The sequence below is a fragment of the Mycolicibacterium sp. MU0053 genome (genome assembly GCF_963378095.1).
Classification (GTDB): Bacteria; Actinomycetota; Actinomycetes; order Mycobacteriales; family Mycobacteriaceae; genus Mycobacterium; species Mycobacterium burgundiense.
Window position 1 is genome coordinate 1,817,036 of record NZ_OY726397.1, and the last position, 115,343, is coordinate 1,932,378.

The 115,343-nt window shown below is 69.5% G+C and carries 99 protein-coding genes, 2 tRNA genes and 1 pseudogene (2 of these 102 running past the window's edge); 69 read left to right on the top strand and 33 right to left on the bottom strand.

Annotated elements, in window-relative coordinates; genetic code table 11:
• On the bottom strand, window positions 1-91 hold the 5' portion of the coding sequence (locus RCP80_RS08595) for a ribokinase (RefSeq protein ID WP_308481927.1). It extends 776 nt beyond the left edge of the window; 91 of the gene's 867 nt are visible here — the first part of the coding sequence; the start codon lies at window positions 89-91; its stop codon lies beyond the left edge, outside the window.
• A gap of 41 nt (window positions 92-132) precedes the next feature.
• Between RCP80_RS08595 and RCP80_RS08600 the strand changes: the two genes are divergently transcribed.
• The 11 genes and pseudogenes from RCP80_RS08600 (at window position 133) to holA (ending at window position 10,828) form a co-directional block, all read left to right on the top strand.
• On the top strand, window positions 133-1,392 hold the full coding sequence (locus tag RCP80_RS08600) for a glutamate-5-semialdehyde dehydrogenase (protein WP_308481928.1): 1,260 nt from the start codon (window positions 133-135) through the stop codon (window positions 1,390-1,392).
• A gap of 16 nt (window positions 1,393-1,408) precedes the next feature.
• A complete protein-coding gene (locus tag RCP80_RS08605; protein ID WP_308481929.1) occupies window positions 1,409-2,296 on the top strand; it encodes an AAA family ATPase in 888 nt (295 codons plus the stop codon).
• 13 nt (window positions 2,297-2,309) lie between these two features.
• Entirely contained in the window at window positions 2,310-3,752 is a 1,443-nt protein-coding gene (locus RCP80_RS08610; RefSeq protein ID WP_308481930.1) for a vWA domain-containing protein, read from the top strand.
• 141 nt (window positions 3,753-3,893) lie between these two features.
• Window positions 3,894-4,541 (top strand): nicotinate-nucleotide adenylyltransferase, encoded by a 648-nt coding sequence (gene nadD / locus RCP80_RS08615; RefSeq protein WP_308481931.1) that lies wholly within the window; start codon window positions 3,894-3,896, stop codon window positions 4,539-4,541.
• Window positions 4,538-4,939: a ribosome silencing factor gene (rsfS, locus tag RCP80_RS08620; protein ID WP_308481932.1), complete on the top strand. Its 402-nt coding sequence runs from the start codon at window positions 4,538-4,540 to the stop codon at window positions 4,937-4,939. The genes nadD and rsfS overlap by 4 nt, the downstream gene beginning before the upstream one ends.
• Window positions 4,936-5,604 (top strand): glucosyl-3-phosphoglycerate phosphatase, encoded by a 669-nt coding sequence (gene gpgP / locus RCP80_RS08625; RefSeq protein ID WP_308481933.1) that lies wholly within the window; start codon window positions 4,936-4,938, stop codon window positions 5,602-5,604. The genes rsfS and gpgP overlap by 4 nt, the downstream gene beginning before the upstream one ends.
• Window positions 5,594-6,319, top strand: a pseudogene (gene octT, locus RCP80_RS08630) (diglucosylglycerate octanoyltransferase); the annotation flags it as partial. The gene gpgP and the pseudogene octT, both read left to right, overlap by 11 nt.
• A gap of 186 nt (window positions 6,320-6,505) precedes the next feature.
• The gene (locus RCP80_RS08635) at window positions 6,506-7,342 is read left to right on the top strand and encodes a DegV family protein (protein ID WP_308481934.1); all 837 of its coding nucleotides are present in this window, start codon (window positions 6,506-6,508) and stop codon (window positions 7,340-7,342) included.
• 101 nt (window positions 7,343-7,443) lie between these two features.
• Window positions 7,444-8,304 carry a ComEA family DNA-binding protein gene (locus tag RCP80_RS08640; RefSeq protein WP_308481935.1) on the top strand — a complete coding sequence of 287 codons (861 nt, stop codon included), beginning with the start codon at window positions 7,444-7,446 and terminating at the stop codon, window positions 8,302-8,304.
• Between the two features lie 14 nt (window positions 8,305-8,318).
• Window positions 8,319-9,806, top strand: coding sequence for a ComEC/Rec2 family competence protein (locus RCP80_RS08645; RefSeq protein WP_308482759.1), 1,488 nt, complete (start codon window positions 8,319-8,321; stop codon window positions 9,804-9,806).
• A 44-nt stretch (window positions 9,807-9,850) separates the two neighbouring features.
• Window positions 9,851-10,828, top strand: coding sequence for a DNA polymerase III subunit delta (gene holA / locus RCP80_RS08650; RefSeq protein ID WP_308481936.1), 978 nt, complete (start codon window positions 9,851-9,853; stop codon window positions 10,826-10,828).
• On the opposite strand, the gene rpsT is transcribed toward holA, so the two are convergent.
• Entirely contained in the window at window positions 10,829-11,089 is a 261-nt protein-coding gene (gene rpsT / locus RCP80_RS08655) for a 30S ribosomal protein S20 (protein ID WP_308481937.1), read from the bottom strand. It abuts the gene before it with no gap.
• 184 nt (window positions 11,090-11,273) lie between these two features.
• Here rpsT and RCP80_RS08660 point away from each other — a divergent pair, with 184 nt between their 5' ends.
• Genes RCP80_RS08660 through RCP80_RS08670 form a run of 3 tightly spaced genes read left to right on the top strand, consistent with a single transcriptional unit; the run spans window position 11,274 to window position 14,748 of the window.
• A complete protein-coding gene (locus RCP80_RS08660; RefSeq protein WP_373693472.1) occupies window positions 11,274-12,932 on the top strand; it encodes a circularly permuted type 2 ATP-grasp protein in 1,659 nt (552 codons plus the stop codon).
• Complete coding sequence (locus RCP80_RS08665; RefSeq protein WP_308481939.1) at window positions 12,932-13,906, top strand: alpha-E domain-containing protein; 975 nt, start codon at window positions 12,932-12,934, stop codon at window positions 13,904-13,906. The genes RCP80_RS08660 and RCP80_RS08665 overlap by 1 nt, the downstream gene beginning before the upstream one ends.
• A gap of 2 nt (window positions 13,907-13,908) precedes the next feature.
• Entirely contained in the window at window positions 13,909-14,748 is an 840-nt protein-coding gene (locus RCP80_RS08670; RefSeq protein ID WP_308481940.1) for a transglutaminase family protein, read from the top strand.
• An 8-nt stretch (window positions 14,749-14,756) separates the two neighbouring features.
• Here the strand turns inward: RCP80_RS08670 and RCP80_RS08675 are convergent, their stop codons facing one another.
• On the bottom strand, window positions 14,757-15,605 hold the full coding sequence (locus RCP80_RS08675; protein ID WP_308481941.1) for a ribonuclease Z: 849 nt from the start codon (window positions 15,603-15,605) through the stop codon (window positions 14,757-14,759).
• Window positions 15,606-15,731: 126 nt separating this feature from the next.
• On the opposite strand from RCP80_RS08675, the gene RCP80_RS08680 reads away from it, so the two are divergent.
• Window positions 15,732-16,163, top strand: a complete 432-nt coding sequence (locus RCP80_RS08680; RefSeq protein WP_308481942.1) for a CBS domain-containing protein — start codon at window positions 15,732-15,734, stop codon at window positions 16,161-16,163.
• 31 nt (window positions 16,164-16,194) lie between these two features.
• Window positions 16,195-16,815 (top strand): GNAT family N-acetyltransferase, encoded by a 621-nt coding sequence (locus RCP80_RS08685; protein WP_308481943.1) that lies wholly within the window; start codon window positions 16,195-16,197, stop codon window positions 16,813-16,815.
• An 85-nt stretch (window positions 16,816-16,900) separates the two neighbouring features.
• Here RCP80_RS08685 and RCP80_RS08690 read toward each other — a convergent pair whose 3' ends face one another.
• Window positions 16,901-17,512, bottom strand: coding sequence for a type II toxin-antitoxin system PemK/MazF family toxin (locus RCP80_RS08690; RefSeq protein WP_308481944.1), 612 nt, complete (start codon window positions 17,510-17,512; stop codon window positions 16,901-16,903).
• 107 nt (window positions 17,513-17,619) lie between these two features.
• On the opposite strand from RCP80_RS08690, the gene lepA reads away from it, so the two are divergent.
• Window positions 17,620-19,470: a translation elongation factor 4 gene (gene lepA / locus RCP80_RS08695; RefSeq protein WP_308482760.1), complete on the top strand. Its 1,851-nt coding sequence runs from the start codon at window positions 17,620-17,622 to the stop codon at window positions 19,468-19,470.
• An 84-nt stretch (window positions 19,471-19,554) separates the two neighbouring features.
• Here the strand turns inward: lepA and epsC are convergent, their stop codons facing one another.
• Window positions 19,555-20,139, bottom strand: coding sequence for a serine O-acetyltransferase EpsC (gene epsC, locus RCP80_RS08700; protein ID WP_308481945.1), 585 nt, complete (start codon window positions 20,137-20,139; stop codon window positions 19,555-19,557).
• 5 nt (window positions 20,140-20,144) lie between these two features.
• On the bottom strand, window positions 20,145-21,080 hold the full coding sequence (gene cysK, locus RCP80_RS08705) for a cysteine synthase A (RefSeq protein ID WP_308481946.1): 936 nt from the start codon (window positions 21,078-21,080) through the stop codon (window positions 20,145-20,147).
• Window positions 21,081-21,196: 116 nt separating this feature from the next.
• Here cysK and RCP80_RS08710 point away from each other — a divergent pair, with 116 nt between their 5' ends.
• Together RCP80_RS08710 and stf0 are read left to right on the top strand one after the other, a co-directional pair.
• The gene (locus tag RCP80_RS08710) at window positions 21,197-22,555 is read left to right on the top strand and encodes a sulfatase family protein (protein ID WP_308481947.1); all 1,359 of its coding nucleotides are present in this window, start codon (window positions 21,197-21,199) and stop codon (window positions 22,553-22,555) included.
• A 67-nt stretch (window positions 22,556-22,622) separates the two neighbouring features.
• A complete protein-coding gene (gene stf0, locus RCP80_RS08715) occupies window positions 22,623-23,426 on the top strand; it encodes a trehalose 2-sulfotransferase (RefSeq protein ID WP_308481948.1) in 804 nt (267 codons plus the stop codon).
• A 12-nt stretch (window positions 23,427-23,438) separates the two neighbouring features.
• Here stf0 and RCP80_RS08720 read toward each other — a convergent pair whose 3' ends face one another.
• The gene (locus tag RCP80_RS08720) at window positions 23,439-25,421 is read right to left on the bottom strand and encodes a glycoside hydrolase family 15 protein (RefSeq protein ID WP_308481949.1); all 1,983 of its coding nucleotides are present in this window, start codon (window positions 25,419-25,421) and stop codon (window positions 23,439-23,441) included.
• Between the two features lie 94 nt (window positions 25,422-25,515).
• Between RCP80_RS08720 and RCP80_RS08725 the strand changes: the two genes are divergently transcribed.
• The 6 genes from RCP80_RS08725 (at window position 25,516) to RCP80_RS08745 (ending at window position 29,872) form a co-directional block, all read left to right on the top strand.
• Window positions 25,516-25,740: a hypothetical protein gene (locus tag RCP80_RS08725; protein WP_308481950.1), complete on the top strand. Its 225-nt coding sequence runs from the start codon at window positions 25,516-25,518 to the stop codon at window positions 25,738-25,740.
• Between the two features lie 133 nt (window positions 25,741-25,873).
• Window positions 25,874-25,966, top strand: coding sequence for an Ms4533A family Cys-rich leader peptide (locus RCP80_RS25980; RefSeq protein ID WP_373693473.1), 93 nt, complete (start codon window positions 25,874-25,876; stop codon window positions 25,964-25,966).
• A 124-nt stretch (window positions 25,967-26,090) separates the two neighbouring features.
• Complete coding sequence (locus RCP80_RS08730) at window positions 26,091-27,113, top strand: sulfate ABC transporter substrate-binding protein (RefSeq protein WP_308481951.1); 1,023 nt, start codon at window positions 26,091-26,093, stop codon at window positions 27,111-27,113.
• Window positions 27,110-27,994 (top strand): sulfate ABC transporter permease subunit CysT, encoded by an 885-nt coding sequence (cysT, locus tag RCP80_RS08735; RefSeq protein ID WP_308481952.1) that lies wholly within the window; start codon window positions 27,110-27,112, stop codon window positions 27,992-27,994. The genes RCP80_RS08730 and cysT overlap by 4 nt, the downstream gene beginning before the upstream one ends.
• The gene (gene cysW / locus RCP80_RS08740; RefSeq protein ID WP_308481953.1) at window positions 27,991-28,809 is read left to right on the top strand and encodes a sulfate ABC transporter permease subunit CysW; all 819 of its coding nucleotides are present in this window, start codon (window positions 27,991-27,993) and stop codon (window positions 28,807-28,809) included. The genes cysT and cysW overlap by 4 nt, the downstream gene beginning before the upstream one ends.
• 19 nt (window positions 28,810-28,828) lie before the next feature.
• On the top strand, window positions 28,829-29,872 hold the full coding sequence (locus tag RCP80_RS08745; RefSeq protein ID WP_308481954.1) for a sulfate/molybdate ABC transporter ATP-binding protein: 1,044 nt from the start codon (window positions 28,829-28,831) through the stop codon (window positions 29,870-29,872).
• A gap of 390 nt (window positions 29,873-30,262) precedes the next feature.
• On the opposite strand, the gene RCP80_RS08750 is transcribed toward RCP80_RS08745, so the two are convergent.
• From RCP80_RS08750 to RCP80_RS25985, 4 genes are all read right to left on the bottom strand, one after another.
• Entirely contained in the window at window positions 30,263-31,021 is a 759-nt protein-coding gene (locus RCP80_RS08750; RefSeq protein ID WP_308481955.1) for a sirohydrochlorin chelatase, read from the bottom strand.
• Window positions 31,018-31,725, bottom strand: coding sequence for a phosphoadenylyl-sulfate reductase (locus RCP80_RS08755; protein WP_308481956.1), 708 nt, complete (start codon window positions 31,723-31,725; stop codon window positions 31,018-31,020). Before RCP80_RS08755 ends, RCP80_RS08750 begins: the two co-directional genes overlap by 4 nt.
• Window positions 31,722-33,419 (bottom strand): nitrite/sulfite reductase, encoded by a 1,698-nt coding sequence (locus RCP80_RS08760; RefSeq protein WP_308481957.1) that lies wholly within the window; start codon window positions 33,417-33,419, stop codon window positions 31,722-31,724. Before RCP80_RS08760 ends, RCP80_RS08755 begins: the two co-directional genes overlap by 4 nt.
• A gap of 123 nt (window positions 33,420-33,542) precedes the next feature.
• Entirely contained in the window at window positions 33,543-33,800 is a 258-nt protein-coding gene (locus RCP80_RS25985; protein WP_373693474.1) for an Ms4527A family Cys-rich leader peptide, read from the bottom strand.
• Between RCP80_RS25985 and hemW the strand changes: the two genes are divergently transcribed.
• Window positions 33,733-34,908, top strand: coding sequence for a radical SAM family heme chaperone HemW (hemW, locus tag RCP80_RS08765; RefSeq protein ID WP_308481958.1), 1,176 nt, complete (start codon window positions 33,733-33,735; stop codon window positions 34,906-34,908). The two genes, RCP80_RS25985 and hemW, sit on opposite strands and share 68 nt — an antisense overlap.
• 8 nt (window positions 34,909-34,916) lie before the next feature.
• Here the strand turns inward: hemW and RCP80_RS08770 are convergent, their stop codons facing one another.
• Together RCP80_RS08770 and RCP80_RS08775 are read right to left on the bottom strand one after the other, a co-directional pair.
• Entirely contained in the window at window positions 34,917-40,100 is a 5,184-nt protein-coding gene (locus tag RCP80_RS08770; RefSeq protein ID WP_373693475.1) for a type I polyketide synthase, read from the bottom strand.
• 117 nt (window positions 40,101-40,217) lie between these two features.
• Window positions 40,218-41,891, bottom strand: a complete 1,674-nt coding sequence (locus RCP80_RS08775) for a (2,3-dihydroxybenzoyl)adenylate synthase (protein ID WP_308481960.1) — start codon at window positions 41,889-41,891, stop codon at window positions 40,218-40,220.
• Between the two features lie 106 nt (window positions 41,892-41,997).
• Between RCP80_RS08775 and RCP80_RS08780 the strand changes: the two genes are divergently transcribed.
• From RCP80_RS08780 to RCP80_RS08815, 8 genes are read left to right on the top strand one after another with little or no spacing between them, the layout of a single operon-like run.
• The gene (locus RCP80_RS08780; RefSeq protein WP_308481961.1) at window positions 41,998-45,513 is read left to right on the top strand and encodes a non-ribosomal peptide synthetase; all 3,516 of its coding nucleotides are present in this window, start codon (window positions 41,998-42,000) and stop codon (window positions 45,511-45,513) included.
• Window positions 45,510-46,253, top strand: a complete 744-nt coding sequence (locus RCP80_RS08785) for a thioesterase II family protein (RefSeq protein ID WP_308481962.1) — start codon at window positions 45,510-45,512, stop codon at window positions 46,251-46,253. Before RCP80_RS08780 ends, RCP80_RS08785 begins: the two co-directional genes overlap by 4 nt.
• Window positions 46,250-47,602 (top strand): beta-ketoacyl [acyl carrier protein] synthase domain-containing protein, encoded by a 1,353-nt coding sequence (locus RCP80_RS08790; RefSeq protein WP_308481963.1) that lies wholly within the window; start codon window positions 46,250-46,252, stop codon window positions 47,600-47,602. The genes RCP80_RS08785 and RCP80_RS08790 overlap by 4 nt, the downstream gene beginning before the upstream one ends.
• Complete coding sequence (gene mbtD, locus RCP80_RS08795; protein WP_308481964.1) at window positions 47,599-50,598, top strand: mycobactin polyketide synthase MbtD; 3,000 nt, start codon at window positions 47,599-47,601, stop codon at window positions 50,596-50,598. Before RCP80_RS08790 ends, mbtD begins: the two co-directional genes overlap by 4 nt.
• Before the next feature lie 60 nt (window positions 50,599-50,658).
• On the top strand, window positions 50,659-55,863 hold the full coding sequence (locus RCP80_RS08800) for a non-ribosomal peptide synthetase (RefSeq protein ID WP_308482761.1): 5,205 nt from the start codon (window positions 50,659-50,661) through the stop codon (window positions 55,861-55,863).
• Window positions 55,860-60,275, top strand: coding sequence for a non-ribosomal peptide synthetase (locus RCP80_RS08805; RefSeq protein WP_308481965.1), 4,416 nt, complete (start codon window positions 55,860-55,862; stop codon window positions 60,273-60,275). Before RCP80_RS08800 ends, RCP80_RS08805 begins: the two co-directional genes overlap by 4 nt.
• The gene (mbtG, locus tag RCP80_RS08810) at window positions 60,272-61,564 is read left to right on the top strand and encodes an NADPH-dependent L-lysine N(6)-monooxygenase MbtG (protein ID WP_308481966.1); all 1,293 of its coding nucleotides are present in this window, start codon (window positions 60,272-60,274) and stop codon (window positions 61,562-61,564) included. The genes RCP80_RS08805 and mbtG overlap by 4 nt, the downstream gene beginning before the upstream one ends.
• A complete protein-coding gene (locus tag RCP80_RS08815) occupies window positions 61,542-61,751 on the top strand; it encodes an MbtH family protein (protein ID WP_308481967.1) in 210 nt (69 codons plus the stop codon). The genes mbtG and RCP80_RS08815 overlap by 23 nt, the downstream gene beginning before the upstream one ends.
• Before the next feature lie 18 nt (window positions 61,752-61,769).
• Here the strand turns inward: RCP80_RS08815 and RCP80_RS08820 are convergent, their stop codons facing one another.
• Window positions 61,770-62,078 carry a type II toxin-antitoxin system VapB family antitoxin gene (locus RCP80_RS08820; RefSeq protein ID WP_308481968.1) on the bottom strand — a complete coding sequence of 103 codons (309 nt, stop codon included), beginning with the start codon at window positions 62,076-62,078 and terminating at the stop codon, window positions 61,770-61,772.
• 138 nt (window positions 62,079-62,216) lie between these two features.
• On the opposite strand from RCP80_RS08820, the gene hrcA reads away from it, so the two are divergent.
• The 3 genes from hrcA to RCP80_RS08835 are packed head-to-tail and all read left to right on the top strand — an operon-like array spanning window position 62,217 to window position 65,224.
• A complete protein-coding gene (gene hrcA, locus RCP80_RS08825) occupies window positions 62,217-63,260 on the top strand; it encodes a heat-inducible transcriptional repressor HrcA (protein WP_308481969.1) in 1,044 nt (347 codons plus the stop codon).
• Between the two features lie 39 nt (window positions 63,261-63,299).
• Window positions 63,300-64,448, top strand: a complete 1,149-nt coding sequence (dnaJ, locus tag RCP80_RS08830; protein WP_308481970.1) for a molecular chaperone DnaJ — start codon at window positions 63,300-63,302, stop codon at window positions 64,446-64,448.
• 32 nt (window positions 64,449-64,480) lie between these two features.
• Entirely contained in the window at window positions 64,481-65,224 is a 744-nt protein-coding gene (locus RCP80_RS08835; protein WP_308482762.1) for a 16S rRNA (uracil(1498)-N(3))-methyltransferase, read from the top strand.
• Here the strand turns inward: RCP80_RS08835 and RCP80_RS08840 are convergent.
• Window positions 65,221-66,339 (bottom strand): GGDEF domain-containing protein, encoded by a 1,119-nt coding sequence (locus RCP80_RS08840; RefSeq protein ID WP_308481971.1) that lies wholly within the window; start codon window positions 66,337-66,339, stop codon window positions 65,221-65,223. The genes RCP80_RS08835 and RCP80_RS08840 overlap by 4 nt on opposite strands.
• Before the next feature lie 179 nt (window positions 66,340-66,518).
• On the opposite strand from RCP80_RS08840, the gene RCP80_RS08845 reads away from it, so the two are divergent.
• The 4 genes from RCP80_RS08845 to era are packed head-to-tail and all read left to right on the top strand — an operon-like array spanning window position 66,519 to window position 70,394.
• Window positions 66,519-67,559 (top strand): PhoH family protein, encoded by a 1,041-nt coding sequence (locus tag RCP80_RS08845; protein ID WP_308481972.1) that lies wholly within the window; start codon window positions 66,519-66,521, stop codon window positions 67,557-67,559.
• A 7-nt stretch (window positions 67,560-67,566) separates the two neighbouring features.
• Entirely contained in the window at window positions 67,567-68,121 is a 555-nt protein-coding gene (gene ybeY / locus RCP80_RS08850) for an rRNA maturation RNase YbeY (protein WP_308481973.1), read from the top strand.
• Window positions 68,118-69,428 carry a hemolysin family protein gene (locus tag RCP80_RS08855; protein ID WP_308481974.1) on the top strand — a complete coding sequence of 437 codons (1,311 nt, stop codon included), beginning with the start codon at window positions 68,118-68,120 and terminating at the stop codon, window positions 69,426-69,428. Before ybeY ends, RCP80_RS08855 begins: the two co-directional genes overlap by 4 nt.
• A gap of 57 nt (window positions 69,429-69,485) precedes the next feature.
• On the top strand, window positions 69,486-70,394 hold the full coding sequence (era, locus tag RCP80_RS08860; protein ID WP_308481975.1) for a GTPase Era: 909 nt from the start codon (window positions 69,486-69,488) through the stop codon (window positions 70,392-70,394).
• Between the two features lie 30 nt (window positions 70,395-70,424).
• Here era and RCP80_RS08865 read toward each other — a convergent pair whose 3' ends face one another.
• The 4 genes from RCP80_RS08865 to RCP80_RS08880 all read right to left on the bottom strand — a co-directional run bounded on the left by RCP80_RS08865 (window position 70,425) and on the right by RCP80_RS08880 (window position 73,648).
• A complete protein-coding gene (locus RCP80_RS08865) occupies window positions 70,425-70,883 on the bottom strand; it encodes a hypothetical protein (protein ID WP_308481976.1) in 459 nt (152 codons plus the stop codon).
• A gap of 171 nt (window positions 70,884-71,054) precedes the next feature.
• Window positions 71,055-71,606, bottom strand: coding sequence for a CAP domain-containing protein (locus tag RCP80_RS08870; protein ID WP_373693514.1), 552 nt, complete (start codon window positions 71,604-71,606; stop codon window positions 71,055-71,057).
• Between the two features lie 48 nt (window positions 71,607-71,654).
• Window positions 71,655-72,203 (bottom strand): CAP domain-containing protein, encoded by a 549-nt coding sequence (locus tag RCP80_RS08875; protein ID WP_373693515.1) that lies wholly within the window; start codon window positions 72,201-72,203, stop codon window positions 71,655-71,657.
• A gap of 23 nt (window positions 72,204-72,226) precedes the next feature.
• A complete protein-coding gene (locus RCP80_RS08880) occupies window positions 72,227-73,648 on the bottom strand; it encodes an amidase (RefSeq protein ID WP_308481977.1) in 1,422 nt (473 codons plus the stop codon).
• 96 nt (window positions 73,649-73,744) lie between these two features.
• On the opposite strand from RCP80_RS08880, the gene recO reads away from it, so the two are divergent.
• Genes recO through RCP80_RS08895 form a run of 3 tightly spaced genes read left to right on the top strand, consistent with a single transcriptional unit; the run spans window position 73,745 to window position 75,904 of the window.
• Window positions 73,745-74,611 (top strand): DNA repair protein RecO, encoded by an 867-nt coding sequence (gene recO, locus RCP80_RS08885; RefSeq protein ID WP_308481978.1) that lies wholly within the window; start codon window positions 73,745-73,747, stop codon window positions 74,609-74,611.
• Window positions 74,547-75,440, top strand: a complete 894-nt coding sequence (locus RCP80_RS08890) for a decaprenyl diphosphate synthase (protein WP_308481979.1) — start codon at window positions 74,547-74,549, stop codon at window positions 75,438-75,440. Before recO ends, RCP80_RS08890 begins: the two co-directional genes overlap by 65 nt.
• Window positions 75,440-75,904 carry a hypothetical protein gene (locus RCP80_RS08895; protein ID WP_308481980.1) on the top strand — a complete coding sequence of 155 codons (465 nt, stop codon included), beginning with the start codon at window positions 75,440-75,442 and terminating at the stop codon, window positions 75,902-75,904. Before RCP80_RS08890 ends, RCP80_RS08895 begins: the two co-directional genes overlap by 1 nt.
• On the opposite strand, the gene RCP80_RS08900 is transcribed toward RCP80_RS08895, so the two are convergent.
• Together RCP80_RS08900 and RCP80_RS08905 are read right to left on the bottom strand one after the other, a co-directional pair.
• Window positions 75,901-76,302 (bottom strand): Fur family transcriptional regulator, encoded by a 402-nt coding sequence (locus RCP80_RS08900; RefSeq protein WP_308481981.1) that lies wholly within the window; start codon window positions 76,300-76,302, stop codon window positions 75,901-75,903. The two genes, RCP80_RS08895 and RCP80_RS08900, sit on opposite strands and share 4 nt — an antisense overlap.
• Entirely contained in the window at window positions 76,299-76,652 is a 354-nt protein-coding gene (locus RCP80_RS08905; RefSeq protein ID WP_308482765.1) for an ArsR/SmtB family transcription factor, read from the bottom strand. The genes RCP80_RS08900 and RCP80_RS08905 overlap by 4 nt, the downstream gene beginning before the upstream one ends.
• 142 nt (window positions 76,653-76,794) lie before the next feature.
• Here RCP80_RS08905 and RCP80_RS08910 point away from each other — a divergent pair, with 142 nt between their 5' ends.
• Both RCP80_RS08910 and RCP80_RS08915 read left to right on the top strand, forming a co-directional pair.
• Entirely contained in the window at window positions 76,795-77,439 is a 645-nt protein-coding gene (locus RCP80_RS08910; RefSeq protein WP_308481982.1) for an SIMPL domain-containing protein, read from the top strand.
• Between the two features lie 54 nt (window positions 77,440-77,493).
• A complete protein-coding gene (locus tag RCP80_RS08915) occupies window positions 77,494-78,879 on the top strand; it encodes a glycine--tRNA ligase (protein WP_308481983.1) in 1,386 nt (461 codons plus the stop codon).
• 1 nt (window position 78,880) lies between these two features.
• Here the strand turns inward: RCP80_RS08915 and RCP80_RS08920 are convergent, their stop codons facing one another.
• Both RCP80_RS08920 and RCP80_RS08925 read right to left on the bottom strand, forming a co-directional pair.
• Complete coding sequence (locus RCP80_RS08920) at window positions 78,881-79,723, bottom strand: DUF1206 domain-containing protein (RefSeq protein WP_308481984.1); 843 nt, start codon at window positions 79,721-79,723, stop codon at window positions 78,881-78,883.
• Window positions 79,724-79,805: 82 nt separating this feature from the next.
• The gene (locus RCP80_RS08925) at window positions 79,806-81,851 is read right to left on the bottom strand and encodes a TPM domain-containing protein (protein WP_308481985.1); all 2,046 of its coding nucleotides are present in this window, start codon (window positions 81,849-81,851) and stop codon (window positions 79,806-79,808) included.
• Window positions 81,852-81,921: 70 nt separating this feature from the next.
• On the opposite strand from RCP80_RS08925, the gene RCP80_RS08930 reads away from it, so the two are divergent.
• The 4 genes from RCP80_RS08930 (at window position 81,922) to RCP80_RS08945 (ending at window position 85,843) form a co-directional block, all read left to right on the top strand.
• Window positions 81,922-83,226 (top strand): deoxyguanosinetriphosphate triphosphohydrolase, encoded by a 1,305-nt coding sequence (locus tag RCP80_RS08930; RefSeq protein ID WP_308481986.1) that lies wholly within the window; start codon window positions 81,922-81,924, stop codon window positions 83,224-83,226.
• Window positions 83,227-83,357: 131 nt separating this feature from the next.
• A complete protein-coding gene (gene dnaG, locus RCP80_RS08935; protein ID WP_308481987.1) occupies window positions 83,358-85,259 on the top strand; it encodes a DNA primase in 1,902 nt (633 codons plus the stop codon).
• A 54-nt stretch (window positions 85,260-85,313) separates the two neighbouring features.
• On the top strand, window positions 85,314-85,601 hold the full coding sequence (locus RCP80_RS08940) for a DUF7155 family protein (protein WP_308481988.1): 288 nt from the start codon (window positions 85,314-85,316) through the stop codon (window positions 85,599-85,601).
• Window positions 85,602-85,606: 5 nt separating this feature from the next.
• Complete coding sequence (locus RCP80_RS08945; protein WP_308481989.1) at window positions 85,607-85,843, top strand: DUF7155 family protein; 237 nt, start codon at window positions 85,607-85,609, stop codon at window positions 85,841-85,843.
• A 9-nt stretch (window positions 85,844-85,852) separates the two neighbouring features.
• Here RCP80_RS08945 and RCP80_RS08950 read toward each other — a convergent pair whose 3' ends face one another.
• Window positions 85,853-86,140 carry a hypothetical protein gene (locus RCP80_RS08950; RefSeq protein WP_373693476.1) on the bottom strand — a complete coding sequence of 96 codons (288 nt, stop codon included), beginning with the start codon at window positions 86,138-86,140 and terminating at the stop codon, window positions 85,853-85,855.
• 106 nt (window positions 86,141-86,246) lie between these two features.
• On the opposite strand from RCP80_RS08950, the gene RCP80_RS08955 reads away from it, so the two are divergent.
• A tRNA-Asn gene (locus tag RCP80_RS08955) sits at window positions 86,247-86,319 on the top strand.
• 1 nt (window position 86,320) lies between these two features.
• On the opposite strand, the gene RCP80_RS08960 is transcribed toward RCP80_RS08955, so the two are convergent.
• A complete protein-coding gene (locus tag RCP80_RS08960; RefSeq protein WP_308481991.1) occupies window positions 86,321-88,252 on the bottom strand; it encodes an acyl-CoA dehydrogenase family protein in 1,932 nt (643 codons plus the stop codon).
• Window positions 88,253-88,353: 101 nt separating this feature from the next.
• Here RCP80_RS08960 and RCP80_RS08965 point away from each other — a divergent pair, with 101 nt between their 5' ends.
• A complete protein-coding gene (locus RCP80_RS08965) occupies window positions 88,354-89,058 on the top strand; it encodes a VIT1/CCC1 transporter family protein (protein WP_308481992.1) in 705 nt (234 codons plus the stop codon).
• A complete protein-coding gene (locus RCP80_RS08970) occupies window positions 89,059-90,075 on the top strand; it encodes an esterase-like activity of phytase family protein (protein WP_308481993.1) in 1,017 nt (338 codons plus the stop codon). It abuts the gene before it with no gap.
• Between the two features lie 27 nt (window positions 90,076-90,102).
• Here the strand turns inward: RCP80_RS08970 and RCP80_RS08975 are convergent, their stop codons facing one another.
• Window positions 90,103-90,555: a MarR family winged helix-turn-helix transcriptional regulator gene (locus tag RCP80_RS08975; protein WP_308481994.1), complete on the bottom strand. Its 453-nt coding sequence runs from the start codon at window positions 90,553-90,555 to the stop codon at window positions 90,103-90,105.
• A 78-nt stretch (window positions 90,556-90,633) separates the two neighbouring features.
• Here RCP80_RS08975 and RCP80_RS08980 point away from each other — a divergent pair, with 78 nt between their 5' ends.
• The 5 genes from RCP80_RS08980 to RCP80_RS09000 all read left to right on the top strand — a co-directional run bounded on the left by RCP80_RS08980 (window position 90,634) and on the right by RCP80_RS09000 (window position 96,759).
• Window positions 90,634-92,721, top strand: coding sequence for an ATP-binding cassette domain-containing protein (locus RCP80_RS08980; RefSeq protein WP_308481995.1), 2,088 nt, complete (start codon window positions 90,634-90,636; stop codon window positions 92,719-92,721).
• Window positions 92,718-93,557 (top strand): CbiQ family ECF transporter T component, encoded by an 840-nt coding sequence (locus RCP80_RS08985; protein ID WP_308481996.1) that lies wholly within the window; start codon window positions 92,718-92,720, stop codon window positions 93,555-93,557. The genes RCP80_RS08980 and RCP80_RS08985 overlap by 4 nt, the downstream gene beginning before the upstream one ends.
• A 66-nt stretch (window positions 93,558-93,623) precedes the next feature.
• Window positions 93,624-94,877 (top strand): protein kinase family protein, encoded by a 1,254-nt coding sequence (locus tag RCP80_RS08990; RefSeq protein ID WP_308481997.1) that lies wholly within the window; start codon window positions 93,624-93,626, stop codon window positions 94,875-94,877.
• Window positions 94,878-94,914: 37 nt separating this feature from the next.
• On the top strand, window positions 94,915-95,172 hold the full coding sequence (locus RCP80_RS08995) for a hypothetical protein (protein WP_308481998.1): 258 nt from the start codon (window positions 94,915-94,917) through the stop codon (window positions 95,170-95,172).
• Between the two features lie 120 nt (window positions 95,173-95,292).
• The gene (locus RCP80_RS09000; protein WP_308481999.1) at window positions 95,293-96,759 is read left to right on the top strand and encodes a peptide MFS transporter; all 1,467 of its coding nucleotides are present in this window, start codon (window positions 95,293-95,295) and stop codon (window positions 96,757-96,759) included.
• A 94-nt stretch (window positions 96,760-96,853) separates the two neighbouring features.
• Here RCP80_RS09000 and RCP80_RS09005 read toward each other — a convergent pair whose 3' ends face one another.
• The 3 genes from RCP80_RS09005 to RCP80_RS09015 all read right to left on the bottom strand — a co-directional run bounded on the left by RCP80_RS09005 (window position 96,854) and on the right by RCP80_RS09015 (window position 99,918).
• Window positions 96,854-98,164 (bottom strand): ABC transporter substrate-binding protein, encoded by a 1,311-nt coding sequence (locus RCP80_RS09005; RefSeq protein ID WP_308482000.1) that lies wholly within the window; start codon window positions 98,162-98,164, stop codon window positions 96,854-96,856.
• Between the two features lie 85 nt (window positions 98,165-98,249).
• Window positions 98,250-99,062, bottom strand: coding sequence for a carbohydrate ABC transporter permease (locus RCP80_RS09010; RefSeq protein WP_308482001.1), 813 nt, complete (start codon window positions 99,060-99,062; stop codon window positions 98,250-98,252).
• The gene (locus tag RCP80_RS09015; protein ID WP_308482002.1) at window positions 99,049-99,918 is read right to left on the bottom strand and encodes a carbohydrate ABC transporter permease; all 870 of its coding nucleotides are present in this window, start codon (window positions 99,916-99,918) and stop codon (window positions 99,049-99,051) included. Before RCP80_RS09015 ends, RCP80_RS09010 begins: the two co-directional genes overlap by 14 nt.
• A 31-nt stretch (window positions 99,919-99,949) precedes the next feature.
• On the opposite strand from RCP80_RS09015, the gene RCP80_RS09020 reads away from it, so the two are divergent.
• From RCP80_RS09020 to RCP80_RS09045, 6 genes are all read left to right on the top strand, one after another.
• The gene (locus RCP80_RS09020) at window positions 99,950-101,443 is read left to right on the top strand and encodes a PucR family transcriptional regulator (RefSeq protein WP_308482003.1); all 1,494 of its coding nucleotides are present in this window, start codon (window positions 99,950-99,952) and stop codon (window positions 101,441-101,443) included.
• A 107-nt stretch (window positions 101,444-101,550) separates the two neighbouring features.
• Window positions 101,551-102,798 carry an NAD(P)/FAD-dependent oxidoreductase gene (locus tag RCP80_RS09025; protein ID WP_308482004.1) on the top strand — a complete coding sequence of 416 codons (1,248 nt, stop codon included), beginning with the start codon at window positions 101,551-101,553 and terminating at the stop codon, window positions 102,796-102,798.
• An 82-nt stretch (window positions 102,799-102,880) separates the two neighbouring features.
• Window positions 102,881-103,333 carry a GreA/GreB family elongation factor gene (locus RCP80_RS09030; protein WP_308482005.1) on the top strand — a complete coding sequence of 151 codons (453 nt, stop codon included), beginning with the start codon at window positions 102,881-102,883 and terminating at the stop codon, window positions 103,331-103,333.
• A gap of 154 nt (window positions 103,334-103,487) precedes the next feature.
• On the top strand, window positions 103,488-105,008 hold the full coding sequence (locus tag RCP80_RS09035; RefSeq protein ID WP_308482006.1) for a TldD/PmbA family protein: 1,521 nt from the start codon (window positions 103,488-103,490) through the stop codon (window positions 105,006-105,008).
• Complete coding sequence (locus RCP80_RS09040) at window positions 105,005-106,378, top strand: metallopeptidase TldD-related protein (RefSeq protein WP_308482007.1); 1,374 nt, start codon at window positions 105,005-105,007, stop codon at window positions 106,376-106,378. Before RCP80_RS09035 ends, RCP80_RS09040 begins: the two co-directional genes overlap by 4 nt.
• Before the next feature lie 42 nt (window positions 106,379-106,420).
• Entirely contained in the window at window positions 106,421-107,320 is a 900-nt protein-coding gene (locus RCP80_RS09045) for a phosphodiesterase (protein WP_308482008.1), read from the top strand.
• A gap of 10 nt (window positions 107,321-107,330) precedes the next feature.
• Here the strand turns inward: RCP80_RS09045 and RCP80_RS09050 are convergent, their stop codons facing one another.
• The 3 genes from RCP80_RS09050 to RCP80_RS09060 form a co-directional block, all read right to left on the bottom strand.
• Window positions 107,331-108,824, bottom strand: a complete 1,494-nt coding sequence (locus RCP80_RS09050; RefSeq protein ID WP_308482009.1) for a stealth family protein — start codon at window positions 108,822-108,824, stop codon at window positions 107,331-107,333.
• Window positions 108,825-109,163: 339 nt separating this feature from the next.
• A complete protein-coding gene (locus RCP80_RS09055) occupies window positions 109,164-110,186 on the bottom strand; it encodes a threonine aldolase family protein (protein WP_308482010.1) in 1,023 nt (340 codons plus the stop codon).
• On the bottom strand, window positions 110,183-110,794 hold the full coding sequence (locus RCP80_RS09060; RefSeq protein WP_308482011.1) for a TetR/AcrR family transcriptional regulator: 612 nt from the start codon (window positions 110,792-110,794) through the stop codon (window positions 110,183-110,185). The genes RCP80_RS09055 and RCP80_RS09060 overlap by 4 nt, the downstream gene beginning before the upstream one ends.
• A gap of 140 nt (window positions 110,795-110,934) precedes the next feature.
• Here RCP80_RS09060 and RCP80_RS09065 point away from each other — a divergent pair, with 140 nt between their 5' ends.
• From RCP80_RS09065 to RCP80_RS09075, 3 genes are all read left to right on the top strand, one after another.
• The gene (locus tag RCP80_RS09065) at window positions 110,935-112,050 is read left to right on the top strand and encodes a DmpA family aminopeptidase (protein WP_308482012.1); all 1,116 of its coding nucleotides are present in this window, start codon (window positions 110,935-110,937) and stop codon (window positions 112,048-112,050) included.
• On the top strand, window positions 112,047-113,471 hold the full coding sequence (locus tag RCP80_RS09070) for an APC family permease (RefSeq protein WP_308482013.1): 1,425 nt from the start codon (window positions 112,047-112,049) through the stop codon (window positions 113,469-113,471). Before RCP80_RS09065 ends, RCP80_RS09070 begins: the two co-directional genes overlap by 4 nt.
• A gap of 92 nt (window positions 113,472-113,563) precedes the next feature.
• Window positions 113,564-113,637: transfer RNA gene (locus tag RCP80_RS09075), tRNA-Ile, on the top strand.
• A gap of 184 nt (window positions 113,638-113,821) precedes the next feature.
• On the opposite strand, the gene RCP80_RS09080 is transcribed toward RCP80_RS09075, so the two are convergent.
• Window positions 113,822-113,974 carry a hypothetical protein gene (locus RCP80_RS09080; RefSeq protein ID WP_308482014.1) on the bottom strand — a complete coding sequence of 51 codons (153 nt, stop codon included), beginning with the start codon at window positions 113,972-113,974 and terminating at the stop codon, window positions 113,822-113,824.
• Window positions 113,975-114,707: 733 nt separating this feature from the next.
• Here RCP80_RS09080 and RCP80_RS09085 point away from each other — a divergent pair.
• Window positions 114,708-115,094: a hypothetical protein gene (locus tag RCP80_RS09085; RefSeq protein ID WP_308482015.1), complete on the top strand. Its 387-nt coding sequence runs from the start codon at window positions 114,708-114,710 to the stop codon at window positions 115,092-115,094.
• A gap of 28 nt (window positions 115,095-115,122) precedes the next feature.
• On the top strand, window positions 115,123-115,343 hold the 5' end (the start) of the coding sequence (locus RCP80_RS09090) for a hypothetical protein (protein WP_308482016.1). The gene runs 1,165 nt beyond the window's last position; the window shows 221 of its 1,386 coding nt (coding positions 1-221); it begins with the start codon at window positions 115,123-115,125; its stop codon lies beyond the right edge, outside the window.

Below are 115,343 nucleotides of genomic sequence, written 5' to 3' on the forward strand. Positions count from 1 at the left end.
AGGCCAACAGCGTTTCGCCTGGTCGCGGCAGCGCGCCCAGCGCGTACACGGAGTCGAGGTTGACGCTGCCCAGCACCGATACCCGCACCACCCGGCCAGGCTAACCCGCCGAATACCGGATACGCTGGGCTAATGAATCTGCAAGCTGCGACGCTTTCGGATACCGCGACCGACCTGCGTACCGAGGTGCACGACGCCGCCCGCCGCGCCCGGGTGGCATCGCGCGCGGTGGCCGCATTGACGACAACGATCAAGGACCGCGCGCTGCACGCTGCGGCCGATGCCGTGCTGGCCGCGGTCGAGGACATTCTGGCCGGCAACGCCGAGGACCTGCGGACCGCGCGCGACAGCGGGACCCCGGAGGCCATGCTCGACCGGCTGGCGCTGAACCCGCAGCGGGTCGAGGGCATCGCCGCCGGCCTGCGCCAGGTCGCGGGACTGCCGGACCCGGTCGGCGAGGTACTGCGCGGCCGCACGCTGCCCAACGGACTGCAACTGCGCCAGCAACGCGTGCCGCTGGGCGTCGTCGGCATCGTCTACGAGGGCCGACCCAACGTCACCGTGGACGCGTTCGGGCTGACGCTGAAATCCGGCAACGCCGTGCTGCTGCGCGGCAGTTCCTCGGCGGCGCGGTCCAATGCGGCGCTGGTGACGGTGCTGCGCAACGCATTGATCGCCGAAGGTCTGCCCGCCGACGCCGTGCAACTGCTGCCCAGCGCCGACCGCGCCAGCGTCACGCACCTGATCCAGGCCCGCGGACTGGTCGACGTCGTGATCCCGCGCGGCGGAGCCGGTCTGATCGACGCCGTGGTGCGCGATGCGACCGTGCCCACCATCGAGACCGGCGTGGGTAACTGCCACGTCTACATTCACGAGGCCGCCGACATCGATGTCGCCGAACGGATCCTGCTGAATTCCAAGACGCGGCGGCCGAGCGTGTGCAACGCCGCCGAAACCCTGCTGATCGACCGGGCGCTGGTCGACACCGCGCTGCCCCGGCTGACCGCGGCGCTGGCCGGAGCCGGGGTCGCCGTGCACGACCATCCGACCGAGGAGCAGCTGCGCGCCGAGTTCCTGTCGCTGGACCTGGCGGTCGCCGTGGTCGACGGTGTCGACGCGGCGATCGCGCACATCAACGAGTACGGTACCGGCCACACCGAGGCCATCGTGACCGCCGACCTTGCTGCGGCCCAACGGTTCACCGAGCAGGTGGACGCCGCGGCGGTGATGGTGAACGCCTCGACGTCGTTCACCGACGGGGAGCAGTTCGGATTCGGTGCCGAGATCGGTATCTCGACCCAGAAATTGCACGCCCGCGGTCCCATGGGATTGTCGGAACTGACCTCGAGCAAGTGGATCGTTTGGGGAGACGGTCACACCAGGCCCGCCTGATAACTAGGAGCTTCCTTTGAACACCCCTGCTCTGCCTGCGCCGTTGTTCACCGACATCGACGATGTGGCCCGCCGACTCACCGAGACCGGCTACCTGCCCGACACCGCCACCGCCACGGCGGTGTTCCTGGCCGATCAGCTGGGCAAGCCGCTGCTGGTCGAGGGGCCCGCCGGCGTCGGCAAGACCGAACTGGCGCGGGCGGTCGCGCAGTCGACCGGGGCCGGTCTGGTGCGGCTGCAGTGCTACGAGGGCGTCGACGAGGCGCGTGCGCTCTACGAGTGGAACCACGCCAAGCAGATCCTGCGCATCCAGACCGCCAACGCCGCCGGCGGCGGTGACTGGGACCAGGCCAAGATGGACGTGTTCAGCGAGGAGTTCCTGCTGCAACGCCCGCTGCTGACCGCCATCCGGCGCACCGAGCCGACCGTGTTGCTGATCGACGAGACGGACAAGGCCGACATCGAGATCGAGGGCCTGCTGCTGGAGGTGCTGTCCGACTTCGCGGTCACCGTGCCGGAGTTGGGCACCATCACCGCCGAGCGCAAACCGTTCGTGGTGCTCACCTCGAACGCCACCAGGGAGCTGTCCGAGGCGCTCAAGCGGCGCTGCCTGTTCCTGCACATCGACTTCCCGGACGCCGAACTGGAACGCAAGATCCTGCTGTCCCGGGTGCCGGAACTGCCCGAGAAGCTGGCCGAGGAGCTGGTGCGGATCATCGGCGTGCTGCGCGGCATGCAGCTCAAGAAGGTGCCGTCGGTGGCCGAGACCATCGACTGGGGCCGCACGGTGCTGGCGCTGGGAATGGACACCATCGACGACGCGACCATCGCCGCGACCCTCGGCGTGGTCCTCAAACACCAGTCCGATCAGACCAAGGCGACAGCCGAGCTTCGGCTCAACTAGCGGTCTCATACTCATGGAACAGCGCATCCGCCCCGCCCAGCCGTTGGCCCCGCACGGGCTGCCCGGCCATCTGGTGGGCTTCGTCGAAGCCTTACGCACCCAAGGCATTTCGGTGGGGCCGTCGGAAACCGTCGACGCCGGCAAGGTGATGGCGACCCTCGGTATGGGCAACCGTGAGGTGCTGCGCGAGGGCCTGGCGTGTGCGGTGTTGCGCCGCGCCGACCACCGCGAAACCTACGATGCGATGTTCGATCTGTGGTGGCCCGCGGCCCTCGGTGACCGCACGGCGCTCACCGACGAGTCCGAGCCGGACGCCGAACCGCAGGGGCTGCCGCCCGAGGACGTCGAGGCCATGCGGGCCATGCTGCTCGACCTGCTGGCGGACAACGAGGACCTGGCGACCATGGACTCGCGGCTGGCCGCGATGATCGCCCAGATCGTGGAGCAGTACGGCAAATACAACTCCAGCCGGGGCCCGTCGTATTCGAGCTATCAGGCGCTCAAATCGATGGCTCTGGACGAACTCGAGGGCAAGCTGCTGGCCGGCCTGCTCGCGGGCTACGGCGACAGTCCCACCCCCACGCAGGAGGAGATCGCCAAATCCCTTGCTGCCCAGCGCATTGCGCAGATCCGCAAGATGGTGGAGTCCGAGACCAAGCGACGTACCGCCGAGCAACTCGGGCGTGACCACGTCCAGATGTACGGCATCCCGCAGCTGGCCGAGAACGTCGAGTTCCTGCGGGCCTCCGGCGAACAGCTCAAGCAGATGCGCAAGACCGTGGCCCCGTTGGCGCGCACCCTGGCCACCCGGCTGGCCGCCAAGCGTCGCCGGCACCGCCACGGGCAGATCGACCTGCGCAAGACGCTGCGTAAGTCGATGTCCACCGGCGGGGTGCCCATCGACGTCGTCCTGGCCAAGCCGCGCCCGGCCCGGCCGGAACTCGTCGTGCTCTGCGATGTGTCGGGCTCGGTGGCCGGGTTCAGCCACTTCACCCTGCTGCTGGTCGACGCGCTGCGCCAGCAGTTCTCCCGGGTTCGGGTCTTCGCGTTCATCGACACCACCGACGAGGTGACGCATCTGTTCGGCCCCGACGCCGACCTGGCGGTCGCCGTGCAGCGCATCACCCGCGAGTCCGAGGTCTACACCCGCGACGGGCACAGCGACTACGGGCACGCGTTCGTCTCGTTCCTGGACAAGTTCCCCAATGTGCTCTCGCCGCGCACTTCGCTGCTGATCCTCGGCGACGGCCGCAACAACTACCGCAACCCGGAGTTGGAGCTGCTCAGCCGCATGGTCAGCGCCAGCCGGCACGCGCACTGGCTCAACCCGGAGCCGCGGCACCTGTGGGGTAGCGGCGACTCGGTGGTGCCGCGCTACCAGGACGTCATCACCATGCATGAATGCCGCTCGGCCAAGCAGCTGGCCTCGGTGATCGACAATCTGCTGCCGGTCTGAGCGCGACCGCAGACGTCGACCCGGCCATTTCATCCGCGACCCGCCGCTGCGCCGGACCACAACGCAGTCTCGCTCGGCATGTGCGTGGGCGGATCGCCTGCAAACGCTCCAGTAAGCTGGCCTATCGTGCAACCGGCCGGGATGAGGCCCAGCAGACGGCTGGGCGTGATGGGTGGGACATTCGACCCCATCCACAACGGACACCTGGTCGCCGCCAGCGAGGTCGCCGACCTGTTCGGCCTCGACGAAGTCGTGTTCGTCCCGACCGGACAGCCCTGGCAGAAGCAGGGCCGATCCGTCACCCCGGCTGAGGACCGCTACCTGATGACGGTGATCGCCACGGCCTCCAACCCGCGCTTCTCGGTCAGCCGCGTCGACATCGACCGGGGCGGACCGACCTACACCAGGGACACCCTGAGCGACCTGCAGGCCGCCAATCCCGGCGCCGAGCTGTACTTCATCACCGGCGCCGACGCGCTCGGTTCGATCCTGAGCTGGCAGCACTGGTCGGAGATGTTCTCCCTGGCCAAGTTCATCGGCGTCAGTCGGCCCGGTTTCGAACTCGACGGCAAACACATCACCGAGGCCATGGCCGAACTGCCGGCCGAGGCGCTGACCCTGGTCGAGATCCCGGCGCTGGCGATCTCGTCCACCGACTGCCGCAACCGGGCCGCGCAATCGCGGCCCATCTGGTACCTGGTGCCCGACGGAGTGGTGCAGTACGTGGCCAAGCGCGGGCTGTACCGCAACCATCCGAACGCCGTTCCGACCCCCGAGGTGAATGCATGACCGCGACCGACGAAGCCCTAGAGATGGCCACCGTGGCCGCCCGGGCGGCCGCCGCCAAACTGGCCGAGGATGTGGTGGCGATCGACGTCTCGGGACAGCTGGTGATCACCGACTGCTTCGTCATCGCCACCGGGGCCAACGACCGCCAGGTGAACGCCATCGTCGACGAGGTCGAGGAGAAGATGCGGCTGGCCGGCAACAAGCCGGCGCGACGCGAGGGCACCCGCGAAGGCCGCTGGGTACTGCTCGACTTCATCGACGTGGTGGTGCACGTCCAGCACCGCGACGAACGCGAGTTCTACGCGCTGGACCGGTTGTGGCGGGACTGCCCGGTGGTGCCCGTCGACCTCGGCGACACCCCCGAATCCGACGAGGCACCCGACGAGGATCAGCAGTGAGAATCCGCCGCCTGGTGATGCTTCGCCACGGCCAGACCGAGTACAACGCCGGCAGCCGCATGCAGGGCCAACTCGACACCGAGCTGTCCGAACTCGGCCGGGCCCAGGCGGTCGCGGCCGCTGAAGTGCTGGGCACGCGGCGGCCGTTGCTGATCGTGTCCTCGGACCTGCGCCGCGCCTACGACACCGCCGTCACCCTGGGGGAGCGCGCCGGGGTTCCCGTCGAGGTGGACAAACGGCTGCGCGAAACGCATCTGGGCGACTGGCAGGGGTTGACGCATCTCGAGGTCGACCACGCGGCCCCGGGGGCCAGGTTGGCGTGGCGCGAGGACGCCCGCTGGGCCCCGCACGGTGGCGAGAGCAGGGTCGACGTCGCCGAGCGGGGGGTGCCGCTGGTGGCCGAACTCGTTGCCCGCCAGCAGGACTGGGGAGCCGACGAGTCCGATCGGCCGGTGGTGCTGGTGGCGCACGGCGGTCTGATCGCCGCGCTGACCGCGGCCCTGCTCGGCATCCCGGTGGACAACTGGCCGATCCTGGGCGGCATGGGCAACGCCAGCTGGGTGCAGCTGGCCGGACACTCCCCGCCGGACGCCGCCTTCGAGGACATCAAGTGGCGGCTGGACGTCTGGAACGCCTCGGCGCAGGTGGCCAACGATGTCCTCTGACGCCACCGGGACCCGCCCCACGCTGCTGGTGTTCGCCGACTCCCTGGCCTATTACGGACCCACCGGCGGTCTGCCCGCCGACGATCCGCGCATCTGGCCCAATATCGTTGCCCGCGAACTCGGTTGGGATCTCGAGCTGATCGGGCGGATCGGCTGGACCTGCCGGGACGTGTGGTGGGCCGCCACCCAGGACCCCCGGTCGTGGGCGGCGCTGCCGCGGGCCGGCGCGGTGATCTTCGCAACCTGCGGCATGGATTCGCTGCCGTCACCGCTGCCGACCGCGCTGCGCGAGTCGATTCGGTACGTCCGCCCATCCCGACTGCGGCGGTGGGTTCGCGATGGTTACGGCTGGCTGCAGCCGCGGCTCTCGCCGGTGGCCAGACCCGCGCTGCCCCCGCATCTGAGTGCCGAGTACCTCGAGATGACCCGCGGCGCAATCGACTTCAACCGGCCCGGGATCCCGATGGTGGCGTCGCTGCCGAGTGTGCACCTCGCCGACAGCTACGGAAAATCGCACCGCGGCCGCGCGGGCACCGTCGCGGCGATCACCGCGTGGGCTGCCGAACACGAGGTGCCGCTGGTGGATCTGAAGGAGGCCGTCGCCGACGAGATCTTCAGCGGCCGCGGCAACCCCGACGGCATCCACTGGAACTTCGAAGCACACGAGGCGGTGGCCGAGTTGATGCTCAAGGCATTGGCCGTCGCGCGCGAGAAACCGGACGGTGCCGTTGACGCCCGGCCTCTTCCTCGCGGAACTACACCGCTCGTCGAACCGGACGGTGCCGTTGACGCCCGGCCTCTTCCTCGCGGAACTACACCGCTCGTCGAACCGGACGGTGCCGTTGACGCCCGGCCTCTTCCTCGCGGAACTACACCGCTCGTCGAACCGGACGGTTAACCGGTGCCGGTCATCGTCGTCACCGATTCCGCCGCCCGATTGCCCGCCGAAATGGCTGCCGCGCATGACATCCGGGTGGTTCCGCTGCACATCCTGTTGGACGGGACGGATCTGCGCGACGGCGTCGACGACGTGCCGGCCGACATCCACGAGCGCCAGGCCAGCACCGCCGGGGCCAGTCCGGCCGAACTGCGTGCCGCCTATCAGCGGGCCCTGACGGACAGCGCCGGCGCCGGGGTGGTGGCGGTGCACCTGTCGGCGGCCTTGTCGGGCACCTTCGGAGCCGCCGAACAGGCCGCCGCGGAACTCGGAACCGATGTGACGGTGATCGATTCCCGGTCCACCGCCATGGGCACGGGTTTCGTCGCCGTCGCCGCGGCCCGCGCGGCCGCCGCCGGGGCGGACCGGGAATCCGTGGCGGCCCAGGCCCGCTCCGCGGTCGGCCGGGGGCACGGCTACATCGTCGTGCACCGCCTGGACAACCTGCGCCGCAGCGGTCGGATCGGGGGCGCGGCGGCCTGGTTGGGCACCGCGCTGTCGCTCAAACCGCTGCTGCGCATCGACGACGGCAAATTGGTGCTGGCCCAACGGGTCCGGACCCCCAGCAAGGCGATCGCGACAATGATCGACCGGGTCAGCGAGGTGGTCGGCACGCGTTCGGCCGGGCTGGCGGTGCACCACGTGGCCAACCCAGACGGGGCTGCAGAAGTGGCCGCCGCGCTGGCAGAGCGCCTGCCCGCCTGCCCGCCGGCGGTGATCACCGAGCTCGGTCCGGTGCTGGCGCTGCATGTCGGGGCCGGCGCCGTCGCGGTGGTCGCGGACGTACCCGATACCGAGTAACGCGCCGGGGTTTGTCCACAGCCCCGCCTTGATCCACAGCCACTCGGTCGCCGCGGGTCGGCGAGCGTCGGACGTCGCCGCGCCGCTCTAGCGTCGGCGCCATGGCTACCGAGCTTCCCGCGGACCGTCTGCAGCGTCGGCTCCGGGCCGAGGGCACCGACACCGATGCGGCCGACGACGCCGACGACGACGCGGACGGCGATCCCCGCGATCTCACCCCGCGCTGGCTGCCGGACGCCGGGGCGGGTGGGGACAGCACGCTACGCGGGTGGGTCGCCGCCGCCCGGGCCGATCCGGGCCGCGCGGGCGGAATGGCTCTGGCGGTGGTCGCGGCGCTCGCGGTGCTGGTGACGGTGTTCACCCTGATCCGCAACGAACCCGCGCCGGTGGTCTCGGCCAAGCTGCCGCCCGTGGAAATGGTGGCGTCCGACAGTGTCCGGCCCAGTACCAGCACGACGGCGCGGCCGGAGCAACCGGTGATCGTCAGTGTCGTCGGCCTGGTGCAGGAGCCCGGACTCGTCACGGTCACGCCGGGGGCGCGGGTGGCCGATGCGCTCACCGCCGCGGGGGGCACATTGGCCGGCGCCGACACCGTCGGGCTGAACATGGCTCGGCACCTCAACGACGGAGAGCAGGTGGTGGTCGGCATCTCCCCGGTGCCGGGCGCACCGCCGGGGCTGGGCAGTTCGGTCGGGGGCGCGACGGCCCCGGCCGCCAGGACGGGAGGTGACAAGGCCACCGCCAAGGAGCCCGCCGGCGGTGAGCCGCAGGGGCCGGTGGATCTCAACGCCGCGACCGAGGCGCAACTCGACGAGCTGCCCGGGATCGGACCGGTGACCGCCGCGGCGATCGTGGCGTGGCGCGAGGAGCACGGCGCGTTCGCCAGTGTGGATCAGCTCGGCGAGGTGGACGGGATCGGACCCGCGCGGCTGCAACGGCTGCGCGATCTGGTGCGGGTGTGAATGAACGCCCCGACCTGCGGCTGGTTCCGGCGGCCCTGACCGCATGGGCGGTCACCGCCGCGGGAATCTGCTGGGATATCGGAGCGGTGCTGACCGGCGTGTGCCTGGCGGTCGGGGCCGGCGCGGGCGCGCTGTGGTGCGCGCTGCCCCGCGAGCGGGAGACGGCGCGGGTCGCGGGCGCAGTCGTGGCGGCAGCGGCCGTGGTCGGGATGGGTTTCAGCGTCGCGGTCAACCTGCGCAGCACCAGTGTGCGTCAGCACCCGGTGGTCGAACGCTTCGGCTCGGCGGCCACCGTCACCGTGGTGCCCTCGGAGTCCCCGCTGACGATCGGCGGGGGTCGGTTGCTGATCAAGGCGGACCTCCGGCTGGTCGACAACGTCCAAACCCGGGGCCGGGTGGTGGTTTTCGCGCCGGTGTCGCATTACCACGGCATCGGCGTCGGGCAGCCGCTGCGATTCCGGGCGCGGATCAGCAAGCCCACCCGTCGCGATCTGACCGTCGCGGCGCTCAATGCCAGCGGTGCTCCGACACTCGGTGAGGCTTCGCTTCTGCAACGGGCGGCCGGCACGGCGCGCGGCCGGCTCGCCGAGCGGGCGCGGGAGGTGCTGCCCGCGGATCAGGCGGCGATGCTGCCCGCGCTGGTGCTCGGTGACACCTCGGCGGTGCCGCCGACGGCGACCCAGCAGTTCCGGGTTGCGGGGCTCACCCATCTGACGGCAGTCTCGGGCGCCAACGTCACCATCGTGTGCGGCGCGGTGTTGTTGGTCGCCGGATTCTTCGGGCCCCGCATCGCGGTGGTCCTGGCCGGGCTGGCGCTGATCGCGTTTGTGGTGGTGGTCCAGCCCACCGCCAGCGTGCTGCGCGCCGCGGTGATGGGGGCCATCGCCCTGCTGGCGTTACTGACGGCGCGACGCAGGCAAGCCATCCCGGCACTGGCCGGCGCGGTGCTGGTGCTGCTGATCGTCGCGCCGCAGTTGGCGGTCGACATCGGATTCGCACTCTCGGTGGCGGCCACCGCGGCGCTCATCGTGCTGGCGCCGCGGTGGTCGCTGCGACTGGTCGGGCGCGGCTGGCCCAAGCCGCTGGCCGACGCGCTGTGCATGGCGGTGGCCGCGCAGTTGGTCACCGCACCCCTGGTCGCCGGGATTTCCGGGACGCTCAGTCTGGTTGCCGTGCTGGCCAATTTGTTGGTCACGGTGGTGATCGCGCCCATCACGCTGTTCGGCACCGCGGCCGCGGCCCTGAGCCCACTGTGGCCCGCCGCGGCCCGGCTGCTGATCCGGTTCACCGGTCCGGAACTGTGGTGGCTGCTGCAGGTTGCGCGGTGGACCGCGGCGGTGCCGCACGCCGCGGTGCCGGTGCCCGCCGGCGCCGTCGGGGTACTCACCCTCGCGGCCGCGGCGGTGGCCGGGGTGCTCTGCAGCGGCCACCGGCGCGGGCGGATTGCGCTGGGCTGCTTGGCGATGGTGGCCGCGGCGTGGGCGATCGCCGGCCTCGGGTGAGCGGACTTGGCGGGTCGTCGGCGGCGTGTGACACCATCGTCGGCGTGAGCGCACAGGTACCCGGACTGCATCTCGTGCTCGGCGATGAGGAACTGCTCATCGATCGCGCCATCGCCGCGGTGACCCGCGACGCGCGCTCGCGCGCCGGCGCCCAGGTCGGCGCCTCCGACATCCCGGTCAGCCGGCTGCGCGCCGGCGACGTCAGCACCTCCGAGCTCGCCGAACTACTCAGCCCGTCGCTGTTCGCCGATGAGCGCATCGTCGTGCTGGAGGCGGCGGGGGAGGCCGGCAAGGATGCCGTCGGGCTGATCGCGACCGCGGCCGCCGATCTGCCGGCGGGCACCGAACTGGTGGTGGTGCACTCCGGCGGGGGCCGGGCGAAGGCATTGGCCACCCGTTTGCGCGAAGTCGGGGCAAGGGTGTATCCGTGCGCCAAGATCACCAAGGTCAGCGAACGCGCCGAGTTCATCCGCGGCGAGTTCCGCACCCTCAAGATCAAGGTCAGCGACGAGACGGTGACCGCGCTGCTCGACGCGGTGGGATCCGACATCCGGGAACTGGCCGCGGCCTGTTCGCAGTTGGTCGCCGACACCGATGGCCGGGTGGACCCCGCCGCGGTGCGCCGCTATCACAGCGGCAAAGCCGAGGTCAAAGGGTTCGACATCGCGGACAAGGCGATCGTGGGTGATGTGGAGGGTGCGGCCGAGGCGCTGCGCTGGGCGATGCTCGCCGGCGAGCCGCGGGTGGTACTGGCCGACGCGCTCGCCGAGGCCGTGCACACCATCGCGCGGGTGGCTCCGCTGTCGGGGGATCCCTATCGACTGGCCGGTGAACTCGGCATGCCGCCGTGGCGCATCCAGAAGGCGCAGAAACAGTCGCGGCGTTGGTCCCGGGACCGGGTCGCCAGCGCGCTGCGCCTGGTTGCGGCGCTCAACGCGGACGTCAAAGGCGCGGCCGCCGACCCCGATTACGCGCTGGAGTCGACGGTGCGGGCCGTGGCCGAATTGGCCAGGAACAACTGATCAGAGCTTGTTGAGAGCCAGGGTCAGCGCCGACTTCTTGTTGGCGGCCTGGTTCTTGTGGATGACACCCTTGCTGGCAGCCTTGTCCAGCTGACGAGTGGTCGCCACCAGCAGCTGGGCTGCGGTGTCCTTATCGCCGGACTCGAGGGCCTCGCGGAACCCACGGACAGCCGTGCGAAGTGAGGACTTCACCGACTGGTTGCGCAGACGGGCGCGCTCGTTGGTGCGGTTGCGCTTTTCCTGCGACTTGATGTTGGCCACGCGTCAGTTCCTTCTAATTCTCAAAAGCTGGGTATGGGCGGGAGCAATCTCCACCTGCCCGGCAGCGGGCAGCGACTGTTCAGGTTACCAGTTCGGCCGATAAACCCCCAAAGCGCGCCGCGTCCGTGGTCGCGATTGCTCGGCTGGCCTGCCGATACCGCAGCGGTGGGGCAGCATGGGGGTGATGAGCGTGCGAACTTTGCCGGGCCAGAGCAAACGACAATCCAAGTCCACGCGCGCTGCCAAGAAGCACGTGCCGATCTTCGACGGCTACAACGACCGCGGCTGCTATGCCGACGCATTCGACGAGATGTTTGACGCCCAGGGCGCGGTCCGCGGACCCTACAAGGGGATCTACGCCGAGCTGGCACCGTCGGATGCCTCGGAGTTGGCGGCCCGTGCCGAGGCGCTGAGTCGCGCGTTCGTCGACCAGGGCATCACGTTCTCGCTGTCCGGCCAGGAGCGGCCCTTCCCGCTGGATCTGGTGCCGCGGGTGATCTCGGCCGCGGAGTGGACCCGGCTGGAGAAGGGCATCAAGCAGCGGGTCACCGCCCTGGAGATGTATCTCGACGACATCTACGGCGAGAAGGAGATTCTGCGCGACGGGGTGATCCCCCGGCGCCTGGTCACCTCCTGCGACCACTTCCACCGGGAGGCGGCGGGCATCGTGCCGCCCAACGGGGTGCGGATCCACGTCGCGGGCATCGACCTCGTCCGCGACGAGCAGGGCACGTTCCGGGTGCTGGAGGACAACCTGCGGTCCCCGTCGGGGGTCTCCTACGTGATGGAGAACCGTCGCACCATGGCCCGGGTGTTCCCCAACCTGTTCGCCACCAACCGGGTGCGCGCGGTCGGCGACTATTCGTCGCATTTGCTCCGCGCGCTGCGCAAAGCGGCCCCCACCAACGCCGCCGACCCGACCGTGGTGGTGCTGACCCCCGGGGTGTACAACTCCGCCTACTTCGAACATTCGCTGCTGGCCCGGCAGATGGGCGCCGAGCTGGTGGAGGGGCGCGACCTGTTCTGCCGCGACAACACCGTCTACATGCGAACCACCGAGGGTGAGCGCCAGGTGGACGTCATCTACCGCCGCATCGACGACGAGTTCCTGGACCCGATGCATTTTCGTCCCGACTCGATGCTGGGGGTGGCGGGCATCGTCAACGCCGCCCGGGCCGGCAACGTGGTGATCTCGTCGGCGGTGGGCAACGGCGTCGGCGACGACAAGCTGGTCTACACGTACGTCCCGACGATCATCGACTACTACCTGGGTGAGAAGCCGCTGCTGGCCAACGTCGACACGTTGCGGTGCTGGCTCGACGAGGAGCGCGAAGAGGTGCTCGACCGGATCGAGGAGCTGGTGGTCAAACCGGTGGAAGGCTCCGGTGGCTACGGCATTGTCTTCGGGCCGGACGCCTCGGCCAAGGAGCTGGCCGCGATCCGGCGCAAGGTCGAGGCGGATCCGCGCGGATGGATCGCCCAGCCAGTCGTGCAGCTCTCGACCGTGCCGACCCAGGTCGGCGACCGGTTGGCGCCGCGGCACGTCGACCTGCGACCCTTCGCGGTCAACGACGGCGACGAGATCTGGGTGCTGCCCGGCGGCCTGACCCGGGTCGCGTTGCCCGAGGGGTCGCTGATGGTCAACTCCAGCCAGGGTGGCGGTTCCAAGGACACCTGGGTGCTGGCGTCGCGGACGTCGTCGGCGGACCGCGAACTGGCCGCCGCCGAACTGGTGCGCACGCTGCCCGGCGAGGCCAAACCGGCCGACCGGGTCCCGAAGGCGCCGCGGGCCGGTGGCGAACAGCAACAGCAGCAGCAACAACAGCAGGGGGTGGTCGGCTGATGTTGGCCCGCAACGCCGAATCGCTGTACTGGATCGGCCGTTACGTCGAACGGGCCGATGACACCGCGCGCATCCTCGACGTGGTGATCCACCAGCTGCTCGAGGACTCCAGCGTCGACCCGGACCACACCTCGCGGGTGTTGCTGCGGGTCCTCGACATCGAGCCCCCCGACGAACCGCTGGATGTCTGGTCGCTGACCGACTTGGTCGCGTTCACCCGCGGTGTCGAGGGCGGCAGCTCGATTGTCGACGCGATCACGGCGGCCCGGGAAAATGCCCGCGGCGCAAGGGAAGTCACCTCTACCGAGATGTGGGAGTGTCTCAACACCACGTACAACGCGTTGCCGGAGCGCGAACGGGCCGCGCGCCGGTTGGGTCCGCACGAGTTCCTCGCCTACGTGGAGGGCCGCGCCGCGATGTTCGCCGGCTTGGCGGACTCCACCCTGTCCCGCGACGACGGCTACCGGTTCCTGGTGCTCGGTCGGGCCATCGAACGCGTCGACATGACGGTGCGGATGCTGCAGTCCCGGGTCGGGGACAGCGCCTCGTCGCCGGCCTGGGTCACGGTGCTCAGGTCGGCGGGCGCCCATGACGCCTATCTGCGTACCTACCGCGGGGTGCTCGATGCCGGACGGGTGGTCGAATTCATGCTGCTGGACCGGCTTTTCCCGCGCTCGGTGTTCTACTCGCTGCGGATGGCCGAGCACAGCCTCGACGAGTTGCAGCATCGCAAACACAATCGGGTCGGGGCCGCCGACGAGGCTCAGCGATTGCTGGGCCGCGCTCGCAGCGAGCTGGAGTTCCTGCGGCCCGGCGTGCTGCTGGAGTCGCTGGAAACCGGGTTGGACGATCTGCAGACCACCTGCTTCGAGGTCGGAGAAGCGTTGGCGCTGCAGTATTTCCACTCCGCGCCGTGGGTGGCCTGGACCGACGCCGGACACGACGCGCTGGTCATCGAAGAGGGGGAAATCTAGCCATGTGGCGGATGCGCGTCGTGCACGCGACCGGCTATGCCTACAAGTCCGCGGTGACCGCGTCGTACAACGAGGCGAGGTTGACGCCGCGGTCGGATCAGCGCCAGAACGTGATCCTCAACCGGGTCGAGACGGTCCCGGCCACCCGGTCCTACCGCTACGTCGACTACTGGGGCACCGCCGTCACCGCCTTCGATCTGCACGCACCGCACACCGAACTCGAGGTGACCGCCTCGTCGGTGGTGGAGACCGAGAAGCCGGAAGCGCCGGAGTTGGAGGTGACGTGGTCGGATCTGGACTCCGAGGCCGCCCTCGACCGATTCGACGAGATGCTCAGCCCCGCCCACTTCACGCCGGCAAGCAAACGCCTCGAACGGATCGGACGGCGCATCGCCCGCGACCACACTCCGCAGCAGGCTGTCATCGAGGCGTCGCGTTGGGTGGCCGGGGAACTGGAGTACGTCGCGGGCACCACCGGCGTGCACTCCTCGGGTCTGGACGCGCTACGGGAGGGCAAAGGGGTGTGTCAGGACTTCGCGCACCTGACGCTGATCCTCTTGCGGGGGATGGGAATTCCGTCCCGATACGTCTCCGGCTACCTGCACCCGCACGCCGAGGCCGAGATCGGCGATACCGTCGAAGGCCAGAGCCACGCCTGGATTCAGGCCTGGACGGGGGAGTGGTGGTACTACGACCCGACCAACGACGCCGAGATCAACGAGCAGTACATCAGCGTCGGTGTGGGCCGCGACTACTCGGATGTGACACCGCTGAAGGGCATCTACTCCGGGGAGGGCTCCACGGACCTCGACGTGATGGTGGAGATCACCCGGCTGGCCTGACCCGCCGGTCAGCCGACCTCGACCCGGTGCAGATCGTCGCCCAGTTCGATGCGCCCGTCGAACTCCGCGGCGGCCAGCCGGCGCCACTCGTCTTCCTGGCCGGGCACGAGGGCCGGAACGTAATGGGTGAGGATCAGCGTGCCCACCCCGGCGCGCTTCGCCGTGGCCGCCGCCTGTTGCACCGACGAGTGATAGTCGCAGATGTCCTTGAAGCGTTGCAGGGGCATCAGTTGCACCAGATCCTCGCGAATCACGGTGTGCACCATGGCGTCCGCCCCCGCGCTCAGCGCGTCCAGGCCGGCGCACGGTACGGTGTCGCCGGCCAACACCACTGCGGTGTCCTCGCATTCCACCCGGAACCCCAGGGTGGGTTCCACCGGTCGGTGGTCGGTGGGTCCGGCGACGATGCGCACCGCGCCGCGATCCCACACCACGCCCTCGGTGTACTCCTGCACGTCCAGCGGAGGTGGTGCGGTCAGGTCGTCGTGATGGGCAATGCGATAGCCGATGTCGAAGCCGAACGCCGTGAGCGTCGCCGCCACCACCGCGGCCGTGCCGGGCGGGCCGATGATCGGCAGCGGAGCCGGGGCGGGGTGCGACTCCGAGGGGAATGCGGTGACCCAGCGGGTGATGATCACGTCGCCGAGATCGGCGATGTGATCGCTGTGCAGATGGGTGAGCAACAGCGCATCGAGGGTGTTGGCGCCGACGCCGATCGCGGCGGCCCGCTGCAGCACGCCGCGCCCGCAGTCCACCAGCACCGTCTGTCCGCCGGCCCGGACCAGCGTGGCCGGCCCGGCCCGGTTCGGATCGGGGATGGGACTACCGGTGCCCAGCAGCGTGATCTCGATCGACATCCCTCGTGTATCTCACATCCGAGCGCCGGTTAGGGGCGGATCGCGCAAGCCCGGACCGTTGCCCTTTCGCCGCCGAGGAATCCCGCCTAGGCTGGTGTGAACTGGATCACAGCTGTGGAGGTTGCGATGCGGATCGCGGATGTCTTGAGGAGCAAAGGGTCGGATGTCGCCACGGTGCGACCGGAAGCGACGGTGCGCGACCTGCTGACCGGCCTGGCCGAGGCCAACATCGGCGCCATGGTGGTGGTCGGTTCGGCCGGGGTGATCGCCGGGATGGTCTCCGAGCGGGACGTGGTGCGCCGACTCTACGAGCAGGGCCCGAGCATCCTCGAGTTGCCGGTGGCCAAGATCATGACGCCAGCGGTGGCCACCTGCGGCCTGGACTCTTCGGTCGACGAGCTCTCGGAGATGATGACCACCAACCGGGTGCGCCACATTCCGGTGCTGGTCGACGGTCGATTGGCCGGCATCGTGAGCATCGGCGACGTCGTCAAGAGCCGACTCGAGGAGCTGCAGTCCGAGCACGAACTGTTGCAGGCCTACATCACCCAGGGCTGAGCACCCGACGTTGCCATGTCAGGCTGAACGGGTGGATTCCACCAACCCGGCGCCCGAAGTCGCGGCGGCCCGCAAGGCCGACGTCCGCGAGTTGGCGCACACCCTGGCCCGCGCGTTTTTCGACGACCCGGTGATGACCTGGATGCTGCCGCAGCCCGGTCGACGCGCGAAGGCGCTGCCGACGATGTTCGCCGCGATGGCCCGCCACCACTTTCTCGGCGACGGCGGCGTCGAGGTCGCCACCGCTGGTGGGCACATCGCCGCGGCCGCGCTGTGGTCGCCGCCGGGCCGCTGGAAGACGACCACCTGGCAGGAGCTGCGCATGATGCGGGGGTTCGTGCGGGCGTTCGGCATGGACTTCAAGCGCGGTAAGCAGGTCGAGGAGCTGATGGCCAAGCACCACCCCGAGCAGCCGCACTGGTATCTCGGGGTGATCGGCAGCGACCCCACCTTCCGCGGCGGCGGGTTCGGCCACGCCTTGATGGCCGCACGCCTGGACCGCGTCGACGCCGAGTACGCCCCGGCCTATCTGGAGTCCAGCAATCCCGACAACGTGCCCTACTACCAACGCTTCGGCTTCGACATCACCGGCGAGATCCAGCTGCCCGACGGCGGCCCGGTAATGGCGCAGATGTGGCGCGAGCCGCGCTGACCGGGGGCGTCGAGGTCGACGAAATGCCGGAAGCTTCTCGCACTTTCCGGCCCAATTGTCCCGTTGGGCGGAACAGGGGGCCGGCTCAGGTCCAGGAGTAGTCGGCGCGCAGCCGGGTCGCGACGATCTCGAACGTGGTGCGCTCCAGGATGGCGCCCTCGCGCCGGATGCCCTCCTCGGGCACGTCGAGCACCCGGTCCAGCCGGACCCAGCTGGGCCGTCCCTCGCCGTCCCACGGCCCCGAACCGATGCCGACCCAGTGCCGGTCGTCGGCGTGGTGCTGCTGACTGGACAGCATGAGCCCCAACAGGACCTTGCGGTCGCGTCCCACCACCAGAACCGGGCGGTCCTTGCCGCGGGTGGGGTCGTCCTCGTAGACCACCCAGGTCCAGACGATCTCGCCCGGATCGGCCTGTCCGTCGAGGTCCGGGGCGTACGAGATGCGGCGGGCTCGGTGCGCGGTCGGCACGCTGGACTTCGTCACCGGCCGGCCCGCGGTGATGGCGGCCGGGGACTCGGTGGCCGCGCCGACGAGCGCGTCGACGCCGATCTTGAGGCCCTGCTGAAGCCCCTGTTGGAGGCTGCGCTGCATGGCCTGCGGGTTTTGCAGATTGCGTACCAGCTTGGGCGCCTCGCTGAACACCAGACGCTCGGTGGCTTTCAAAACCTGCCGCAGCGGTCCCCATTGCGACGCCATAGCCGCCAAGCATAGGCGCTTGTCGGCAAGCTCGATTGTGTGACGAGGACCTGTGCTAGCTAGTCTGGAGACGTCCTTACGCGCCTGACCGGCCGACCTACCAGGAGATTTTCATCAGTAGCTTCGCCGACAAAACGTTTACCGCGCCGGCGCAGATTCGAAATTTCTGCATCATCGCCCATATCGACCACGGCAAGTCCACCCTGGCCGACCGGATGTTGGGTCTCACCGGCGTCGTTGCGGACCGCGATATGCGTGCCCAGTACCTGGACCGGATGGACATCGAGCGCGAGCGCGGCATCACCATCAAGGCGCAGAACGTGCGGCTGCCGTGGAAGTACAACGGCGAAGAATTTGTCCTGCACCTGATCGACACCCCGGGCCACGTCGACTTCACCTACGAGGTGTCGCGTGCGCTGGAGGCCTGCGAGGGCGCGGTGCTACTGGTCGACGCCGCCCAGGGGATCGAGGCGCAGACCCTGGCCAACCTGTACCTGGCACTGGACCGCGACCTCACCGTCATCCCGGTGCTCAACAAGATCGATCTGCCCGCCGCCGATCCGGACCGCTACGCCGCTGAGATCGCCCACATCATCGGCTGCGAGCCCGAAGACGTGCTGCGGGTCTCCGGCAAGACCGGGGTCGGCGTGACCGAGCTGATCGACGAGGTGGTCCGTAAGGTGCCGCCGCCGCAGGGCGACGCCGACGCGCCGGCCCGCGCGATGATCTTCGACTCGGTCTACGACATCTACCGCGGGGTGGTCACCTACGTCCGGGTGGTCGACGGCAAGATCACCCCGCGCGAGCGCATCACGATGATGTCGACGGGCTCGACCCACGAACTGCTGGAAGTCGGCATCGTCTCACCGGACCCCAAGCCGAGCGTCGGCCTCGGCGTCGGGGAGGTCGGCTACCTGATCACCGGGGTGAAGGACGTCCGACAGTCCAAGGTCGGCGACACCGTCACCACCGCGCGGCACGGTGCCACCGAGGCGCTGACCGGATACCGCGAACCCAAACCGATGGTCTATTCCGGGCTGTACCCGGTGGACGGGTCGGATTACCCGAACTTGCGGGAGGCCCTGGAGAAGCTGCAGCTCAACGATGCGGCCCTGACGTGGGAACCGGAAACATCGGTGGCGCTCGGCTTCGGCTTCCGCTGCGGCTTCCTCGGGCTGCTGCACATGGAGATCACCCGCGAGCGCCTCGAGCGCGAGTTCGACCTCGACCTGATCTCGACGTCACCGAACGTCGTCTATCGGGTCCAGAAGGACGACGACACCGAGATGACGGTGACGAACCCGGCGGACTGGCCCGAAGGCAAGATCGCCGCGGTCTTCGAGCCGGTGGTCAAGACCACGATCATCGCGCCGAGCGAATTCATCGGCACCATCATGGAATTGTGCCAGTCCCGGCGCGGTGAACTCGGCGGCATGGACTATCTGTCGCCCGAACGCGTGGAGTTGCGCTACACCTTGCCGTTGGGCGAGATCATCTTCGACTTCTTCGATTCGTTGAAGTCGCGCACCCGCGGGTACGCGAGCCTGGACTACGAGGAGGCCGGCGAGCAGGAGGCCGACCTGGTCAAGGTCGACGTCCTGTTGCAGGGCGAGGCCGTCGACGCGTTCAGCGCGATCGTGCACAAGGATTCGGCGTTCGCCTACGGCACCAAGATGACCACCAAGCTCAAGGAGCTGATTCCCCGCCAGCAGTTCGAGGTCCCGGTGCAGGCCGCGATCGGTTCGAGAATCATTGCCCGCGAGAACATTCGGGCCATTCGCAAGGACGTGCTGTCCAAGTGCTACGGCGGCGACATCAGCCGTAAGCGCAAGCTGCTGGAGAAGCAGAAGGAAGGCAAGAAGCGGATGAAGACCATCGGCCGCGTCGAGGTCCCGCAGGAGGCCTTCGTGGCCGCGCTGTCGACCGACGCCGCGAGCGACAAGACCGCCAAGAAGTAGGTCGGCAGGCCGCGCTGAGCGGCCACCGGTGTACAAAATTCGGGCGCGTTTGCGTACCAGGATGAGCGGTCGTGGGGACCAGCCTCAGATGTACATCGCCGGGTCGATGTAGGAGGTCGGGTCGACGGCCGGTTCACGCTGCTTCTCGGTACGGTGCCGCACGACAGCGGGGATACCGGTCGCGATCGATTCCGGCGGCACGTCCCGGGTGACGACGGCGTTGGCGCCGACCGAGCTGTCATCGCCGATCGTCAACGGGCCCAACACCTTTGCGCCGGCACCGATGGTGACCCGGTTGCCGACGGTGGGGTGCCGCTTGACCTGTTGCAGGGTGCGCCCTCCGAGCGTGACCCCGTGGTAGAGCATCACGTCGTCGCCGATCTCGGCGGTCTCGCCGATCACCACGCCCATGCCGTGGTCGATGAAGAAGCGCCGGCCGATGGTGGCGCCGGGGTGGATCTCGATTCCGGTGACCGCCCGCACGATCTGCATGAGCACCCGGGCCGGGCCGCGCAACGCCGGGCGGGACCACATCCGGTGCGCGATCCGGTGCGCCCAGATCGCGTGCAGTCCGGAATACACCAGCGCGTTCTCGATATCTCCGCGCGCGGCCGGATCGTGGGCCCGCGCGTTCCGCAGGTCCTCCCGCAGCGTGGCCAGCAGCGCCATGACTCTCAGTCCCGGATGTGCTCGAACAGCGGTGTGGACACGTAGCGTTCGCCGAAGTCGGGGACGACCACCACGATCACCTTCCCGGCGTTCTCCGGGCGCTTCGCCAATTCGAGTGCGGCCCAGACGTTTGCCCCCGCCGAGATGCCACCCAGGATGCCCTCCTCGGTGCCGAGGGCGCGCGCGACGGTGATCGAGTCCTCGAAACTGGCGTCGAGGATCTCGTCGTAGACGCCGCGGTCGAGTACCTCGGGGATGAAGTTGGCGCCGATGCCCTGAATCTTGTGCGGGCCGGGGTCGCCGCCGTTGAGGATCGGGGAGTCCAGCGGTTCCACGCCGACGATCTGGACCTCCGGTTTGCGCGCCTTGAGGACCCGTCCGACGCCGGTCAGCGTGCCGCCGGTGCCGATCCCGGCGACGAAGACGTCGACCGCACCGTCGGTGTCGCTCCAGACCTCCTCGCCGGTGGTGCGCTCGTGAATGTCCGGATTGGCGGGGTTGGCGAATTGGTCCGCCGCAACCGCGTTCTCGGTTTCGGAGATGATCTGCTTGGCCCGGGCGACCGCACCGGCCATGCCTTCGGATCCCGGCGTCAACACGATTTCGGCACCGAAGGCGCGCAGCATCACGCGCCGTTCCGTCGACATGGTGTCCGGCATCGTCAGGATCACCTGGTATCCCCGCGCCGCGCCCACCATCGCCAGGGCGATGCCGGTATTGCCGCTGGTGGCCTCCACGATGGTGCCGCCCGGTTTGAGCGCGCCGGCGGCCTCGGCCGCGTCGATGATCGCCACCCCGATGCGGTCCTTGACGCTGTTGGCCGGGTTGTAGAACTCCAACTTGGCCAGCACCTGGGCCGGTAGGCCGTCGGTCAATCGGTTGAGCCGGACCAGCGGGGTCCGTCCGACCAATTCGCTGACGTCGTTGTAGATGTTGCCCATAGCCGCCCTCTTCGATGAAGCACAGATCGTCAGACCGAGCGTAGCGGGTGGGCGGGCAAGCGTCGGCATGGTAGCCCAGCGCTGCGGCTCTGAACGCGCTCAGGCAAGCTGGCCTGGTGACTGCTGACGAGAATGTTCTGCTCGTACATTGGCACGATCTCGGTCGCTACCTCGGGGCCTACGGGAACCCAGACGTGCACAGTCCCTGTCTGGACCAACTGGCCGGCGAGGGCCTGTTGTGCACCCGGGCGCATGCGACCGCACCGCTGTGCTCGCCGTCGCGGGGATCGTTGTTCACCGGCCGCTACCCGCAGAGCAACGGCTTGGTGGGACTGGCCCACCACGGCTGGGAGTATCGGACCGGGGTGCAGACGCTGCCGGCGCTGCTGTCCGAGGCCGGTTGGCGCACCGCGCTTTTCGGGATGCAGCACGAGACGAGCTTCCCGTCCCGGCTGGGCTTCGACGAGTTCGACGTGTCCAACTCGTACTGCGAATACGTCGTCGAGCAGTCGATCGCGTGGTTGCGTCGACCACCCACCCAACCGTTCCTGCTGACCGCCGGGTTCTTCGAGACCCACCGCCCGTATCCGCACGACCGCTACGAGCCGGCCGATCCCTCGACGGTGCGGGTGCCCGACTATCTGCCAGACACCCCGGCGGTCCGCCAGGATCTCGCGGACTTCTACGGTGCCATCACGGTCGCCGACGCGGCGGTGGGCCGGTTGCTCGAAGCCCTGTCCGACACCGGACTCGACGAGAACACCTGGGTGGTCTTCCTCACCGATCACGGGCCGGCGCTGCCGCGCGCGAAGTCGACGCTGTATGACGCCGGGACCGGGATTTCGCTGATCGTGCGGCCACCGCGGTCCCGCGCCGTGCCGCCGGGGACCTACGACGAACTCTTCAGCGGGGTGGACCTGCTACCGACGATCTTGGACCTGCTAGGGGTCGAAACACCGTCCGAGGTGGATGGCCTCTCGCATGCTGAGAATTTGCTGGCAAATAGCGGTGAGGTGCGGTCGGCGGTCTTCACCACGAAGACCTACCACGATTCTTTTGACCCCATCCGGGCGATACGCACCAAGCAGTACAGCTACATCGAGAACTATGCGGACCGACCCCTGCTTGACCTGCCCTGGGACATCGAGGAAAGCGCGCCGGGCCAGGCCCTCGCGGGTCGGCTCGACGCCCCGCGGCCACGCCGCGAGTTGTACGATCTGCGCACCGATCCGCGCGAGCTGAACAACCTCCTCACCAGCGCTGATGGCGGTGACGGGGAGGCGATCGCGCAGGCGTACGCGCTGCTGCTCAACGACTGGCGAGAACGGACCAACGACGTCATCCCCTCGGAGTTCGCCGGCACGCGGATCTCCGATCGCTACACCCGGACCTATGCGCACATCAAGGGCATCCCGTACCCGAGCAGATCGGCAACGGCGGCCGATCGCGGCATAGTCCAGCCCCCTACTCAATAGTTATGTTCCGGGTGAACGTAAATCCCACATTTCGCGCGGCATTTGGATTGCTATTAGGCTTTCGCGCATGTCCGATCGGCCCCCGGCGTACCTCGTGCTCGCCTCCCAGCGCAGTGGCAGCACGCTGCTGGTGGAATCACTGAGGGCCACCGGCGTCGCCGGCGAACCGCAGGAGTTTTTCCAGTACCTGCCGGAAACCAGCATGTCCCCGCAACCGCGGGAGTGGTTCGCCGACGTCGAGGATCCGTCGATCCTCGGACTGCTCGACCCGCTGGTGGAGGGCACCCCCGATCTGGCTCCCGCCGAGATCTGGCGCGACTACATCCGCACGGTCGGCCGCACCCCCAACGGGGTGTGGGGCGGCAAGCTGATGTGGAATCAGACCCCGCTGCTGCTGCAGCGGGCACAGGGCCTGCCGGACCGCTCGGGGGCGGGCCTGCTGGCGGCGATCCGCGACGTGATCGGCACCGACCCGGTGCTCGTGCACGTGTATCGGCCCGACGTCGTCTCCCAGGCGGTGTCGTTCTGGCGGGCCGTGCAGACCCGGGTCTGGCGCGGGCGCCCGGACCCGGTGCGCGATTCCCGCGCCGAGTACCACGCCGGTGCGATCGCTCATGTGGTGGCGATGCTGCGCAATCAGGAAGAGGGTTGGCGGAAGTGGTTCGCGGAGGAGGGCATCGAACCCATCGACGTGTCCTATCCGGTGTTGTGGCGCAACCTGACTCAGATCGTCGGGGATGTGCTGGAGGCCATCGGGGAGGATCGCCGCCTGGCGCCGGACCCGGTGCTGGAGCGGCAAGCCGACCAGCGCTCCGACGAGTGGGTCGAGCGCTACCGGGCCGATGCGCAGCGACTGGGCCTCCCGCTCTAGCCACCCAGCGCCCTACATCGGCGCGTTCGCGGGCACGAACACCCCGGAGCTGTCGGCCTCCTCCTCGGCGCGGATCACATGCACCACGGCGTTGATCAACGCCAGGTGGGTGAACGCCTGCGGGAAGTTGCCCAGGTGCCGGCCGGTGCGCGGTTCGATCTCCTCGGCGTAGAGGTGCAGCGGGCTGGCGAAGGACAACAGCCGCTCGCACAGATGCTTCGCCCGGTGGATCTCGCCGATCTCGACCAGGGCCGACACCAGCCAGAACGAGCAAATGGTGAACGTGCCCTCCTCGCCGGACAGGCCGTCGTCGGTCTCTTCGACCCGGTAACGCAGCACCAACCCGTCGTGGGTGAGTTCGTCGGCGATGGCCAGCACGGTCGCCCGGATGCGCGGGTCGTCCGGCGGCAGGAACCGGGTCAACACCGCCAGCAGCAGCGAGGCGTCCAGGGCCGGATCGCCGTAGCGCTGCGTGAGGACCCCGCGCTCGTCGACGCCGTGCTGGAGCACATCGGCCTTGATCTCCTCGGCGATGGCGCGCCACTGTTGGGCGTAGCTCTTCTCACCCTGCAGTTCGGCGAGCTTGGAACCGCGATCCAGGGCCACCCAGCACATGATCTTGCTGGAGGTGAAGTGCTGCGGTTCGCCGCGCACCTCCCAGATGCCGCGGTCGGGCTCGCGCCAATGCTTGACGGCCTCCTCGACCTGCTTCTTGAGCACCGGCCACAACGTCTCGGGAATCTGCTCGCGTGACTTGGTGTGCAGATACACCGAATCGAGCATCGTGCCCCAGATGTCGTGCTGCATCTGGTTGTAGGCGCCGTTGCCGATCCGCACCGGCCGGGCGTTGTCGTAGCCGGACAGGTGGTGCAGTTCCTCTTCCACCAGGCTGCGTTCCCCGCCCACCCCGTACATCACCTGGAGTGGATGCCGCTCGCCGTTGTTGGCGCCGGACACATCGGCGATGAAGGCGAAGAAGTCGTCGGCTTCCCGATCCAGCCCCAGCGTGTACAGGCCCCACAGCGCGAACGTCGAGTCGCGCACCCAGGCATAGCGGTAATCCCAATTCCGTTCGCCCTGCGGCGTTTCCGGCAGCGAGGTGGTGCTGGCGGCCAGCAGCGCGCCGGTCGGGGAATAGGTCAGACCCTTGAGCGTCAGCGCGCTGCGCTGCAGATAGGAGCGCCAGGGATGGTCGGGGAAGTCCCCGATGTTGATCCACTGCCGCCAGGCCTCGCTGGTCTTCCACATCTTCTCGGCGGCTTCTTCGTAGGTCTGCGGCGCCGGATGCTTGGACCAGCTCAGTGCGACGAAGACGTTGTCGCCCTCGGTCAGCCGGGTGCGGGCCCGGGCCTGGTGCCCTTCCAGTCCCAACCGCAGATTGGTGGTCAGCCGCAGCGTCGGATGGGCGTCGGGGTCGCGGCTGGCGCGCGCGATCGCCTCGCCGTAGGCCGCCGCCGAGTACTCCCAGGTCGCGGGGATGCGGTGGTAGTCGAAGGACGGCTCGCAGTTCATCACGAGCTCGACGGTCCCGGACACGCAGCGCACGGTGCGCAGCAGGATGTGCTCGGCGTCCCAGTCCATCGGGGTCCGACGGTGGGTGCGGGAGCGGGACTCCAGATCGTGCCACGGACCCATCACCAGCGCCTCGCGCACGATCAGCCAGCCGGTGTGGGTCTGCCAGGTGGTTTCCAGGATCAGGCTGCCCGGCAGGTACCGCCGCGCCGAGGGCACCGACACGCCGTAGGGACCGAGGCGGAAATGGCCCGCGCCGCGGTCCAGGATCGCCCCGAACACGCTCGGGGAGTCGGGCCGCGGCACGCACAGCCATTCCACCGACCCGGCCGAGCTGATCAGGCAGGTGTTCTCGCAGTCCGAGAGGAACCCGTAGTCGGCGATCGGCGGAAACGCGTTCCGCAGCGGGCCCGACGGGGCATAGGGCACCGGGGCGGTTGCAGCGAACGGCGGAGTGTCGCCGCGCTCAGTGTCGATTGCCATGGGCATCATCATCGGCTGTCGATACGCTCGGCGTCCACTTTATGAACCTCGGCGGTACCGGGCCGAACCGTTGTTGCCGACCACTGCTCGTAGGGTGGAGGCGATGGACGGACTGCTGAGTTGGTGGGACGGCGTGGAGCTGTGGCTGTCGGGCCTCGACTTCGTGTTGCAGACCATCGTGGTGATGCCGGTGGTGCTCGCGTTGGCCTACGGTGCCGCCCTGCTGCTCGACGCCGTCCTGGGAAACACGATCCGGGTGTCCAGCCGCATCATGGCCGCGGTTCGCCGCGGCGCAGCGGACAACGGGAATAGGGAGTGACACGATGCCACGTTCACGAGTGACATTGGCCTTGGTATTGCTGGGAGTGCTCGTCATCGTGATGTGGCTGTTGACCCGCTGACCGGGGCCGCCTCGCATGGCGGTGCGGCGTGATTCTGTTACGCTTCCCGCCATGCGCACAGCAGTCGGCAACAAGCAGGGCCACATCCTGGCCCTCATTGCCGTGGGTTTTTCTGCTGTTGCCGATGTCTGCTGTTGTCGCTGACCACCAGCCCGTTCACGGTCTGGCGTCAGTGCGGGCCACGTCGTGGCTCCGGTTACTGATCCATCGCCTTTCCGTGCTGGACGGGGTCTGATTCCCTAAAGTCCGTTCTGAGGAAAGGCCATCAATGCGTAATGTCATCAAGTCCACCAAGCGCTGGAGCGCGTTCACCGCGCTCGCGCTGACCACCACGGTGGTCGCGGCCTGCGGCGGCGGTGCCAGCGACGTCGCGGGGGAGGGTCCCACCCCGGACGCCGACACCACGCTCACGCTGGTGGCGTTCGCGGTGCCCGAACCGGGCTGGTCCAAGGTGGGTCCGGCGTTCGCCGCGACCCCGGAGGGCGAAGGCGTCGCCGTCACCGCCTCCTACGGCGCCTCCGGCGACCAGTCCCGCGGTGTCGAATCGGGCAAGCCCGCTGACATCGTGAACTTCTCGGTGGAACCCGACATCACCCGGCTCGTGAAAGCCGGTCTGGTCGACGAGAATTGGGACAGCAGTGCCCATCAAGGTCTGCCGTTCGGGTCGGTGGTGACGTTCGCGGTGCGCGAGGGCAACCCGAAGAACATCCGCGACTGGGACGATCTGCTGCGCCCCGACGTCGAGGTCATCACACCCAGCCCGCTGAGTTCGGGCGCCGCCAAGTGGAACCTGTTGGCGCCGTACGCGGCCAAGAGCAACGGCGGTCAGGATCACGAGGCCGGCATCGCCTTCGTCGAGGAACTGGTCACCGAGCACGTCAAGCTGCGTCCGGGCTCGGGCCGCGAAGCCACCGACGTGTTCCGCCAGGGCACCGGCGATGTGCTGCTGGCCTACGAGAACGAGGCGCTGAACTTCGACCTCGAACACGTCAACCCGCCGCAGACCTTCAAGATCGAGAACCCCGTCGCCGTGGTGAACACCAGCAAGCACCCGGAGAAGGCGACCCAGTTCGTGAACTTCCAGTTCACCCCGCAGGCCCAGCGACTGTGGGCCGAGGCCGGGTTCCGCCCGGTCGATCCGGCCGTCACCGAGGAGTTCGCGGCCAAGTTCCCGGCCCCGGAGAAGCTCTGGACCATTCGGGATCTGGGCGGCTGGGCGGAGGTTGACGCCAAGCTGTTCGACAAGGACAACGGCACCATCACGCAGATTTACAAGAAGGCCACTGGGTGACGACCGTCGTCGACCCCGACCCGGCAGCGGGCCGTCCGGAACCCACCCCGGACGGCTCGGCGCGCCGGCGTCGAGGCCTGCGATTCCCGTCGCGCCAAGACAGCACCAACGTGCAACTCGGCGTCGCGGTGCTGTGGCTGTCCCTGATCGTGTTGCTGCCGCTGGCCGCCATCCTGTGGACGTCGGCGCAGGGCGGCTGGGAGGCGTTCTGGTCCGCCGTGACGACGCCCTCGGCGTTGGCGTCGTTCCGGGTGACGCTCACCATCTCGGTGGTCGTGACGCTGGTCAACGCGGTGTTCGGGCTGCTGATCGCTTGGGTCCTGGTCCGCGATGAATTCCCGTTCAAGCGAGCCGTCGACGCGATCATCGATCTGCCGTTCGCGTTGCCGACGATCGTGGCGAGCCTGGTGCTGCTGTCGCTCTACGGCCCCGGCAGCCCCGCCGGCATCCACATCCAGCACACCGGCTGGGGCGTGGGGCTGGCCCTGGCGTTCGTCACACTGCCGTTTGTGGTGCGCGCGGTGCAACCGGTGCTGCTCGAAGTGGACCGGGAGGTCGAAGAGGCGGCCGCCTCGCTGGGCGCCAACAATCTGACGATCTTCATCCGGGTCATCCTGCCGGCGCTCGCCCCGGCCCTGCTTTCCGGCGCGGGGCTGGCGTTTTCCCGGGCCATCGGCGAGTTCGGTTCGATCGTGTTGATCGGCGGGGCGATTCCCGGCAAGACCGAGGTGTCCTCGCAGTGGATTCGCACGCTCATCGAGAACGACGATCCCGTGGGCGCCGCCGCGATATCGATAGTGCTGCTGGTGATCTCGTTCGGGGTGCTGTTCGCGCTGCGCTATCTCGGTGCGCGGGCCGCGCGCCGCGAGGAGGCGCGATGATCCTGTCCGGTAGCACGCGGCTCACGCTGCGGCTCATCGCGTCGTTCTACATCTTCGCGCTACTGGTGGTTCCGCTGGGCGCCATCCTGTGGCGTGCGTTCGCACCGGGCATCGGGGAGTTCTGGGCCTCGATCACCACCCCGGCCGCGCAGTCGGCGTTGCAGCTGTCGCTGCTGGTGGTGGCCATCGTGGTGCCGCTGAACGTGATCTTCGGCGTACCCACCGCCATCGTGTTGGCCCGCAAGCGCTTCCGGGGCAAGAGTGCCCTGCAGGCCGTGATCGATCTGCCGTTCGCGGTGTCGCCGGTGGTCATCGGTGTCGCGCTGATCGTGTTGTGGGGCAGTGCGGGGCTGTTCGGATTCGTGGAGAACGGCTGGGGACTGAAGATCATCTTCGGCTTCCCCGGCATCGTATTGGCGAGTCTGTTCGTCACCATCCCGTTCGTGATCCGCGAGGTGGAACCGGTGCTGCACGAGGTGGGCACCGATCAGGAGGAAGCCTCGGCGATGCTCGGCGCCGGCTGGTGGCAGACCTTCTGGAGGATCACGCTGCCGTCGATCCGGTGGGGTCTGACCTACGGCGTGGTGCTGACGGTCGCACGCACGCTCGGTGAGTTCGGGGCAGTGCTGATGGTGTCGTCGAACCTGCCCGGCCAGTCGCAGACCCTCACGCTGCTGGTGCACGACCGCTACGTGCTCGGTAATCCCTATGGCGCCTACACGATCTCGATCGTGCTGATGGCGGTGGCGCTGTCGGTGCTGGTCGCACAGATCCTTTTCGATGCCCAGCGCACCCGCGCCAAGACCGAAGAATGAGCAAGGAGAACCTCAGCCAATGACCGAGAACGCGATTTCGGTAACGGGCGCCAACAAGCGCTACGGGGACTTCATTGCGCTCGACAACGTCGACTTCGTGGTGCCGGACGGGTCGCTGACCGCGCTGCTGGGCCCCAGCGGTTCGGGGAAGTCGACGCTGCTGCGCGCGATCGCCGGCCTCGACCAACCCGACACCGGCTCCATCGTCATCAACGGCCGCGACGTCACCGGGATCCCGCCGCAGAAGCGCGGGATCGGGTTCGTGTTCCAGCATTACGCGGCGTTCAAGCATCTGTCGGTGCGCGACAACGTCGCCTTCGGTTTGAAGATCCGAAAGAAGCCGAAGGCCGAGATCAAGGAGCGGGTCGACAACCTGCTCGAGGTCGTCGGGTTGGCCGGATTCCAGAACCGCTACCCGAATCAGCTTTCCGGCGGGCAACGGCAGCGGATGGCGCTGGCGCGCGCGCTGGCGGTCGACCCGGAGGTGCTGCTGCTCGACGAACCGTTCGGGGCGTTGGACGCCAAGGTGCGCGACGATCTGCGGACCTGGTTGCGGCGCCTGCACGACGAGGTGCACGTCACCACCGTCCTGGTCACCCACGATCAGGCCGAGGCGCTCGACGTCGCCGACCGGATCGCGGTGCTCAACAAGGGCCGGATCGAGCAGGTTGGTTCGCCGACCGAGGTCTATGACCAACCCGCCAACGCCTTCGTGATGTCCTTCCTGGGTACCGTCTCGGCGCTGAACGGAATCCTGGTGCGCCCGCACGACATTCGGGTGGGACGCAATCCGGACATGGCCGTCGCGGTCACCGATGAGGCCGCCGAGGCGGCCGGGGTCACCCGGGCCACCATCGACCGGGTCGTGGTGCTGGGCTTCGAGGTGCGCGTGGAGTTGACCAGTGCCGTCAACGGCGCGCCGTTCACCGCGCAGATCACCCGCGGCGACGCCGAGGCGTTGAGCCTCAAGGCCGGTGACACGGTCTACGTCCGCGCGACACGGGTGCCCCCGATCGCGGACGCCTCCCAGATAGCGCCCGTCAACGCCAGCGCGCTCCGTTAGGCTCCGACCCCCTTAGCGACCTCCCCTTTAGCGCGAGCGTGCGAGTCCCCGGCCGACACGCCGGCGTTTTCCCGTAGTTTGTGCACGCTCGCGAGGTGTTGGGGTGTCGAGTGCCTGGCGTCGAGGGCCGCGCGCAGGCCGCTATCCGCGGAGTCCGATCGCGTCATCGGCGCCGACGGCAGGCCGCGGAGTGCCTGGTCGAGACCACTGAGATTGCACTGACGGCGCCGACATTGCACTAGTGGCCCTGAGCTTGTCCTGGCGGCGGACATTCGGCCGAAATACCGCCGTGGATTCAATGTCAACGCCAAGAATGCAATCTCGAACGAGGAGCCCTCGGGCTGGTGCCGCCATCGCGAGCGGTTGCGGACACCCGCGAGAAGCGGGCGCCTACGCGCTGATGACGACGCGCTGATCCAGCGCGGCGTCATAACGATCCAGCACGGTCGCGGCCACCAGGTTGTGCGAGCCCAGCGGTTCGGAGACGGTGATCCCCTGCGCGCCGGCAAAATCCAAGATCCGATCGGTGATCCGGCCGTGCGCCAGGAACCACGGCGCGATCACGATGCGACGGGCCCCGGCGGTCCGCAGCCGCAGGGCGGTCTCGGCCAGGTCGGGCTGCGGACCGGTCGCGAACGCAATTCGTGCTCCGGCCCAACGGGTTCCGACGCGCAGCAGTTTCGCCACCGTGGCCGACCGCGCGTTGGACAGCTCGTTGGACGACCCCACCGCCACCACCATGACGCCGATGTCGGTGTCGTCACCGGAGACGCCGGCCTCGCTGAGGCGTTGCCGCAGCACGGTCAACAGCGCCGAATCCTCACCGAGCACCGGGGCTTGGCGAACCTGGGCGCCGGAGGCCGCGATCATCTCGGGAATGTCCACCCGGGCGTGGTAGGCGTCGGCCAGCAGCAGTGGCGACACCACCGCCGGGGTCTGCAGCTCGACGAGCACATCCTGCAGATTCGGCGCGTTCTGCTCGCAAAACGCCACTCGCACATCGAGTTCGGGGCGCAGCCGACGGATCCGGCCGGCCACCGCGTGCGTCACCGCCGGCGAGCGCGGATCGGCGCTGCCGTGGGCGGTGAGAACCAGGGTGGGAGCCGCCCCGGCGTGGGACGGCGCCACCGCAAGCGGTGCGTAGTTCACGAAGAGTGCAGCCCGCATTCGATCTTGGCCTGCCCGGCCCAGCGGCCGCTGCGGGGATCGGAGCCGGGCGCCGGCTTGGCGGTGCACGGTGCGCACCCGATGGACGGGTAACCCTCGTCGACCAGGGTGTTCACCAGAATGCCGTTGGCGGTGATGTAGTCCTGCATCTGCTCGTCGGTCCAGGTGGCGATCGGATTGATCTTCACCAGCCCGAAGGCCTCGTCGAACGAGATCAGCGGGGCATTGGCACGCGTCGGGGCCTCCACCCGGCGGATGCCGGTCACCCACGCCGAATAGCCGCTGAGCGCCTTGGACAGCGGCTCCACCTTGCGCATCCGGCAGCACGCCGCGGCGTCGCGCGCGAACAGGTCCTTGCCGTGCAGTTCGTCCTGCTCGGCAACGGTCTTCTCGGGCGTGACGTTGACGATGTTGACTTCATAGACCATCTCCACCGCGTCGCGGGTGCCGATGGTCTCGGCGAAGTGATAGCCGGTGTCGAGGAACAGGATGTCGACGCCGGGCCGCAGCTTCGCGGCCATCTGCACCAGCACGGCATCCTGCATGTTCGAGGCGACCACGTACCGGCCCCCGAAATGCTCGTCGGTCCAGCGCAGCAACTCCTCGGCGCTGGCATCGGCGAGTTCGGTGGCCCCCCGCTTCGCGAGTTCGCGCAGGTCGGCCTCGGTCATCAAGGTGTTTTTCATTGCAAATCGCTCTCCTCGGCTCGCACGGCCCACTGAGCGAAACGCTCACCGTGCTCGCGTTGTTTCACGAAGTTGCGGGCCAACCGTTCGATGTAGTCGCCGAGCTCACTGGCCAGCACCTTGTGTCCCCGCAACTTGCGGCCGAAACCGCTGTCGAGGCCCAGGGCGCCGCCCAGGTGCACCTGGAATCCCTCTTCGGGTCCGTTGCCCTCGTCGACCATCTGGCCCTTGAAGCCGATGTCGGCGACCTGGATGCGCGCGCACGAGTTCGGGCAACCGTTGATGTTGATCGTGATCGGCACGTCGAGCTGGGCGTTGATGTCGGCGAGCCGTTCCTCCAGCTCCGGCACCAGCGACTGAGCTCGGACCCGGGTCTCGGTGAAGGACAGCTTGCAGAACTCGATGCCGGTGCAGGCCATCAGGTTCTTGCGCCAGTGCGTCGGCCGCGACGGCAGTCCCAGCTTGTCCAAGCCCGCGGTCAGCTCGTCGACCTTGTCATCGGGCACGTCGAGGATGATCAGCTTCTGGTACGGCGTGAACCGCGCGCTGCCGGAGCCGGTGCGCTCGATCAGGTCGGCCACCGCGGTCAGGATGGTGCCCGACACCCGGCCGGCGATCGGCGCGACGCCCACCGCGTTGAGACCGTTCTTGAGTTTCTGGACTCCGACATGGTCGATCGGATGCTTGACCGGCTCGGGTGCCGGTCCGTCGAGCAGGGGACGCTTCAGGTATTCGGTCTCGAGGACCTCGCGGAACTTCGCCACGCCCCAGTCCTTGATCAGGAACTTCAGCCGGGCCTTGGACCGCAGCCGACGGTAGCCGTAATCCCGGAACACCGCGGTGACGGCCTCCCAGACGTCGGGGACCTCGTCCAGCGGCACCCAGGCGCCCAGCCGCTGGGCCAGCATCGGGTTGGTGGACAGTCCGCCGCCCACCCACAGGTCCAGGCCGGGGCCGTGCTCGGGGTGGTGCACGCCGATGAACGAGACGTCGTTGACCTCATGCGCGACGTCCTGCATGCCCGAGATCGCGGTCTTGTATTTGCGGGGCAGGTTGGAGAACTCCGGGTTGCCGATGTAGCGCCGCACGATCTCGTCGAGCGCGGGCGTCGGATCCAGCACCTCGTCGAGCGACCGGCCGGCCAAGGGCGAGCCCAGCATCCCGCGGGGGCAGTCACCGCAGGCCTCGGTGGTCTGCAGGCCGACCTCGTCGAGCCGGCGCCACACCTCCGGGATGTCCTCGATTCGCAACCAGTGGTACTGCAGGTTCATCCGGTCGGAGATGTCGGCGGTGTCGCGAGCGAACTCGGTGGAGATCTGCCCCAGCGTGCGCAGTGCGGCCGGCGAGAGCGGCTTGCCGTCGCAACGCACCCGCATCATGAAGTACGGGGCTTCGAGCAGATCCGCGTTCTCGTCCCCGGTCCAGGAGCCGTCGTAGCCCTCGGTGCGCTGCGTGTAGAGGCCCATCCAGCGGAAGCGGCCGCGCAGGTCGTCCATGTCGATGCTGTCGAAGCCCTGCTTCGAGTAGGTGTCGAGGATGCGGTCGCGCACGTTCAGCGCGTCGTCTTCCTGCTTGTACTGCTCATTGTGGTTGAGCGGTTCGCGCTCGCCGAGGGCCCACTGGCCTTCGGAACGGGGCTTCTTGGCCGGCCGGGCGGCCGCAGGTTTGGTGGTCGCGGCAGCGGTATCTGTCATTGATGCTCCTTACGTCAAGGAGCCGGCGGTCGGAACGCGCGAACCCACCGGTGGCTGTTCCGGCGGCGCAGATCCGGGTGCCAGCTGGTCTTGCAGGGTGGGCAGGGCTCCGAAATCAACGCGTCAAGGCAGACAGCAACAGGTGCATACGCGCTTGAAATCGACATGCCGACGCGCCACCAGGGACACTCGGTGGGTCAAGCTGCGTACGGCGGTCACGGGGGCCATTCTGCCATGAACAGGCGTGACCTCCCAATCCGGCCAAATTTGTGCTCGCCCTGAGCAAAATTCAGGGTCTGGAACACTGGTCCTCATGACGGTCCGGGCGCCCCAGGTCGCGTCGCTCGAGTTGGTCCCGACTCGCGGCGGCCCGTTCGGCATCTACGTGCACGTGCCGTTCTGCGCGACCCGCTGCGGATACTGCGACTTCAACACCTACACCCCCGGGGAACTGGGCGGGGCGACGCCCGCGGGCTGGCTCGAGGCAATGCGGATCGAACTGGCGCTGGCCGCGCGCCAGCTGCCGGCGCTGAGCGTCGACACGGTGTTCGTGGGGGGCGGCACGCCGTCGCTGCTCGGCGGCGACGGCTTGGCCGCGGTGCTCGACGCGGTCCGCGCCGAGTTCGCCCTCGCCCGCGATGCGGAGGTCACCACCGAGGCCAACCCGGAGTCGACGTCCCCCGAGTTCTTTGCGACCATCCGCGCCGCCGGCTTCAGTCGGGTCTCGCTCGGCATGCAGTCGGTGGCGCCGACGGTGCTGCGGGTGCTCGACCGGGTGCATTCGCCGGGCCGGGCGCTCGACGCGGCCCGAGAGGCGTTGGCGGCGGGCTTCGAGCACGTCAACATCGACCTCATCTACGGCACACCGGGGGAGACCGACGACGACCTATGCCGGTCGGTGACCGCGGCGCTGGACGCCGGTATCGATCATCTGTCGGCCTATTCGCTGGTGGTCGAGGACGGCACCGCGCTGGCGCGGCGGGTCCGCCGCGGTGAGTTACCGGCGCCCGACGACGACGTGCTGGCCCGTCGCTACGAATTGCTCGATCGATGGCTGGTGGCAGCGGGCCTGGACTGGTACGAGGTGTCCAACTGGAGCCGACCCGGTGCCGAATGCCGGCACAACCTTGGCTACTGGAACGGCGGCCAATGGTGGGGTGCCGGGCCGGGCGCGCACGGCTTCATCGGCTCGGTGCGGTGGTGGAATGTCAAGCATCCCAACGCCTATGCGCAGGCGCTGACCGAGTCCACGCTGCCGATCGCGGACTTCGAGACGCTCGACTCCCGCGACCGCCACGTCGAGGACGTGCTGCTGCAACTGCGGCTGCGCTCCGGCCTGCCGACGGCGCTGCTCGACGCGGCCGAGCGGCACCGCGCCGAGTCCGCGGTCGCCGAGGGGCTGCTGAGCAGAGCAGGTGAGCGACTGGTGCTCACCGACCGCGGCCGACTGCTGGCCGACGGCATAGTGCGCGACCTACTGTCGGACTGAGCGTCAGCTCACGCGACCGTGACGCCCTCTTCCTCGGTGGCCGAAGAGATTTCGGCGTCGAGCAGTTCGACGATGCGGGCGGTCACCGCGGCCGCGGTCGGATGCTCCCACAGCAGCGTCGGTGGCAGCGCCAGGCCGGTCTGCCGCTCCAGCTGACGACGCAACGACACCGTCATGATCGAGTCCACCCCGATCTCGACCAGCGGTAGCCGGGTGTCGACGCTGTCCTCGGACAGCCCGAGTTCGCCTGCCACCGCGGTGAGTACCTGCTGGGCCACCCACTCGGGGGTGTCCATCTCACCGGGGCCGACCGGGCGCGCGGTGTCGCCGCCGGCATCGGAGTCTGCCGCTGCCGCTGCCGACACGTCGGACAGCATCGGCACCGACACCGCATCGGGCAGCACCGGCAATACCACCGGGTTCGGCTGTCCGGAGCGCATCGCCACCTCCAGTGCGCGCATCGCGTCGTCGGCGCCGATGGTGTCCATGCCCAACGCATCGAGTTGAGCGGCAACGAATCCGGAGTCCGATCCCATCCCGAGCCCGCGCCAGGCGGTCCATGCCACGGCGGTGGTGGCGTCGCCGAGGCCGCGACGATGCCGGGCCAACGCATCCAGGAACGCGTTGCCGCAGGCGTAGGCACCCTGGCCGGGGAAACCGGCCAGATAGCCGCACGAGGAGTACAGCAGCATCCAGTCCAGTTGCCCCGGCGGGAACATCTCATGCAGCACCAGCGCGCCGTCGACCTTGGGGCGCATGGTCGTGGCGATCTCCTCGATGGTGGTGTTGGCCAGGAAGACACCGGCCTCCACGCCCGCGGCGTGCACGACACCGCGCACCGGCGGCAGGTCCCGCAGCAGCGCCCGCAGGTCGTCGGCCGCGCCGTCGGCGGCCACGTCGAGCGCGGCCACCTGCACGGACACCCCGCGCTCCTCGAGTGCCGAGACCGCGCGGATCTGTTCCTGGTTCGCCGCGGTCGCCCACGAGGCCCGCGGCGGAAGACCGGAACGGGACAGCAGTACCAGTCGGCGGGCGCCGAGGTCTGCGAGCCGCTCGGCGATCCGCAGACCCAGCGCGCCGGTGCCGCCGGTGATCAGATAACTACCGGCCGGCGAGCATTCCATCGGCGTATCGGCCGCGACCGTCAGGTTGCCCAGCCGCGCGGTCAGCGCGACGCCGTCGCGGACCACCACCACCGCGTGCCCGGGCAGCGAGGCCAGCACCCCGAGCGGCAACCGCTCCTCGGCCACGTCGAGCACCCCACCCCACAGGTGGGGGTGTTCGGTGGCGGCGACCCGGGACAGGCCCCACAGCGGGGACCGGGTGAAACCGGAGCCCTCGTGCACACCGTGGGTCAGCGTCCACAACCGCGCCATCACACCGGAATTCAGCAGGTGTTTCAGCGTCCTCAGGACGGTGTCGACGGCCGCCAGCGGGCTCTCGCCGGCCTCCGGCAGGACCAGCACCACGGCGTCGGAACCCAGATCGGCGGGAATCCCGGCCGGGTCGGCGTACACGCTGGCACCCACTCGAGCGGCCGCGAGGTCGCGCCGGCACCAGGCGACGGTTGCGGCGTCGCCGCCGACGAGCGCCACGTGCGCGGGCCGGGCGTGCTCGGAGAACACCGTCGGATGCCAATCGAGTTGGTGCAGCACGCGGTTGACGTCGCCGCCGGCGCTGTGCTCGAGTTCCTCGAAGGCCATCCCGGTGATGGCCACCATTGGGGTGCCGGTCAGATCCGCGATGACGACGTCGGTGCAGGTGCTCTCACCGCGGCGGAGCACATGCAGTAGCACCGAATCCGACGGTGGCGCAAGGATGCTCAGTCGCTCGATGCGGGCGGGCATGCGCAGCCGAGGGGCGCCGTCGAATACCGTGGAGGCCGCCGAGGTGGCCGCGTCGAGCAGGCCGGCCCAGGTCCGCGGCTGCGATCCGTCGGGTTCGGCGCGCACCTGAGCGAGGAACTCCCCGTCGCCCTGACGGAGGTCCACGATCTGCCAGCCGAAGCCCATCTCGGCCACGCCGAGGGCGGCGAGCCGGTCCACCACGTAGCTCGCGGGCAGCTCCGTACCGCAGCGTGCCCGCACGGCGTGTTCGTCGAGGACGGGCACCCCCGGGCGAGCATCCGCGGCAGCGATCGCGGTGCAATGGGTCAGCCAACCGCCGGCGCTGGGCCCGTCCGCGTCGACCAGCCGGCTCGCGATCGCCAGCGCCCGATCGTGGCGCACCACCTGCACATCCCGGGTGCGGCCGGGTGCCACCGGGGTGCGCAGGTGCACATCGGTCACGTCACCGCCGGCCGCGGCGTGGAACGTGTTGAGCAATACCGCCGCCGGCACGATCTCGGTGCCCTGCACCGGGTGGCTGGCGGGGTAGGGCCGGGTGTCCAGGTCCAGCCGGGTCTCCCACACCCGGGCCGGCACCGCGCCGGCGATCTCCAGCGCGCCGCCGAGCAGCGTGTGGTCGGTGGCGTCGTGCAGGCCCCGCCCGCCCGGGGGAGCGCTCGGCGTCCGCCAGAATTCGCGGTGCTGCCACTGCGTGCCGGGCAGGTTGTCGGCCCACGGCATGGTCGCGCGCAGGCCGTGCTCGACGGGGGCGCCGTGGCAGTGCAGGGCGCCGACCGCGGCGGCGACACAGCGGCGCGGGGGTTGCTCGCGGCGCAGCACCCCGACCGCGGCGTGGTCGTCAATTCCCAAGTGCAGCAACGTCTCCACCACGGAGTGTGACACCACCGGATGCGCCGAGACCTCCAGGAACAGCCGATGGCCGTCCTCGGCGGCCGCGGTGACCGCCTCGGCGAAGCGCACCCGGTCCCGCAGGTTGGCCACCCAGTAGTCGGGTCCGCGCGCCGCGGTGGAGCGCGGGTCGGCCAGCGCCGTGGTGTACAGCGGCACCCGTGCCGGCCGCGAGGGTGGCAGCGCGCCGATCAGCCGGGCCAGCTCCGCGGTCAGCGCGTCCATCGCCGGGCTGTGGAAGGCGACATCGGTCTTGACCCGTCGGACCATGACGCCCTCATCGGTCAGTCGGCGGGTCAGCTCCTCGACGGCCGCCTCGGCGCCCGAGAGCACCGTGGCGGCCGGTGACGCACTGATCGCGGCGATCACGTCGGTGCGCGCGCCGAGGCGGCGCTGCGCCTCGTCGAACGGCAGCTGCACCAGCGCCATCGCGCCGTGGCCCATGACCTTCCGGAAGCCACGGGCCCGGTAGCACGCCACCGCGGCGCCCTGGGCCAGCTCGAACACCCCGGCGGTCACACACGCGGCGACCTCGCCGACCGAGTGCCCGATCACCGCGGCCGGTCGCACACCGCGCTCCCGCAGCACCGCCGCCAGCCCCACCTGCATGGCGAAGGTCAGCGCCTGCACCTGATCGGTGCCGCCGAGTTCGCCTGTGCGCAGGGCAGTGCGGGCCGAAAACCCCAGTTCGGCGGCGAAGATGGGGTCGATCTCGTCGATCACCGCGGCGAAGGCCGGCTCGGCGCCCAGCAGGTCGCGGCCCATCTCCGGCCAGTGCGAGCCGTGTCCGGAAAACACCCACACCGCGCCCTCGTCGGCCCGCGGCAGCGGGCTGCCGACGACCACGGCCGGGTCGCGGACGTCGTCGGCCAATGAGGTCAGCGCGCGGACGAGGTCGTCGCGGCTCTCGGCGACGACGGCGGCCCGCACCGGTTCGGGGGACCGGCGGGTCCACAGCGCGGTCGCCACCTCGGGCAACGGCGCAGGGTCCGCATCGAGGTGCTGGGCCAACGCGCGGGCCTGCGCGCCGAGCCGGGACCGAGAGCGGGCCGATACCGGAAACACGCTGGGCGCCAGGGGTTCTGGGTCGGCCGCGGCGCTGGGCGTCGGGGCCTCTTCGAGCAACACATGCGCGATCGTGCCGCCGTAGCCGTAGCTGCACACCGCCGCGCGGCGCCGGCGATCCGGCGCTCGGGTCCACGGTTCGGCAGCGGTGGGCACCCGCAGGCCGGAGTGCTCCCAGTCGACCGCGGTGGTCAGGTTGCGGATCCCCGCGGTGGGCGGGATGACCCCGTGGTGCAACGCCAGTGCCGCCTTGATCAGGCCGACGGCTCCGGCGCCGCCCTCGAGGTGGCCGGTGTTCGGTTTGACCGAGCCGATGCGCGCCGGGTCGCCGGCCGGGCGGGCGGCGCCGTACACGGCGGCCAGGGCCTCGACCTCGACGGGATCGCCCGTGGGGGTTCCGGTTCCGTGCGCCTCGATGAAATCCACACTTGCGGGGTCGATGTTCGCCGACTGGCAGCTGAGCCGGAACAGGTCCGCCTGCGCGGCGCCGTTGGGAGACATGATGCCGACGGTGCGGCCGTCTTGGGCCACGGCACCGCCGCGCACCACGGCCAGCACCCGGTCGCCGTCGCGGACCGCATCCGCCAGTCGCTTGAGGACCACCACGGCCGCGCCCTCGCCGCGGCCGTAGCCGTCGGCCGCGGCGTCGAAGGTCTTGCAGCGGCCGTCGGATGCGGTGGCGCCCGCCCGGTCGAGCACGCGGGTCAGGCCCGGGCCGATCAGCGCGCTGACGCCGCCGGCCAACGCCAGCGCGGTCTCACCCGAGCGCAGCAGTTGGCAGGCCTGGTGCACGGCCACCAGCGAGGCCGCGCAGGCCGCATCCAGCGCGACGCTGGGTCCGCGCAGATCCAGCAGATGCGAGACCCGGTTGGCCACCCCGCACAGCGAGGTGCCGATCCCGGTCCAGGCCTCGATGCCCTGGAGGTCCTCCATCAGCAACTTGCCGTAGTCGTCGGAGTTGACGCCCATCAGCACCGCGGTGTCGGTGCCGGCCAGCGAGCGTGGCGGCACCCCGGCGTGTTCGAGGGCCTCCCAGCTGACCTCGAGCGCCAGGCGTTGCTGGGGGTCCATCAGTTCGGCCTCGCGCGGCGAGACCCCGAAGAACTCCGCGTCGAACCCGGCCAGGTCGTCGATGAACGTGCCCAGCGTGGTGGTCTCGCGCAGCACCGCGGCATTGCGCGGGTCGCGGTGCAGGTAGGGCTCCCAGCGTTCGGCCGGCACCTCGCGCACCGCGCTGCGGCCGGCGAGCAGGAAGTCCCAGAACTGTTCGGCGGTGCCAATGTCGCCGGCGAGCCGACAACCGACGCCGACGATGGCGATCGGCTCCGGGGATGTGGCGGCGCTCACAGCGTGCGGTGAAAGCGCGTCGTGGGTATGCCCGTTCGAGTTCATGTCAGTGAGAGTCCAAGTGCGCCAAGGGGTTTCTGAGCAGGCCAATCGGACCTCGCCCGAGGTCGATCTTGGCATGCGGGCCCGCAAAAGTGGGGGCTACATATATCGGTGCCGCGGTCATGTCGGCACCAGCACGGAGACGATCTGTTTCTTGTCCACCTTGCCGACGGCGGTCTTGGGTAGCGAGGGCAGCGGGGCCAGCACGTCCGGTTTGGTGTGGGCCGAGACGCCCCGTTGGTCCAGGAATCCGTTCAACTCGGCCAGGGTGATCGGCGACCCCTTGAAAACCACCGCTGCGCAGATCTTCTCGCCCAGGTACTCATCCGGCAGCGCAACGGCCGCGGCATCGGCAATCGCCGGATGGGCGTGCAGATGCTCCTCGAGGTCCGAGGCGGACACGGTCTCGCCACCGCGGTGGATGACGTCCTTGATCCGCCCGGTGACCTCGACATAACCCGCCCAGGGGCCGTCGGTGAAGATCCGGACCCGGTCCCCGCTGCGGTAGAACCCGTCGGGGCTGAACGAACGGGCGTTCGCCTCGTCGGCCCGGTAATAGCCGTTGAGGGTGTACGGCCCGCGGACCAGCAGTTCGCCCTCCTCGCCCGGTGCCACCTCGTTGCCGTCCTCGTCGACGACCTTCATCTCGTCGTGCGGCGACATGGGACGGCCCTGCACGTTGTCCACCACATCGACCGGATCGCCCGGTCGGGTGAAGTTCAGCATGCCCTCGGCCATGCCGAAGATCTGCTGCATGCCGGCCGAGAGATTCTCGCGGATGAATCGGGCCTCATCGGGCATCATCCGCGATCCGCCGACCTGCACGACCCGCAGCGACGTCGGCAGCACCGGTTCCCAGTCGCAGGCCTGCGCCCACAGTTTGGCCAGCGCGTTGACCAGACCGGTGATGGTGACCTGGTACTTGTCGATCAGCGCGAATGCCACCTCGGGGCTGGGATCGCTCGTGAAAACCGTTGTCGCGCCGACGGTCATCGACCCCAGTAACCCGGGGCAGGCCAGCGGGAAGTTGTGCCCGGCCGGCAGCGCCACCAGACAGACGTCGTCGCCGGTCATCCCGTAGGCCTGCGCGCAGGCCACCGCGTTGTAGCGGTAGTCGTCGTGGGTGCGGGGGATGAGCTTCGGCAATCCGGTGGTGCCACCGGAGACCAGGAGCAGCGCCGGGGTGCCGGGGTCGACGGGAGCGCGGGTGGGGATCGGGCCCGCGTAGTCGGTGACGGTGGACCAGGACCGGAAGGGCCCGGGGTCGCCGTCGACGAGGATGTGGCGCAGGCGCGGATGTTCGGCGGCCAACTGCGCCGCCATCGCACGGAAGTCGAACCCGCCGGCGCGGTCGGTGATCACCATCCCGACGGCGCCGCTGACCTGCGCAAAGTGCCCCAGCTCGGCGCTGCGGTGCCCCGACAGGCACATCACCGGGACCGCGCCCGCGCGCAACAAACCGAACAGCGCGACGGCGAACGCGCACGAGTTGGGCAGTTGCAGCAGGATCCGGTCGCCGGCGGCGATGCCCTGGTCGGTCAGGCCGGCCCCGACCCGGTCGGCGAGCGCGTCGAGTTCGGCAAAGGTGTAGCTGACGTCGGCGTCGGCGACGGCCGGGTGGTGCGGCCGGCGTGCGGCGGCCGCACGCAGCAGCGAATCCAGGGGTTGTCCCGTCCAATAGCCGGCCTGCCGGTAGGTTTCCCCCCGGTCGGCCGGAAAGGGCACGAATCCCGTTCGGACGTCGTCGATTCCGCTGTCGAGCGCGTGCTGTGTCTCCGGCAATTCGGTACTCATCCCGTCCCAAAACCGCCCTTCCGGGTAGGTGTGTCCGGATGATCATATATAGGGTAGCCTCCTCAAAGTTAGGGCAGCCTTTACTAAATCTTCGGGAGGGTCGATAGTGGGTCGCGCCGCGACGAGTTCCCAGACCGTGCATGAAGAGGTCGCTGAACTGCTCGGTGTCAGCCCGGCCGCGCTGGACCCCGACGCCGACCTCATTGCCTCCGGTCTCGACTCCATTCGGATGATGTCGCTGTCGGGCCGCTGGCGTCGACAGGGTATCGACATCGGTTTCGCCGCCTTGGCCGAGACCCCGACGGTGGCAGCCTGGACCCAACTGGTCGCCGCGCTCACGGCCGACACCGCCGGTGCCGGCCAGGACGCGGCACCGGACGCCGAGGCCGCGGCCGAGCCCGACGACAACGAGCCGTTCCCGCTCGCGCCCATCCAGCACGCGCTGTGGCTGGGCCGCAACGAGGAGCAGGCCCTCGGCGGCGTTGCCCCGCACCTATATGTCGAGTTCGACGGCGCCGGGGTAGACCCCCGGCAGCTGCGGGTGGCCGCGGCCGCGCTGGCCCGCCGGCACCCCATGCTGCGGGTGGACATCCTGCCCGACGGCACCCAACGGATCAGCGACCGTACGCTGCCCGTCGCGGTGCACGACCTGCGCGACCTCGACGATGCGGCCGCGCAGGCCCGGCTGGCCGAGATCCGCGACGCGAAATCGCATCAGATCCTGCACGGCGAGGTTCTCGAGATCTCGCTGACGCTGCTGGCCGGCGGACGCACCCGGCTGCATGTCGACATGGACATGTCGGCCGCCGACGCCGTGAGCTACCGCAACTTCATGGCCGACCTCGCGGTCCTCTACCGCGGCGACACCCTGCCGGAGTTGGGCTACACCTACCGGCGCTACCGGTCCGCGCTGACGGCGTCGACGGCGGTGTCCGAGGCCGACCGGCAGTGGTGGGCCGAGCGGGTGCCGCAACTGCCGGAGCCGCCGTCGCCGCCGTTGGTACCGCTGTCGGAGCAGGCCAACCCCCGCCGCAACACCCGCCGCTGGCACTTCTTCGACGCCGACATCCGCGAGGCCCTGTTCGAGGGCGCCCACAAGCGCGGCGTCACACCCGCGATGGCGATCGCGGCCTCCTACGCCGGGACGCTGGCCCGCTGGTCCACCCACTCCCGGTTCCTGCTCAACCTGCCGATGTTCGGGCGCGAGCCGTTTCACCCCGACGTCGACAAGCTGGTGGGCGACTTCACCTCGTCGTTGCTGCTCGACGTCGACCTGACCGGCGCCGACACCGCCACCAAACGCGCCCGGGCCGTGCAGGAATCGCTGCACACCACGGTGCGCCACGCCAGCTACTCGGGGCTGTCGGTGCTGCGCGACCTGACCCGGCACCGCGGCGTGCCCACCCTGGCGCCGTTCGTGTTCACCAGCGCGCTGGGCCTCGGGGACCTGTTCGACGGCGAGGTCACCGAACAGTTCGGCAAGTGCGTCTGGCACATCTCGCAGGGGCCGCAGGTGCTGCTCGACGCCCAGGCCACCCCGTTCGACGGCGGTCTGCTGATCAACTGGGACGTGCGCGAGGAGGCATTCCGGCCGGGGGTCGCGGATGCGATGTTCGCCCATCACGTCGACGAGCTGATCCGCCTGGCCGGTGACGACGCCGCCTGGGACACCCTTGACACCACCGCGCTACCCCCAGACCAACGTGCGGTGCGGGCCGCGCTCAACGCGGTGAGCGCACCGGTGAGCCCAGATGCGTTGCACGACGGATTCTTCCGGTCGGCAGCGAGGACCCCGGATGCGCCCGCGGTGCTCAGCAGCCTCGGCGAGTGGAGCTACGCGCACCTGCGCGAGCGGGCGCTCGCCGTCGCCGCCACGCTGCGGCACCACGGCGTCAACGCCGGGGACGCGGTGGCCGTGATGGGCCCCAAAAACGCCGAGCAGATCCCGGCGCTGCTCGGCATCCACGCCGCCGGCGCGGTATACCTGCCGATCGGACTCGACCAGCCCGAGGACCGCGCGGTCCGGATCCTGCAGAGCTCCGATGTGCATTCGGTGCTGTGGTGCGGCGCCCGCACCCCGCAGGCCGACGGGCTACCGGTCCCGGCAATCACGGTGGCCGAGGCGATCGCGCACGGCCGGCCCGCAGCCGCGGCCACCGAGCCGGTTTCGGCGCGCCCCGACGACGTGGCCTACGTGCTGTTCACCTCCGGGTCCACCGGCGAACCCAAGGGTGTCCAGGTCAGTCACGGCGCGTCGATGAACACCGTCGAATTCATCAACGGGCACTTCGAGATCGGACCGCAGGACCGCTGCCTGGCGCTCTCGACGCTGGAATGCGACATCTCGGTGCTCGACATCTTCGGCATGCTGCGCGCCGGCGGTTCGATCGTCGTGGTCGACGAGGCGGACCGGCGTAACCCCGACGCGTGGGCGCGCCTGATCGGCACGCATCAGGTCAGCGTGCTGCACTGGCTGCCGGGCTGGTTGGAGATGCTGGTCGCGGTCAACTCCGGCCGGATCTCCTCGGTGCGGGTGGTGCCCACCGGCGGCGACTGGGTGCGCACCGAGATGGTTCGCGCGCTGCGTGCGCAAGCCCCCGGGGTGCGCGTCGCCGGTCTCGGCGGCGCCACCGAAACCGCCACCCACAACACCATCTGCGAGCCCGCCGAGCTGCCCACGCACTGGGCGGCGGTACCACTCGGGAAGCCCTTGCCCAACAACAAGTGTCGCGTGGTCGCGGCCGACGGCTCCGACTGCCCGGATTGGGTGCCCGGCGAGTTCTGGGTCGGTGGACGCGGCATCGCCCGCGGCTACCGGGGTCGACCCGACCTGACCGCCGAACGGTTCGTCGAGCACGACGGCAGCACCTGGTACCGCACCGGGGATCTGGCGCGCTACCTGCCCGATGGCACGTTGGAATTCGTGGGGCGCGCCGATCACCGCGTCAAGATCAGCGGCTATCGTGTCGAACTCGGCGAGGTCGAAGGCGCCCTGAACCGCCTCGATGCCGTCGACGGCGCGGTGGCCGCGGTGGTGCCGGCCGCCGGCGATCATCGGCGCGAGCAACTCGCGGCGCTGGTCCGCGTCACCGATTCGCGGCTGAGCGTGCCGAGGATCACCGCGGCGATGGCGGGCTTCGTTCCGCCGCACATGGTTCCGGATCTCATCGTGCTGGCCGAAACCATCCCGTACACCGTGGGCGGCAAGATCGACCGCCGGGCGGTCGCCGAACAACTCGCCTCGGTGGCGCAGCAGCGCGGCACCGACCCCGCGCCCAGTCAGCGGGCACCGGCGACCCCGCTGGAGCGCGCGGTCGCCGACATCACGGCGAGCCTGCTGCGGGTCGACTCGCTCAGCGCCGAGGCCGACTTCTTCGCTCTGGGCGGCGATTCGGTGCTGGCCACCCAGCTGGTCGCCCGGGTCCGGGCCTGGCTGGACACCCCGACCGTGATGGTGGCCGACGTCTTCGCGGCCCGCACCGTGGCCGGCCTGGCCACCCTGCTGCAGGACCGCGAGCCCGGCAGCGACCGGCTCGAGCAGGTCGCCGAGATCTATCTGGAAGTCGCGGACATGGAAAGCTCCGAGGTGGCCTCCGCACTCGACTCGGCGGCGGCGCCGTGAGCACCAACGCCGAGGTCGAGTTCCAGCCCTGGGTCAAGAAGTTCGACGGCGCCGGTCGCCCCGGCGCCGTGGTGATCTTCCCGCACGCCGGTGGCGCCGCCGCCGCTTACCGCACCCTGGCAAAGACGTTGTCGGCGAAGGGCACTGACTGCTTCATCGTGCAGTACCCGCAGCGCGCCGACCGGCTGGCCCACCCACCCGTCGACAGCGTCGACGCGCTGGCCGCACAGCTGTTCGAGGCCGGCGACTGGCACCGGGTCGGCCCGCTGACACTCTTCGGGCACTGCATGGGCGCGGTGGTCGCGTTCGAGTTCGCGCGCCTGGCCGAACGCGCCGGCATCGAGGTGTCCACCTTGTGGGCCTCGGCGGGACAGGCGCCCTCCACGGTGCCCGAAGTGCTGCCGCTGCCCAGCACCGATGCCGACGTGCTGGCCGACATGGTCGACCTCGGCGGCACCGACCCCCGGCTGCTCGAGGACGAGGATTTCGCCGAACTGCTGACGATGGCGGTCAAGTCCGACTACCGCGCACTCACCGGCTACACCTGCGCGCCGGAGGTGCAAATCAACGCCGACATCCACGCCATCGGTGGCGAGCGCGACCACCGGATCCGGCCGCACTGGCTGGACCGGTGGCAGTCGCACACCGCCGGCCGATTCACCCTGTCGCACTTCGACGGCGGTCACTTCTACCTGAACGACCACCTCGATGCGGTGACGGAGCTGGTGAGTCGGAGATGACCGTCGGTCGGGTCAACGGCGTGGGAGATCCGGGTGACGCCGTGGTGATCGTGGGCATGGCGGTGGAGACGCCCGGCAACGTCGAGACCGCCGAGGACTACTGGGCCCTGCTGTGCGACCAACGCGAAGCCCTCGGCCCGTTTCCCACCGACCGCGGCTGGGCGCTGGGCGACCTGTTCGACGGCTCGCGTCGGGACGGCTTCAAACAGATCCACAACCTCGGTGGATTCCTGGGCAGCGCGGCACATTTCGACCCCGAGTTCTTCGGCATCTCGCCGCGCGAGGCCGTCGCGATGGATCCGCAGCAGCGGGTCGCGTTGCGGCTGGCCTGGCGCGCCGTGGAAAACAGTGGGATCAACCCCGACGATCTCGCCGGCCACGACGTGGGCTGCTATGTCGGCGCCTCCACCCTGGAGTACGGCCCACCGATGAGCGAATTCTCGCATCACAGCGGACATCTGATCACCGGCACCGCGCTGGGGGTCATCTCCGGGCGGATCGCCTACACCCTGGACCTGGCCGGGCCCGCGCTGACCATCGACACCTCCTGCTCCTCGGCGCTGGCCGCCTTCCACACCGCCGTCGGTGCCCTGCGCGCCGGCGACTGTGACCTGGCACTGGCCGGTGGGGTGTGCGTGATGGGTTCACCGGGATACTTCGTCGAGTTCGCCAAACAGCACGCACTGTCCGACGACGGGCACTGCCGCCCGTACAGCGGGCACGCCACCGGCACGGTCTGGGCCGAGGGCGCGGCGATGTTCCTGCTGCAGCGCCGCTCCGCCGCCGAGCGGTCCGGGCGCCGGATCCTGGCCGAGGTGCGCGCCAGCGCGCTGAACTCCGACGGTCGCACCACCGGCCTGACCGCCCCGAGCGAACAGGCACAGATCCGGCTGTTCCGGCGGGCGCTCGAGCAGGCCGGCCTCGGTCCCGCCGAGGTCGACGTCGTCGAGGGCCACGGCACCGGCACCACGTTGGGGGACCGCACCGAACTGCGTGCATTGACGGCCACCTACGGCGCCGCAGCCCCCGGCACCGGACCGGTGCTCGGGTCGGTGAAATCCTACCTCGGACACGCTCAGGCCGCAGCCGGCGCGCTGGGGCTGGCCAAGGTGCTCGTCGCCGCCGAACACGCCGGTATCCCGCCCACGCTGCACGTCGACGAGCGCAGCCGCGAAATCGACTGGGACAACCAGGGTCTGCGGCTGGCGGAGAAGCTGACGCCGTGGCCGGCCACCGCCGGTCAGCGGGTGGCCGCGGTCTCGGCGTTCGGGATGAGCGGCACCAACACCCACGTCATCGTGGCGATGCCGGAGACCCCGGATATCGGCGCGCAACGGGCGGCGTCGTGACCCGCACCGCCGGCTGGCCCGATGCTCGCGTCCCGGTGCTGCTCAGCGCGCACGCCGGCGACCTGATCGCCACTGACGCCGCGGCCATCCTGGCCTACCTGCACCGCAACAGCGCGGTCACCGTCGATGAGGTGGCCGCCCAGGTGCTGCACACCAGGCGGATTCGGCGCCACCGGACGGCGGTGCTCGCAGCGGACCGCGACGAACTCAGCGCCGCACTGCGCGCCGTCGCCCGCGGTGAACCGCATCCGTTGGTGGCGTCGGCCGTGCCCGGATCGGCCCCTCGCATTGCGTTCGTGGTGCCCGGTCAGGGCGCGCAGCGCCCCGGCATGGGTGCCGACGCCTACCGGGAGTTCCCCGCCTATCGGGATGCGGTGGACGCCTGCGGCAGCGGGTTCGCGACACTCGGGTGGGCCGCCCCGCTGCGCTACCTGACCGCGGTCGACGCGCCGGAGTCGTTCTCCGAGATCGAGATTCAGGGTGCCCAGTTCGCCCATGCCGTCGGCCTGGCCGCGCTGTGGCGGGACCACGGCATCGTCGCGGACATCACCGTCGGCCACAGCCTCGGCGAGATCGCGGCGGCCTACCTCGCCGGCGCCATCGACCTGCCGACCGCGATCGGCGTGGTCGCCGCGCGCGCCGGCGTCGTCGACCGCCTCAGCGGCCGCTATGCGGTGGCCGCGTTGGGCATCAGCCCGGCGGCCGCCCGGGAACTCATCGACGCCACGCCGGGCTGGCTGGAACTGTCGGTCATCAACGCCAGCACCGCGGTGGCGATCTCCGGCGATGCCGACGCCGTGACCGACGCGGTGCGCCGGGTGCGCGAGCGCGGCCAACTCGGCCGCGAGATCACCGTCAACTTCCCGGTGCACACCAGCGTGCTGGAGCCGCTGCGGGACTGGGTGCACGGCCGACTGACCGAAACCGGCCGTCGGGGTGGATTCGCGGAAACTGCGGTGCAGTTCATCGGCGGCACCACCGGGTCGGTGGTCGCCCCCAGCACACCGTTTGCCGACTACTGGTATGCCAACCTGCGCAACACCGTGCGCTTCGACCGCGCCGCACAGGCCGCACTGGACTGCGGCGCAACCGTCTTCGTCGAGCTGTCCAGCCACCCGGCGCTGCTGCACGCGGTCGCCGAGCGGGCCCCGGACTCGGCGGTGCTGGTCGGAACCGGGCACCGCGACACCCCCGTGGTCGACCAGTTGAGCGCCAACCTGGCGGCCGTCGCGGTCGCCGATCCCACCTACCGGTGGCGGGCACCGGAGGCCGCCGGTGACCCGGCGCCCGGGTTGCCGCACTTCCCGAACGCCCCGATGCGCGCCACCGCGCTGTGGGCGGGCCGGGAACCACTGGACCCCATGCCGTCGCTGACGGTCTCGGCCGAAACCTGGGTGCCCGTCCAGGACTTCGCCGCTGCGCCGGCGACGCCGCGGAGCGTGGCGGTGCTGCCGCTGGGACGCCCGTCGGCGCTGAGCGAGGTGCTGCGCGCGGGACTGGCCGCGCAGTCGGCCGCGGTCGAGGTCGCCCCCGCCGAGGCCGAGGTACTCGTCCTGGTCGCCCCCGACGTGGAGGTGCCCGATGCCGCGGCCGCGGCCGCGACCTTGGCGGGCCTCGTCGATGCCGGACTGCTGAGCTTTGTCGACGAGATGGGCCCCGGGTGTCGGCAGGTGTGGCTGATCACCACGGCCGGCGAACAGATCGCCGCGACCGAGCCGGTGCCGTCGCTGTTGACCGCGGCGCTGGCCGCCGCCTACCGCAGCATCGGTCTCGACCACCCCGACCGGGCCTTCCATCACCTCGACGTGCCGGTGCCACCGCAGCAGGTGCGCCCCGCCGAGGCTACCCACGTGCTCGAGACCGTCCTCGCGGGATCGGGTTCGCTCGCGCTGCGATGGGGCCAGGGGCACCCACAACGGTTCCGCCGCGAGTTGGGGCTGCTGACCGGGTCCACGCTGCACGCACCGGGCTGGCCGCTGGACACCGGCCTGCTCGACAACGTCGTGATCACCGGCGCCGCCGGGGCAATCGGCACGCACTATGCCCGCTACCTCGCCGAACGCGGCGCCCGTCGCATCGTGATGGTGAGCCGCCGCGGTGCCGCCGCGGCGTTGGTTGCCGAACTCGGGACGCGGTTCGGCACCGAAGTGGTCTCCGTCGCTTGCGATCTCACCGACGAGGGGCAGGTGCGCGCGGCGGCCGCCGAATTCGGCGGCGACGGTGCCACCGTGGTGGTGCACGCCGCCGGCGCGGCCGGCTTCGGCGCGACGACCCCGGTGGACGCCGCGGCCTTCCAGCACTCGTTGGGGGCCAAAGTGATCGGGCTGGTGCGGCTGCTCGAGCACTGGCCGCTGCGCGCGGACTGCCGAATCCTGTTGTGCTCGTCGATGTCCGCGGTGTGGGGCGGGCAGGGCCATGCCGCCTATTCGGCGGCCAACCGGATGCTCGAGGTGATGGCCGCCGGGCTGCGCGCGACCGGCCGGCACTGCATCGCGGTGCGCTGGGGACTGTGGCCCGCCGGCGGGATCGTCGACGCCGATGAGATCGCCCGGATCGAGCGGTCCGGGCTGCGGCAGCTGGCACCGGAGCTCGCGATCGCGGCCAGCCTGCGCGACTACTCGGTGGACCCGATGGTGCTCGCCGCCGACCCGGACCGGCTGCGCCTCTTTCTGTCCAGCCTGGATCACGCGCACCCCGAACCCGACGCCGCGGACACCCCCGACACCGGGGCCGGCACCGCCGCGGTGGTGCGCGCCCACCTGGCCGCGGTGCTCAGTGTCCCGCAACCCGACGCGCTGGATCTGACGTCCTCGCTGTTCGACCTGGGTGTCGACTCGCTGCTGGCGCTCGATTTGCGCAAGCGACTCAAACGCAGCATCGGGCGCACCGTCCCGCTGGCCCGCCTACTCGGCGGCATCACCGGCACTGAACTCGTCTCCGATCTCGACGCGGATCGCGATGCCAATCTCGATCCCACGTCGAATGCGACTCCGTGATCTACAGAAAGCGAACGCCCCGTGACTGAAACCTCTCTCGAAGACCGGCGTCTCGAGCTGATGCGGCGCAAGCTGAGCGAACGCGGCCTCGCCAGCGCGCGCGACGAGGCACCGGCCGCCGGCGCGGCGGCACCGGCCCTGTCGGACGGTCAGCTGCGGATGTGGTTCGTGCAGGCCGCCGATCCGAGCGGGGCGCTGCTGAACATCGCGGTGTCCTATCGCCTCACCGGCGTGCTGGACGCCGCCAAGCTGCACGAGGCCGTCGACGCGGTCGCCGGACGCCACAGCGTGCTGCGGACCACCTATCACGCCGATCAGAACGGTGCACCCCATCCAAAGGTGGATCCCGATCTGCGTCCGGCGTGGACCATGCATGACCTCGCGGAGCTTTCCGAGCGCGCCCGGCAGCTGCGGCTGGAGGTGCTGGCGCAGCGGGAGTTCGCCGCACCCTTCGACCTGACCCAGGATTCGCCGCTGCGAATCACGCTGGTGCGCACCGCACCCGACGAACACGTGCTGCTGTTGGTGGCCCACCACATCGCCTGGGACGACGGCGCGTGGCGGGTGTTCTTCGGCGACCTGACCCGCGCCTACACCGGTGCGGGGCTGGACCCGGAACCGCGCCGGACGGGCGGCCCGGGCGGCATCGACACCGCCACCGTCGAGGACGACATCGCCTACTGGCGCACCGTGATGGCCGACATGCCCGAACCGCTCGAGCTGCCCGGTCCGAGTGGTTCGGCGGTGCCGAGCAGTTGGCGTTCGGCCCGCAGTGCGGTGCGGCTGTCGGCCGGTACCGCCGAGCGCATCGCCGAGCTGGCCAGGGAATCCGGCTGCACGCCGTACATGGTGCTGCTCGCGGCGTTCGGCGCGCTGATCCACCGCTACACCCACAGCGATGACTTCCTGGTGGTCACCCCGGTGCTCAACCGCGACGCCGACGCCGAGGACACCATCGGCTACTACGGCAACACCGTGGCCATGCGGTTGCGACCCGCCGCCACGCTCACCTTCCGGGAACTGCTGGCCCAGACCCGCGAAACCGCGCTGGGCGCCTTCGCGCATCAGCGGGTCAACCTCGACCGGATGGTCCGCGAACTCAACCCCGACCGCCGCCACGGCGCCGAACGTCTGACCCGGGTCAGCTTCGGTTTCCGCGAACCCGACGGCGGCGGCTTCTGCCCGCCGGGTGTGCAGTGCCGTCGCGCCGAACTGCGGGGCCAGCTGACCCAGCTGCCGCTGGGCTTCATGGTCGAATTCGACCGCACCGGAGCGCTGGTCGAGGCCGAGCACCTGGTGGAGATCCTGGAGCCCGCCCTGGCGCAACAGCTGCTCGATCATTTCGCGGTGCTGTTGGACAGCGCGCTGCAGTCCCCGGACACCGCGCTGGCCCGGCTGCGCCTGCTCGACGACGCGGATGCCGCGTGGCTCGCGGAGATGTCACGCGGCGAGCAGTTCGACACCCCGCCGTCGACGCTCGGTGACCTGGTGACCGCGCAGGTCGAGCGGACCCCCGACGCCGTCGCGGTGGTCTACGAGGGCCGACGCTTCAGCTACCGCGAGATCAACGAGTCGGCCAATCAGGTGGCGCACTGGCTCATCGAGCAGGGCATCGGCGCCGAGGACCGCGTCGCGGTGTTGCTGGACAAGTCACCCGAACTGGTGATCATCGCGCTCGGGATCGTCAAGGCCGGCGCGGTGTACCTGCCGGTCGACCCGACCTACCCGGCGGACCGGCTGTCGTTCATCCTCGGTGACTGCGACGCGAAACTCGTTATCCGCGAGCCGATCACGGGGTTGGAGGGCTACCGGACCGACAACCCCACCGATGCCGATCGGGTGCGCCCACTGACCCCGCAGAACACCGCGTATCTGATCTACACCTCGGGCACCACCGGACTGCCCAAGGGGGTGCCGGTGCCGCACCGGCCCATCGCGGAGTACTTCGTCTGGTTCCAGGGCGATTATCAGATCGACGCGAACGACCGGTTGCTGCAGGTGGCCTCGCCCAGCTTCGACATCTCGATCGGCGAAGTGTTCGGCACCCTGGCCTGCGGGGCCCGGATCGTCATCCACAAGCCGGGCGGGCTCAACGACATCGGCTATCTGACCGATCTGCTACGCGACGAGGGCATCACCGCGATGCACTTCGTGCCGTCGCTGCTGGGTCTGTTCCTGTCGCTGCCCGGCGTCAACCAGTGGCGCACGCTGCAACGCGTGCCCATCGGCGGCGAACCGCTGCCCGGCGAGGTGGCCGACAAGTTCCACGCCACCTTCGACGCGATGCTGCACAACTTCTACGGGCCCACCGAAACGGTGGTCAACGCCAGCCGATTCAAGGTGCAGGGCAAGCAGGGCACCCGGATCGTGCCGATCGGCAAGCCCAAGATCAACACGCAGCTGTATCTGCTCGACGACGCGCTGCAGCCGGTCCCGGTCGGCGTCATCGGCGAGATCTACATCGGCGGCACCCATGTCGCCCACGGTTACCATCGCCGGCCCGGCCTGACCGCCGAACGCTTTGTCGCCGACCCGTTCACCCCCGGCGCGCGGCTGTACCGCTCCGGCGATCTGGCGCGCCGCAACGCCGACGGCGACATCGAGTTCGTCGGCCGCGCCGACGAACAGGTCAAGATCCGCGGCTTCCGCATCGAATTGGGCGATGTGGCCGCGGCGATCTCGGTCGACCCGAGCGTCGGCCAGGCCGTCGTCGTCGTCAGTGACCTGCCGCAGCTGGGCAAGAGCCTGGTGGGCTATCTGACCCCGGTGGCGGGGGAGCCGCTGGAGACCGTCGACGTCGACCGGATCCGCACCCGCGTCGCCGCCGCCCTGCCCGAGTACATGGTGCCGGCGGGATACGTGGTGCTCGAGGAGATCCCGATCACCTCGCACGGCAAGATCGACAAGACCGCGCTGCCGCGTCCCGAGATCGTGGCCACCACCGTGTTCCGGGAACCGTCCACCGCCACCGAACGCCAGGTCGCCGGCCTGTTCGCGCAGCTGCTGGCGCGGCCGCGGGTCGGCGCCGACGACTCGTTCTTCGACCTCGGTGGGCACTCGCTGTTGGCCACGAAACTCGTTGCGGCCGTGCGCTCGACGTGCGGTGTCGACATCGGGGTGCGCGAGGTCTTCGAACTGGCGACCGTCGCCGAGATCGCCGCGCACATCGATGCGTTGGCGGCCGGTACCGCCGGGCCCACGCGACCGCGACTGGTGCCGACCCCGCACGAGGGTCCGGCACCGCTGTCGTCGTCGCAGCTGCGCAGTTGGTTCACCTACCGGGTCGACGGTCCCAGCGTGGTCAACAACATTCCGTTCGCGGCGAAGCTGAGCGGGCCCGTGGACACCGCGGCGTTGTGCGCCGCGGTGGGCGATCTGGTGGATCGGCACGAGATCCTGCGCACCACCTACCGGGAGATCGACGGCGTGCCGTATCAGATCGTGAACGCCGCGGCCGGGTTGGCTGTGCGCGTCGCGGACGGCGCGGACGCGCAGTGGATCACCGCGCAGTTGGACGCCGAGCGCGCCCACATCTTCGACCTGGAGCACGAGTGGCCGATCCGGGCCGCGGTGCTGCGCGCTGACGGCGCGCACGTGCTGGCGCTGACGATGCACCACATCGCCGGCGATCACTGGTCGGCCACGGTGCTGTTCACCGATCTGCTGGTCGCCTACCTGGCGCGCTGCGGCGGCGAGGCCCCGACCTGGGCACCGCTGCCGGTGCAGTACGCCGACTACGGCGCCTGGCAGGCCGAGCTGCTGTCCGAGAACACCGGAATCGCTGGGCCGCAACGCGAGTATTGGATCGAACAGTTGCAGGGGCTGCCGGCCGAGACCGGGCTGCGTCCGGATCACCCGCGCCCGCCGGTGCTCAGCGGCGTCGGCGATGCGATCGCCTTCGAGCTGGGGGCCGCGACCCGGCAGCGGTTGACCGCGCTGGGCGCCGAGCTCGGCGTCACCGAGTTCATGATCCTGCAGGCCGCGGTGGCCGTGGCGCTGCACAAGGCCGGTGGGGGACTGGACATCCCGATCGGCAGCCCGGTGGCCGGGCGTACCGAGGCCGAACTGGATCAGCTCATCGGGTTCTTCATCAACATCCTGGTGCTGCGTAATGACCTGCGCGGCAATCCGACCGTGCGCGAACTGCTGGGGCGTACCCGGGAGATGGCGCTGGCCGCCTACGCGCATCAGGATCTGCCGTTCGATCAGGTGGTCGACGCGGTGAGCCCGGTGCGCTCGTTGTCGCGCAACCCCCTGTTCGGCGTCGTCGTCCACGTGCGCGAGCAGCTGCCGACCGACCGGGTGATCGACAGCGGGGCCGAACGCGGCAAAGCGCCTACCACGTTCTCGGCCCTGGAGCCGGATTTCGATGCCGCACACGCGGATCTGCAGCTGAGCTTCTTCGCCGGCGAGGATGGCTACCGTTGCCACGCCATCTACCGTGCCGAGCTGTACGACCGTGACACCATGGTGCGGTTCGCGGACTGGCTCAGTCGGGTGGTCGAGGCCTTCGCCGACAATCCCGATGTCGCGCTGCGCGACATCGAGGTCGTCGATGCGGCCGAGCGCCGCCGCATCCTCACCGAGTGGAGTGCCGCCGGCGGCGCCGCGCGGGCCTATGTGCTCGACGAGACCCTCAAGTGTGTCCCGGTCGGCGTCGTGGGTGAGATCTATACGGCCGGCGGACCGCTGGCCGCGGCCCAATGCAGCGGGGCGGCGCAGACCGCGGTCCGGTTCGTCGCGAATCCGTTCGGCAATCCGGATGGTGCAGAATCCGATTCGCGGCTGTACCGCACCGGGGAACGGGGCCGCTGGCGCCCCGATGGGGTGCTGGAGCTGATCGGCCGCACCGACGTCGCCGTCGCCCCACCGGCGGCGGCTGCGCGTGCGAGCGAACCGCCGAGCACCGACACCGAGCGGACGCTGGCGGCGCTGCTCGAAGAGGTCCTCGACGTCACCGATGTCGGCCGCCACGACGACTTCTTCACCCTCGGCGGCGACAGCATCCTGGCCGTGCAGTTGGCGGCGCGGGCGCGCGACGTCGGCCTGAACCTCAAGGCGCGGATGGTGTTCGAGCATCCCGTGCTGCAGGAGCTCGCCGCCGTGGTCGACACCGCGCCGGAGATCGGGGCCGCCTCGCCGAGCGGCGACGCCCCCGACGACAGCGCGCAGACCCGCCACGCACCGATGGCGGCCTCGGGCCTGTCCGCCGACGAACTGGCCGATCTGACCGCCTCCTGGGGCACCCAGAACGGGGCGCAGTGACTTCCACGGATCAGACCAGCCAGGCACCCGCGATCGAGGACGTCATCGCGCTGAGCCCGCTTCAGCAGGGGCTGTACTCGATGACGACGCTGGCCGGCACCGACCCCGACGGCCGACCCGACCCGTACGTCATCGCGATGGCCGCCGACGTCACCGGCACGTTGGACGCCGCGCTGCTGCGCGAGTGTGCCGCACTGATGCTGGTGCGGCACCCGAACCTGCGGGCCAGCTTCTTCCGGGGCAACCTGAGCCGCACCGTGCAGGTGGTCCCGAGGCAGATCGAGGTGCCGTGGACGCAGCTGAGCGCGGGCACCGCCGCAGCGGCCGCCACCCTCGAGGCCGCCGAACGGGCGCGGCCCTTCGACCTCGAACGCGGACCCGCCATCCGATTTCTGCTGATCGAGATGCCGCAGCAGCGGTGGCGGTTGGCCGTGATGGCGCATCACATCATCATCGACGGCTGGTCGCTGCCGCTGTTCGTCGGCGAGTTGATCACGCTGTACCGCTCCGGTGGCGACGCCGCCGCGCTACCGACTACGCCGCGGCCGTACCGCGACTACATCGGCTGGCTGGCCAACCGTGACCAGCAGGCCGGCCGCGCGGTGTGGGAACGACACCTGGCCGGCCTGGCCGGGCCGACCCTGCTGACGCCCGCGCTGACCGACATCGAACCCGCGCCCGGGCTGCCGAGCCGCAGCGAGGTGCGACTGGACCAGGCGGCCACGACCGCGCTGGCCGAGGCCGCCCGCGGCCGCCGGATGACCCTGAACACTGTCGTTCAAATGGCCTGGGCCACCCTGCTTTCGGTCTTCACCGACCGCTCCGATGTGGTCTTCGGCATGACGGTGTCGGGCCGCCCCGACGAACTGTCCGGCGTGGAATCGATGGTCGGACTGTTCATCAACACCGTGCCGCTGCGGGTCCGGCTGGATCCGCAGCGCAGCGTGGGGGAGCAGTGCGCGGCGCTGCAGCGCACCGCCGCCGAACTGCGTGAGCACAGCTACCTCGCGCACGCCGAGTTGCGCGCGCTCGCCGGTATCGGCGAGATGTTCGACACCCTGCTGGTGTACGAGAACTTCCCACCCGGTGGGCTGATCGGCGGCGGCGAATTCAGCGCCAACGGCGCCACTTTCACCCCGGCCGCGCTGGAGAGCCTGTCGCACTTCCCGGTCACCATCGCCGCGCACCTCACCGACGGCGAACTGACCGTGCTCGTCGAAACGCTCGAGGGGGCCCTGGGCCCGATCGATCCCGCCGGCCTGGGGCGACGGTTGATCACGATCACCGAGGCCCTGATCGCCGGCTGGGACCGACCGCTGCGCGAGGTCAGCGCGCTGTTCGCCGACGAGGCCGAGCGGATCAGCACGGCCGCACAAGCCACCCCGGCGGCGCCCCGCGCCGGGGCCGGGGCCGGTGTACACGCCCGATTCGCCGAGGTCGCCCGGGACTGCCCCGATGCCGTCGCCCTGAGCCATGCCGACGGTGAAATGACCTACGCCGAACTGGATCGCGCCGCCGACCGGCTTGCCGCGGCGCTGCTGGCGCGCGGTGTCGCGGCCGAATCGCCGGTGGCGATCAACCTGTCCCGCGGCCCGCAGTATGTGGTCGCGATGCTGGCGGTGCTCAAGGCCGGCGCGATGATCGTCCCGCTGGATCCCGGGATGCCCGCCGAACGCATCGCCGACATCCTCGCGCAGAGCAACGCGCAGGCGGTCATCGACGCCGACTGGCCCGCGATCACCGACGACCCGCCCGCCGACTACCGGCCCGCCCGCACCACCGCCGAGCACGCCGCCTACGCGGTGTTCACCTCCGGCACCACCGGAAAGCCCAAGGGTGTCATCGGAACTCACGGTGCGCTGCTGGCGTACGCCGGTGACCACGTCGAGCAGGTGCTGCGCCCCGCCGCCGAGCGTCTCGGGCGCCCGGTGCGGATCGCGCATGCCTGGTCGTTCACGTTCGACGCCGCGTGGCAACCACTGGCGGGGTTGCTCGACGGCCACCGCGTGCACATCGTCGGCGACGACGTGCAACGCGACGCCGAGGGGCTGGTGGCGGTGATCGAACGGCACGGCATCGACATGATCGACACCACGCCATCGATGTTCGCGCAGCTCTACCACGTCGGGCTGCTGACGCGCGTGCCGTTGGCGGTGCTGGCGTTGGGCGGCGAGGCCATCGGCGTCGGCACCTGGCGCAACATCCGGACGGCATGCGAACGCACCGGAATGGCCGCCTACAACTGCTACGGCCCGACCGAGACGACCGTCGAGGCCGTCGTCGCCCCGATCGCCGAACACCCGCAGCCGACCATCGGCCGGCCCACCACCGACACCGGTGCCCAGGTGCTCGACTCCTGGCTGCGCCCGGTCCCCGACGGTGTCGCCGGCGAGCTGTACCTGTCCGGTGCGCAGGTGTGCCGCGGCTACCTGGGCCGACCCGCCGAGACCGCGGGGCGGTTCGTCGCCGACCCGGCCAACCCGGGTGCCCGGATGTACCGGACCGGGGATGTGGTGCGCCGCAACACCAACGGGACGCTGCAGTACCTCGGCCGCTCCGACGATCAGGTCAAGATCCGCGGCTACCGGGTCGAGCCCGGGGAGATCACGGCGGTGCTGCTGACCCACCCGGCGGTGCAGGCCGCGCACGTCGCGGTGCGTTCGCACCGCAGCGGGCCGCGGCTGATCGCCTACCTCGCCACACCAGGCACCGAACTGTCGGTCGCCGAGGTCCGCGCCATGTTGGCGACGCGGTTGCCCCGGTATTTGGTGCCCCACCGCATCGTCGTGCTCGACGAACTGCCGCTGACCGCGCACGGCAAGGTCGACGAGCGGGCACTGGTGGCCGCCGACGGCGACGCCGACGACGGACCGGTGGCCCGCCCGGAAACCGCCACCGAACTCGCCCTGGCCGCGGTGGTGACCGAACTACTGGAGACCCCCACGGTGGACGTCGCCGCGGATCTGCTCTCGCTGGGGCTGGACAGCATCGTCGCGCTGTCGGTGGTGCAGGCCGCGCGCCGGCGCGGAATCGCGTTGCGGGCCCGGCTGATGCTCGAGTGCGGTTCGATCCGCGAACTGGCGGCCGCGATAGACGCCGAGGCCGCGCACGCCGCCGCGGCGGGACCGGCGGCAGACGACGGCGGCGACGGCCCGATCCCGGTGCTGCCCAACGTGCATTGGCTCTACCAGTACGGCTCGCCGCGGCGACTCGCGCAGACCGAGGCCGTCAGGCTGCCCGCGGGCACCACCGGCGACCAGCTGCGCGCGTTGCTGCGGGCGATCGTCGCGGGTCACGAGGTGCTGCGCTGCCGCCTCGACCCCGACACCATGGCCCTGCTGCCGGCCACCGACATCGAGGTGTTCACCGAGGTGCACGCCGACGGTGAGCTGGCCGACGTCGTCCTCGAACAGACCCGGCGGTCGGTGGAAAGCCTTGACCCCCAACAGGGCCGACTGCTCTCGGCGGTGTGGGTCCGGGAGGCCGACGGGCCCGGCGTGTTGGTGCTGACCGCCCACGTGTTGGCGCTGGATCCGGCGTCGTGGCGCATCCTGCTCGGCGAGTTGGACGCCGGTTGGCACGCGCTGGCCGGCGGGCACCAACCCGCGCCGGTGCGCGAGCACACCGGCTACCGGCGCTGGTCGCAGCTGCTCGGCGAGCGCGCCCGCGACCTGGATACCTGCGGATTCTGGCTGGACCAACTGCAGGGACCGGACCCCGATCTCGGGACCCGCCGGGTCCGCCCGGACACCGACCGCGCCGAGCATCTCCAGGTCAGCATTTCGATCACCGCCGTCGACGTGACCGCGCGGCTGTTGGCGGCGCCGGTGCCGATGACCGACCTGCTGGCCGCCGCGGCCTCGCGCATGGTGACCGCGTGGCGGCAACGACGCGGACAGCCCACCCCGATCCCGTTGTTGGCGTTGGAGACCCACGGTCGGGCCGACACCGTCGTCGACCCCGACGGCAGCACCGACACCGGCGAAACCATCGGCCTGTTCAGTGCGATCTACCCGCTGCGGGTGCGGCCCGAGGCGGGCCTGCCCGAAATCCCGGGCGACGGCCTCGATTACGGGCTGCTGCGCTACCTCCGTCCCGAGACCGCCGCGCGGCTGCGCGAGCATGCCGAGCCGCAGGTCATGCTGAACTATCTCGGCCGCACCGAAGCCGCGCGCGGCGGGGTGGCCGAGTTGGACCGCACGCTGCTCGCCGGTGCCTCGCTGCTGCCCGAACCCGACCTGGCGGTGCTGCACGAATTGACGGTGACGGCCGCGGTCATGCTCGACCCGGCCGGCGGTGACGCGCCGATGCTCGCCACCCAATGGCGGGCGCTGCCCGACATCTTCTCCACCGACGACATCGCCGTCCTGCAATCGCTGTGGGAGGACGCATTACGGGAGGTCACCTCATGACCGGCACGCTGGCAATCATCGGCGCCGGACCCAAGGCGGTCGCGGTGGCCGCCAAGGCCGCGGTGCTGCGTCAGATGGGCGTCCCGGTGCCCGACGTCGTCGCGGTGGAACGCAGCGCGGTGGCCGCGAACTGGCTGCCGGCCGGCGGCTGGACCGACGGACACCACCGGTTGGGCACCGGCCCCGAGAAGGACGTCGGCTTTCCGTACCGGTCGTCGCTGGTGCCCCGGCGCAACGGCGAACTCGACGAGCAGATGATGCGCTACAGCTGGCAGTCGCACCTGGTGGCCACCGGGCAGTTCGCCGAGTGGATCGACCGCGGCCGCCCCGCCCCGGCGCACCGCAAATGGGCGCAGTACCTGCGCTGGGTGGCCGACGCCGTCGGGATGAACGTGGTGCGCGGCGAGGTCGCCGGCATCGGGATGGACGGCCGGCGCTGGGCACTGACCACCGAGGAGACCACCATCAGCGCCGACGCGGTGATGGTGACCGGGCCTGGCCAGCCCGAGCGGTCCATCCTGCCCGGCAATCCGCGGGTGCTGTCCATCGCCGAGTTCTGGCACCGCGCCGCCGCGCACGAGCGGATCAGCGCCAAGCGGGTGGTGGTGATCGGCGGCGGCGAGACCGCCGCGGCGATCCTGAACGAGCTTTTCGCGCACCGTGTTTCGACCATCACCGTGATCTCGCCGCAGGTGACGCTGTTCACCCGCGGCGAGGGGTTCTTCGAGAACACGCTGTTCTCCGATCCCACGCACTGGTCGGGCCTGACGCTGGCCGAACGCAAGGACGCGATCGCCCGCACCGACCGCGGGGTGTTCTCCGCGCGCGTGCAGGATGCGCTGTTGGCCGACGACCGCATCCGGCACCTGCGTGGTCGGGTGGCGCACGCCGTCGCCCGCGACGAGCAGATCCGGCTCACGCTGCACACCGACCGCGGCGGCGAGTCGCTGGAGACCGTGCACGGCTTCGACCTGGTGATCGACGGCTCCGGCGCCGACCCGTTGTGGTTCACCGAACTGTTCAACCAGGACGCGTTGGATCTCATCGAGTTGAGCCTCGGCGGACCGATGACGGGGGAGCGGCTGCAGGAGTCGATGGGCTACGACCTGGCCGTCTCGCACCTGGCACCGAAGTTGTTCCTGCCCAACCTGTCCGGACTCAACCAGGGACCGGGCTTTCCGAACCTCAGCTGCCTCGGACTGCTGTCCGACCGCGTGCTGGGCGCCAACCTGACCGATAACGCCGACCGCGTGAGTAGGAGAAGCTGTGAGCACCAACCCCTTCGATGACGACAACGCCACGTTCCTGGTGTTGATCAACGACGAGGAGCAGCACAGCCTGTGGCCGTCGTTCGCCGACGTCCCCGCGGGTTGGCGCAGCGTCTTCGGCGAGAGCACCCGCGCGCAGTGTCTGGCCTACATCGAGGCGCACTGGGCCGACATTCGTCCGCGCAGCCTGCGCGAGGCCGTCGGCTAGCGGCCGACCGCGGCACCCTCAGGCCGGGGCCAGCACATCCATGTCGAACAGCCGCGCGTGCAACACCGTGCGGTTGCGCAGGGCCGCCCGCACCGCGCGGTGCAGGCCGTCCTCGAGGTAGACGATGCCCTGCCACTTGACCGCGTGCGGAAACAGATCGCCGTAGAAGGTCGAGTCCTCGGAGAGCAGCCGGTCCAGGGCGAGCACCGTGGTGGTCGTCACCAACTCGTCGAGACGAATCTGCCGCGGCGGGATCTTCGACCAGTCCCGGTGGGTCAGGCCGTGCTCGGGGTAGGGTTTGCCGTCCCGGACGCCTTTGAAAATCATCCCCAGATCGTCTCCCGTGCCAGCCCCCAGCTCGACGTGCAACCCTCGAGGCTAGTCGGTGAACGGCCCGCTGACCCGGGCGGACCGTAAACTGGCACTCGGGGTTGTCGTTTGCGGACTCAGAAGGGTGGTTTGTCAATGAGCAGTGCCGACGATCGTCGCTTCGAAGTGCTTCGCGCCATCGTCGCCGACTTCGTGTCCACCAAGGAGCCCATCGGGTCCAAGTCCTTGGTCGAGCGGCACAACCTCGGCGTGTCCAGCGCGACCATCCGCAACGACATGGCGGTCCTGGAGGCCGAGGGTTACATCGCCCAGCCGCACACCAGCTCCGGGCGGGTCCCCACCGAGAAGGGCTACCGCGAGTTCGTCGACCGCCTCGACCACGTCAAGCCGATGTCGGTACCGGAGCGCCGCGCGATCCTGACCTTCCTGGAATCCGGCGTCGACCTCGACGACGTGCTGCGCCGCTCGGTGCGGTTGCTGGCGCAGCTCACCCGCCAGGTCGCCGTGGTGCAATATCCGACGCTGTCGTCGTCGACCGTGCGCCACATCGAGGTGGTGGCCCTGACCCCGGCCCGGCTGCTGCTGGTGGTCATCACGGACTCCGGCCGCGTCGACCAGCGCATCGCCGAACTCGGCGACCCCATCGACGAACATCAGCTCAGCCAGCTGCGCGACCTGCTCGGCAAGGCGCTCGACGGCAAGAAGCTGGCCGCGGCGTCGGTCGCGGTCGCCGACCTGGCGAGCCAACTCGACGGCACCGGCGGGCTCGGCGACGCCGTCGGCCGCTCGGCGACGGTGTTGCTGGAATCGCTGGTCGAGCACCGTGAGGAACGTCTCCTCACGGGCGGAACGGCGAACCTGACGACCAACACCGCCGATTTCGGCGGCTCGCTGAAATCGGTGCTCGAAGCGCTCGAAGAGCAGGTCGTGGTGCTCAAGCTGCTCGCGGCCCAACAGGAGGCCGGCAAGGTCACCGTGCGCATCGGGCACGAGGCTCAGGTGGCCTCCGGTGCCGAGCAAATGGCCGGGACGTCGGTGGTGTCGACGACATACGGCACAATGGACACGGTCTACGGCGGCATGGGCGTGCTCGGACCAACCCGGATGGACTATCCGGGAACCATGGCCAGCGTCGCTGCAGTTGCTCTTTACATCGGTGAGGTTTTGGGCACCCGTTAACGGTGCCCGCAGCTAGTCAGAGAAGTGTGGGGAACACGAGTGGCACGCGACTACTACGGTCTTCTCGGCGTGAGCAAGGGCGCCAGCGATTCGGAGCTCAAGCGCGCCTACCGCAAGCTGGCCCGGGAGCTGCATCCCGACGTCAATCCCGACGAGGAAGCCCAGGCCCGGTTCAAAGAGATCTCGGCGGCCTACGAGGTGCTGTCGGATCCGGAGAAGCGGCGCATCGTCGACCTCGGCGGTGACCCGCTCGAGAACGGGTCGGGCAACGGCGGATTCGCCGGCGGGTTCGGCGGCCTCGGCGACGTCTTCGAGGCGTTCTTCGGCGGCGGTGGCGCCGCGCGCGGACCCGTCGGCCGGGTTCGGCCCGGCTCCGATTCGCTGCTGCGGATGCGGCTGGACCTCACCGAATGCGCGACCGGCGTGACCAAGCAGGTCACCGTCGACACCGCGGTGCTGTGCGACCGCTGCCACGGCAAGGGCACCAACGGCGACTCCAAGCCGATCGCCTGTGACACCTGCGGCGGGCTGGGCGAGGTCTCCAGCGTGCAGCGCTCCCTGCTCGGCCAGGTGATGACCTCGCGGCCGTGTCCCACCTGCCGCGGCATCGGCGAGGTGATTCCCGACCCGTGCCACCACTGCGGCGGCGACGGCCGGGTGCGCGCCCGCCGGCAGATCAGCGTCAAGATCCCCGCCGGTGTCGGCGACGGCATGCGGGTGCGACTGGCCGCCCAAGGCGAGGTCGGCCCCGGCGGCGGCCCGGCCGGCGACCTGTACGTCGAGGTGCACGAGCAGCCGCACGACATCTTCGTCCGCGACGGCGACGACCTGCACTGCACCGTCGAGGTGCCGATGGTCGACGCGGCGCTGGGCACCACGGTCACCGTCGACGCCATCCTGGACGGTCCCGTCGAGATCACCATCCCGGCCGGTATCCAGCCCGGTTCGGTCACCACCCTGCGCGGACACGGCATGCCGCATCTGCGCTCGGGGGTGCGCGGCGATCTGCACGCCCACATCGAGGTCGTGGTGCCGACCAAGCTGGAACCGGCCGACACCGACCTGCTGCGTCAGCTCAAGGAGAACCGCAGCCGCGACGTCGCCGAGGTCAGGTCCGCGCACGCCGCCGGGCACACCAACGGCGGCGGGATCTTCAGCCGGCTGCGGGAAACCTTCACCGGCCGCTGAGTGCAGGAAGCCAACAGGAAGCCATAGCCCCGATTTCGCACGCACTGTTCTATCTCGATCAGGTCCCCGACGTCGGGGACGTCGCCGTCGTCGAGGGTGACGAGGGATTTCACGCCGCCACCGTGCGGCGCCTGCGACCCGGTGAACGCATCGTGGTCGGCGACGGCGCCGGGGAGTTGGCGGACTGCGTGGTGGACGGCACCGCCAAACGGGAGGTGCGCGCCACCGTGCTGGCGCGGCGGTCGGTGGCGCCCGCGCGTCCGGCCGTGACCGTCGTGCAGGCCATCCCCAAATCGGAGCGCTCGGAGCTGGCGGTGGAGTTGGCCACCGAGGCCGGCGCCGACGAAGTGGTGGCCTGGCAGGCCGCGCGCTGCGTGGCGCGCTGGGACGGGGACCGCGCAGACAAGGGGTTGCGCCGGTGGCGCGCGGTCGCGCGGTCGGCGGCCCGGCAGTCCCGTCGCGCCTTCATCCCGCCGGTGTCCGGCCCGCTGAACACCGCCGCGCTCGTCGAGCGGGTGTCGAGCAGCGATGTGGTGCTCGTGTTGCACGAGGCCGCCGGGGCGCTCTTCACCGAGTTGACGGAACCGCCACTGGCCCAGGCGGATTCGATCATGTTGGTCATCGGTCCCGAGGGTGGCATCACCGACGACGAGATCGCCGCGCTGGCGGCGGCCGGCGCCCGCGCCGTGCGTCTGGGGCCGACCGTGCTGCGCACCTCGACCGCGGCCGCGGTGGCCCTCGGGGCGCTCGGCGCGCTGACACCGCGCTGGGGCTAGCTGAGATCCTCGGCGCTGTCGGGGAAGCGGTCCAGACACGCCGGGCGGTCGCAGACCACGCACTTGGCCCGATTGCCGCCGGCGCGGCGGGCCTCGTGCATCGCGTCGGCGGCCAGTGCGATCAGCTCGTCGAGCAGGTCATAGGGCGGGCAGTCCGCCAGCCCGCCCATCGGGGTGGACACCACGCCGATACTCGTCGTCAGCCGCATCGGGGTGGCCCGGATGGCGCTGCGAATCCGCTCCACCAGCGCGGTGGCATCGGGGGCGGCGAAACTGTCGGCGACCAGGAACTCGCTGTCGGCGACGTGCGCGACGACGGCGTCGCGGCGGGTGGTCTCGCGCATGGCCTGGCCGGCCGCGATCCGTGCGGTCACCGCACGCGTTCCCGCCAGCAACGGGAAGTTGTCGAGGCTCACCACCACGATCACCAGGTGCCGATCGTCGAACCGGCTGCGGGAGGCGATGAACGTGCCGGCCGCGTCATAGAACGCGTCACGGTGCAGCAGACCGGTGATCGGCTCGATGTTTGCGTCGCGGGCCTGGTGCCCGAGCACGCTCACGAAGGCCTGACAGCCCGCCGCCGCCGACAGGATGATGATCAGCACCGCGATCACCATGGTGATTCCCCACACCGGATCACCGGCCGCCGCCAGTCGCAACATCGGGATGGTCCCGGTGAGCGCACTCAGCGCGAGGATGACGAACACGTACCGGACGCTGTGAAAGACCACCAGGTAGCCGCCGATCCCGGCGAAGGCGAACGTGGCGAAGATTCCGCTGACCGGGTTGGACTGCACCAGCGCGATCACGACGACCGCGACCGAGATGATGGTCACCAACACCAGCGACTGGCGTCGGGTCGGCCAATGGGCCCGTCGCCACCACAGCGCGGTCCCGATGGCGGCCAGGGCGGCGAGCACCGAGACGGTCATGTCGCGCACGCCGTGCGGTCCCGAGGGGGAGAAGACCATCGTGATCGGCAGAAACGCCAGGCTGGCGACCAGCACCGACACCACCCGCGCGGTGGCCGCCTCCCCGCCGCGGGCGGCGATCAACGCGGTGATCCAGTAGTAATGATCGGGCTGGCGCGACCAGGCACGCAGGGTCCGAATCATGACACCCGCAACTTCTCGACCTCCACCGACAGTCCCGCAACGGAACGCCCCCGCCGCCTTTGGTGCCCAGGCTACGCGGCCCAACAGCAGTAATCATTGGGTCGCCTCGATTCCCGGCGGTAGACTCCGAGGACCGAGCAAGCCGCCCCCCAGGACAGAAAGCAGGCAGAAAAGCCCACGTGACGCCCAGCGAGACAACCGCCGCTCCCGCCTCGTCAGTATCTGCGGGCACCTCGGTGAAAAGCAGCATCAATGTGCCACCCGACTACATCGTGGGCCTACTGGGCTCCGCCGATGAGAATCTGCGGGTACTGGAACACAGCCTGGCCGCCGACCTGCATGTGCGCGGCAACGCCGTGACCCTCTCCGGTGAGCCCGCCGATGTGGCGCTGGCCGAGCGGGTGGTGACCGAACTGATCGCCATCGTCGGCAGCGGTCAGACCGTGACCCCGGAGGCCGTGCGGCACAGTGTCGCGATGGTGACCGGTTCCGAGGACGCCTCCCCGGCCGAGGTGCTGACCCTGGACATCCTGTCCAGGCGCGGTCGCACCATCCGGCCCAAGACGTTGAACCAGAAGCGCTACGTCGACGCGATCGACGCCAACACCATCGTGTTCGGCATCGGGCCGGCGGGCACCGGCAAGACCTACCTGGCGATGGCCAAGGCGGTCCACGCCCTGCAGACCAAGCAGGTCAACCGGATCATCCTGACCCGGCCCGCGGTCGAGGCCGGCGAGCGCCTCGGGTTTCTCCCCGGCACCCTGAGCGAGAAGATCGATCCGTACCTGCGGCCGCTCTACGACGCACTGCACGACATGATGGACCCCGAGGCCATCCCGAAGTTGATGAGTGCCGGGGTGATCGAGGTCGCACCGCTGGCCTACATGCGTGGTCGCACGCTCAACGACGCGTTCATCATCCTCGACGAGGCGCAGAACACCACGCCCGAGCAGATGAAGATGTTCCTGACCCGGCTGGGGTTCGACGCCAAGATCGTCGTCACCGGCGACGTCACCCAGGTGGACCTGCCCGGCGGGGCTCGGTCCGGGCTGCGGGCCGCGATCGACATCCTCGACGACATCGACGACATTCACGTCGCCGAACTCACCAGCGCCGACGTCGTGCGCCACCGGCTGGTCTCGGACATCGTCGACGCCTACGCGCGCGCCGGTGCCAATGATTCCGTCGGCAACCGCGCACCCCGCCGCGCCCGAAGGTGAGCCGACCGTGAGCATCGAGGTGTCCAACGAATCCGGGCTCGACGTCTCCGAGGAGGAGCTCATCAGCGTCGCCCGCTTCGTGATCGACAAGATGGACGTCAACCCGGGCGCGGAGCTGTCGATGGTGCTGCTCGACACCGCCGCGATGGCCGATCTGCACATGCGGTGGATGGATCTGCCGGGGCCCACCGACGTGATGAGCTTCCCGATGGATGAGCTGGAACCGGGCGGCCGGCCCGATGCGCCCGAAGTGGGTCCGTCGATGCTCGGCGACATCGTGCTGTGCCCGCAGTTCGCCGCCGAGCAGGCCAAGAACGCCGGCCACGACGTCGAACACGAGTTGGCGCTGCTGACCGTGCACGGGGTGCTCCACCTGCTGGGCTACGACCACGGCGAGCCTGACGAGGAGAAGGAGATGTTCGCATTGCAGCGTCAGCTGCTTGAGGACTGGTACCACGATCAGGCTCAGCTCTACCGGCGCAACGTGCAGGCCGAGCGCGACAGCAGCCTGCTGGGCAAGTCGCAGCACTTCCTGTCGCCGCCCGCCGACGATCAGCTGTGAGTGAACTGGCGCCGCTGCTGGGGGCGATCGCGCTGGCGGTGCTCGGCGGGTTTTTCGCCGCCATCGACGCGGCCATCAGCACGGTCTCCATCGCCCGCATCGAGGAGATGGTGCGGGACGAGCGGCCCGGCGCGGTCCGGCTGGCCCGGGTGGTCAGCGAACGCCCGCGCTACATCAACCTCGTGGTGCTGCTGCGCATCGCGTGCGAGACCACGGCCACGGTGTTGCTGGTGGAGTACCTCCGGGACCTGATGAGCGTCGGGTGGGCCCTGCTGATCGCGGCCGCGGTCATGGTGGTGGTGAGCTTCGTGTTGATCGGCGTGGGCCCGCGGACCGTGGGCCGTCAGAACGCTTACACCATTGCCCTGGCCTCCGCGCTTCCGCTGCAAGGGATTTCGTTGCTGCTGGCACCGATCAGCCGGCTGCTGATCCTGCTCGGCAACGCGCTGACTCCCGGGCGGGGCTTCCGCAACGGGCCGTTCGCCTCCGAGATCGAGTTGCGCGAGGTCGTCGATATGGCCCAGCAAAGCGGGGTGGTGGCCGACGACGAGCGCCGGATGATCCAGTCGGTGTTCGAACTCGGTGACACCCCGGCCCGTGAGGTGATGGTGCCCCGCACCGAGATGGTGTGGATCGAATCCGACAAGAACGCGGGCCAGGCCACCTCGTTGGCGGTGCGCAGCGGCCACTCGCGGATTCCGGTGATCGGCGAGAACGTCGACGACATCGTCGGCGTGGTGTATCTCAAAGACCTTGTCCAGCAGACGTATCACTCGGTCACCGGTGGCAGCGAAACGCAGATCGCGGACCTGCTGCGGCCCGCGGTGTTCGTTCCCGACTCCAAGCGGCTCGACGAATTGCTGCGCGAGATGCAGCGCGACCGCAATCACATGGTGTTGCTGGTCGACGAGTACGGCGCCATCGCGGGCCTGGTGACCATCGAGGATGTGCTCGAGGAGATCGTCGGCGAGATCGCCGACGAGTACGACGACGATGAGACGGCCCCCGTCGAGGACCTCGGTGATCAGTGTTACCGAGTTTCGACCCGGCTCGGCATCGAGGACCTCGGCGAACTGTATGACGGGGTGGAATTCGAGGACGACCTCGACGTGGACACCGTGGGCGGACTGCTGGCGTTGGAACTGGGCCGGGTGCCGTTGCCGGGAGCGGAGGTCGTCTCGCACGGGTTGCGGATGCGCGCCGAGGGCGGCAATGACCACCGAGGTCGGGTACGTATTGGCACGGTTCTGGTCAGACCCGTGGAACCGCAACATGATTCGAACGAGGAGTCCGGTGACGATGAGTAACGGGGTTGGGCTGGACGTGGCGGCTGCCGCACCGGTGACCGGGGCGGACCGGTCGCGATGAGCGAATTCCGTTCCGGTTTCGTCTGTTTCGTCGGCCGGCCGAACACCGGGAAGTCGACGCTGACCAACGCACTGGTCGGTGAGAAGGTCGCGATCACCTCGAACCGGCCGCAGACCACGCGGCACCGGATCCGAGGCATCGTGCACCGCCCGGACTTTCAGATCGTGCTGGTGGACACCCCGGGTCTGCATCGGCCGCGCACCCTGCTGGGTCAGCGTCTCAATGACCTGGTCAAGGACACCTACTCCGAGGTCGATGTGATCGGGTTGTGCATCCCGGCCGACGAGAAGATCGGGCCGGGGGACCGCTGGATCCTCGAGCAGATCCGCGCGGTCGCACCGCGGACGACGCTGGTGGTCGTCGTCACCAAGATCGACAAGATCACCAAGGACCGCATCGCCGAGCAGTTGCTCGCGGTCAGCGAACTCGTCGGACCGGACGTCGACATCGTGCCGGTGTCGGCCGTCAAGGCCGAACAGCTCGACGTGCTCACCAACGTCCTGGTCGGCAAGCTGCAACCCGGCCCGGCGTTCTACCCGGACGGCGAGCTCACCGACGAGCCCGAGGAAACCCTGATGGCCGAGCTCATCCGGGAGGCCGCGCTCGAGGGTGTGCGCGACGAACTGCCGCACTCGTTGGCCGTCGTGATCGACGAGGTCGAGGAGCGTTCCAACCGCCCGGAGGACGATCCACTGATCGATGTGCGCGCGATCCTCTACGTCGAACGCGACAGCCAGAAGGGCATCGTCATCGGCAAGGGCGGTGCCCGACTGCGTGAGGTCGGCACGGCTGCGCGCACTCAGATCGAGAAGCTGCTGGGTACCAAGGTGTACCTGGAACTACGGGTCAAGGTGGCCAAGAACTGGCAACGCGACCCCAAACAGCTTGGCAAGCTGGGTTTTTAGGCTGATCTGCCTGGCGCGCTCCGTCGCCGGTCAGCACGGCAAGGGTGGGCCCAACGGAAGTTGAACTCCGCACAGCGGGTTTTTCGGCGTCGGCGTCGGCGCCGGCTGGTTGGCCTGCTTGCGTGATGCCGCGGCGGCGTTGTCGGCCGCGGCCGCGGCGCGAATCGCCGGTGTCACGCAAACCACGTCGCCACCGAAGGCTTCACGCCAGACGAAACCCTGCTTGCAGGTGTTGGGCCCGTATGCACCACCCCCGGGTTGGACGTTCTGGGCGGCCGCGGCATTCTCCTGCGCGGTTCTGGTCCGGACCGCCGGGGTGACGCAGACGGTGTCGCCCGGCCCTGCCTCACGCCACACGTAGCCCTGGACACAGGTGTCGGGACCATACGGCAGCGGATCTGCCAGCGCCGGCGTCGCGAGGGTGGCCGCGGCGGCGGCGAGGGCTGCGGACAGCGGCAGCACTTTTCGATAGATCGCGTTGGTATTCATGTTGTTTCGTTCCTCCGTTTGTCGTTCGTGGCACGCTGGCCGCTTCCGGGAAGAACGTACAAAACTCGTGCGTGGTTGACGTGAGTAGCCAGCTACTCGAAAGTATGAACCCACACCGGTGAAGACATGGCTAAATGCGCAAAAGAACAAAAACAGCAAACGCCGCGAAGGCTACCTGGGGTGATTCGGCGGCCGCTGCCCGAACTGGCGCGGCGGGGCCGTCACCGGCTCAGCGCCGTCGCCCTTGCCGTAGACCGCGACGACGACACTGCGGTCCAGGCTGTTCGCCGACCACACCCCGATGTCGACATTGGAGCAGTCGAACATGATGGCGTGATAGTCCGGGCGGTACCACCACTGGTTCAGGATCTCGACGCCGTTGATCGCCAGCGCCGGGTTGATCGCCACCGTTTGGGCGACCGGTCCGGCGTATCCCGCATTGCGGGCGCGGTCGGCGACGGTCGAACCGTCCGAGCCGAGGTCGTCGTTGAGGGCGCGGTTGTTCAGCACGTCGTTGGTGTGCCACTGCGCGGCCAGCCGGAGCTTCGGGTTGATCCTGATCTTCGACTCGCAGTTGGCGCGCTCATGCATGGTGGAGACGTTGGCCACCACGCCGTCGTTGAGCCGACGGTTGTCGGCCTGCGCCGCCGGCGGCGCGGCGATCGTGGCGAAGGTCATCGTCGCGACAACTCCCAGTGCGGATCCCACCGCGATGCTGCGCATGCTCATGAGACGGGAGAGTACGCGAGTCACACACCGGCTCACAGCCGATTAGCGCGCGCCGGCCACCCGCCCCGGCGCCGTGACCGGTCCGGCCGCATCGCCGTGGCCGTACACCGCGACCAGCACGCTGCGGTTCAGGCTGTTCTCCGACCACACCCCGATGTCGACGTTGGCGCAATTGGACATGGTGGCGTGGTAGTCCGGCCGATAGAACCACTGGTTGAGGATCTCGATGCCGTTGATGGCCAGCGCCGGGTTGATGGCGGTGGTCTCGGCGACCTCGCCCTCGTAGCCGGCCGCCCGCGCCCGGTCGGCCACGGTCGAACCGTCCGAGCCGATGTCGCCGTTGAGCGCGTGGTTGTTCAGCACGTCGTTGGCGTGCCACTGCGCGGCCAACCGCAGCTTCGGGTTGACCCGCACCATGGGTTCGATGTCGAGATCGTCGGCGCAACCGGCCTTCATCATCATGGTGTGCACGTTGGCGACGATGCTGTCGTTGAGACGCTTGTTGTCCGCGGCCGCACCGGGGGCGGCCACGACGGCCAGTGTCGTCAGGAGTGTGATCGGCATCGTTACCGCGACCGTGCGTGGGGTCAGTCTCATGCCGGTGATCCTAAAGGTCAGCTCGATTCTGTCCACCACGGGCTGGGCTGGCGGGTGTGCCAGCCGCCGAGCGCCTCCAGCGCGGCCGCCAGCGATATCAGCAGCGGCTCGCTGTTGGCGGGCCCCATCAGCTGCACGCCGATCGGTAGACCGGCGTCGGTGAAGCCGGCCGGGATGTTGATCGAGGGCCACCCCAGCACGTTCCACGGCCAGGCCACCGGGCAGGCGGCGATCATCGTGCGGTCGGTGGCGATGCCGCTGAGGCCGTCGAACGCGTCGACCCGCAGCGCCGGTCGGGCGGTGGTGGGGGCCACCACCACGTCGACGGTGTCGAAGATCGCGCCGATGCGCCGCTGTGAGGCGGCCTCGTGTCGACGCGCCTTGCTCAGCGCCCGCTGCGACAGCGCGCGACCGATCCGCAGGTTGGCCCGGGTTCGGGGGTCCAGTTCGGCCGTTTCGCCCACCCGCATGCCCCAGTCCAGCAGCCCGGCGGTCGAGCGCGACAGGAAGCTCCACGACAGCCGCAGCCCGTAGTCCGGGCCGCCGGTCATCACGGTGTGGCCCAGCTGGCCGAGCTGCTCGGCGACCGCGTCGAGCGCGGTGTGGATCTGCGGGTCGAGCGTGGCCCGGAATCCGGTGAACGGGAACCGGGTCGAGATCGCCACCCGCAGCGGGCCGGGGGCCGTGCCGACGGCTTCGAGCGCCGACACCGGCGGTGGTTTGTGCAGGTCGCCGTCGGCGTTGCCGGACACGGCGTCGAGCACCAGGGCGGCGTCGGCGACGGTGTGCGCCAACACCCCGTTGACCGTGATGCCGTTGAACGCCTCGGGGAGCGGCCAGGTGGAGATGCGCCCGCGCTGCGGTTTGATCCCGACCAGGTTGGTCCACGCGGCCGGGATGCGCACGCTGCCGGCGCCGTCGGAGCCGATCGCCGCCGGCACCAGCCCGGCCGCCACCGCGGCGGCACTGCCGCCCGAGGACCCGCCGGGAGTGTGGTTGGCGGACCACGGATTTCGGGTATGTCCGAAGGCCGGACCGCTGGTGAACGGCCACTGGCCGAACTCGCAGGTGTTGGTCTTGCCCACGATCACCGCACCGGCGACGCGCAGCCGGCGCACCAGCTCGGCGTCGGCGGTGGCCGCGGGGATCCACCCGGAGGTACCGAATGCCGTTGGCACACCGGCAATATCGACGTCGTCCTTGACCGCGATCGGGATGCCCAGCAGCGGTGCGCGGTGCCCGTCGGCGCGCCGCCGGTCGGCCTCGGCCGCGTCCCGCAGCGCCGAATCGGTCAGCACCACTCGAAATGCGTTGAGGCTGTGCTGGCTCTTTTCGATGGCGTCCAACGACCTCCGGACCAGGTCCACGGAGGTGGCGGCACCACTGGCCAACTGATAGAGCTGATCGGCGACGGTCGGGAAACGGGTTGTGTTGCGCATTGTGCCTTCGACCCTACTGAGGGCGCGCCCAGCGTCGGGCAGGGTCTCCGGCGCGCCTGAGTGGATCTGTGGGGCGCAGCGGGGGAGACTGGCCGGATGCGGTTGTATCGGGATCGGGCGGTGGTGCTGCGCCAGCACAAGCTCGGCGAGGCCGACCGCATCGTCACGCTGCTGACCCGCGACCATGGGCTGGTCCGCGCGGTGGCCAAGGGGGTGCGTCGTACCCGCAGCAAGTTCGGCTCGCGGCTGGAGCCGTTCGCGCATATCGACGTGCAACTGCATCCGGGCCGCAACCTCGACATCGTCACTCAGGTGGTCTCGATCGACGCCTTCGCCTCCGACATCGTCAGTGACTACGGCCGCTACACCAGCGCGTGCGCGGTGTTGGAGACCGCCGAGCGGCTCGCCGGCGAAGAACACGCCGCGGTGCCGGCGCTGCACCGGCTGACCGTCGGCGCGCTGCGCGCGGTGGCCGACGGTGTTCGGCACCGTGAGCTGGTTCTCGACGCCTACCTGTTGCGGGCGATGGGGATCTCCGGCTGGGCGCCGGCGCTGACCGAATGCGCTCGGTGCGCCACCCCCGGACCGCACCGCGCGTTTCATGTCGCCGCCGGCGGCAGCGTGTGCATGCACTGTCGACCGTCGGGGTCGAGCACCCCGCCGCAGGGGGTGCTGGATCTGATGGTGGCCCTGCACGACGGCGACTGGGTCCACGCCGAGTCGGCCCCGGCGAACTACCGCAGCCAGGCCAGCGGTCTGGTGGCCGCACATCTGCAGTGGCATCTGGAACGCCGGTTGCGGACATTGCCACTGGTGGAGCGCGGCGACCGGACACTTGACCACGGCCTAAAGGCGGCCCTCGAACAACGTCTTGCCGCGGTCAGGCAGGATGTGCCCCATGGCTTTGAAGAGGGAAGGGAAACGGGCCCAGCAGGGCTGCCCCCAGCTGCCGCCGGCGCCTGACGACTATCCCACCTTCCCCGACACCTCGACGTGGCCGGTGCAGTTTCCCGACCTGCCGGAGGCCCCCGGTGGCGGACCGCGCCGCCCCCCGCAACACACCTCGAGGGCCACCGCGCCGCAGATCCCGGCCGACCAGCTGCCCAACCACGTCGCGGTGGTGATGGACGGCAACGGGCGCTGGGCCAAACAGCGCGGCCTGGCCCGCACCGAGGGCCACAAGATGGGCGAGGCCGTGCTCATCGACATCACCTGCGGTGCCATCGAACTCGGCATCAAGCATCTGTCGGTGTACGCGTTCTCCACGGAGAACTGGAAGCGCAGCACCGAGGAGGTGCGCTTCTTGATGGGCTTCAACCGCGAGGTGGTGCGCCGCCGCCGGGTGGCCCTGGACATCATGGGCGTCAACATGCGCTGGGTCGGGTCACGGCCGCGCATGTGGCGCAGCGTGATCGAGGAATTCGACATCGCCGAGCAGATGACCGTCGGCAACAACACCATTACCGTCAACTACTGCGTGAACTACGGCGGACGCACCGAGATCGTGGAGGCCACCCGCGAGATCGCACGGGCGGCCGCGGCCGGTGAGCTGAACCCGGACAAGATCTCCGAGGACACCGTGGCCGAGCATCTGCACCGGCCCGACATCCCCGATGTCGACCTGTTCATCCGGACCTCGGGGGAGCAGCGGGCCAGCAACTTCATGCTGTGGCAGTCGGCGTATGCCGAATACGTCTTCCAGGACAAATTGTGGCCGGACTACGACCGCCGCGACCTGTGGGCCGCCTGCGAGGAGTACGTCTCGCGTAACCGGCGCTTCGGCAGGGCCTGATGTCCGAAGTCGCACTGGCCCAACGATTGTCCACCGCGCTGAGCGAGGTGGCGACCGTCGTGGCGGAACCCGACGGTGCGCTGACCGTCAGCCAGGCCGGTGCGGTGGCCTCGCTGCGGGTGGTGACGATCGCCGAGGGGTTGGAGATGGTCTCGCTGACCCAGCCGCTGGCCTGGGATCTGCCGTTGAACGCCAAGACCCGCGCGACGGTCGCCGAACACGCGGCCGCCACGATGCTGGGCACGGTGGCGCTGATCGAGCGGACCGCCGACAAGCACGCCGGAACCGTGGCCAACGGCGACTCGGAGACCACCGTGCGGCGCCGTTCGCCGGGCAAGAAGGTCGCCGATGTGATGCTGCGCTACAACTTCCCGGGGGCGGGCCTCAATGACGATGCGCTGCGCACCCTGATCCTGCTGGTGATGGCCGCCGGGACCGACGTGCGCCGCAAGCTGCTGGGCTAGCGGCACGCCCGGCAGGTGCCGAAGATCTCGATCGTGTGGCTGACATCGGAGAAGTCGTGTGCCACCGCCATATTCGCGGCCCACGCCTCCACCTCGGGTCCGTCGACCTCCACGGTGGCGCCACAGTGCCGGCACACCAGGTGATGGTGGTGGTTCGAGGAGCAGCGCCGGTACACCGATTCGCCGGTGTCGATGCGCAGGGTGTCGATCAACTTGGCCGCCGACATCGACTGCAGGGTGCGGTAGACCGTGGTCAGGCCGATGTTCTCGCCCCGGCGACGCAACTCGTCGTGGAGTTCTTGGGCCGTGCGGAACTCGTCGACGGTGTCGAGCAGTTCGGTGATCGCGGCGCGTTGCCGCGTCGCGCGGGTGGCGCGCGGGGCGCCCGCGGCCGTCATGGCTGGTCCTCGCCGGCGTGGGCGACCGCGTCGACCACGATGTGGGCCAGGTGGTGGTCGACCAGCCGGTAGAGCACCTCGCGGCCGGACCGATCGCCCGCGACGACACCGGCCGACTTCAGGATCCGCAGATGCTGGCTGACCAGGGGCTGCGGCACGGCCAAGGCGTCGACCAACTCGTGGACGCAGCGCCGGGACTCCCGCAGTTGCAGCACGATGGCGATGCGCACCGGCGCGGCCAGCGCCCGCAGGATGTCACCGGCGGCGTCCAGGGTCTCGCGCGCGGGCAGCGGCGGATAGGGCTCTTCGCTGTGCGAATGGTGTGGTTGGTCGTCGGTTGCGGTCGGCACAGTCGACACGGCGGCCACCTCCCCGGGTTATTGGAAACGATTTTCAATACCGGTTTCACTTTCGCATGCAGGACGACGCATGTCAAAGGAGCGGCGGCCGACACGCGGCGGCGCGGCACGGACCGGCGCTACCGTCGGGCACATGACCGCCCTGGAGATCATCGTCCGCGGAGAAGCCCGTCAGCGCTATCCCGCCGAACGCGCCACCGTCGGGCTGGCCGCCACGTTGGAGGGCGCCGACCGCACGGACGTGTACCGCCGCGCCGTGGCGCTGGCCGATCCGCTGACCGCCGAACTGCGTCGGTTGCAGGACGGCGGCGCGGTGACCCGGTGGAGCAGCGATCAGTTGCGGGTGTTCAGCTACCGGCCGTACTCGGAGACCAAGACCCGGCAGCTGCGGTACCGGGTGGCCATCAAGGTCGACGCGGAATTCGCCGACTTCGAGGCGCTCTCGGAGTTTCTCGATCGCTGGGCCGTCGAAGACGGCGTCGACGTCAACCACACGACGTGGGACGTCACCGAGGACAACCGGCGCGAGTACGAGGCGCAGCTGCGCCGCGCCGCGGTCGCCGACGCCACCCAGAAGGCCCAGTCCTACGCCGACGCCGCAGGTCGCGGGCCCGTCACCGCGGTGCAGCTGTCCGATCCGAACATGCTTGACACCGGCCACCGCGCCGCCCGCGTGTTCGCGATGGCAGCCCCCGAAGGCGGCGGCCCGGCACTGGAACTGCGCCCGGACGACATCGTGCTCCAGGTCGCGGTCGACGCACGATTCTTTGCGGAGTAGGGCAGGCGGTTAGGCTAGCCGGGTCCCATCCCCGCAGTCAGGAGAGCTTTTCCCGTGGCGTCCGTCATCGATTCCGTCGTCAACCTGGCCAAGCGCCGCGGCTTGGTCTATCCGTCCGGCGAGATCTACGGCGGTACCAGGTCCGCCTGGGACTACGGGCCGCTGGGCGTCGAGCTCAAGGAGAACATCAAGCGGCAGTGGTGGAAGTCGATGGTCACCGGTCGCGACGACGTCGTGGGCCTGGACTCGTCGATCATCCTGCCGCGCGCGGTGTGGGTGGCCTCCGGTCACGTCGACGTGTTCCACGATCCGCTGGTCGAGTGCCTGAACTGCCACAAGCGGCACCGCCAGGACCACATGCAGGAAGCCTTCGCCGAGAAGAAAAAGATCGACGACCCGGACTCGGTGCCCATGACCGACATCGTCTGCCCGGACTGCGGCACCAAGGGCCAGTGGACCGAACCGCGCGAGTTCAACATGATGCTCAAGACCTACCTCGGTCCCATCGAGTCCGAGGAGGGCATGCATTACCTGCGGCCCGAGACCGCGCAGGGCATCTTCGTCAACTTCGCCAACGTGCTGACCACCTCGCGCAAGAAGCCGCCGTTCGGCATCGGCCAGATCGGCAAGAGCTTCCGCAACGAGATCACGCCGGGCAACTTCATCTTCCGCACCCGCGAGTTCGAGCAGATGGAGATGGAGTTCTTCGTCGAGCCGTCGACGGCCAAGGAGTGGCACCAGTACTGGATCGACACCCGGTTGCAGTGGTACGTCGACCTCGGCATCGATCCCGCGAAGCTGCGCCTCTACGACCATCCCAAGGAAAAGCTGTCGCACTACTCCGACGGCACCGTGGACATCGAGTACATGTTCGGCTTCCAGGGCAACCCGTGGGGCGAGCTGGAAGGCATCGCCAACCGCACCGACTTCGACTTGTCCACGCACTCCAAGCATTCCGGCACCGAGCTGTCCTTCTACGATCAGGGCACCGACACCCGGTATGTGCCATACGTCATCGAGCCCGCGGCGGGATTGACCCGGTCGTTCATGGCGTTCCTGGTCGATTCCTACACCGAGGACGAGGCGCCCAACGCCAAGGGCGGGGTCGACAAGCGCACGGTGCTGCGGCTGGATCCGCGGCTGGCGCCGGTCAAGGCGGCGGTGCTGCCGCTGAGCCGGCACGCCGATCTGTCGCCCAAGGCCAAGGACCTGGCCGCCGAACTGCGTCAACTGTGGAACATCGAGTTCGACGATGCGGGCGCGATCGGTCGCCGCTACCGCCGCCAGGACGAGATCGGCACGCCGTTCTGTGTGACGCTGGACTTCGATTCGCTCGAGGACCAGGCCGTCACGATCCGCGAACGCGACAGCATGGCGCAGGAGCGGGTCGCCATCTCCGAGGTGTCCAACTACCTCGCGGTGCGGCTGAAAGGCTGCTGAGTCACATCCGGCTGTGCCGGCTCCGGACGAAGCTGTACGCGCCGAACGCCGCGATGCCCAGGGCCGCCACGATCAGCAGCACCTTGCCGAACGGCGCCTGAGCGAGGGTCTTGATCGCGGCGTCGAGACCGGTGGCCTTCGACGGGTCCGCCTGCAGGGTCGCCATCACGACCAGCAGTCCCACGCCGGCGAGGGCCAGCCCCTTGGCGACATAGCCCGCGATGCCGACGGCGGTGACCGCGGTCCCGCCGGAGACCCGCAAGTCGTCGAGGAACTTCTTCGTGACGCCCTTGTAGACGTGGTAGGCGCCGACCGCGGCGATCCCCACCCCGACGGCGATCAGGACGGCCTTGCCCCAGCCGGACTGCATCAGTTGGCCGGACAGTCCCGCGTTCTGCTGGCTGCTCGACTGGCCGCTGCCCATGGCGTAGCGGGCCGCGGAATAGGCGATCGCGACGTTGACGGCCGCCAAGCCCAGCGACTTTGCGCGCTTCCAGGCGGGCTTGTCGCCCATCCGACCGCCGCTCTCACCGGGTTTGGCGCCGATCACCGCCTCGGCGACCCGCCATAGCCCCAGCGCCAGCAGGCCGGCCGCCGCCACCCACAACAGGATCTTGCCCCCGGTCTGGGCGGCCAGCGTGGCCAGCGCACCGGACTGGTCGGCCGCGCCACCGCCGCCGACGAAGGCCAGTCTGGCGATGATGTACCCGACCAGCAGGTGCAGCACGCCGCTGGCGGCGAAACCCGCCCGGGCCAGGTGCTCGAAGGCGTCGTTGTCGGTCGCGCGGTCGGCGGCGCCGTGCACCGAGCGGTGCACCGATGCGGCGGAAGTTCGGGCTGCCATGGGGTCCTCCAGTCGGTTGATGGTCCCGAGTACCCCAACTTTGACGCCGGAGAAACCGAAACCCCGGTGCGGATAAAACCCGTCAGAAGCGGCCGCCGCCCCCGCCGTAGCTGCGCGGAGACGACCGCGACGAGCCGCCGTAGCTCGTCGGGCGCCCGGGTCGGCCGCCGCCACCCCAACTGCCGCCGTACCCACCACCCCAGGTGCGGCCGTAGCCGCCACCGAATCCGCCGCGGAGCACGTTGCCGATGATGATGCCGCCGATCACCGAGCCCAGGTCGGAGCCGCCACCGCCGCGGCCGCCGTACTCCGAGGTATAGGCGTGCCGGGCGTAGCTGACGTCGTCGTTGGCCAATTGCTGGGCCTGGGCCGCCAGGGTCGCGGCCCCGTTGGCGTGCGCGATCGCCTCGGCCGGGTTACCGGCCTTCTTGGCCTCGGCGGCCTCGAGGTGGCGGGTGGCCTCGGCGAGCCGGGTGCGGGCCTCCGAACCGATGCTGCCGCGGCGGGTGTCGATGAAGCTCGACACCGAGCGCACCCGCGAGTGCGCGGTGAACAGCGCCTGCTCGAGCAGCTTGGCCTGCTTGGCGGCCTCCTGACGCTTCTCGGCGATGGTGGCCAGGATGGCGTCGAGCTCCGCGTCGGCCTTGTTCAGGCGGGTGTAGCAGCCCAGCGGGTCGTTGGCGCCGTTGGCCTTGGCGTCCTCGACGGCCTGGACCGCCGCGTCGCGAAGTTTGGCCAGCTCGTCGGACTTCGGGGTGCTGGGTTGCTGCAGCTGCGTTGTGGCGGCGTCGATTCCGGCCTGAATGTCGGCGATCTCGGCGGGCAGCTCGGTGATCGCGCGGTTGATGTCGCCCGCGGCCGTGTCCACCGCGTCGAGCAGGGTCTGGGCCTGCCCCAAGGCGTTCTCGGCGCCCCTGATCGCATCGATCAACGGATTCTGGTCGGCGGCCGGGCGGGTCAGCAGCGCACGACCCGCGCTGATCGTGCGGTCGGCGTAGCCCAATCGCTCCCGCGCGGTGTCGACGTTGTCGGCCACCGACTCCAGCGCGACGGCCGAGAACTGCCGGCCCAGGTCGGCCAGCGTCGCGGTGGCCGGCTCCACCCGGGCGGTCAGCGCCACCATCTGCTGGGTCAGCATGTCCAGCCGCGTCGGTGCGTTGATCAGTAGATCGCGCAACTGCTGGAACGCGGCGCTCTGCTGCTCGAGCCCCCGGTCGGCCTTGGCCGCCGCCACGATCACCCGGGTCAAGAGCTCGCGGCGCTGCAGGGGTGTCTCCGGAATGGCGTCGTCGAGGATCAACCGGGTGTTGAAGGCTTGTTGCAGTGCGGCTTTCGCGTCATCGACGGCCTTGCGGAACGGCGCGGTCTTGGCGGCGCCGAATTCCTCGACCGCCAGTTCCAACTCGCTCTCGCTGGTGCGGACCGCGTTGTCGACGTCGACGACGATGGTCTGACTCAACTCGTCGAGTGCCTCGAGCGGCACCTTGGCCAGCGCGGCGGGATCGGTGGGATCGACCCGCTTGGCCGCCTCGACCTCGGCGGCGTGCCGCCGCGCCCGCCGCCGGCGCGACCAGATCCACAGTCCCAGCAGCAGCACAGCGAAGACGCCGAGCACTGCCACGAATGCCAGCCACGGCACGCCCGAGGCGCCCGAGCGGGCGGCGTTCGCGTTCAGACCGTCGGCCGCGGCGATCGCCGCACCGGCCCAGTCGTCGTTGCGCAGCGCCGGTTCGATGTCGTTGCGGCGGATGTCGTCGGTGCGGGTCGAGCTGCCGCCGCTGACGGTCGAGGGCACCTGGAAGGCCATCGAGCGGTCCACGGTGGCCACCGCCAACAGGGCGTCGTCATCCCCGAAATCGCTGGCGCGCATGGTGTTCTGGGCCCACGTCTGCCAGCCCAGCCCGTCGAAGGATTCGACGTAGACCACCCACAGCTGGATCCGCCGATCGTCGTAGAGCCGGTCGACGGCCCGTTCGACCTGGGCCAGTTCACTGCCGGTGAGCGCCTCGGCTCGGTCGGTCACCTGGGTGGGCAACCGGAAGGGCGGCTCGGCGGTGACCAGGGGGGCGGTCAGCAGGCCTGCGAGCAGGGCCACGAACAGCACGGGGAGGAAGCGGGCAAAGCGCATGGTGCCAATCTAGTGGGGCCGAACCGGGCGTCGACGAATTTGGTTCCCGGTGCTGGCAGACTGTGCCTCGGTGAGCACGAATCAGCAGGACCCGTATAGCGCGTTCGATCGCGAGCGTCAGGTCGTCGAGGGCCGGAAGTCCGCGGCGCTGCCCGGCAGCGACTCCGAGCACCGCGGTGACTTCGCCCGGGACCGGGCCCGCGTGCTGCACTGCGCCGCCCTGCGGCGGTTGGCCGACAAGACCCAGGTGGTGGGCCCGCGCGAGAGTGACACCCCGCGCACCCGGCTCACCCATTCGTTGGAGGTGGCCCAGATCGGCCGCGGCATGGCGATCGGGCTGGGCTGTGATCCGGACCTGGTGGATCTGGCGGGGTTGGCGCACGACATCGGCCACCCGCCGTACGGCCACAACGGTGAACGCGCCCTCAACGAAATCGCCGCGCGGTACGGCGGATTCGAGGGCAACGCCCAGAACTTCCGGATCCTGACCCGCCTGGAGCCGAAAGTTCTTGACGGTCAGGGCGGTTCGGCCGGACTCAATCTGACCCGCGCATCGTTGGATGCGGTCACCAAGTATCCGTGGGATCGCCACCACAACCGGCGCAAGTTCGGCTTCTACGTCGGTTTCCCCAGCGACGACGCCGCGGCCGCCGAATGGGCGCGAACGGGCGCGCCGGGGCAGCGGACCTGTCTCGAGGCGCAGGTGATGGACTGGTCTGACGACGTCGCGTACTCGGTACACGACGTCGAGGACGGGGTCATCTCGGGCCGAATCGATCTGCGGGTCCTGGCCGACGACGACGCCGCGGCCGCGCTCGCCGCGCTCGGCGAGGAGTCGTTCGGGGCCAATCCCGATGATCTGTTGGCCGCCGCGAAGCGCCTGTCGGAGCTCCCGGTGGTCGAGGCCGTGGGTAAGTACGACGGCACGCTCGGCGCCTCGGTGGCGCTCAAGCGGCTCACCAGTGAGCTGGTGGGACGGTTCGCCAACGCGGCGATCACCCAGACCCGCGCGTCCGCCGGCCCCGGCCCGTTGGCGCGGTTCGGGGCGGAGTTGGCCGTCCCGCCGACGGTGGCCGCCGAGGTCGCGGTGCTCAAGATCCTGGCGCTGCAGTTCATCATGTCCGACCCCAAGCATCTGCAGATGCAGGCCGATCAGCGCGACCAGATCAAGGCGGTGGCCGAGTTCCTGCTGGCCGGGGCCCCGGCGACGCTGGACCCGCTGTTCGCGCCCGCCTTCAACGCCGCCGACGACGACTCGGGCCGGCTGCGGGTGGTCATCGACCAGATCGCGTCGTTCACCGAGAGCCGCCTGGAGCGGCTGTTCCCGGCGGCCAGCAAGCTCATCCCGGGCCAGCTCGCGGTGGACTTCCCCTAAATCCCCCCTCAATCACCGCGAGCGGGCGCGTCCCCGGCCGACACGCCGCGTAAATCTCGTAGTTTGCGCACCTTCGCGAGCGGGGCGCGAGCGGGGTAAGAGCCGCGTCGCGCCCGTCCTAGACTGTGGCCGTGGCCGGGCGCATTGCAGATCGTGACATCGCAGCGATTCGCGAACGCATCCGCATCGAGGACGTCGTCGGCGACTACGTGCAGCTTCGCCGGGCCGGTGCCGACTCGCTGAAGGGGCTGTGCCCGTTCCACGACGAGAAGTCCCCGTCGTTCCACGTCCGCCCCAACCACGGCCACTTCCACTGCTTCGGCTGCGGCGAGGGCGGCGACGTCTACGCCTTCCTCCAGAAGATCGAGCACATCAGCTTCGTCGAATCCGTCGAACTGCTTGCCGACAAGGTCGGCTACACCATCACCTACACCGGCGCGTCGGCCACCAACGTGCAACGCGACCGCGGCAGCCGCAGCCGGTTGACCGCGGCCAACGCCGCCGCCGCGGAGTTCTACGCCGCCGCACTGGAATCGCCGGAGGCCGCACCGGCCCGGGCGTATCTGACCGAACGCAATTTCGACGCCGCCACGGCCCGGCACTTCGGCTGCGGCTTCGCCCCGTCGGGCTGGGACACCCTGACCAAGCACCTGCTGCGCAAGGGCTTCGAATTCAAGGAACTCGAGGCCGCCGGGCTGTCCCGGGAGGGCAAGCGCGGCCCGATGGACCGGTTCCACCGCCGGCTGCTGTGGCCCATCCGCGGCTCCAGCGGCGAGGTGATCGGCTTCGGTGCCCGGCGCATCTTCGACGACGACCCGATGACCGCCAAGTACGTGAACACCCCGGAAACGTTGCTGTACAAGAAGTCTCACGTGCTCTTCGGCATCGACCTGGCCAAGCGAGACATCGCCAAGGCGCATCAGGCCGTGGTGGTCGAGGGCTACACCGACGTGATGGCCATGCATCTGGCCGGGGTCACCACCGCGGTCGCATCCTGCGGCACGGCGTTCGGCGACGATCACCTGTCGATGCTGCGCCGGTTGATGATGGACGACAAGTTCTTCCGCGGCGAACTGATCTACGTGTTCGACGGCGACGCAGCCGGCCGGGCCGCGGCCCTGAAGGCCTTCGAGGGTGAGCAGAACCTTGCGGGGCAGTCCTACGTCGCCGTCGCTGCCGACGGGATGGATCCGTGCGATCTGCGGCTGCGGTCCGGCGACGGCGCGCTGCGGGATCTGGTGGCTCGCCGAACTCCGTTGTTCGAGTTCGCGATTCGCACCGCGCTGGCCGAGTTCGATCTGGACAGCGCCGAGGGGCGGGTCACGGCGCTGCGCCGCTGCGTGCCGATGGTGGCCCAGATCAAGGACCCGACGCTGCGTGACGAGTACGCCCGCCAGCTCACCGGCTGGGTCGGCTGGGACGACGTCGCCCAGGTGATCGCCCGGGTGCGCGAGACCGCCAAGGGCGGCGCCCGCGGCGGCGGGCGGGACAACCGGCGGGCGGCGGCGCCGGCGCCGCCGGCCAACACCGTGCCCCGCCCCGACCCGCGCGACCCGACGCTGTGGCCGCAGCGCGAGGCCCTCAAGGCGGCGCTGCAGTACCCGGCCCTGGCCGGCCCCATCTTCGACACCCTGAGCCTGGAGAGTTTCACCCACCCCGGCTACGCCGCGGTGCGGGCCGCGATCGAGGCGGCCGGCGGGACCTCGGGTGGGTTCAGCGGTGGGCAGTGGATCGACCAGGTCCGTCAGCACGCGGCCACGCCCGCCGGTGCCGCGCTGGTCGGTGAGCTCAGCGTGGAAGCCACCCGGGTCGACGACGACGAGAAGCTGCCCCGCTACATCTCCGGGGTGCTGGCCCGCCTGCAGGAGGTGTCGATCGGTCGGCAGATCGCCGAGCTCAAGTCCAAGCTGCAGCGGATGTCGCCGGTGGAGCAGGGCGACGAGTATCACGCGCTGTTCGGGGACCTGGTGGCGATGGAGGCCTATCGCCGCAGCCTGCTCGAGCAGGCCTCCGGCGACGACCTCACTGCATGACCGGCGCCCAGCGGTTACGCTGGGCCTGCTGAACGCCTAGCGGAGGGTAGTGAGATGGCTCGCACGAGGCAGTTTGTCGCCGGTTTCGCGATCGCGGGGCTCGCCGTCGCGGCGCCGACGTTCGCGGCGCTGAGCACCCCGGCCGCCGACGTGACCGAGGCCGCTCCGGCCTGTCTGGCCTGGCTGGGCAGCATGAACGACGGCAAGTGCATCTCGTACTCGATGGGCAGCGCGGTCGATTCCTCGCTCAACGGCATTCCGATCACGATCAACGGCCCGGTCGGTGACGCCGGGATCAACCGGAGCCGCGCGGGCTCGGGTACCTCCGGACCGCGGGGCTGACCGCGATGACCCGTCGTCTCGTCGTCTCGGCCGCGCTGACGGCGTTCGCCGCGTGTGCCGTCGCCGCCATCCCCGCGGCCAACGCACAACCGGGCCAGTGCGTGTCCTGGCTGGGCGCGCGCGACACCGGCCAATGCATCAGCGAATCCACCGGCGGCCTGCCGCAGGTCGGCTTCAACGGTTGGGGAGTCGAGACCGGTCCGCTGTTGCCGGGCCGGTCGATCAACGTGCCGCTGGGCTGATCCCGGCGTTCAGTTGCGGGTGTCCGGCTCGATGACCGTGGTCTGATTGTCGATCTCGGTCAACTTCACCATCGACGGATCCGGGGAGACCCGCTCGGCGATCTTGCGGCGGCCCGCCTCGATGGCCGACCTGGTGGCCGGATGCGCGGTGACCGCGCGATAGGTGCCCACGATCTGTTCGTAGCGTTTCCGGCCAGCCTTGGCGCCCAGCACGTAGCCGACTCCGAGCACGGTCAGAACACCTAACAAAGGGGGCCTCCAAGAACACGACGGACGGACCTCCCCATCCTGCCTCATCTTGGTCGGTCCCGCCGGTGGGCATCCGCTCGCACCGCGCCCACCCGCATCACCAGCACGATTCTTGTCCCGGCTAGGCTGTGCGCTAGAGTCTTGCTTCGGCCAATCCCCTGTAGCTCAATTGGCAGAGCTCCCGACTGTTAATCGGGCGGTTGATGGTTCGAGTCCATCCGGGGGAGCTCAACTCTCAGCGTCATCCGCGAGGTTTTCCGGATGCAGCATCTCCGCGTACCGGCATTGCTCCGGAATTCCGAACCCGTCGACCAGCAGTTCGGCGTAGGGCCGCAGGCGACGGCAGCGGTCGTTGATGCCGCGGGTGACCGCCTTGGCGCGTTCGGTGGACAGGAAGCGGTGCTCCATCCACCACGCCTTGTCCTTGTCGATCACGCTCAGCGCGTACAGGTCGCACACCATGCCCAGGATCTCGCGGGCCTGCTCGTCCTCACAGCTGTCGATCCCGGCGACGAAAGCCTCCAGGATCACCCGGTCGATATGCGCCTGCGCGGCGTGCAGCACGTGGTCCTGCACGGCGTTGAAGGCTTCGAAGTCCGACATCTCCTTGGCCTTGCCCTGGAGCCGACGCGCCACCGAGGCCAGCATGTACTCCTCGCGGTCCTCGAACATCTGGACCTGGGTGCCGCGGTTGAACAGGCTGCCCTCCTCCTCGTTGTCCTGCCGGGTGTCGAGGATGGTCTGGATGATGGTCTCCGCAGCCGTGCGTTTGAGCACCCGCTCGCCGGCGAAGTTGGCGGCAAAGCGCACCCAGTCCACGGGACTCATGTTTTTGACGTCGTCGGCGTAGGCGGTGAGCAACTGCTTGGCCACCAACTGGGTCAGCACATGGTTGTCGCCCTCGAAGGTGGTGAACACATCGGTGTCGGCCTTCAGCGCGATCAACCGGTTCTCGGCCATGTAGCCGGCGCCGCCGCAGGCCTCCCGGGCTTCCTGGATGGCGCGGGTGGCGTGCCAGGTGTTGGCGGCCTTGAGTCCGGCGGCACGCGATTCCAGTTCGCGCTGCTCTTCGGGGTCGGGGTCCTCGGCGCTCTGCAGCTCGTGGCACTTGGCCACCAGCTGATTCTGCGCGAACTGCAGCGCATAGGACTCGGCGATCAGCGGCAGCAGCCGACGCTGGTGCACCAGGTAGTCCATGATGAGGACTTCGTCGCCGGTGTCGGTGTCGTCGAACTGCTTGCGCTGCAACCCATACCGGGTCGCGATGTCCAGCGCCACCCGGGCCGCGGCGGCGGCGCTGCCGCCGACGGTGACCCGGCCGCGGATCAGCGTGCCCAGCATGGTGAAGAAGCGCCGGCCGGGACTTTCGATCGGGGAGGTGTAGGTGCCGTCGGGGGAGACGTCGGCGTACTTGTTGAGCAGGTTCTCCCGCGGCACCCGAACCTTGTCGAACACGATCCGGCCGTTGTCCACCCCGGGCAGGCCGCCCTTGTAGTGACAGTCCGAGGTGGTGATGCCGGGCAGGTCGTTGCCGTCTTCGTCGCGGATCGGCACAATCAGGCAGTGCACGCCGTGGACCTGCCCGTCCGGGGTGATCAACTGCGCGAAAACCGCTGCCACCCTGGCCGTCTCGGCCGCTCCGCCGATGTAGTCCTTGCGCGACGACGGGGTGGGGGAGTCGATGACGAACTCTTGGGTCGCCGGGTGGTAGGTGGCGGTGGTCTCCAGCGACTGCACATCGGAGCCGTGCCCGGTCTCGGTCATCGCAAAGCAGCCGAGCAGGTCCAGATCGATCAGCGGCTTGACGTAGGCCTCGTGGTGGCGTTCGGTGCCGAGGTTCTCGATCGCGCCGCCGAACAGACCCCACTGGACGCCGGCCTTCACCATCAGGGACAGGTCACTCATGGCCAGCATCTCGATCTGGGTGACGGCCGCGCCCACATCCCCGTTGCCGCCGTGATCCTTCTTGAAGCCGTCCTCGGCCGCCCCGGCGGCGGCCATGATCTTGAGTTGCTCGGCCACCTTGGTCCGCGCGATCACGGTGTTGGGCGTGTAGTGCGGCCGGAAGACGTCCTTGGACAGTTCCACCCGCATGCGGTTCTTCACGTCGCGCCACCGGCCGTCCAGGGTGTTCTGCAGATGCTCCGCGGTTGTGGTCATACCCCCGACGGTAGCCCGTGGACGCCGTCGGCAAACGTGTCTCGGCTAACGCAGGTAAGCCTGAGTTGAGCGGGGTCACGACGCTGGCGTTCAATCGAGACATGCCGAGACGTTTGCCGCACGATTTCGATCACCAGCATCCCGACGTCACCGGCGGCTGGCTGCGGGCCGCGACGTTCGGGGCGATGGACGGATTGGTCAGCAACACCGCGCTGGTCGCCGGCGTGGCCGCCGGAGCCGGGGCCAGCACCGTCGTGCTCGCCGGGGTGGCAGGGTTGCTGGCCGGCGCGTTCTCGATGGCGCTGGGCGAGTACACCTCGGTGACCACCGCCAACGAGCAGATCGACGCCGAGGTGCGGGTCGAGAAGCGCGCGTTCAAGCTGTTCCCGGAGGCCGAGCAGCGCGAGATGACCGTGGCGTTCGAGAAGATGGGCCTCTCGGCGGAGACCGCACGGCAGGCCGCCGAGGAATTGCACCGCGACAAGCAGCAGGCCCTGCGGATCCACCTGGTGACCGAACTCGGCGTCGACCCCACCGAGAAACCCTCGCCCAAGGTGGCGGCGGTGTCGTCGTTCCTGATGTTCTGCATCGGCGCGATCATCCCGTTGATCCCGTACCTGCTGGGTTTCGAATCGCTGCCGGCGGGTCTGATCTGCGGCGGCATCGGGCTGATGATCGCCGGCGCCATGGCCGCGCACTTCACCAAGCAACCGTTGTGGTTCGGTGGCGCGCGCCAGCTGCTGTTCGGTTCGATCGCCATCGGCGCGACCTACGTCGTGGGACTGCTCGTCGGGCAGGTTGTTTGAGTGCGGTGGGTCCTGACGGTGGTGCTCGCGCTGGTCGCCGGGGCGGCGTGCACCCCTGTCGCGACCGCCGATGAGCTGCGCTATGCGGATCAGACCACGGTCGCGCACGGCGCACAGTTCGACGGCACGGTGATCGGCGGGCTCTCGGCGATCAGCTATCACCCGGGCCAGCGGCGCTACTACGTGCTCAGCGACGACAAGGCACAGCATGGTCCGGTCCGGTTCTACACCGCCGAGATTCCGTTGTCCGACAACGCGATCGATCCGGTGCGGTTCACCGGAATGCAGCCACTGGCCGGAGCCGGAATCGCCGACGCCGAGGGCCTGGCCGTCGACGCCGTCCGGGAGCGGCTCTACTGGTCCACCGAGGGGGGTCGCCCGACCGGCGACGGGACACCGGTCCTGCAGGCCTGGATCCGCATCGCCGGGCTGGACGGCAGCGCGGCCGGCGAGTTCGCGTTGCCGGCGAATCTCGTCGTCGACCCCGCCGGGCAGCGCGGGATCCGGCCCAACAACGGTGTGGAGGGGTTGACGCTGAGCCCGTCCGGACAGACGCTGTTCGCGGGTTTGGAGGAGCCGCTGCTCGAGGATCCGGCGTCGTTGACCCGCATCACCGCGTTCGACGTTGACACGCGAAAACCCTTCGCACAGTATGCCTATCGTCTCGAACCGGCCCCGGCCGGTCGATCCAACGGGCTGTCCGGAATGGTGGCGTTGTCGGAGACGGAGTTCCTGGTGATCGAGCGCGCCGGCGGTCCGGGCCCCACGATTCGGGTGTTCCGGGCCGAAATCGGGGCAGCCACAGACACCTTGGTGCATCCCGCGCTGCCCGCCGACGTCGTATCGATGACCAAGACCCTGGTCGCGGACCTGAGCGCCGCGGGTGGTCCGACGCCGCTGGACAACATCGAGGGCATCACGCTGGGCCCCGCGGGGGCGGTGGTGTTGGTCAGCGACAACAACTTCAATCCGGCGCAGGTCACGCAGTTCCTGCTGATGCGCCGGGAAGCAGCCTGACGACACCCCGTCCCGGGGAAATGCGAGCTACTTCTCGGGGCGACTCGGGACCGGTCCCGCGGCCTCGAGCAGCCGACGGAACACGTCCACCGCGCTCGCCAGCACCTCACGATCGGCGGGGTCGAGCTGTGCCAGCAGCGGATCGATGACCGCGGCCCGGTTGCGGCGCACGTCTCCCAGGGTGCGCACGCCCTCGTCGGTGATCCGGATCAGCACCGCGCGGGCGTCGGAGGGGTCGGCGCTGCGGGTCGCCAGTCCGGCTTCCTCGAGTCGGCGGACCTGGGTCGTCATCGTCGGCTGCGAACAGTTGTCCCGGGTGGCCAGATCCGAGATCCGGGCCTCGCCGGCCTCCTCGATCATCGACAGCAGCCGGGCCTGCGCCCACGGCAGCGGCGGTCGACTGCGCTGGGTGGCCAACCGGTTGAACCGGGCCACGACGGCCAACAACTCCACACCGAGCTCGGTGGTGGGCGGCGACATGCCCCCACGTTAGATAGGTTCGCTATGTAGAACAACCCGATTCGCCGTTTAGGTCGACGGCCCTGGCAGAATCGTGAAATGACCGCAACCCGGCCCGCACCCCGACCTGCGCGGGCTCGGTCGTTGCGCCCCGCCGAAATGGCCCAGGCCTCGGTGATGGCCGCGCTGTGCGCGGCGTGTGCCGTGATCGCCGTGGTGATCCCGTTTGCCCAGGGCGTTTCCCTGCTCGGCACCGTCCCGATGGGCTTGCTGGCCTACCGGTACCGGGTGCGGGCGCTGATCGCCGCGGCGTTCGCGGGCGGGGCCATCGCGTTCCTGGTCGCGGGCCTCGGCGGATTCATGACCGTGATGATGTGCGCCTACATCGGCGGGCTGACCGGCATCGTCAAACGCCGGGGGCGCGGCGCCTTCACGGTGCTGTGGACCTCAATCCTCGCGGGCCTGGCGTTCGGGGTGTTCGCGGTGCTCGGGCTGCTGGTGTTGTCGCGGCTGCGGGTGCTGATCTTCGACACCATCACCGCCAACGCCACCGGGCTGGCGCGGTTCAACGAATCGGCCGCCGGATTCCTGAACTGGATCGGAGTGCCACCGTTCACCTGGCTGGGCGACGGTCTGGCCGCCACGGCCGACCCCATCCGGGACGTCGTGGAATGGGGCCTGCGGTACTGGCCACTGCTGGTCTGCGGCTACGCGGTGTGGTCGATCATGCTGGTCTCGATGATCGGGTGGTGGGTGCTGGCGCGCGTCCTCGAACAACTGCGCGGCATCCCGGACGTGCACAAGCTGGAAACCCCGGGCGACGGCACCCCCGGCCCGCTGCCGGTGCAACTGCGCGACATCCGGTTCCGCTATCCGAACGCCGAGCACGACGCGCTGGCTCCCATCACCCTGGACATCGAGGTGGGCGAGCACATCGCGGTGACCGGCGCCAACGGCTCCGGCAAGACCACGCTGATGTTGATCCTCGCGGGCCGCGAACCGACTTCGGGCACCGTGGCGCGGCCCGGCGCGGTGGCGCTCGGCGAGGCCGGCGGCACCTCCGTGGTGCTGCAGCACCCCGAGAGTCAGGTGCTCGGCACCCGGGTGGCCGACGACGTGGTGTGGGGTCTGCCGCCCGGTCAGCATGTCGACGTCGACGCCCTGCTCGACGAGGTCGGCCTGGCGGGCATGGGCGAACGCGACACCGGGGGGCTGTCCGGCGGGGAACTGCAGCGGCTGGCCGTGGCCGCGGCGCTGGCGCGCAAACCGGCGCTGCTGATCGCCGACGAGGTGACCTCGATGGTGGATCAGGCCGGCCGCGACGGTCTGCTCGAGGTCCTGTCCGGTCTGACCCGGCGGCATTCCATGAGCGTGCTGCAGATCACGCACTATGCCGGCGAGGCCGAATCGGCGAACCGCATTGTCAGCCTGTCGGAGTCCCGGGACAACACCGAGATGGTGGGCACCGCCGTCGTACCGGCCGCTACCGGCGCCGCCAACGAGGCGCCCACCGGCACGCCGGTCATCGAATTCGACCGGGTCAGCCACGAATACAGCGCCGGCACGCCGTGGGCCAAATCCGCGCTGAACGACGTCAGTTTCACCGTGCACGAGGGTGACGGCGTGCTGATCCACGGCGGCAACGGGTCCGGCAAGTCCACGCTGGCCTGGATCATGGCCGGTCTCGTCGAACCCACCTCGGGCAGCGCGCGGGTGGCCGGCAAACCCGCCGGCGAACAGTGCGGGGAGGTGGCCGTCGCGTTCCAGGCCGCGCGGCTGCAGTTGATGCGGCCGCGGGTCGATCTCGAGGTGGCCTCGGCGGCCGGGTTCTCGCCCGGGGACACCAAGCAGGTCAAGGCCGCGCTGGCCCGGGTCGGCCTCGACGCGTCGTTGGCGCGCCGGCGCATCGACCAACTCTCGGGCGGCCAGATGCGCCGGGTGGTGCTCGCCGGTCTGCTGGCCCGCTCGCCGCGGGTGCTGATTCTCGACGAACCGTTGGCCGGGGTGGACGCCGCCAGCCAGCGAAACCTACTGGTGCTGTTGGAGGATCTGCGTCGCGAAACCGGGTTGACGGTCGTGGTGATCTCGCACGACTTCGTCGGGCTCGAAGGTCTGTGCCCGCGCATCCTGCAGCTCAACGACGGCGTGCTGGAAGCCGCCTCGACATCGGCCAAGGAGCTGTCGTGACCGCACCCTCGAAACGGCAGCGCCGCCCCGTCGTGTTGCTGCGCCCGGTCCCCGGGCCCTCACCGATCCACGACCTGTGGGCCGGCACCAAACTGATTGTGGTCTTCGCGTTTTCGGTACTGCTGACTTTCTTCCCGGGCTGGGTGCCAATCCTCGGGATCGGCGTGCTGGTGTTGGTGACGGCCCGGCTGGCGCGCATCACGCGCGGGGTGCTGCCCACGATTCCGTGGTGGTTCTGGCTGCTGCTGGCATTCGGGGCGCTGACCGCGGCGCTGGGGGCCGGCAGCCCCGAAGTCACCATCGGCTCAGTCGAATTGGGGCTCGGCGGACTGCTGAACTTCACCCGGATCTCGCTGCTGGCCGTGGTGCTGCTGGGGTTGTGCATGTTGGTGTCGTGGACCACCAACGTCTCCGAGGTCGCACCAGCGATCGCCACCTTGGGCCGCCCGCTGAAGGCGCTGCGGGTGCCCGTCGACGATTGGGCGGTGGCTACGGCGCTGGCCTTGCGCTCGTTCCCGATGTTGCTCGACGAGTTCCGGGTGCTGTTCGCGGCGCGCAAGCTGCGGCCCCGGCCGCACTACCCGCGCCGGATGATGCGGATCCGCCGGGTCGGGTACGAGCTCGTCGACGTGCTGGCGGCGGCCATCACGGCAGCCCTGCGCCGCGGGGACGAGATGGGCGATGCCATCACGGCGCGCGGCGGCACGGGACAGTTCTCCGCCGTCCAGGCCAAGCCGCGCCGCAACGACATGATCGCGCTGGCCATCGTGGTCACCTTCTGCGCCGCCACGCTGTGCTCCGAGCTGTTCCTGTTGGGCACCAGCCCCGCGCCGTGAGGTAGATGAGAGCGCTCTCATGCGCGTCTCATCCCCGGCACCGGTCCGCCCGGCAGGGTGGTGGATATGTCCGCCCTGAACCTGCTGCTCGGGCCGCGCGCCGCCGAATTCCTCGCCGCGGCCGTCGGCGAGTACGACGCCGACCTCACGGCATTGCGGGTGGCCGACGCCCACGTCGCCCCGACCGGTGGCGTCCGGGTGCGCTACGTCGGCGAGGTGCGCCGCGCCGACGGCGGTGTACGCAGCGAAGTGCTAGTCGCGGCCGCCGGTGACCGCATCCCGGACGGCGCGACGGTGCTCGCCGGCGAATTCGAGGGTGTCCCCGCCGAAGTGGGGGTGTGGCGGTGGCCCCAGGATCCGGCGCTGCCGGGATTGGCCCTGGCCGGCCACCCCGGCCGGCTCGCCGGCCTGCTCGAGGACGCCGGCCTGCGCGTGCCCCGGAACCCCCGAATCTCGGTGCGCGCCTACCGGCCCGGTCAGCGCGCGGTGCTGGAGGTCGGCTCGGCCGACGACGACGGCGGCCCCCGCTGGTTTGTGAAGGTGGTGCGGCCCGCGACGGTACCCGACCTGCAGATCCGGCACGGGCTGCTGGCGTCGGCGTTGCCGGTGCCGCCCGTGGTGGCCACCAGCGAGCGGGGCATCATCGTGCTGCCCGAGGCTCACGGCGTGGTGTTGCGGCAACTCGTGGCCCCGGGCGGGCCGGTTGCGGCAGCGATCCCGACCGCGGCCGCGCTGCAGGAGGTGCTCGACGCGCTGCCCGCCGAACTGCTGGACCTGCCCGCCCGGCGCGGTCATCTGCAGCGCATCGACGATTCGGCGGCGGTGCTGGAGCTGACGACCCGAGGCCGCGGGCCCGAGCGGCTGGTGTCGGCGGTGGCCGACGAATTGCGTTCGGCCCCAACCGCGCCCAGCCACCCCGTGGTGCCGGTGCACGGCGACTTCTACGAAGCGCAGCTGCTGGTGCGCGACGGCCGCGTCAGCGCGGTCATCGACGTGGACTCCGCGGGCCCCGGTCAGCGCGCCGACGAGTGGGCCAACCTGCTCGGACACCTGTCGGTACTGGGGCTGCGCAGCCCGCGGGCGCGGGCTTACAGCGCGCAGATCCTCACCCATGCCCAGCGGCACACCGATCCGCAGGACCTGTGCCTGCGCACCGCCGCGGTGGTGTTCGGCCTGGCCACCGGCCCGTTCCGGAGCCAGCGCGGCGACTGGCCCGAGCGCACCACCCAGCGTCTCGAGCTGGCGCGACGGTGGTTGGCGAGGATGAGAGATCGCTCATCCTCGACTCCCGCGCCCCTCATCTTCGCCAGCGATATTTGAACGGTAAGAAAGAAACCTCGCTGAACAGGAGTGCCCTATGCAACGCCCAGCCCACTGGAAAGTCGTCACGGTAGGGGTGGCCCTGACCGGTCTCGGGATCGTCGGCGCCGGTGCCGCCGGTGCGGCCCTCGCGCCCGCCCCGACCGCAGGGATCGAAGCCCCGCAGTCCACGATGAATATCGAGCTGCCGCACGGTGATTTCGTCGCGATGGATGACGATTGGACCGACACCTACTGGGACGACGTCAGCTACCAGAACAACGACGACTGGACCGACACCTACTGGGACGACTGACCCCGAGGTCTGACCGGTCCGAAGGACGCGCGCCCCACGGTTGGGGCGCGCGTCCTTTTGTCGATGCGTTCCCGGCGGGTTCGCCACCAATTCCGGACCCGCAGTGCAAGGGTGGTCCTCATGCCTACCGCCGACACCTCCGCCGCGCAGGATCCCGGACGCACCGTATTCGGACATCCCATCGGGCTGACGAACCTGTTCGGCGTCGAATTGTGGGAGCGGTTCTCGTTCTACGGGATGCTCACGATTCTCGGGTACTACCTGTACTACTCGGCCACCGACGGCGGCCTCGGGCTGGCGCAGAGCACCGCGACCGGCATCGTCGGCGCCTACGGCGGACTGGTGTACCTGTCGACGGTCCTGGGCGGCTGGATCGCCGACCGGGTGCTCGGCATGGAGCGCACCGTTTTCTACGGCGGGGTCGTCGTGATGGCCGGGCACATCGCGTTGGCGGTGTTGCCGGGGATGGCCGGGGTGGGCTTCGGGTTGGTGCTCGTGGCGCTGGGTTCGGGGGCGTTGAAGGCCAACGCGTCCTCGCTGCTGGGCACGCTGTACGACAAGGGCGACCCGCGCGCCGACGGCGGCTTCACGCTGTTCTACCTCGGCATCAACCTGGGGGCCTTCGTCGGACCGCTGATCACCGGCCTGCTGCAGAGCCGGGTCGGGTTCCACTGGGGCTTCGGTGCCGCCGCCATCGGGATGGCGCTGGGGCTCACCCAGTACGTGATGTTCCGGCGCAACCTGGGCACCCACGGCCGCGACGTGCCGAACCCGTTGCCGCGCAGCGCCATCGGTAAGAGCGTCGGCGTACTCGTGACCGCGATCGTCGTCATCGTCGTCGTCATCGCACTCGGATGGGTGACCTTGGTGAACCTGTCGCAGGCGACCACGCTGGTGATCGCCGTCGCGTCGATCGCCTACTTCGCGATCATGCTGACCAATGCGCGGGTGACCCCGGTGGAACGCACCCGGGTGCGCGCGTTCATCCCGCTGTTCGTCGCCAACGCGGTGTTCTGGTCGCTGTTCCAGCAGATTTTCACGGTACTGGCGGTCTACTCCGACGAGCGGATGAACTGGTCGATCTTCGGCTGGACCGCGCCGTCGAACTGGATCGGCTCCTTCGAGCCCATCTGGATCATCCTGCTCTCACCCATTTTCGCGGTGATGTGGACGCGGCTGGGCAACCGCGCGCCCACCACGCCGCGCAAATTCGCCTACGGCGTCATCGGAATGGGGCTGGCATTCCTGTGTTTCGTGCCGCTGGGCGGGACGTCGGGCCGGTCCGTGCCGGTCCTGATCGTCCTCGCGATCATGGCGGTGTTCGCGATCTCGGAGTTGCTGCTGTCGCCCATCGGGCTGTCGGTGACCACCAAGCTGGCACCGGAGGCGTTCCGCGCGCAGATGATGGCGCTGTACTTCTTCTCGGTGGGCCTGGGCACGTCGATGTCGGGGGTGCTGGCCGGCTACTACGACGTGGCCCGCGAGGTCGCGTACTTCGGCATCCTGGGGTCCGTCGCGATCGTCGTCGGACTGGGGGTCTTCGCGATTGCGCCGTGGATCAGCCGGCACATGGAGGGCGTGCACTGAGTGCGCCGGCCGCAAAACGCGAGGGGCCACTCTTGTACGTATTCGTGCGATTCTGCGTACCACGATGGCCGCTCGCGGAGGTGGGGAGGCGACGTCAGCGTGACGCGGCAGCGTTGGCGGCCTCCTGGGCCTGCGGCAACGCGCGACCGACCGGCCACCGGCCCAGGAACATCTCGTCGAAATAGGGCTGGAGCGCGGCGAATCCGGCGGGGAAACCGACGCCGCCCGGCGCGCTCAGGTGCGGCCCGTCGAGCACCTCGAAGAACGGGCGCACGTTGACTCCGCGCCGCGCCCAGTAGTCGTGGTAGGTCCGCTGGGCTTCCAGGGCGGCCGGGATGGCGGTGCCGCCGGCGCCGAGGTAGGCGTTGCCGGCGGTGCTGCCCAGCCAGTCCAGCACCCGACGGGTGGCCGCGGCGTGCCTTGTCGCTGAGTTACCCGCCGCGACAATACCGTTGGTGACGCTGACCCGCCCGGCCGGACCCGCCGGCAGCATCGCCACCCCCCAGTCGAAGTTGGCCTGCGCGGCGTTGGCGAGGTTGTAGGTGCCGGACTGGAACAGTGCCATCCGGCCGGCCAGGAACTGGTTGCGGGAGAAGTCGCCGTTGTCGTTGGTCGCCGCGGCCGGCGGTGCGGCGTGATCGGTGTTGATCAGGGTGACCAGGTACTCGAATGCGGCCGCGGCCTCGGGGTTGTCGAAGCTGAATTGGTCGCCGTCGGAGAACGTTCCGCCGGCCGAACCGATGAAGGGCAGGTAGATGCCCTGCAGGTCGTTGGCGGCGTTGTAGCCCCACTGCCGGATCCGGCCCGGGTCGAATCCGGGGGCACCGGCGTGGCGGCCCTGCCCGTCGAGCGTCAACCGCATCGCCACCGCGCGCAGGGTGTCGTCGGGCCCGCCCCAGCGCAGCTCGTCGAGCGTGGCCGGGTCGATGCCGGCTTGCCTGAGCAGGTCGACGTTGTAATAGAGCGCGATCCCGGCATCGGTCAGTTGCGGTACGCCCCACAGGGTTCCGGCGCGGGTGAACTGCGCAACCACGGACGGCTCCCAGCGCGGCGACGGTGGGATCGGCAGCAGACGCCCGCTGTCGGCGTAGCCGGCGAAATAGGCGTTGCTGATCCAGAAGATGTCGTCGGCGCTGCCGCCGGCCACGTCGGTGCGCAGCGAGTCGAAGTAGCCCGCGTAGGCGACGACGTTGACCCGCACCTCGATGTCGGGGTTGGCCGCGGTGAATGCGTCCAGCGACTCCCGATAGGCGCCGGCCACCTGCTGATCCCAGAGCCGCAAAGTGATCACGGTGCGCCCACCCGGCGCCGTCTCCCGGCCGAGCAGCACCGCGGCGGCCAGCAACGCCACGATCACGCCCAGCACCCCGAGTGCGAACATCGTCGAAACCCGCAGCGCCCTCACCGCACTTCCCGCCCAAAGGTGAGTCTGGGCCGGTTTGTGCGAGTAACTTCCGGCATTTCGTCAATCTCGGCGAATGTGAGCGCGGTCATTTGAGTCCCGTCACGACGATCGAGCGGACGATGTGGCGCTGGAACACCAGGAACAGCGCCAGCAACGGGACGATCGCCACCGTCGTCGCGGCCATCACCAGCGTCCACTGCGCGTTGTATTGCGACTGCAGGCCGGCGGTGGCCACCGTCAACACCCGCCACTGCGATCCGCTGGTGATCACCAGCGGCCACATGAACGAATTCCATTGGGAAACAACCGTGATCAACGCCAAGGTCACCAGGATCGGGCGCGAGGACGGCAGGATCACATGCACCAGCACGTCCAAGGTGTTGGCGCCGTCGATGCGCGCGGCGCGCTCCAGGTCACGGGGGATGCCCCGAAAGTGCTCCCGCAGCAGGAAGATCGCGTACGGCGAGCCGAACACGAAGGGCAGCACCAACGCCCAGAACGTGTTGCGCAGACCCAGTTGGGCCATCATCAGATACAGCGGCACCACGGTCACCGTCGCCGGCACCATCAAGGTCGCGATGTACACCCAGAACACCGCGTCCCGGCCGGGAAACTCCAACCGCGCGAAGGCATACGCGGCCAGCACCGACAGCGTCAGCTGGCCCGCCAGGATCACCGCGGTCATCAACGCCGTGACCACCAGCGCGCGCCCGAAACCGAAGTCCGCCAGGCCGGTGTAGTTGGCCGGTGTCGGCGGATCGGGCCACGACAGCGGCGACCCGGTGGCGAACTGCTCGGCGGAGGTGAACGACGTCAGCAACCCCAGCGCGAACGGCGCCACGGTGAGCAGCGCCCCGGCCGCCAGGCCCAGGTAGATCAGCGCGTTACGCCAGGTCATAGCTGATCCGCTTGCGGAAATACAGGTGCTGGACCACGGTGATGCCGACCAGGATGACGAACAGCACGATGGCCATCACCGCAGCCCGACCGATCGCGGCGGACCCGAACGCCTCGGCATAGATCCGGTGCGCGACGAGGTCGGTGCGCTGCTGCGGCCCGCCCCCGGTCAGCGCGTACACCGTGTCGAACACCTGCGCGGCGCTGATCACCCCGGTGACGGCGACGAAGAACAGCGTGGGCCGCATCATCGGCAGCGTGATCCGCCAGAACCGCTGCCACGCGGTGGCGCCGTCGATCTGGGCCGCGGCGTGCACCTGCGGCGGGATCGCCAGCATGCCCGCGACGAAGAACAGCGTCGTATAGCCCACCCCGGACCACACCGTCACCGCCGAGACCACCGGCAGCGCCAGGCCCGGATCGGTCAGCCAGTCGATCTGCCGGCCCGCCAGGGTGGCCACCGCGCCGTCGGTGGGCGCCAGGATCCAGCGCCACAACACCGCGATCGCCAGCGGCGCGCACACCCACGGCACCACGTACAACGTGCGAAACACGCCGCTGCCCGGCAACTCCCGCGCCAACAGCGCGGCCGCGGCCAGGCCCAGCACCATCTGGGTCGGCACCACCAGCGCGATGAACACCAGCGTCACCAGCAGCGAGTTGCCGAACGTCGGGTCCGAGAGCACCGAGCGCCAATTGTCCAGCCCCACATAGTTGATCGGACCCAACAGATCCCAGCGGTGCAGGCTCAGCCACGCCACCACCAGCATCGGCAGCAGCAGGAACGCCGCCACCCCGAACAGGCTGGGCGCCAACAACGCATAACCCAGCCCGGTCGATCGCGCGAGTTTGGGCATGGGGACATTAAACGCTGACTAGGCTGCGAACGTGATCACCCTGGACCGGCTCGTCAACGTGCTCGGCGGGTACGGCGTGGTCTCCCGACTCGGTGCGGTGCCGCGCTCCACCGAACTGCGCAGTGTGGTGCTGCCCGAACCGCGCGAACCGAAGGTCTCCGGCGACGTCCTGCTGGCCCTGGGCGCGGCCACCGTCCCAGACGGGGTGCGGATGGCGCGCGACGTCGGGGCCATCGCGGTGCTGGTGCGCGCCGACGGGGTTGCCGCGGCCGACGACGTCGCTGTCCTGCAGGTGGACCCGGCGGTCCCGTGGAGCGAGCTGGCCGCGGTGGTCTACGGCCTGGTGCTGGAGGGGCGCGAGACCGAATCGGGCCGCGGACCCACCGATTTGTTCGCGCTGGCCGACAGCCTGGCCGACGCCCTCGGCGAACCGCTGATCATCAAGGACCGTCACGCCAACGTGCTGGCCTATTCGCGCGATCAGGGCCACGTCGATCCGGCCCGCGTCGAGACCATCCTGGCCCGGCGCACCCCGGATGGGTTCCGCACGCTGTTGACCGAGCGCGGGGTGTTCACCCGGCTGATGGCCACCGACGAGCCGTTCTTCGTCGACCCCGACGACGAGTCCGGGCTGCACGGTCGCATGGTGGTGGCGGTCCGGGTGGGCCGGGAGCTGCTCGGGTCGGTGTGGGTGAGCTGCCCCCGCCCGCTGCGCGGCGCGGCCCGGCGGACCCTGGCCGACGGGGCCCGGACGGTGGCACTGCATCTGCTGCGCTCCCGGGCCAGCGCCGATCTGGAGCGTCAGGTCGAGTCCGAATCGGTGATCCGGCTGCTGGAGGGCACCGCCGACGCCGCGACGCTCGCCAGTCGGCTGGGGCTGTCGCCGGGATCGCTGCAGGTGATCGCGGTGCGCCCGCGCGCGGACACCGAGCCGCACACCGCGCTGCTGATGGCGTTCGAGCAGGCCACCGCGGGTTTCGGGTGGTCGCGTCCGGGCCGCAGCGCGGTGGTGGAGAACACCGTCTACACGGTGTTGCCGGTGGAATCCACCGACTCGGCGCGGCACTGGGTGGCCGCCCTGGCCGATGCGCTGCCCGAGACGGCGACCATGTGGGCCGGCATCAGCGGGCCCGCCACCGCCGACGAGCTGGTGGTCGCCCGCCGGGAAGCCGACGAATGCCTGGCCCTGCACGAGGCCGCCGGCGGGGATCCGCCCGCGTACGACGAGCGCTGGGACGACATCCTGCTGCAACGGTTGCGCGCGGCCGCCGGGTCGGGGCGCGGGCCGACGCGCGGGCCGGTCGCGGAGCTGATCCGCTACGACGCCGAGCACGGCACCCAGTTCGTGACGACGCTGCGGGCCTGGCTGGTGGCCCAGGGCGACGCGGTGGTCGCCGCCGACATCCTGGGCGTGCACGAAAACACCGTGCGCAACCGGCTGCGCAAGCTGATCCGGGTCGCCCGGGTGGATCTCAGCGATCCGCAGAAGCGCATGGCGCTGATGATCGAACTCGCGGCACTCTAGGCGGTGTGGCAGGGCCACAATCTCCGCCCTCTTCGTTGTGGTTAGACCACATGAGCTGCGGTCATTGCTGCCTCATCATGGAGGTAACTACTTAGGGGAGGTACACGATGACCGAGCGCATCGACGGCGGGCCACGCTCTGTGGTCGTCGTGGGCGCAGGCATCGTCGGGCTGTCGACCGCCTGGTTTCTGCAGGAACGCGGCGTCGAGGTCACCGTGGTGGACCGCGAGGGCGTGGCGGCCGGCTCCTCCTGGGGCAACGCCGGTTGGATCTCACCCGCGCTGACCATTCCCCTCAACCAGCCCTCGGTGCTGCGCTACGGCCTGAAAAGCCTGTTCAGCAGGACGGCGCCGCTGCACATCCCGCTGCGTGCGGACCTCGGTCTGCTGCGTTTCCTGACTCGCTTCGCCTTGAACTGCCGGCGCTCCCGCGTCGACGCCGCGATCCGCGCCAATCTGCCGTTCAACGACGAGTGCCTCGAGGCCTACGACGTGCTGATCAGCAACGGGGTCGACGCGCCGCTCACGGATTCGGCGATCACCGCGCTTTTCGAGAACGAGACCCAGGCGCGGGAACTGCGCCGCGAACTGCAGGACATGCGCGAGGCGGGTCAGCGCATCGAGGTCACCGAGCTGTCCGAGGCGCAGCTTCGCGAGCGGGTTCCGCTGGCGTCGTCGGCGGCCACGGTGGGGTTGTCCGTCGAGCATCAGCGCTACGTCGATCCCGGTCAGTTCGTGACGGCCCTGGGACGCGCCGTGACCGAGCGTGGCGGTGAGATCCGCGAACTGCGGATCACCGACATCACCCACTACCGGGGGCAGGCCGCGGTGCACGCGTTCGGCGGCGCGATGCTGACCGCCGACGCCGTGGTGCTCGCGACCGGTGCCTGGCTGCCGGACCTGACGCATCGCTGGATACGCGCCGATGTCCGTGCGGGCCGGGGCTATTCGTTCACTGTGCCGGTGGAACGTCCGCTGCTCGGACCCATCTACCTGCCCTCGGAACGGGTCGCGTGCACGCCCTATCAGGGTGGGCTGCGCGTCGCGGGCACCATGGAATTCCGCGGGCCGGATGACCCGCTGGTGCCGGCCCGGGTGCACGCCGTCGCCGAGTCGGCCAGCCGACTGCTCGACGGGGTGAACTGGGAGCAGAAAAAAGACGTCTGGGTCGGGCCCCGCCCGGTCACCCCGGATGGCCTGCCACTGATCGGCGAACTCGCCGATGGAGTGTTCGTAGCCGGCGGACACGGAATGTGGGGCCTGGCGCATGGCCCTGTGACAGGCCGGTTGCTCGCAGAGCAGATCACCACCGGCAAACAACCCGACGCGCTACGGCCCTTCCAGCCGTACCGGTAAACCTCCACCCACGTCGTCAGGGGCGGTGCGATTGCCACCCGCCCCTGACGACAGCCCTTCCTATTTAAGGAGATTCACAACTATGACGACTGCACACCGGATCTGGCTGACGCCGACCGCCCACCAGAAGCTGCAGGAGGAGCTCGAAGCCCTGCAGCAGCGGACCGACGACAACGACGATTCGTCCGACCAGAACGCCGAGGCGGTCCGGCGCGCCCAGCAGGCCCGGATCCAGGAGATCCACGAGATCCTGGGTAACGCCACCGTCGGTGAAGAGCCGCCAAACGACGGCGTCGCCGAGCCCGGCATGGTGTTGACCATCCGCTACGAGGGCAGCGACGACACCGAGGAGTTCCTGCTCGGCACGCGCGGTGCGGATTACGGTGGCATCGAGGTCTATTCGCCGGACTCGCCGCTGGGCGCGGCGATCGTCGGCGCGGGGGTCGGTGACACCCGCAGCTACGAGCTGCCCAACGGCAGCCTGCAGCAGGTCACGCTGCTCAGCGCCGTGCCGTACGGACTGAGCGAGGCCTAACCCCCGCATCGGTGGAGGGGGACGCACTGACCGATTGCCCACCTCGTAGCGACTGTCGCTACGAGGTGGGCAGTTGTCTTCCGGGAAGTCTTCCGGGAAACACGCCGCACCATCGGCGCTGCCAGGCCCCGCGCCGGCAGCTACAGTGCCAGTCGTGACGGCCCGCCGCGAAGTCGACGCTGATTTCCTTGCCCTGCCGCGCCACGAGTTGGCCGCGGCCGCGCTGGAGGCTGCGTTGGCCGCCGGCGCCAGCTACGCCGACCTGCGTATACAACGCATCTCCACCGATGTGGTGCATATGCGCGACGGCGAACTCGAGACCGCGGTGGAGTCCCGCGAGATCGGGCTGGCCGTGCGGGTGATCGTCGACGGCACCTGGGGGTTTGCCTCCCACGCCGAGCTGTCGACCCAGGTGGCCGCCGACACCGCCCGCCGCGCGGTCTACGTCGCAACCACGTTGGGGCCGCTGAACACCGAGCGCATCGAACTGGCCGACGAGCCCGTCTATCGCGACGTGAACTGGGTGTCGCGGTACCGGATCGACCCGTTCGAGGTGCCGACCGCCGAGAAGGTCGAGTTGCTCGGCGAGTATTCGGGGCGACTGCTGGCCGCCGACGGCGTCGACCATGTCTCGGCGGGGTTGAACTGCGCCAAGGAGCAGACGTTCTACGCCGACACGTTCGGCTCGTCGATTACTCAGCAGCGGGTGCGCCTGCAGTCGCTGCTCAATGCGGTGGCCGTCGACGCCGCCTCGGGCACCTTCGAATCCATGCGCACGCTCGCGCCGCCGACCGGCCGCGGGTGGGAGGCCGTCCGCGACGACGAGATCTGGGACTGGAGCGGCGAACTCGCTCGGATTCCCGATCTGCTGGCCGAGAAGACCAAGGCGCCCAGCGTCGTGGCCGGACCCACCGATCTGGTCATCGATCCGACCAACCTGTGGTTGACCATCCACGAATCCATCGGGCACGCCACCGAATACGATCGCGCGATCGGCTATGAGGCCGCCTACGCCGGCACGTCGTTCGCCACCCCGGAGAAGCGGGGCGTGCTGCAGTACGGTTCGCCGGTGATGAATGTCACCGCCGACCGTACGGTCCACTACGGTTTGGCCACAGTCGGTTACGACGACGAGGGGGTGCAGGCCCAGAGTTGGGATCTGATCCGCGACGGCATCTTCGTCGGCTATCAACTGGACCGGGTGTTCGCGCCCCGGCTGGGTCAGGCGCGCTCCAATGGGTGCTCGTATGCCGACTCTCCGCACCATGTGCCCATCCAGCGGATGGCCAACGTGAGCCTGCAGTCCGCCGACGAGGACATCAGCACTGCGGATCTGATCTCCCGGGTCGAGGACGGCATCTACGTCGTGGGCGACAAGTCCTGGTCAATTGACATGCAGCGGTACAACTTCCAGTTCACCGGGCAGCGGTTCTTCCGGATCCGCAACGGGGAGCTCGACGGGCAGCTGCGCGATGTCGCCTATCAGGCGACCACCACCGATTTCTGGAATTCGATGGAGGCCGTCGGCGGGCCGTCAACGTGGCGGCTGGGCGGGGCGTTCAACTGCGGCAAGGCCCAGCCCGGTCAGGTGGCGGCCGTGAGCCACGGCTGCCCCTCGGCGTTGTTCCGAAAAGTCAACGTGCTCAACACCCGCAGCGAAGGAGCGCATTCATGATTCCGGCGCAGCAGGTGGTGGACTTGGTGCTGGCCGAGGCCGCGCGGGTCGGCGGGGCCGACGAGACCATCGTGATGGTGCGCGACACCGCCGACGCATCGCTGCGCTGGGCCGGTAATTCGATGACCACCAACGGCGAATCGGTGCAGCGCAGCACCATTGTGGTCGCCATCGTGCGGTCGGAGGATGGCGCCAAGGTGGGTTCGCTCAGTTCCACCGACGTGGACCCCGCGGCGATCCCGGCGCTGGTCGCGGCGTCGCAGAATGCCGCCCGCTCGGCCCCAGATGCCCGCGACGCTGTCCCGCTGCTGTCCGGCGGCGCGACCCCCGACGACTGGGATCAGGCGCCGGCGGCCACCGGAGCCGACGCCTTCGGTGGCGTCGCGACCGCGCTCAGTCGCGGTTTCGGGGGCTCCGACAAGCTGTACGGATTTGCCCATCACATCGTCGAAACCACCTATCTGGCAACCTCTACCGGGATTCGCCGCCGCTTCACCCAGCCCACCGGGTCGGTGGAGATCAACGCCAAACGCGGCGATGCCAGCGCGTGGGCCGGCACCAGCACGCCGTGGTTCGTCGAGGTTCCCGTCGATGCGATGCTCGCCGAACTGTCGATGCGGCTGGACTGGTCGCAGCGCACGGTGGAATTGCCGGCCGGCCGTTACGAGACGATCATGCCGCCGTCCACCGTCGCGGACATGATGATCTACCTCGGCTGGACCATGGAGGGCCGCGGCGCGCAGGAGGGCCACACCGCGTTGGCGGCCCCCGGCGGCGGCACCCGGGTGGGGGAGAAGCTCACCGAGTTGGGGTTGACGCTGTACTCGGATCCGTTCGCGGCCGGCCTGGAATGCATGCCGTTCGTCTCGGTGGGCGGCTCGTCGGAAACCATGTCGGTGTTCGACAACGGGATGGACATCGAGCGGGTCGACTGGATCCGCGACGGCGTGATCAACGCGCTGGCCTACCCGCGGGCCGCCGCGGCAGAATTCGACGTGCCCGTCGCGGTGCCGGCCTCGAACCTGCTGATGACCGGCGGCACAGCGGAATTGGCGGACATGGTAGCGGCCACCGAGCGCGGTCTACTGCTGACCACGCTGTGGTACATCCGCGAGGTGGACCCGACCGCCCTGCTGTTGACCGGGCTGACCCGCGACGGCGTGTACCTCATCGAGGACGGCGAGGTCACCGCGGCGGTCAACAACTTCCGGTTCAACGAAAGCCCGTTGGAGTTGCTGCGCCGAGCCACCGAGGCCGGAATTTCGGAGGTCACACTGCCGCGCGAGTGGGGCGATTGGGCCACGCGCGCGCAGATGCCGTCGTTGCGAATCCCGGACTTTCACATGTCCTCGGTCAGCCAGGCGCAATAGCGGGGCGGAATGCAGTCAAGCTGGTCGGCTACGGTGGTCGGCATGGGCGAGGTGCGTGAGGCCGAACATGGCCGTCCCACTCATCGACTGGTGCACCTGAGCGACACGCACCTGGTCGGGGCCGGGCGGTTATACGGACAACTCGATGCCGAGGCTCGACTACAGCAGATCCTGGACGAGATGCTGGCCTCGCAGGCCCGCGTCGACGCCCTGATCTTCACCGGCGATCTCGCCGACCGAGGTGAACGGCAGGCGTACACCCGGTTACAGGAGTTGGTCGCCCCGGTTGCCATTGAACTTGGCGCACAGGTGATCTGGGTGATCGGAAACCACGATGACCGGGCGAACTTCCGGGCGCAGTTCCTGCCGGATGCGCCCGGCGCCGGCGCCGTGGACTACGTCTACGACCTCGCCGGGCTGCGCGTGATCACCCTCGACACCACCGTGCCGGGACACCACCACGGGGAGATCGACGAGGAGCGGCTGCAGTGGCTGGCCGCGCAACTGGCGACCCCGGCCCCGCACGGCACGATCTTGGCGATGCACCACCCGCCGATCCCGTGCGTCCAGGATCTGGCGGTGCTGGTCGAACTGCGCGAACAGGCGCGGCTGGCTCGGGTCCTGCGGGGCACCGACGTGCGGGCGATCCTGGCCGGGCACCTGCACTATTCGACGACGGCCACGTTCGCCGGAATCCCCGTCTCCGTCGTGGCGGCCACCTGCTACACCCAGGACCTCAACGCGCCCGTCGGTTCGCAGCGGGGGCGCGACGGCGCCCAGTCGAGCAACCTCGTGCACGTCTATCCGGACACGATCGTGCACTCGGTGGTGCCCATCGGTACCTACGCGACCGTCGGGGAGGCGGTTTCGGCCGACGAAACCGCCCGCCGGCTGGAGCAGGCCGGGATCCGGATTCCCGGCGCGGATCTGCTGCGAACGTAGCGCCGGCGGGCTAGCCGATTTCCGGGTCGGGACGCTCCCACGGGGCGGGAATCGGAAAGTAGGACCGCAGGAATTTCGTCATGGCCTTGGCCCGCTTGCGTGGGGACACTTCCTCGTCGGCGTCGTCGTTGAGGCAGAAGAAGTCGACCGAACGTTGTTTCAGCAGCGTCTTCATTTCCCGCAGACCGGCTTTGGCGGTGGTGTCGACATAGCGCGTCTGCGCACCCTGTTGCACCACGGCCCGGCCACTGAGCAACGCGTAGTAGTGGTACAGGGAATTGGTCACCGAGATGTTGTCCCGGGCCCGGAACGGGCTGGCGGCCGTCGCCGCGAACTCGTCGGGAAACTCCGTTTCCATCTCGGTCACCACCGACTTGCGCAGCGGGGTCGGGGCGTGCGCCAAATGCCGGGTGATCACGGCGCCGTAGCGGTGGTGCAACAGGCGCCGGTTGACCCGGGCGGAGTTCTCGAAGCCGCTGCGGTCCTCCTCCGGGCTCCCCAGCCCGATCCGGGTGTCGTCTTCGATGAACTTGGTGATCCCGCCGGGGGAGAAGAACGTTTCCGGCCCCACCGGTTGCCCGAAGAACATGTCGTCGTTGGCGTAGATGAAGTGCTCGGACAGCCCCGGGATGCGGTGCAATTGGGATTCGACGGCCTGCGAATTGTAGGTGGGCAGCGCGGCTGGGTCGGCGAAGAACTCCGCGCTGCGCACGAACCGCACCCGGTCATCGTCGGCCAGCCAGTGTGGGCGGGCGCAGTCGGTGGCGACGTAGATCTGCCGGATCCAGGGCGCATACATGTGCACCGAGCGCAGCGCGTAGCGCAGTTCGTCGACGTGCCGGAACCGGGCCGCGGAGTCGTCGCCGGCGCCGTGCACGTGGCCGGCCATCGCTTCGGCGCGTTGGCGCTGCCACTGCAGATCCGCGCCGTCGACCCAGGAGAAGACCAGGTCGATATCGAAGGTGACGTCGCCGGCGTGGGCGGTGAACATGTGCTGCAATGTCGGCCAGGTGTGGCCGTAGCGTTCCACCGTGGTGCGCACGGCCTCGCGTGCGGGAATGGCGTTGCGCGTGAGCGCATTCGGGATCGGCAGCACGATGGTGTCGGCGGTGAACGACCACAGCTGGATCTGGACGCCGGCCTCCTGCTCGTGGCGCAGGCCGTCGTTGCGCTGTGCGCGCGGCCGAAAGACCCGGAAAATACGCGCCTCCGGGCTCAACGCGAACGCGGCGTCCGCGAGGACGATCGCGTGCGGGATCTTGGCGTCGACCACGGCGCAATGCACGGGCTGGCGGGCGCCGGCGTCGGCCAGGGCCGCGGCGAAGACCGCGCGGTCGGCCTGGTCGATGGCGATCACGGGCCGCCGATCGGCGCCCTGGATCAGCAGATAATCGATGCGCGCGGCGGCGATGACGGCACGCAGGAACAGCAGGTCTTCCACCATCGCTTCGCGCGGGATCGCCGCGGGATCCGGCAGGGGGTAACTGGCGTGCGGGCGCACCATCCCTGCCGGCTTGCTGCGCCGGGACAGCGGGGCAGGTCGCTTGTGCTTGACGGACTTGGGGATCTTCGTTTCCGCAGGCAGCAGTTGGGTGCTCGGGTGAACGGTGTCTGAATAGGTGATTGGGGCACTCTCCGGTCGTAAAAGTACAGGGCGATGACGCCATTGTACGCGCTGACCTGCGCAAACATCGCCACGGGCGGATCGCCGCTGGTGGTCCGGGTGCGGGGGTCTGTTCACGTTCCATTTACTTTCGCGAGCCGACACAGATTCGCACGGTTTCGCCCGGGCTCAGGCGATTCTGTGCCGGGTCGCGGGAGGGCACCCGGATTCCGCGCCCGCTCAGCCCGACCGCAGTAGCTCGAGAACGTCCGACACCTCGTCCGCGGTGGTGGCCCATGAGCAGACGAACCGGTAGATCGGCGTCAACGGGTCGGGTTGATGCAGCGCGTAGCGCGAAATGCGCTCGCGGGCAGCGGACTCGAGGTACACGAAGACCTCGTTGGCCTCCGTCGGTACCGCCAACCGAAATCCCAACGTGCGCAGTCCGCTGCTGAGTTCGGCGGCCATCGCGTTGGCATGGGCCGCGGTCTGAAGCCACAGTCCGTCGGTCAGCACGGCCTCGAACTGCGCCGAGACGTAACGCTGTTTGCTCGCCAGTTGTCCGATTTGCTTCTGCACAAAGCGGATTCCGTCGAAGCGTTCGGGGCGGCGCACCAGGATGGCGTCGCCGAGCAGCAGGCCGTTCTTGGTGCCGCCGACGGTGACGATGTCGGCGTCGCCGATCGCCTCGTAGGGCTCGACGCCCAGCGCCGCGATCGCGTTGGCCACCCGGGACCCGTCGATATGCACCAGCAGGTCCAGCGCATGGGCGCGGTCGACGAACTCCCGCAGCGCCGCCACCGGCCAGATTCGGCCGTTTTCGGTGGACTGGGTCAGCGACACCAAGCTCGGCTGCGAATGGTGCACGTCGCCGCGGCGCACCACCCGGCGATCCAACTCGGCCGCGTCGATGATGCCGTCGTCGCTGGGCAGCCTGGTGAGCTGGGCGCCGGAGATCCGGACCGGGCCGCCCGTCTCGTCGAGCAGCACGTGGGCGATGTCGCTGCACAGGATCTCGTGCCAGGGCCGCACCGCGGCACTCAGGGCGATGATGTTGGCGCCGGTGCCGGTGAAGGCGAACAGGACCTCGGCGTCGGGGCAGGCAAAGGCGTCCCGCAACCGCTGGGCGGCGCGCTCGGTGATCGGGTCGTTGCCGTAAGCCGCCACGGCCCTGTCGTTGGCGCGGATCAGCGCGTCGAGCACGGCGGGATGGGCGGGTGCGGCGTTGTCGGAGGCGAACGCGGCGAGGCGGGGCGTGGTCATACGGTGTCGGGCAACTCGGCGCCGGTGGCGAGTTCGGCGTATTGGCGCATCAAGCGCAGCGCGGTCTCCCGGTCGAGCGCCGGGTCGCGGGCGACGATGCGGTAGCCGAGGTAGTCCTCCATCGACATCAGCGTCATCGCGATGTCGCGGGCCGGCGACGTCAGCCGAAACACCCCCGCCTGGGCGCCGGAGCTCAACAGCCCGGCGTAGAGCCCGACCTGGCGGTGGTAGATGCCCTGCACGTCGCGGCGCTGGTCCAGCTCGAAACCGGCGGCCAGTACCGCCCGCCAGATGGCCCGCCATTCGGCGTCCTCGGGCCCGGTGGGCAGGCCCGCGGCGATGGTCAAGGCGAGTTGGGTCGCCGGGTCGGTGGTGCGTTCGATGACCTGCCGACGGTCGTCGTAAAACCGGGCGTCGGAGCGCAGCGCCAACTCGGACAGCAGCTCGGCCATGTCCTTGAAGTAATAACGCACTGCGTTCGCCGTGAGCCCCAGTTCGCCGGCCACGTCCACGATCCGCAGGGTTGCCAGCTCGTTGCGCTCGATCAAAGCGATTGTGGCGTCCAGAATTTGGGTGCGACGTTCGATCTGGCGGTTGGGTCGTGCCACGCGTGCGGTGCTCCAGGTCCCTCGGCGATACTGACGATATCGACGGTACCGGGCGGGGCGAGTTTTTCGATTCCGATTGCGGAACGGCCCGTCAGGGTCCATTCTTTTCCATCAGGGAAAAAAACGGCTGGAGCGAAGACATGCGCACGAGGGATCTCGGCATCGTCATCGGGGCACACCCGACCGGGCCGAACAACGCCATCACCGACGTCGCGGGCGTGCGCGTCGGCCACACCACGCTCGACGAGTCCGGGACACCGGAGGTGCACACCGGGGTCACTGTGATCGTCCCGCACCAGGACATCTGGACCGAACCGGTGTTCGCCGGCGCCCACCGGCTCAACGGCAGCGGTGAGATGACGGGCCTGGAGTGGATCCGCGAATCCGGCGAGCTCACCACCGCGATCGGACTGACCAACACCCACAGCGTCGGCGTCGTACGGGACGCCCTGGTCGCCGCTCAGGTGGCCGCGCGCGGCGAGGGGGTCTACTGGTCGTTGCCGGTGGTGGGGGAGACCTACGACGGCCTCCTGAGCGACATCAACGGGTTTCACGTGCGGCCCGAGCACGTCGAGGCCGCCCTCGCCGCGGCCGCCGACGGGCCCGTCGCCGAGGGCAATGTCGGCGGCGGCACCGGCATGATCTGCCACGGCTTCAAGGGCGGCATCGGCACGTCCTCGCGGGTCACCGACACCGCCGGGGGCCGCTACACCGTCGGCGTCCTGGTGCAGGCCAACCATGGCCGTCGGGAACGCTTGCGAATCAACGGGTTTCCGGCCGGAGAGCGGATCGACGCCACCGTCGTTCCGGAGCCGGCGATCCCGCCGGGCTACGAGCCGGGCTCGGGTTCGATCATCGTGGTCGTAGCCACCGACGCGCCGCTGCTGCCGCATCAATGTGCGCGCCTGGCGCAGCGCGCCGCGCTGGGGGTGGCCCGGGTGGGCGGCACCGGCGAGCAGTACAGCGGGGACCTGATGTTGGCGTTCTCCACCGGCAATCGTGGCATCCCGCCGTACGCGTGGGACGAGAACGTCGACGTGGCGCAGCCGGAGGTGGCGGTCCGCATGCTCGCCCCGCAGCTGATGACCCGGCTCTTCGATCTGACCATTGAGGCCACCGAGGAGGCCATCGTCAACGCGATGGTCGCCGCCACCACCATGACCGGTCGCAACGGCCTGACCGTGCACGCGCTGGACCACGACCTGCTTCGCAGTTCGCTCGCCGACCCATCCGCCCGACGCCAGGAGCCTCGATGACCGACGACACCCGCACGTCCGAGAAGCCCCGTCTGCAAGGGCGCCTCGGCCCCATCGCCATCGTGTTCATGGTGGTCGCGGCGGCCGCGCCGTTGACCGTCATCGGCGGGAACATGCCGCTGGCGATGGGTTTGGGCAACGGTGCCGGCGCGCCGGTCGGGTTCGCGATCGCCGCGCTGGTGCTGCTGCTGTTCAGCGTCGGGTTCGTGACGATGACCCCGCACGTGCCGGAGGCCGGCGCGTTCTACTCCTATGTCACCGTCGGGCTGGGGGACCGGCTGGGCAAGGGGATCGCCGTGGTCGCGCTGATCGCCTACACGGCGATCCAGGTGGGCATCTACGGCTACATCGGCTGGGCCATCGACGACACCGTGAAGTTCTACGGCGGTCCGCAAATACCCTGGCCTGTCTATTCATTCGCCGTGCTGGCGATCGTGGCGGTGCTCGGCTACCGGCACATCGGGCTGAGCGCGAAGGTGCTCGGCGTGGCGTTGGTGCTCGAGATCGGCATCGTCGCGATCCTGGATCTGGTGATCGTCGCCGACCCGGGCCCGGCCGGCGTGACCTTCGCCTCGTTCACCCCGGAGGTGGTGGCCAGCGGCGCGCTGGGAATCGCGGTGCTGTTCGCCCTGACCGGGTTCATCGGCTTCGAGGCCACCGCGGTGTTCCGGGACGAGGCCCGCGATCCGCAGCGCACCATTCCGCGGGCGACCTATGCCGCGGTGCTGATCATCGGCGCGTTCTACGCGATCACCTGCTGGGCGTTCGTCGTGGCGATCGGCCCCGACAACGTGGCCGCCGTCGCGCAACAAACCCTCGACGGTGAGGCCAACATGCTGTTGGACACCACCAACGACACCCTGGGCCGGCTCGGGCGCGACATCGTCAACGTGCTGCTGTTGACGAGCCTGTTCGCCTGCGTGCTGTCGTTCCACAACGTGATCGCGCGCTACCAGTTCGTGTTGGGCGGCAAGGGTCTGCTGCCGCGACGACTGGGCGCGGTGCACCCGGGGCATCAGTCGCCGGCGTTCTCGTCGCTGGTGCAGACCGTGACCGCCACGGTGATCGTGATCATCTTCGCGATCCTCGGAATCGACCCGCTGGTAGGGGTTTTCGGCTCGATGGCCGGTGTCGCGACCGTGGGCATGGTGCTGATGATGTTGACGACGACGCTCGCGGTGCTGGTGTACTTCCTGCGCAACTCCGAGGCGGCGCGCGGCCGGCTGTGGCAGACCCGGGTGGTGCCGGTCGCGGCGCTGCTGGGATTGCTGGGCAGTCTGTGGCTGGTGCTGTCGAACTTCACCCTGGTGACCGGCGGTTCGGTGGCGGTCAGCGCGGTGCTGGCGGCGGTGCCGTTCACCGGGCTGGTGCTCGGGGCGCTGGCCTGGAAACCCGGGCAACCCGTGAACCCGCCGCGGTGAGGGCACCAATCGGTACGGGCACGGCTCTGGGCTGACCTTGCGTGCTGGCATCGGCGTGGCCATGGGAACATAGTGGCCGCGTTATCGCGACAGGGGCGGTAGCTCAGTTGGTTAGAGCCGTGGACTCATAATCCATTGGTCGCGGGTTCGAGCCCCGCCCGCCCCACTTCACACGGTGTTTTTCCAAACCGTTGCGCCGAGTCATCGTTTATTCATCGCACATGGCACGGTCAAGCAGGGCAGCAACCTCGGTATGGACCCGGCCACGGGCCATGTAGCGGTCCTGAGTCATGCTCACCCGAGAGTGTCCGAGCTGGTCTGCACCGACGCGGGCGGACAGACCCCCGTCGTCAATCAGCGTTGCCACGGCCTTGTCGGAATGAGTGCGTGGTTGCATCCGGCGCGCCGAGCTTCTCGCGGACGTTGCGCCACTGCTTGCCGAAATTGTTCGGGTCCCGCCAGGTGCCAGAGGTGGCCGGAAAGATCATCAGCTGCTCACCCACGTACAGACGGCCCTGCGCTCGTTGAGCATGTCTACGGCGAATTTGGGGAGCGCAACCGTACGTAGACCTGCCGCCGTCTTGGCGTCGGCCAGACGTTGCAACCCATGGCCCTTGGCCCGCACCAACTTGCCGGTGACCGAGAGCCTGCCAGCGTCGGCATCGAAGTCGGACCACTGCAATGCCAGCAGTTCCGGCCGACGTAGCCCGGTGGCCCACCAGCAAGATAATCGGGTCGGCCAGGTCGTGCTCCCCGCAGAACTCGGACCCCTGGGACCCCCAGCAGTAGTGCGCGCAACTGTTCGGCGGTGAGCGACAGAGCACCCTTGGGTTGCGCCTTGGGCTTGATCGGGTCAACGTCACGGGCGGGGTTAGAGCCCATGGCGTTGGCCATCACTGCGAGCTGTAACCCGCCGCGCAGCACCGTCTTGGACTGCTTGGCCATCGTGGGACCGTGGGCGGTGCGCATGGATCGCAGCGCGGCATCTACGCGGGCAGTGGTTGCCTCGCGTACTCGAACACCACCGAGGAACTTTGAGAGCCTGTCAGCGGCGAACTGGAGGGTGGCCAGCGTGGCGGGGGAGCGTCCATCCTCGGCCAGGCGTCCCAAGTGATTGGCCACCAGTGCCATCACACGGGTATCGGGGGTGATGACCTCGGCCCCGCCCGCGACGGGTGGCCGACGCTGTGTCAGGGCCTCAATCAATAGGTCCTCGGCCAGCGTGCCGTGCTTGTCGTGTTCATCAGCGGGGCCTACCCGCTGGACGATTCGGGTCACGCCGTCGCTGTCCCGGTATCGGCACCGTGCCAGCCAAACACCGCCGCCCTGGTACTGCCGGGTGATCTTGGCGTGGCTCCCAATTCGGAGTGGTGGTCTACCTGCCATGTGCGGATGCTACGCCAAGTTTACCGGGCAGTCGCTGAGACGCTCACTCTCCCAAGCGATTACATCGACCAGACGATACCGGACATGATTGCCGAACCTGGCATACTGAGGCCCGGTGCCCTTCTGCGCCCAATCGGCCACATGGTCCTGGACTTTGTGCGATCGGGCATGACGCCCGAGCAGATAGAGGCCGGGGTGGAACTGTACGAATCACTCTTTGACATCGCAGAGCTGTAGACAGTGTCGCTCTCGTATGGTGTCCTGCATGACTTCTATGCCCGACTCGGACGCACCCGATGAGAGGGAAACCGCGTGGCGTACAGACGCCGAGTTTGGGGATGAATGGCGACGTTATGAAATGATATTGACAAGAATGGGCGAGGATTTCTTCCTGCGCATCAGCCAGGGTGGGCCCCCGTACGAAGACCTCCCCGATCTGGAATTCTACAAGGGTTGTTTCGATGAACAGCCGGCCAGGGCTTTATC

Excerpts from the sequence above, each read along its gene's own strand:
- RCP80_RS08600 (WP_308481928.1), top strand. The coding sequence starts at position 133 with ATGAATCTGCAAGCTGCGACGCTTTCGGATACCGCGACCGACCTGCGT.
- RCP80_RS08610 (WP_308481930.1), top strand. The coding sequence starts at position 2,310 with ATGGAACAGCGCATCCGCCCCGCCCAGCCGTTGGCCCCGCACGGGCTG.
- nadD (WP_308481931.1), top strand. The coding sequence starts at position 3,894 with ATGAGGCCCAGCAGACGGCTGGGCGTGATGGGTGGGACATTCGACCCC.
- rsfS (WP_308481932.1), top strand. The coding sequence starts at position 4,538 with ATGACCGCGACCGACGAAGCCCTAGAGATGGCCACCGTGGCCGCCCGG.
- RCP80_RS08640 (WP_308481935.1), top strand. The coding sequence starts at position 7,444 with ATGGCTACCGAGCTTCCCGCGGACCGTCTGCAGCGTCGGCTCCGGGCC.
- RCP80_RS08660 (WP_373693472.1), top strand. The coding sequence starts at position 11,274 with ATGAGCGTGCGAACTTTGCCGGGCCAGAGCAAACGACAATCCAAGTCC.
- RCP80_RS08665 (WP_308481939.1), top strand. The coding sequence starts at position 12,932 with ATGTTGGCCCGCAACGCCGAATCGCTGTACTGGATCGGCCGTTACGTC.
- RCP80_RS08670 (WP_308481940.1), top strand. The coding sequence starts at position 13,909 with ATGTGGCGGATGCGCGTCGTGCACGCGACCGGCTATGCCTACAAGTCC.
- RCP80_RS08675 (WP_308481941.1), bottom strand. The coding sequence starts at position 15,605 with ATGTCGATCGAGATCACGCTGCTGGGCACCGGTAGTCCCATCCCCGAT.
- RCP80_RS08680 (WP_308481942.1), top strand. The coding sequence starts at position 15,732 with ATGCGGATCGCGGATGTCTTGAGGAGCAAAGGGTCGGATGTCGCCACG.
- RCP80_RS08690 (WP_308481944.1), bottom strand. The coding sequence starts at position 17,512 with ATGGCGTCGCAATGGGGACCGCTGCGGCAGGTTTTGAAAGCCACCGAG.
- epsC (WP_308481945.1), bottom strand. The coding sequence starts at position 20,139 with ATGGCGCTGCTGGCCACGCTGCGGGAGGACCTGCGGAACGCGCGGGCC.
- cysK (WP_308481946.1), bottom strand. The coding sequence starts at position 21,080 with ATGGGCAACATCTACAACGACGTCAGCGAATTGGTCGGACGGACCCCG.
- stf0 (WP_308481948.1), top strand. The coding sequence starts at position 22,623 with ATGTCCGATCGGCCCCCGGCGTACCTCGTGCTCGCCTCCCAGCGCAGT.
- RCP80_RS08720 (WP_308481949.1), bottom strand. The coding sequence starts at position 25,421 with ATGGCAATCGACACTGAGCGCGGCGACACTCCGCCGTTCGCTGCAACC.
- RCP80_RS25980 (WP_373693473.1), top strand. The coding sequence starts at position 25,874 with ATGCGCACAGCAGTCGGCAACAAGCAGGGCCACATCCTGGCCCTCATT.
- RCP80_RS08730 (WP_308481951.1), top strand. The coding sequence starts at position 26,091 with ATGCGTAATGTCATCAAGTCCACCAAGCGCTGGAGCGCGTTCACCGCG.
- cysW (WP_308481953.1), top strand. The coding sequence starts at position 27,991 with ATGATCCTGTCCGGTAGCACGCGGCTCACGCTGCGGCTCATCGCGTCG.
- RCP80_RS08745 (WP_308481954.1), top strand. The coding sequence starts at position 28,829 with ATGACCGAGAACGCGATTTCGGTAACGGGCGCCAACAAGCGCTACGGG.
- RCP80_RS08755 (WP_308481956.1), bottom strand. The coding sequence starts at position 31,725 with ATGAAAAACACCTTGATGACCGAGGCCGACCTGCGCGAACTCGCGAAG.
- RCP80_RS08760 (WP_308481957.1), bottom strand. The coding sequence starts at position 33,419 with ATGACAGATACCGCTGCCGCGACCACCAAACCTGCGGCCGCCCGGCCG.
- hemW (WP_308481958.1), top strand. The coding sequence starts at position 33,733 with ATGACGGTCCGGGCGCCCCAGGTCGCGTCGCTCGAGTTGGTCCCGACT.
- RCP80_RS25985 (WP_373693474.1), bottom strand. The coding sequence starts at position 33,800 with ATGCCGAACGGGCCGCCGCGAGTCGGGACCAACTCGAGCGACGCGACC.
- RCP80_RS08770 (WP_373693475.1), bottom strand. The coding sequence starts at position 40,100 with ATGAACTCGAACGGGCATACCCACGACGCGCTTTCACCGCACGCTGTG.
- RCP80_RS08775 (WP_308481960.1), bottom strand. The coding sequence starts at position 41,891 with ATGAGTACCGAATTGCCGGAGACACAGCACGCGCTCGACAGCGGAATC.
- RCP80_RS08790 (WP_308481963.1), top strand. The coding sequence starts at position 46,250 with ATGACCGTCGGTCGGGTCAACGGCGTGGGAGATCCGGGTGACGCCGTG.
- RCP80_RS08800 (WP_308482761.1), top strand. The coding sequence starts at position 50,659 with ATGCGGCGCAAGCTGAGCGAACGCGGCCTCGCCAGCGCGCGCGACGAG.
- mbtG (WP_308481966.1), top strand. The coding sequence starts at position 60,272 with ATGACCGGCACGCTGGCAATCATCGGCGCCGGACCCAAGGCGGTCGCG.
- RCP80_RS08820 (WP_308481968.1), bottom strand. The coding sequence starts at position 62,078 with ATGATTTTCAAAGGCGTCCGGGACGGCAAACCCTACCCCGAGCACGGC.
- hrcA (WP_308481969.1), top strand. The coding sequence starts at position 62,217 with ATGAGCAGTGCCGACGATCGTCGCTTCGAAGTGCTTCGCGCCATCGTC.
- RCP80_RS08840 (WP_308481971.1), bottom strand. The coding sequence starts at position 66,339 with ATGATTCGGACCCTGCGTGCCTGGTCGCGCCAGCCCGATCATTACTAC.
- era (WP_308481975.1), top strand. The coding sequence starts at position 69,486 with ATGAGCGAATTCCGTTCCGGTTTCGTCTGTTTCGTCGGCCGGCCGAAC.
- RCP80_RS08865 (WP_308481976.1), bottom strand. The coding sequence starts at position 70,883 with ATGAATACCAACGCGATCTATCGAAAAGTGCTGCCGCTGTCCGCAGCC.
- RCP80_RS08870 (WP_373693514.1), bottom strand. The coding sequence starts at position 71,606 with ATGCGCAGCATCGCGGTGGGATCCGCACTGGGAGTTGTCGCGACGATG.
- RCP80_RS08880 (WP_308481977.1), bottom strand. The coding sequence starts at position 73,648 with ATGCGCAACACAACCCGTTTCCCGACCGTCGCCGATCAGCTCTATCAG.
- recO (WP_308481978.1), top strand. The coding sequence starts at position 73,745 with ATGCGGTTGTATCGGGATCGGGCGGTGGTGCTGCGCCAGCACAAGCTC.
- RCP80_RS08890 (WP_308481979.1), top strand. The coding sequence starts at position 74,547 with ATGGCTTTGAAGAGGGAAGGGAAACGGGCCCAGCAGGGCTGCCCCCAG.
- RCP80_RS08895 (WP_308481980.1), top strand. The coding sequence starts at position 75,440 with ATGTCCGAAGTCGCACTGGCCCAACGATTGTCCACCGCGCTGAGCGAG.
- RCP80_RS08900 (WP_308481981.1), bottom strand. The coding sequence starts at position 76,302 with ATGACGGCCGCGGGCGCCCCGCGCGCCACCCGCGCGACGCGGCAACGC.
- RCP80_RS08910 (WP_308481982.1), top strand. The coding sequence starts at position 76,795 with ATGACCGCCCTGGAGATCATCGTCCGCGGAGAAGCCCGTCAGCGCTAT.
- RCP80_RS08920 (WP_308481984.1), bottom strand. The coding sequence starts at position 79,723 with ATGGCAGCCCGAACTTCCGCCGCATCGGTGCACCGCTCGGTGCACGGC.
- RCP80_RS08925 (WP_308481985.1), bottom strand. The coding sequence starts at position 81,851 with ATGCGCTTTGCCCGCTTCCTCCCCGTGCTGTTCGTGGCCCTGCTCGCA.
- RCP80_RS08940 (WP_308481988.1), top strand. The coding sequence starts at position 85,314 with ATGGCTCGCACGAGGCAGTTTGTCGCCGGTTTCGCGATCGCGGGGCTC.
- RCP80_RS08945 (WP_308481989.1), top strand. The coding sequence starts at position 85,607 with ATGACCCGTCGTCTCGTCGTCTCGGCCGCGCTGACGGCGTTCGCCGCG.
- RCP80_RS08950 (WP_373693476.1), bottom strand. The coding sequence starts at position 86,140 with ATGAGGCAGGATGGGGAGGTCCGTCCGTCGTGTTCTTGGAGGCCCCCT.
- RCP80_RS08960 (WP_308481991.1), bottom strand. The coding sequence starts at position 88,252 with ATGACCACAACCGCGGAGCATCTGCAGAACACCCTGGACGGCCGGTGG.
- RCP80_RS08965 (WP_308481992.1), top strand. The coding sequence starts at position 88,354 with ATGCCGAGACGTTTGCCGCACGATTTCGATCACCAGCATCCCGACGTC.
- RCP80_RS08975 (WP_308481994.1), bottom strand. The coding sequence starts at position 90,555 with ATGTCGCCGCCCACCACCGAGCTCGGTGTGGAGTTGTTGGCCGTCGTG.
- RCP80_RS08980 (WP_308481995.1), top strand. The coding sequence starts at position 90,634 with ATGACCGCAACCCGGCCCGCACCCCGACCTGCGCGGGCTCGGTCGTTG.
- RCP80_RS08990 (WP_308481997.1), top strand. The coding sequence starts at position 93,624 with ATGTCCGCCCTGAACCTGCTGCTCGGGCCGCGCGCCGCCGAATTCCTC.
- RCP80_RS08995 (WP_308481998.1), top strand. The coding sequence starts at position 94,915 with ATGCAACGCCCAGCCCACTGGAAAGTCGTCACGGTAGGGGTGGCCCTG.
- RCP80_RS09000 (WP_308481999.1), top strand. The coding sequence starts at position 95,293 with ATGCCTACCGCCGACACCTCCGCCGCGCAGGATCCCGGACGCACCGTA.
- RCP80_RS09010 (WP_308482001.1), bottom strand. The coding sequence starts at position 99,062 with ATGACCTGGCGTAACGCGCTGATCTACCTGGGCCTGGCGGCCGGGGCG.
- RCP80_RS09015 (WP_308482002.1), bottom strand. The coding sequence starts at position 99,918 with ATGCCCAAACTCGCGCGATCGACCGGGCTGGGTTATGCGTTGTTGGCG.
- RCP80_RS09025 (WP_308482004.1), top strand. The coding sequence starts at position 101,551 with ATGACCGAGCGCATCGACGGCGGGCCACGCTCTGTGGTCGTCGTGGGC.
- RCP80_RS09030 (WP_308482005.1), top strand. The coding sequence starts at position 102,881 with ATGACGACTGCACACCGGATCTGGCTGACGCCGACCGCCCACCAGAAG.
- RCP80_RS09040 (WP_308482007.1), top strand. The coding sequence starts at position 105,005 with ATGATTCCGGCGCAGCAGGTGGTGGACTTGGTGCTGGCCGAGGCCGCG.
- RCP80_RS09045 (WP_308482008.1), top strand. The coding sequence starts at position 106,421 with ATGGGCGAGGTGCGTGAGGCCGAACATGGCCGTCCCACTCATCGACTG.
- RCP80_RS09050 (WP_308482009.1), bottom strand. The coding sequence starts at position 108,824 with ATGGTGCGCCCGCACGCCAGTTACCCCCTGCCGGATCCCGCGGCGATC.
- RCP80_RS09055 (WP_308482010.1), bottom strand. The coding sequence starts at position 110,186 with ATGACCACGCCCCGCCTCGCCGCGTTCGCCTCCGACAACGCCGCACCC.
- RCP80_RS09065 (WP_308482012.1), top strand. The coding sequence starts at position 110,935 with ATGCGCACGAGGGATCTCGGCATCGTCATCGGGGCACACCCGACCGGG.
- RCP80_RS09070 (WP_308482013.1), top strand. The coding sequence starts at position 112,047 with ATGACCGACGACACCCGCACGTCCGAGAAGCCCCGTCTGCAAGGGCGC.